Source organism: Streptomyces sp. NPDC040622 (assembly GCF_055593965.1).
In genome coordinates this window covers 573,669-689,011 of record NZ_JBVIXD010000001.1, presented here as the reverse complement: position 1 = coordinate 689,011, position 115,343 = coordinate 573,669, and the positions used below count along the sequence as shown (strand labels likewise).

Below are 115,343 nucleotides of genomic sequence, written 5' to 3'. Positions count from 1 at the left end.
AGGTGGACGCCTGGGCCGTCTGGGACCCGTACACCTCGCAGGTCCTGCGCGGCAAGAAGGGCCGCGTCCTGACCGACGGCGACGGAGTGGTGAACGGCCTCGCCTTCCAGGCGGCGGCGCCCGGCGCGCTGAAGGACAAGAAGAAGGCCGCCGCGATCTCCGACTATCTGGAGCGGCTGCGCAGGGCGCAGGACTGGGTCTTCAAGCACCCCGAGGCCTGGGCGAAGGTCTGGGCGAAGGACACGGGGCTGCCGTACGAGGTCGCACTCGACGCGGTCAAGCGCACCAACGGCACCCGGGTTCCGGTGGCCGTGGACAAGAACGTGATCGCCTCCGAGCAGGAGATCGCGGACACCTTCACCGACTTGAAGCTCATCCCGCGCCGCATCGACTTCGGCGACTTCGTCGACACCCGCTTCAACGGCGATCTGCCGCCCTCCTCCACCAAGCCCCGCACGTACCGCAAGGAGTCCTGACCATGACCGTCCACCTGCACTGGTTCCTGCCGACCGGCGGCGACGGCCGCACCCTCGTCGACCGGCACGCCTACACCGACGGCGGCATCACCCGCTCGCGGGTCACCCCGGTGAGCGGCGTGCGCGCCCCCGACATCGAGTACCTGGCCCAGATCGCCAAGGCCGCCGAGCAGTTGGGCTTCGAGGCAGTCCTCACGCCGACCGGGACGTGGTGCGAGGACGCCTGGCTGACGACGGTCGCGCTCGCCCAGCACACCGAGCGCCTGAAGTTCCTCGTCGCCTTCCGTCCCGGCGTCATCTCCCCGGTGCTCGCCGCGCAGATGGCGGCGACGTACCAGCGCATCACCCGCGGCCGGCTGCTGCTCAACGTGGTGACGGGCGGCGACTCGACCGAGCAGCGCCGCTTCGGCGACCACCTGGACCACGACCGCCGCTACGCGCGCACCGACGAATTCCTCTCGGTCGTACGAGGGGTGTGGGGCGGCAAGCCGTACGACTTCGACGGCGAGCACTTCCAGGTCGAGGGCGGGCTGACGGCGCTCCCGCCGGACCCGCTGCCGGAGATCTTCTTCGGGGGCTCGTCCCCTGCGGCGGGCCCGGTCGCGGCGCGGCACTCGGATGTGTATCTGACGTGGGGCGAACCGCCGGAGCAGGTCAAGCAGAAGATCGACTGGATACGCGGACTCGCGGAGAAGGAGGGTCGCACGGTCCGGTTCGGCATCCGGCTGCACACCATCTCCCGCGACTCGGCCGCCGAGGCGTGGACGACGGCGAACCGGCTGCTCGACGACCTCGATCCGGACACCATCGCCGCCGCCCAGGAGGCTCTCGGGCGCAGCGAGTCGGTGGGCCAGCAGCGGATGCTCGCGCTGCACGGCGGCTCCCGCGACAAGCTGGAGATCTCACCGAACCTGTGGGCCGGCGTCGGCCTCGTGCGGGGTGGCGCGGGCACGGCCCTGGTCGGCAGCCATGCCGATGTCGCCGACCGGATCGAGGAGTATCACGCGCTCGGCGTCGAGCACTTCGTGCTGTCCGGCTATCCGCACCTGGAGGAGGCGTACTGGTTCGGCGAGGGCGTCATCCCCGATCTGGCCGCGCGCGGGCTGCTGCCGAGGATCCCCGCGTCGCCGGTATCCGGTGTGCCCGCGGCGAACGGCCGGCCGGCCTCCGCGCCGGGCGGCGCTCCGCTGCTGGTGGGCGGCGGGCGCTGACGACCCGCGATTCCGGGCAGGTCCGCCTGCCCGGCTCGGGAAGATCTCCAGCCCTGACACGGTTGGTAGAAACGTGAACGACATCGGGGTACGAGACGCGGCCGCCACAGCGGCGGTGCAGGACGTGGACGTGGTCGTCATCGGCGCGGGGCAGGCAGGCCTGTCCAGCGCCTACCACCTGCGGCGGACCGGCTCGGAGCCGGGCCGGGACTTCGTGGTCCTCGACCACGCGCCCCGGCCCGGCGGCGCGTGGCAGTTCCGCTGGCCCTCCCTGACGTACGGCAAGGTCCACGGCATGCACGCGCTCCCCGGGATGGAGCTGACGGGCGCGGACCCGGCCCGCCCGTCGTCGGAGGTCGTCGCGGAGTACTTCGAGGAGTACGAGCACCGCTTCGACCTGCGCGTACGGCGGCCCGTCGACGTGCACGAGGTCCGCGAGGGCGACGGCGGACGACTGCTCGTCGAGACGTCGGCGGGCACCTGGTCATCGCGGGCTCTGATCAATGCGACGGGCACCTGGGACCGGCCGTTCTGGCCGCGCTACCCGGGCCAGGAGACGTTCCGGGGACGGCAGTTGCACACGGCGATCTACCCGGGTCCCGAGGCGTTCGCGGGGCAGCGGGTCGTCGTCGTGGGCGGCGGCGCCTCCGGCACGCAGCACCTCATGGAGATCGCCCCGTACGCGGCCGCGACCACCTGGGTCACCCGGCGGCCGCCGGTGTTCCGCGAGGGTCCGTTCGACGAGGACTGGGGGCGCGCCGCGGTCGCCATGGTCGAGGACCGCGTGCGCCAGGGACTCCCGCCGCAGAGCGTGGTCTCCGTGACGGGCCTGCCTGTGAACGACGCGATCCGCCGGGCGCGGGCCGACGGCGTCCTCGACCGGCTGCCGATGTTCGACCGGATCACACCGTCCGGCGTCGAGTGGGACGACGGCCGCGGCGTCGACGCCGACGTCATCCTCTGGGCGACGGGATTCCGCCCGGCGATCGAACACCTGGCACCGCTGCGGCTGCGTGAGACGGGCGGTGGCATCCGCATCGAAGGCACCCGGGCCGCCGCGGACCCGCGCGTCCACCTGGTGGGGTACGGGCCTTCGGCCAGCACGATCGGCGCCAACCGCGCGGGCCGCGCGGCGGTGCGCGACATCCGACGGCTCCTCGCGGGGGCGCCGGTCTCGGTGTGACCCGCCCCCGGCGCCCCGGCCGGCGTCAGGGCAGGTACAGGGTGTAGAGCAGCCGGTCGGGTGCGACCGGCGGGGTGCCTTGCAGGACGCCCGTGGTGGCGTTGTCGACGAGGGCCCGCTTGACCTGGGCCGGGGTGTCCGCGGGACGGAAACCGAGGTGCAGGGCGGCGGCACCGGCCGCGTGCCCGGTGGCCATCGACGTGCCGCTGAGCGTGGCCGTCGCGGTGTCACTGTCCTTCCAGGCCGAGGGGATCTGCACGCCGGGCGCGAAGAGGGACACACAGGTCCCGTGGTTGGAGGAGGACGCCCGCCGGTCGCTCCGGTCGCTCGCACCGACACCGATCGTCTCGGCGACCCGCGAGGGAGAGGTCGTGCAGGCGCCGCCCGCCTGGCCGGAGCTGCCCGCCGAGACGGTGTAGGTGACGCCGGAGCGGATGGAGCGCCGCACCGCGTTGTCGAGGACCTCGCTGGCGGCGCCGCCGAGGCTCATGTTGGCGACCGCGGGCTTCGCCGCCTTCGCGGTGACCCAGTCGACGCCCGCGACGACCCCCGAGGTGGTGCCCGAGCCCTGGCAGTCGAGGACGCGCACGGCCACCAGGCGCGCCTGCTTGGCCACCCCGTACGTCTTGCCCGCGGCGATGCCGCCCACGTGGGTGCCGTGGCCGTTGCAGTCGTTGCCGTTCTGTCCGTCGCCGACGGTGTCGGTCCCGACGGAGGCACGGCCGCCGAACTCGGTGTGCGTGGTCCGCAGCCCGGTGTCGATGACGTACACGCTCACACCCGGGGCGGTGGTGCGGTACGTGTACGTGGTGGACAGCGGAAGGCGCCGCTGGTCGATGCGGTCGAGTCCCCAGGGCGCGCCGGGCTGGGTCTGGTCACGCGGCGCGGCGCCGACGGTACCGGCCCGGGCAGCGGTCTCCCGCGGGGCCTCGATCCGGACCCGGGTGTCCTGCCGCACGTACGCGACGCGGGGGTCGGCGGCCAGCCTGGCCGCCTGCGCACGGTTCATCCGTGCGGAGAAGCCGTGCAGCGCCGCCCGGTACACATGCCCGAGCCGCGCGCCGTCGGCCCGGCCGACGAGCTCGCGCGCCACGCCCGGCACGCTGTCGGAGGAGGCGGCTCCCGACCCGGAACCCGCCTCCTTCAGCACGATGATCCAGCCGTCGGGCACGGCGGTTTCGGAGCCGCTCGCCGGCCGCAGTTTCGCGGTGGGTCCGCCCGATGCCGCATGGGTGGCGGACGTGCCGCCGAGGAGTCCGGTGGCCGTCAGTACGGCGGACAGCAGCACCGCTGCGTGCCGCCGACGGGAGCGCATTCTCATTCCCGGTGCACCTGAACCTTTCGTTGACCAGGGGTGGGCTCGGGTCATGTGCGGTGCGCGGTGCTGTCGTTGCCGGTGGTGCGGCGCTGAGCGCAGGACAGCCTCTCGTGCCGCTCTGCGCGGCACAAGAGGCCGGGACTCCCGGCCGGCGGCTTCAGACTTCCGTGGGGGGGGCGCTCCTCAGGGCGCGGCGACGTTCACCAGGCTCTTGTACGGGACGTAGCGCGGCACGCTGGGGCTGGTGGGGGCCGGGGTGACACCTTCCAGGGCGTCGATCATCAGGCCGAGTTCCACGGTGCCGCCGCCCTCGGTGAAGCGTCGCCAGGCCGACATGTCGCTCCACTCCGCGTGGTTGAGCACCCGGCGGCCGTCCTTGCTGGTGTGGAAGTGGGCCGCGAGCAGCCCCGGTGGCCGGATCCGCTCCAGGATGTCCACGACGCCGTCGACGAAGGCGCGCTGGTTCTCCGGCCCCTCGGTCTCGAACGTGGGGGTGACCAGCGTGCCGGGGGCGCGGTCCACCCGCTCCGCGGACTCGTAGCTGCGGTAGAGGGCGTAACGCACCTCGCCGGGGCGCTCGATGCCCAGGACCATCCGGTCGACCCTGCTCATGGCCTCGGAACTGCGTGCCGCACTGCGCCACGCACGGTGGGCGTCGTCGTCCGTCCACTGCGCGTAGTTGAGGACTTCGCGGCCGTTCTCGCTGAGGAAGGTCGTGAGCGAGAGCATGCCGGCCGGGCGTCCCTGCTGTTCCCACTCCTCGATCATGAGGTCCGCGGCCTGCTTCTGGACGCCTGGGACCGGCAGCGTCCAGGAACTGACGAGGATCGTCCCGGCGTCGGCACGGCGGACGTCGGGAAAGGCGCACGATATCGGTGCGGGCATGATCGGCCCCTCCTGCACACTGATCGGTACGGTCAGAGGAAAGCGTTGTACCTGAACCACGGTTGAGGTCAAGGAGAAGCCGACCCGGCGAGCGAGAGAACACCCCCCTGGGCCCCCTTGCTACTTCCCCTTGTTGAACTCCCCTACGTTCTTCTGGTGTTCCTCAAAGTTAGCCGTGAAACGTGTGTCTCCCGGCTTGACCGTCACGAAATACAGCCAGTTTCCGGGAGTCGGGTTGATCGCCGCACGCATGGCCGCCTCGCCGGGGTTGCCGATTGGCGTGGGCGGCAGGCCCATGCGCGCATAGGTGTTGTACGGACTGCTGATCTTCGTGTCGCGTTCGCTGGTGGCCAGCGTGGAGCGGTTGAGCGCGTAGTTGATGGTGGAGTCCATCTGCAGCGGCATGCCCTGGTCGAGGCGGTTGTAGATGACCCTGGCGACCTTGCCCATCTCCTCCTTGGAGCCCGCCTCCGCCTCGATCATGCTCGCGATCGTGACGGTCTGGTACACGTTCACGGCATTGCGGTCGGCACCTGCCGTGACTTTACCGCCGCCGAACTTCTTGGTCGCGGTGTTCACCATGTATGACAGGACGGATGCCGGAGTCGACTGGGAACTGATCGGATACGTCGCCGGGAACAGATACCCCTCGGGATTGCCGCCGGCGTCGCCGGGAAGTTTGAGTTCGGCCTTCGGGAGGGCCTTCTTCGTGGTGCCTGCGGGCACCCCGAGGGCCTGGTCCACGGCCGTGTACACCTGACCCGAGCGCCATCCCTCCGGGATGGTCAGCGATTCGGGTCGTGCGTCGTCGTCGGGAAGCAGCAGCGGCACCGTCACGGCGGTGGCCGCGGCGACGGCCCCGATCGCGATCAGGGCGATCCGGCCCCGCCGCGTCAGTCGGATCGTGCCCCTTCGCGGAGTCTTGGTCTGCATGCGGGCACGGTAACCCGCAAATGGTCATATTCCTGGCATATCTTCATGTCGTCGGCTCCAGTTGGGCGTCTCGGCGCACGAGAGCGGCGTAACGGCCGTCGTACGCCAACAGCTCCTCGTGGGTGCCGCGCTCCGCGGTACGGCCCTGGTCCAGGACCACGATCTGGTCGGCTCCCCGGACGGTGGAGAGCCGGTGGGCGATGGTCAGGGTGGTCCGGCCCGCGGACAGGGCGTCGATGGCTTCCTGCACGGCCCGCTCCGTTCGGGTGTCCAGGGCGCTGGTCGCCTCGTCGAGGATGAGCACCGGCGGGTCGCGCAGGATGGTGCGGGCGATGGCGAGGCGCTGCTTCTCGCCGCCGGAGAAGCGGTGGCCGCGCTCGCCGACGACCGTGTCGTAGCCGTCGGGGAGGGAGGCGATGTGGTCGTGGATCTGGGCGGCCCGGGCCGCGGTGACGAGCTCCTCCTCGGTGGCGTCGGGCTTGGCGAAGCGGAGGTTGTCCGCGACCGAGGCGTGGAAGAGGTACGTCTCCTGGGAGACCACGCCGACGGCGCGCGCGAGGGTGTCGAAGTCGAGGTCGCGCACGTCGACCCCGTCGAGGGTGACGCGGCCGCCCGTGACGTCGTAGAGCCGGGGCACCAGATGACTCAGGGTCGACTTGCCGGAGCCGGTGGGACCCACCACGGCGAGACTGCCGCCCGCCGGTATCGCGAGGTCGATGTCCTGGAGCGTGGGGCCCGACTTCTCGTCGTAGCGGAACTCGACGCCCTCGAAGCGGATCTCGCCCTTGACGGTGTCCAGGTGGACCGGCTTCGCGGGCTCGGTGATGTCGATGGGCAGGTCGAGGTACTCGAAGATGCGCTGGAAGAGCGCGAGGGAGGTCTGCATCTGCACGCCGGTGGAGAGCAGGCTCACGGTGGGCCGGAACAGGCCCTGCTGGAGCGAGACGAAGGCGACGAGCGTGCCGATCGAGACGGTCGGGCCGCCCGCCTGGAAGGCGATGCCCGCGGTCCAGTAGATGACGGCCGGCATGGCGGCCATGACGATCGTGATGACGGCCATGCGCCAGCGGCCCGCCATGTTCGACCGGATCTCCAGGTCGACCAGTTGCTCGGACTCGTCGGCGAACGACTTGGTGAGGGAGTCGGCTCGGCCCATCGTGCGGCCGAGGAGGATGCCGCTCACGGAGAGGGACTCGGTCACCGTCGCGGCCATCACGGCCATCTGCTTCTGGCGCTGCGTGGCGATCCGCTTGCGCTCGCGGCCGACTCGGCGGCTGATCCACACGAACACCGGGAGCAGCAGCAGGGAGACGACGGTGAGCCGCCAGTCCAGGGCGAGCATGGCGACGACGGTCGCGATGACGCTCGTGAGGTTGGAGACCAGGGAGGTGGCGGTGGAGGTGACCGTCGCCTGCATGCCGCCGATGTCGTTGGCGATGCGGGACTGGACCTCGCCCGTGCGGGTGCGGGTGAAGAAGGCCAGGGACATGCTCTGCAGCCGCCCGTACACGGCGGTGCGCAGGTCGTGCATGACGCGCTGGCCCACGGAGGTGCTGATCAGGGTCTGCAGGACACCGAAGACACTGGTGACGACCGCGCTGACGATCATGCCGAGCGCGAGCAGGCTCAGCAGGCCGGTGCGCCCCTGCGGCAGGGCGGTGTCGAGGATCTCCTTGAGCAGGAACGGGGTCGCGACCGAGACGAGCGAGGCGGCGCAGACCAGCAGGCCCACGATCGCGAGGCGGCCTCGGTAGGGGCGGAAGAGGCGGAGGATGCGGCGCATCTGGCGCGGCTGCGGCTCCTCGCCGGAGGCCGAGGGCTGCGGCGTCCAGGTGGGTTCGTCGTGGCGCATGGGCTCCTTCGGGATCTCGGACGACAATGACTCAGGGAGCATAGCTCACTGTTACCTATACTCACAATGCACAAGGTCCTGATAATGTTCCCGCATGGACACCCCGGACCCCGACGGCCTGCTCGCCGAACAGTTGCTGCGGCTGACCCGCAGGCTGCAGCGGATCCAGAAGCGGCACCTGGTGCCGATCGGCATCACACCCGCCCAGTCCCGCCTGCTGCGCACCCTCGCGCACTACGAGACCCCGCCGCGCATGGCCGACCTCGCCGACCGCCTCGAAGTCGTGCCCCGCGCCGTGACCACCCTGGTCGACGGCCTGGAGGCCGCGGATCTCGTGCGCCGCGTCCCCGACCCCACCAACCGCCGGGTGATCCGCATCGAGCTCACCGACGCCGGGCTGAAGGCCCTCGGTGAGCTGCGCGGCGCGCGCCGGACCGCCGCAGAGGACATCCTGGCTCCATTGGACGCCGAGCAGCGCGCACAGCTGGGCGTCCTGCTGAACGCGCTGTTCGACGTGCCGGACGTCCGCCGCTGCTGACGCCACCGGCCCGCCGGGCGCCGCCGACACCGCCGGTACCGCAACCGCCGCAACCGCCGAGGAGAGGTCATGCCACTGCTGGAGCCCGAGCCGGAGGCCCTGCGCCCCGGCCCCACCTCCCGCGCGAACGGCCCGTCGCCCGACCGCGTGCCGGACCGGCAGGCGGGCGGCACCCCGGAGCCGCTGCGCTCCGAACTGACCTCGCTGCTCGGCGCCGACAAGGTCCTGACGAAGATCTCGGACCTGGTGCGGTACGCGTCGGACGCCAGCCCCTACCGCTTCGTGCCGCAGGTGGTGGTCGTCCCCGAGGACATCGACGACGTGTCGGCCGTCCTGTCGTACGCGCACGGCAGGGGCCGCGAGGTCGTCTTCCGCGCGGCCGGCACCTCGCTGAACGGCCAGGCGCAGGGCGAGGACATCCTCGTCGACGTGCGCAAGCACTGGTCGGGCATCGAGGTCGTCGGCGACGGCGAGCGGGCCCGCATCGGACCCGGCACGACCGTCGTACGGGCCAACGTCTCGCTCGCCCGGTTCGGCCGGGTCCTCGGCCCCGACCCGGCGAGCGCCATCGCCTGCACGGTCGGCGGCGTCGTCGCGAACAACGCCTCGGGCATGACCGCGGGCACCACCCGTAATTCATACCGCACGGTCGCCTCGCTGACCTTCGTCCTCCCCTCCGGGACGGTCGTGGACACCGCGGAGCCGGACGCCGACGAGCAGCTGGCGCACGCGGAGCCGGACCTGTGCGAGGGCCTCCTGGCGATCAGGCGCGAGATCGAGACCGATCCGGAACTGGTGGCCCGCATCCGGGCCAAGTACGAGATCAAGAACACCAACGGCTACCGCCTCGACGCGTTCCTCGACGGCCAGACCCCGGTGGAGATCCTGCGCGGCCTGATGGTCGGGTCGGAGGGCACCTTCGGATTCATCTCGGAGATCGTCTTCGACACGCTTCCGCTGGACCGGCGCACGTCCACGGCCCTGTTGTTCTTCCCCTCGCTGCCCGCGGCGGCCGCCGCGGTGCCGCGGTTCAACGCCGCCGGCGCGCTCGCCGTCGAGCTCATGGACGGCAACACCCTGCGCGCGTCGGTCAGCGTCCAGGGGGTGCCCGCCGACTGGGCCGACCTGCCGAAGTCGACGGCCGCGCTCCTGGTGGAGTTCCGCGCTCCCGACGAGGCAGGTCAGGAGGCGTACGAGAGCGCCGCCGCCGAGGCCCTCGAAGGGCTCGACCTGGTCGCGCCCGTCCCGTCGGTGACCAACACCTTCACGCGCGACGCGAAGACCATCGGCGGCTACTGGAAGGCGCGCAAGGCGTTCGTCACCGCCGTCGGCGGCTCCCGTCCCTCGGGGACCACGCTGATCACCGAGGACTTCGCGGTCCCGCCGGGGCTGCTCGCCGAGGCGTGCGAGGCGCTTCTGGACCTCCAGACGCGCCATGGCTTCGACGCCGCCGTAGCCGGCCACGCGGCGCACGGCAACCTCCACTTCCTGCTGGCCTTCGACGCGGCCGTCCCCTCCGACGTGGCGCGGTACGCCGCCTTCATGGACGAGTTCTGCCGCCTGACCGTCGAGCGCTTCGACGGCTCCCTCAAGGCCGAGCACGCCACGGGCCGCAACATCGCCCCGTTCCTGGAGCTCGAATGGGGCCCCAAGGCGACCGCCCTGATGTGGCGCACGAAGCAGGTCATCGACCCCGACGGGGTGCTCGCGCCGCGCATCGTCCTCGACCGCGATCCCCAGGCGCACCTCCGCGGCCTCAAGACCATCCCCAAGGTGGAGCCGATCGCCGACCCGTGCATCGAGTGCGGGTTCTGCGAACCGACCTGCCCCAGCGAGGACCTGACCACGACCCCGCGCCAGCGCATCGTGCTGCGCCGCGAGATGATGCGCCAGTCCCCGGGCTCCCCGGTCGAGGACAACCTCGTCGACGCGTACGGGTACGACGCGGTGGACACCTGCGCGGGCGACTCGACCTGCAAGCTCGCCTGCCCGGTGGGCATCGACACCGGCGCCCTGATGAAGGACTTCCGCCACGCACGGCACTCGCCCCGCGAGGAGCGGACGGCCGCGCTCGCCGCGAAGAACTTCAAGGCCGTCGAGGCATCCGCGCGGCTCGCCGTGGCCGCCGCCGACCGGATCAGCGACCGGCTCCTGACCGCGGTGACCCGCACCGCCCGCAAGGCCGTGCGCCCCGACCTCGTCCCCGAATGGCTGCCCCGGATCCCGGGGGCCGCCGCGCGCAGACTGCCGCGCACCACACGTGCGGACGCCTCTGCGGTCTACTACCCGGCGTGCGTCAACCGCATCTTCGGCGGCCCCGGGGACCGTTCCCTGCCCCAGGCCGTGGTCGCCGTCTCCACGCGCGCGGGCAGGCCGGTGTGGATTCCGGACGACGTCGCGGGGACGTGCTGCGCGACGATCTGGCACTCCAAGGGGTACGACGCCGGTAACCGGGTCATGGCCAACCGCATCGTCGAGGCGGCCTGGGGATGGACGGCCGGCGGGCGCCTGCCGCTGGTCGTCGACGCCTCGTCCTGCACGCTGGGCATCGCGCACGAGGTCGTGCCCTATCTGACCGACGACAACCGGGAGCTCCACCGCGAGCTGACGATCGTCGACTCCATCGTCTGGGCGGCCGACGAGTTGCTCCCCCGTCTGACGGTGCACCGCACGATCGGCTCGGCCGTCCTGCACCCCACCTGTTCCATGCACCACCTGGGCGACGAGGCGCAGCTACGGGCGGTCGCCGAGGCCTGCGCGGACGAGGTGGTCGTCCCCGACGACGCCGGCTGCTGCGCCTTCGCGGGCGACCGCGGCATGCTCCACAAGGAGCTCACGGAGTCGGCCACGCGCAAGGAGGCGGCACAGGTCCTGTCTCGCCCCTACGACGCGCACCTCTCGGCCAACCGCATGTGCGAGGTCGGCATGGACCACACGACGGGCCGCGGCTACTACTCCGTACTCCTGGAGCTGGAGCGCGCGACGCGCCCTTGACGAGCCCTTGTCCTCCGCCCGGCCGCGAGAAGTCCAACTTCCTGACCACTTCGGTCCCTTGCGCCCCGGCCGTACCCCCATCAGGGTGACTTCCGCCCAGTGGTAGAGACCAGCCGACGGTCCCCCGTCGGCCGGCCGCCCTACAGCTACGGAGGTCCGATGCACGACGAGAACGCGACACCGACCCCTGACGGCACCACCCCCGGCGACATCGCCGAGGGAGCGAAGGGAGAGGGCCGCTCGCGGCGCACGGTGCTCCGCACGGCGGGCCTCGCCGGCGCGGGGCTCGGGGTCGGCGCCTTCGCGGGCGGCACGGCGCACGCCGACACCCCCGCCGGCACGGCCACCGGCGCCGCCGACACGGCCGCGGCCCCCGCCCGCAAGGGCAAGACCATGATCGGTGTGCCGTTCGACCGGCGCTCCACCGTCCGCGTCGGGATCATCGGGCTCGGCAACCGCGGCGGCAGCATGATCGACCTGTTCCTCGCGATACCCGGCGTGCGCGTCGTCGCGCTCTGCGACCCGGTCAAGGACAAGACCGCGGCCGCCGCCAAGAAGGTCACGGCCGCGGGCCAGCCCGCACCGGCGACGTACACCAAGGGCGAGCACGACTACGAGAACCTGTGCAAGCGCGGTGACATCGACTTCGTGTACGTGGCCTCGCCCTGGGACTTCCACTTCGCGATGGCCAAGTCGGCGATGCTGAACGGCAAGCACGTCGGCGTGGAGTGTCCCATCGCCCTGCGCCTCGACGAGCTGTGGGAGCTCGTGGACCTGTCCGAGCGCACCCGCAGGCACTGCATGCAGCTGGAGAACTGCTGTTACGGCAAGAACGAGATGCGCGTCCTGCGGATGGCGCACGCGGGCAAGTTCGGCGATCTGCTGCACGGTGCCGGCGCGTACAACCACGACCTGCGGGGCCTGATGTTCGACCCCGACTACTACGAGGGCCCGTGGCGCCGCCTGTGGCACACCCGGCTGCGCGGCGACCTCTACCCCAACCACGGCTTCGGCCCGGTCGCCAACTACATGGACGTCAACCGTGGTGACCGCGTCACGCACATCTCCAGCTTCGGTACGCCCTCCCTCGGTCTCGCCGCGTACCGCAAGGAACACATGCCGCCGGGCGACCCGAGCTGGAAGGAGACCTACATCGAGAGCGACCGCACGATCAGTCTCGTCCAGACCGCGAAGGGCCGGCTGATCCGTCTGGAGCACGACGTCTCCACGCCCCACCCCTACAGCCGCATCAACAGCCTCGGCGGCACCCGAGGCGTCTTCGAGGACTATCCGGAGCGCATCTACATCGAGCCGGACCACACCGATGACGAGTGGGGCGACTTCGCCAAGTACGCCGACTTCGACCACTGGCTGTGGAAGGAGCACGCCAACCCGCCCGGCGGGCACGGCGGCATGGACTACATCATGATCTTCCGCCTGATGCAGACCATGCGGCTCGGACTCGTGCCGGACTTCGACGTGTACGACGCCGCGACGTGGACGGCTCCCGTGCCGCTGAGTCATCTCTCGATCAAGGCGAAGGGCGCGCCGCAGGCGATCCCGGACTTCACTCGCGGGCTGTGGAAGAAGGAGCGGCCCGGCATGGATTCGGAGAAGCCCAAGGAGGCGTGAGGCGCGCGGGCTTGAGGCCTGTGGGTCTGCGGTCCTGAGCAGGGCCCGGGCGGGTTCGGTGGCGGCGCGCGCCGCGGCCGGGCCCGCCCGGGTGCCGGGGCTCAGCAGCGCCTGCGGTCCTCCGTCAGCGTGCCCTGGACGGTCGCCAGGGTGCGGTCGTGGCATCCCGTGTCGCCGGTCAGACGGTACCGCTCGCGCGAGGTGCCCACGGCGTGCCGCTGATCGCGCGGAACGTTGGCGGTGTACGTGGCGTCGCCTTCGTAATGGTCGTCCAGGAACGACCGGTTGACGCGCCGCGCGCCACTTCGGCCGCCCGGCGTCGTGACGCTCTCGGCGCGGCCACCAAGGGTGATCCTGGTCCGCAGCCGGTCGCCGGCGCCGAGGGCCGTGGTGCCGTCCATGGTGTACGTCCGGTCGGTGCGCACCGACCGGTGGCCGGTCGTGACCGTCTCCCGGTCGGTCCAGGTGGCCTTCAGCGCGTCCATCGCCTCGCCCTCGGTCCAGCGGTGGACGGAGGTGTTCGCGAGGGTGCGGGTCACGGTCGTCGTGACGCGGCCGTGCGAGGTGTTCACGTATCCCGCCACGCTGAGCCGGTGGCCGCCCTTGGTGTCCAGCCGGTGCGCCTCCTGGCCCGCGCCGGGCGTGTACGTCGCGTCGTTGACGAGGGCGCCCTCCTCGTGCCGGGTCAGCCCGCCCGTGACGTGGTCGCTCTTCTCGTCCTGCCAGACCAGGACGTTGACCGGAGTGTTCCAGCCGGTCTGCGCCTCGGGGACGCCGACCACGGAGACCTCCACCTGGTGCGGGCGGCCGTCGTTGAGGATGCCCGCGAAGGGGGTCAGGTCGTACTCGACGGGCTTGATGTCGAAGGCACGGGGCCCGGGAATCACGTACCAGAGGAAGGGGTTGGACCAGCCGCCGGTCCACACGGTCGGGAACGGGGCGGCGATGCCCGCCGGCCGGCCGTCCACCGTGACCTGCACCTCACGGTAGGGGCCGTGGTCCGCCTTGCAGGAGTACGGGGCGGCATCGGGCACCGTCAGGTACCAGTACTCCTCGCAGCCGCCACCGGAACCGGTGGCGTACACCTCGGCGACGATGCGTTCGCTGTTGCGCGGGGTGGTGAGGGTGGTGCTGTCGCCGAGGGGGATGACACGGTCGGGCGTCGCCTGCTCGGCGGCTGTCCGGTGCGACCGTCCGGTGTCCTCGCGCTCCCGCTGCCGCTCGGGCGCGTAGAACGTCAGCGTCGCCTTGACGTCGATGATCCCGGTGTAGGTGTCGTCGACGACGTTCCCGATCAGCATCTCGACCTGTCGGCCGCGCGAGAGGGTCTCGCGGTAGCGGGTGACGTCCTTCTCCACGGACCAGGTGATGCCGTCGACCGACGGCTCCGGAGTCGACGTACGGAAGACTTCGACGCCACCGACGCGGAGGTAGCCGAGGCGGTCGTACTGGCGCCCCTTGACCTTTCCTTCGAGGCGCAGGACCACCTTGCCCCAGCGCCCCGCCCGGCCACACGCGTCCGGAGGGGTGTAGGTGCCCTGGTAGGGCGTGAAGTCCTTGAACTGCGCCTCGGCGACCGTCACTTCGCAGGACTTGGTGTGCGGTTTCGGAACGGGGGGCGCGGCAGTGACCGGGTCGTGCCAGTCGTCGCCGAACTCCGGTGGGGGCGTGGCGGCCGCCGCCGGCCCCGCGCCGAGGAGGGTGCTCGCCACGAGGGTCGCTCCGGCGAGCATGGACATGACGCGTCTTCTCATGGGGGATTTCTAAGGGCAGTTGCCGATCACCGCAATGGTGCGACGGTGCTGCCCGACGGGCCGCGTCCGGGCCGCTGCCTGACTCACGCCCGAAGATTCGCCCTGTCCCCCATCACCACCACCGGGTGCTGCTTCGGGTCCAGCGTGCGCAGCAGCTGCTCCATGCCCGCCTTGGACAGGCTTACGCATCCCGACGTACCGCTGCCGTGGTCCATGTGCAGCCAGATGCTGCCGCCCTTGGCCTGACCCTGCGGACGCGTCGGGTCGTTCGGCGGGGTGCCCTTGGCCCGGTTGTAGTCGATGGCGATGACGTAGTCGAAGTCATGCCAGTGCGTCTTGGGCCAGTAGTGCGGCGCCTGGATGGACGTCGACTTCGTGTAGGGGAGCTTGGCGCCCGGGTCCGCGAGGACGCCGCCCGCGTCGGTCAGCGTGAACACGCCTACCGGGCTGCGCTTGTCGTTCTCGTGGTGGTCGGTGGTCCAGCCCTTCTTGCCGTTGTGCGCGGGCCAGCTACGAGACTTCTCCCAGGTGGTGTCCTTCTCCCCCGACTTCGTGTAAAGCACCACGGTCGACTTCGCCGAGTCCCGGCCGTCTCCGTAGACGGCGACGACCTGGCGAGAGTTCTCCGGGATCTTGGACTGCAGACGGTCACCCACGTCCGGGACGCGTCGGGGGTCGTCGGACTCGGCGTGGGCGCCCTTGCCGCTCCCCGCGCTCCCGCCGTGATCGGAGTCGCCCTTGCTCGATGTGCCCCCGCTCCCGCAGGACGTCAGAAGGACACCGCAGGCCGCCGCCGCGACCACCGTTCGCACCGCACCGGCTATACGCATCCGTCCATGGTCGCACCCGGCCCGCGCTGCCCCCGCCCTGCCTCACCGCCCGCACCGGACCGGGGCCGATTCTTTACCTCAGGGCGGAAAACCGTTTGCCTCGGACCACCGCGCGAGGCGAACCTTTCACGGTTTGTCATCGCCGTCCGCTCCCCCGGTCATCCCGCCGGAGCGACGACCACCGCACCGAGCCTGGGACATCATGCAGATTCGCGACCTTCCGTTCACCGACCCCGGTGTCCCCGATGTCCGGTCGGGGCCGCGCTTCCTGCTGTGGCTGGGCCGCAACCAGCTCGGCGGACAGCTCAAGTCCCTCGCCTGGGGCGTGCTCCACTTCGGCTCCATCGCGGGCCTGCCCTACATGGTGGGCATCGCCGTCGAGGCCGTGCTCGACCGGTCAGGCGGCCGGCTCGCCCTCGCCGGTGTCCTGATCGGGCTCCTCGGCATCGCCATCGCGCTGGGCGACACGATGCTGCACCGCACCGCGGTCACCAACTGGATCACCGCCGCGGCCCGCGTCCAGCAGCTGCTCGCCCGCAGGACCGCCGCACTCGGCTCCGCGCTCACCCGGCGCGTGGCCGCCGGCGAGGTCGTGGCCGTCTCGACCGGCGACGTCGAGAAGATCGGCTGGTTCGTGGAGGCGCTGTCGCGGTTCGCGGCGGCCGCCCTCACGGTCGTCCTGGTCTGCGTCGGCCTCCTCGTCTACCAGCCCGCACTCGGGATCGTCGTCGCCATCGGCATCCCGGTGCTCGCACTCGCCGTGCTCCCGCTGCTGCCCCGCGCGACCCGCCGGGCGGACTTCCAGCGCGAGAAGGCGGGGCGCGCCACCGAGCTGGCGTCGGACACCGTCGCGGGCCTGCGGGTGCTGCGCGGCATCGGCGGCGAGGAACTCTTCCTGGACCGCTACCGCCGCGCGTCGCAGGAGGTCCGCACCGCCGCGGTGCGCAGCGCCCGGATGTGGGCCGTCATCTCGGGAATCCAGATCCTGATGCCGGGCCTCCTGCTGATCGCGGTCGTCTGGCACGGCGTGCACCTGGCCCGTGAGGGCCGGATCACGGTGGGCGAGCTCGTCACGGTCTACAGCGCGATCATGATGCTCAACTACCCGCTGCGGCACTTCGAGGAGATCGCCATGGCGTACTCCTTCTCACGTCCCTCCGCGAAACGGGCCGCCCGTGTCCTCTCCCTTGAGCGGACCACGGAGGCCGTGGACTCCGGGGCCGTGAGGGGGGAGGCAGTGAGGTCAGGAGCCGTGGGTCCGGCGGCTGTGAGCTCGGCGGCTATGAGTTCGGGGGCAGTGAGTTCGGGGGCTCCGAACTCGGAACCCGCTCATTCGAAGTCTGCGAGCTCGGACGGCGCGGGCCCAGCAGTCGACGACGGCGAACCCTCCGGGGATCTGTACGACCCGGCCACCGGGCTCCTCGCACCCGCGGGGCGGCTCACGGCCGTGGTGTGCGGTGACCCGGACGAGGCGGGGCGACTGGCCGAGCGGCTCGGCGGACACCCCGCGTTCGACGAGGCCGCGCACCTGCCGTCCGTGCGCCTGGGTGGCGTCCCGCTCGACGACCTGCCCCTGGACGCGGCCCGCACGGCCGTCCTGGTCCAGGACAAGGACCCCGTCCTGCTCTCCGGCACGCTCAGCACCCTCCTCGACGTACCGGCGTCAGGAGCCGTCAGCGCCGAGGAAGCCCTGGCCGCGGCCCACTGCGCCGACGTCCTCGACGCGCTCACGCAGGCCTCCGTGGACGACGACCCCATGGCCGCCCACCTCACGGAACGTGGCCGCTCCCTCTCCGGGGGCCAGCGCCAACGCCTCGCCCTGGCGCGCTCACTGGTCACCGATCCCGAGGCCCTGGTGCTCGACGAGCCGACGTCCGCCGTCGACTCGCACACCGAGGCCCGGATCGCCGACGGCATCCGTGAGCTGCGCCGGGGACGGACCACCGTGGTGCTCACCTCGTCGCCGTTGCTCCTGGACCGCGCCGAACGCGTCGTCTTCCTCGCCGACGGCGAGGTCGCGGCGGTGGGCGCGCACCGCGAACTGGTGCACAGCGAGCCGCGATACCGCGCCGTCGTGACCCGCGAGACCGACACCGAACGCGTCGCCGCACAAGCCCTGACAGATGTCGACATCGAGGAGACGGCATGATCGGCCTGGCGCCCCCGGAGTACGATCCGGCGGCCCCCACGACGGCGGAGACCCTGCCGATCGGCGCGGCCTCGACCGTGCGCACCTACGTGCGTGAACTGTTCCAACGCCACCGCCGGTCCTTCCTGCTGCTCATCCTGGCGAACACCCTCGCCGTCGTCGCCTCGATGGTCGGCCCCTACCTGCTCGGCGATCTGGTCGAAAGCGTCTCGGACGGTGCCCGCGACCTCCATCTGGAGCTCACCATCGGGCTGTTCGCGGGTTCGCTCCTCGTGCAGGCCTTCTTCGTACGGGAAGTGCGGCTGCGCGGCGCGGTGCTCGGTGAGCGGATGCTCGCGGATCTGCGGGAGGACTTCCTCGTACGCTCCGTCGGGCTGCCGCCGGGCGTCCTGGAGCGGGCAGGCACCGGCGATCTGCTGTCGCGGATCACCACGGACATCGACCGGCTCGCCAACGCGATGCGCGAGGCGGTGCCGCAGCTCGCCATCGGCGTCGTGTGGGTGGTGCTGCTGCTCGGCGGGCTCGTCGTGACCGCTCCGCCGCTGGCCCCCGCGGTGCTCGTCGCGGTACCGCTGCTCGTCGTGGGCTGCCGCTGGTACTTCAAGCGGGCCCCCGCCGCCTACCGGTCGGAAGCCGCCGGATACGCCGCCGTGGCCGCCGCCCTGACCGAGACCGTCGACGCGGGCCGCACGGTGGAGGCCCACCGCCTCGGCCGCCGCCGCATCGAACTGTCGGAGCGCCGCATCAAGGAGTGGACGGCCTGGGAGCGCTACACCCTGTACCTCCGCTCGGTCCTCTTCCCGGTGGTCAACTTCACGCACACGACGGTGCTCTGCTCCACGCTCATGATCGGTGGTGTCTTCGTCCTCCAGGGCTGGATCGGCGTGGGCCAGCTGACCACGGGCGTACTGATCGCGCAGATGCTCGTCGACCCCCTGGGGATCATCCTGCGCTGGTACGACGAGTTGCAGGTCGCCCAGGTGTCGCTGGCCCGTCTGGTCGGCGTGCGCGACATCGAGCCGGCTGCCGGGGACCCTTCCGTGACCCCGGAGGGCCGCCATGTCCTCGCCGACGACGTGCACTTCGGCTACCGCGCGGGCGTCGACGTACTCCGTGAGGTGTCCCTGGCCGTCGAGCCCGGCTCGCGGGTCGCCCTGGTCGGTCCTTCGGGAGCGGGCAAGTCGACCCTGGGCAGGCTTCTGGCCGGGATCTACGGCCCCCGCACGGGACGCGTCACCCTTGGCGGCGCCGCGTTGTCCGCCATGCCCGCGGAGGAAGTGCGCGCGCACGTGGCCCTGGTCAACCAGGAACACCACGTCTTCGTGGGGTCCCTGCGCGACAACCTCCTCCTCGCCAGGACCGGGGCGCGGGACGCCGAACTGTGGGCGGCTCTCGGCGCTGTCGACGCGGCCGACTGGGCGCGCGGCCTCGACGAGGGCCTGGACACCGAGGTCGGGTCGGGCGGCTTCGCGCTGACGCCCGCACAGGCTCAGCAGATCGCCCTGGCCCGGCTGGTCCTCGCCGACCCCCACACGCTGGTCCTGGACGAGGCGACCTCGCTCCTCGACCCGCGTGCGGCCCGGCACTTGGAGCGCTCCCTCGCCCGCGTCCTGGACGGCCGCACGGTCGTCGCGATCGCCCACCGGCTGCACACCGCACACGACGCCGATGTCATCGCGGTGGTCGAGAGCGGCCGGATCAGCGAGCTGGGCAGCCATGACCAGTTGGTGGCGGCGGACGGTGCGTACGCGGCGCTGTGGCGGTCCTGGCACGGATAGGGAAGGCCGGGCGGCCGAAGGTGCCCGGCCGAGGACGTGGCTCCTGCCGGCCGGCCGGTCGTACGGGGACAGCCGGGCCGGGGGCCCGTGCCTTCCGGGCCGGGCAGACAGAAGCGGCCGAACCGGAAGCCGGTGTCTGCGCGGAAGCCGGTGTCTGCCCGAGAGCCGGTGTCTGCCCGAGAGCGTCGAGAGGCAGTACCTGCCAGGGCGCACTTGCCTGGTGGGCACAGGCCCGCCCCATTGCATCCGAGCCGGGTTGGCTAGGGTGCGCGTATGGCTGCATCGCCCACGGATCCCGGCATACCCGACCGGCGCGGGCCTGCCCGCTACCTCTGGTGGGTGACTGCCAGCCAGCGCCGACGCGTCGCTCTCGGCGCCCTGTTGGGCAGCGTCTGGATGATCTGCCTGACACTGCCCCCTTATGTCCTGTCGCGCGCCATCGACGACGGACTGCGACCGGGTGACCGGTCCGCCCTCGTGGGCTGGTGCGCGGCCCTGTTCGGCATCGGCGTCCTGAACGCCTGGCTGGCGATCATGCGTCATCGCACGATGACCCGGATCCGGCAGGACGCCTACTTCCGTACGGTGCGCGTCGTGGTCGACCACGCGACCCGGCTCGGCGCGGCCCTGCCCCGCCGCGTCTCGGCCGGCGAGGTCGTCACCATCGGCCACTCCGATGTGGGGGTGATCGGCCAGACCCTCACCGTGACCGGGCCGGGCGTGGGCGCGGTGGTCGCCTACTTCGTGGTGGCCACGCTGCTGCTCTCCGTCTCCGCACTGCTCGCTGTGGTGGTGCTGGTCGGCGTGCCGCTGCTCGCCGTGCTGATCGGACCTCTCCTCGACCGGCTGCAGGGTGCGGAGACGGCCTACCGGGAACGCCAGGGCGCACTCGCCGCGGAACTCGGCGACCTCGCCGGCGGTCTGCGCGTCCTCAACGGCCTGGGTGGCAAAGGCATGTTCGCCGCCCGCTACCGCGACGGCTCGCGCCAACTGCGGGACGAGGGGTACCGGGTCGGATCGAGCATGAGCTGGATCCAGGCCTTCGGCCTCGGCCTGCCCACCCTGTTCCTGGCCGCCGTGACCTGGCTCGCCGCACGCATGGCGGCCCAGGGCACCATCACCGTGGGCGAGTTGGTGGCCGTCTACGGCTACGTCGCCGTGCTCGTGGTGCCGGTTACCGCGTTCATCGAGGGCGGCTACGACATCAGCCGCGGCCTGGTCGCCGCCCGCCGGGTCGTGAACTTCCTCAACTTGGAGCCGGAGGGGCAGGAAGGACAGGAAGGACAGGAAGGACGGCAGGTTCCAGCGGGTACGGAGGCCCAGGACGGCCGGGGGGACTTGGCGGACCGGAGGGATGAGGCGGGCTGCCCGGTAGATCCGGTGCCCGGACCGGCCGTGCCGTCCGTGCTGCACGACCCCCTGTCCGGCGTGCGGGTCGCGCCCGGAATCCTCACCGCGCTCGTCAGCGACCGCGTGTCGGACTCTGTGCACGTCGTCGACCGTCTCGGCCGGTTCACTCCTTCCCCCGTCACCTGGGGCTCGGTCCGTCTCGACGAGGTCGCGCTCGACGAAGTACGGACCCGGATCCTGGTCGCGGACAACGAGGCCGACCTCTTCGCCGGCCCCTTGCGCACGGCGATCGCAGGCCGCTGGAGTCCCGACGAGGACGCCCTCGTCCGCGCGGTCGACGCAGCCGCGGCCGGTGACATCGTCCGCGGCCTGCCGGGTGGACTCGATGCTCCTCTCGACGCACACGGCCACAATCTCTCCGGCGGGCAACGCCAGCGCATTCGCCTGGCCCGTGCGCTCCTCGCCGACCCCGAAGTGCTCCTGGCGGTCGACCCCACCTCGGCGGTCGACGCCCACACGGAGGCCACCATGGCGGCCCGCCTGCGTGCGGCCCGCGACGGCCGCACGACACTCGTCACCACCACGTCGCCCCTCGTACTCGACCGGGCCGACACCGTGTATTACGTCGTCGACGGTCGTGTGGCCGCCACCGGCCACCACACCGAGCTGCTGGCCGGGAACCCTGCCTACCGGCGCCTGGTCTCGCGCGGCACGGAGTCCGAGGACGACACAGACCGCTCGGACCGCTCGGGCTACGCCGATGGCAAGGCCGCCGTGGACGACACGGTTGACACGGTTGACACAGCTAACGAGGACGACAGCGCCGACGAGGCCGAGCGGCAGCACGCACCGCACGATCGCACGAGACCCCGCCCCAGCTCCGAGCCCACTCATGAGGCCGTCCGGTGACGACGAACGACAAGAGCTCCTCCGCCGTGGCCGTGCCGGGACACCTGCCCGTGGCCGACCGCTCCCAGGTCCGCCGTGCCGCTGTCCGCCTCGTCCGACAGGACACGGGCGCCTTCGTCACGATGATCGTCTTCAATGCGCTCGCCGCGGCCGCCGGTCTGGTCGGCCCCTGGCTCCTGGGACGCATCATCAACACGGTCAAGGACGGCGGCGGCGTCGCAGCCGTAGACCGCCTCGCCCTCGGCATCCTCGCCGGTGCCGTCGCCCAGCTCCTCCTGGCGCGGCATGCCCGCTACCTCGCGCATCGCTTCGGCGAGCGCACCCTCGCCCGCATCCGTGAGCAGTTCGTCGACCGGGCGCTTGCCCTGCCCTCCTCGGTCGTGGAACGGGCCGGCGCCGGCGATCTGACGGCCCGCGGCACGACCGACGTGGCCACCGCAGGGCAGACACTGCGCGACACCGGACCCGATGTCTTCGTCGCGGCCGTGCAGGCACTCTTCATCCTCGGCGCGGTCCTCCTCCTCGACCCGTTGCTCGGCGCCTGTGGTGTGCTCTGCCTGGCCGGCATCTGGTTCGCCACCCGCTGGTACCTGCGCCGCGCGCACACCGCCTATCTCGAGCAGGGCAGGGTCCACTCCGCACTGGCCGAGGTCCTCGCCGCGACCGCGTCGGGGGCCCGCACCATTGAGGCGTTCGGCCTGCGCGAGCGCCGCGTCGCGGACAGTGAGGCGGAGATCGAACGGTGTGTCGCCGCCCGCGAGCGGACGCTGTTCCTGCGCAGCGTCCTCTTCCCCTCGATCGACATCTCGTACGCCGTACCAGTCGTCGCCGTGCTGCTCATCGGCGGCATCCTGCACGAACAGGGCAGCGCGAGCCTGGGAACGGTGGTCGCGTCGGCCCTGTACCTGCGGCAACTCTCCCAGCCGCTGGACACGATCCTGCAGCAGGTCGAACAGCTGCAGAGCAGTGGTGCCTCCTTTGCCCGGGTCGAGGGCCTGGCCGCCGCCCCGCAGGGTCCGGCTGAGTCCACCGCCCCCGGTATCGCTCCTGCCGTCCCGTCTCCCGTTGGCTCTCCGGAGGACGATCGCGTCGAGGTCGACAGGGTGCGCTTCGCCTACGGTGACGGCGCCGATGTACTGCGCGACGTCGACCTCTCGGTACGCCCCGGCGAACGTCTGGCGATCGTCGGACCCTCGGGGGCGGGCAAGAGCACCCTCAGCCGACTCCTGGCGGGCATCGACACCCCGACGACGGGGACGGTGACCGTCGGTGGCGTCCCCATCGCCGCTCTGTCTCCCGACCGGCTGCGCCGCCAGGTCGTCCTCGTCACCCAGGAGCACCACGTGTTCCTGGGCACCGTCCGGGACAATCTGCTCATCGCGGCGGAGTCCGCCACGGACACCGAGCTCCGTGCCGCCCTCGCCGCGGTCGGGGCTGACTGGTCGGACAGGCTGCCGGAGGGGCTCGACACCGCGCTGGGCCCCGGAGGCCATCAGTTGCACGGAGCTCAGGCCCAGCAATTGGCACTGGCCCGTGTCGTGCTCGCCGATCCGCACACGGTGATCCTCGACGAGGCCACCGCACTCCTCGACCCGACGACAGCACGCCACACGGAGCGAGCCCTGGCCGCCGTCCTGCGCGGGCGCACCGTCATCGCCATCGCCCACCGCCTGCAGACGGCCCACGACGCGGACCGCGTGGCCGTCATGGAGGGCGGTCGGGTGACCGAGCTCGGCACGCACGACGAGCTCGTGACGGCCGACGGCGCCTACGCGGAGCTCTGGCACTCGTGGCACGGCGAGCACCGGCCGACGCACTGAGCCGCAGCAGGCGGCGGCCATGTTCGGGCGAGAGCCCCGCCCCTCCGACAGGTACCGGCCTCCCAGGCGGGGATTACGCCACTGCGCCAGGTGGTCCCCCAGCCACGGCCGGTTCCGCAGTCCGGGCCGGTTCCGCGGCCATGGCTGGTTCCGCGGCCCGGGCCGGCGCCTCGGGCGTAGGGGTCTCCACGTGCGCAGGAGGCGCGTCAGATGAAGTTCAGCGCGGCCGCGCCGCCCACTCCCCCGAGCAGCATGAACATCGGCATCAACACCTTGAGCTCGATCCAGCTGCCGGCCCGGAACCGCATCATCTTCGGCGGCCCGATCGGGTACCAGCGCTTGCGGCCGATCGGGATGGGCCACAGGATCGGGCACCCGGAGACGGTCAGCGCGTCCCCGATGTCGTGCACCAGCGCGCCGAGCACGATCGGCAGACCCAGCCACACGTACTCCTGGCCGGGGCCGGTGAACAACCAGTCCGCTCCGTTCCCGGGCTTGTCCAGCACGCCGGCCAGAATCCAGGCGCTCGTCGCGGCGAGCAGCCACACCAGCACATCGCTGCTCGAACCGCGGGCGGCCCGCCACAGCAGACCTTCGATGGCGAGCACCATATGGGCGAAGAGGATCCCGAGCACCGCCCAGCGCCCGCCGAAGACCGCCAGCGCCGAGGCCCCCGCACCTATGAGCACCGCCCACAGCCAGGTGTGCGTGAGCGTGCGGTGCCCGCCCGATCGACGCGGGTCGCCCTGCTTGCGGGTCGCCTTGTAGACGGCGTACGAGAGCTTGTCGACGATCTCGCACAGACCCCGCGAGAGCGGTCCGAAGGCACGCGAGATGGTCGCCGACTTGTGGTCGAGGTCGGGCGCGAGCGCCGCTCCGGCGCAGATCAGAGCTCCGGCGAGGAGGACCGGCCAGGGCATCGTGTGGCCGGCGGCCGCCGCCGCTGCACCGACCCCCAGCCAGGCCGCCGCCCCCGACAGTGAGTGTGCCGGTCCCATCATTGGTGTTGCCCGCCCCATTTCCATTGTTCTGACGCCCCGTTGGCGACACAGCGTAGCGTTCGTGATCTTCGTGCGGACGTCCGGTTCCCTGATCGGGTGAGAAGGAAGGCAAGATGGGGGTGTGACCCTTATCGATCAGCTGCCGCCGGATGCCGACCCCGATGCCCTCTTCGAAGCCTTCTCGTCGTGGGCCGAGGACCAGGGCATCACTCTCTACCCGGCCCAGGAGGAGGCACTGATCGAGGTGGTCTCCGGGGCAAACGTGATCTTGTCCACGCCGACCGGCTCCGGCAAGAGCCTGGTCGCGGCCGGTGCGCACTTCACAGCACTCGCACAGGACAAGGTCACCTTCTACACGGCGCCCATCAAGGCACTGGTGTCGGAGAAGTTCTTCGACCTCTGCAAGCTCTTCGGCACCGAGAACGTCGGCATGCTGACCGGCGACGCCTCGGTCAACGCCGACGCTCCCGTCATCTGCTGCACGGCCGAAGTCCTCGCCTCGATCGCGCTGCGGGACGGCAAGCACGCCGACATCGGCCAGGTCGTCATGGACGAGTTCCACTTCTACGCCGAGCCGGACCGCGGCTGGGCCTGGCAGATCCCGCTGCTCGAACTGCCGCAGGCGCAGTTCATCCTCATGTCGGCGACGCTCGGCGACGTCTCCATGTTCGAGAAGGACCTGACGCGCCGCACGGGACGGCCCACCTCGGTGGTCCGTTCCGCGACCCGCCCGGTGCCCCTCTCCTACGAGTACCGTCTGACGCCGATCACCGAGACGATCACCGAGCTCCTGGAGACCAAGCAGGCGCCGATCTACATCGTGCACTTCACCCAGGCGCAGGCGGTCGAGCGCGCGCAGTCGCTGATGAGCATCAACATGTGCACGCGTGAGGAGAAGGACAAGATCGCCGAGCTGATCGGCAACTTCCGCTTCACCACCAAGTTCGGCCGCAACCTCTCGCGCTACGTGCGCCACGGAATCGGTGTGCACCACGCGGGCATGCTGCCCAAGTACCGCCGCCTGGTGGAGAAGCTCGCACAGGCAGGACTCCTCAAGGTCATCTGCGGCACGGACACCCTCGGCGTCGGCGTCAACGTCCCGATCCGTACGGTGCTGTTCACCGCCCTCACCAAGTACGACGGCACCCGGGTCCGCACACTGCGCGCACGAGAGTTCCACCAGATCGCCGGACGCGCCGGTCGGGCGGGCTTCGACACGGCGGGCTTCGTGGTCGCCCAGGCGCCCGAGCACGTCGTCGAGAACGAGAAGGCACTCGCCAAGGCCGGCGACGACGCGAAGAAGCGACGCAAGGTGGTCCGCAAGAAGGCACCGGAGGGCTTCGTCGCCTGGTCCGAGAGCACCTTCGAGAAGCTCATCGCCTCCGACCCGGAACCGCTGACGTCCCGCTTCCGGGTCACGCACACGATGCTGCTCTCGGTGATCGCCAGGCCGGGCAACGCCTTCGACGCGATGCGCCACCTCCTGGAGGACAACCACGAGCCGCGCAAGCAGCAGCTGCGGCACATCCGCCGGGCCATCGCGATCTACCGCTCCCTCCTCGACGGCGGCATCGTCGAGAAGCTCGACGAGCCGGACTCCACGGGCCGCATCGTGCGCCTGACCGTCGACCTTCAGCAGGACTTCGCCCTCAACCAGCCCCTGTCGACGTTCGCACTCGCCGCCTTCGAGGTGCTCGACCCCGAGTCCCCTTCGTACGCCCTGGACATGGTGTCCGTCGTCGAGTCCACCCTCGACGACCCGCGCCAGATCCTCGCCGCCCAGCAGAACAAGGCGCGGGGCGAGGCCGTCGCGCTGATGAAGGCGGACGGCGTCGAGTACGAGGACCGGATGGAGCGGCTCCAGGACATCACGTACCCCAAGCCGCTGGAGGAGCTCCTCTTCCACGCGTACAACACGTACCGCACCAGTCACCCGTGGGTCGGCGACCATCCGCTGTCTCCGAAGTCCGTCATCCGGGACATGTACGAACGGGCACTGTCCTTCACGGAATTCACGTCCTTCTACGAGCTCGCCCGCACCGAGGGCATCGTGCTGCGCTACCTCGCGGGCGCGTACAAGGCGCTGGAGCACACCATCCCGGACGACCTGAAGTCCGAGGACCTTGAGGACCTGATCGCCTGGCTCGGCGAGATGGTGCGCCAGGTCGACTCCAGCCTCCTCGACGAGTGGGAACAGCTCGCCAACCCCGAGGTCATGACGGCGGAGGAGGCACAGGAGAAGGCCGACCAGGTCAAGCCGGTCACGGCCAACGCCCGCGCCTTCCGCGTCCTGGTGCGCAACGCGCTGTTCCGCAGGGTCGAGCTGGCCGCCCTCGACCACGTCGAGGAGCTGGGCGAGCTGGACGCCGAGTCGGGCTGGGACGCGGACGCCTGGGGCGAGGCCATGGACAAGTACTGGGACGAGTACGAAGATCTCGGCACCGGTCCCGACGCCCGCGGTCCCAAGCTGCTGCTCATCGAGGAGGATCCCGAGCACGGTCTGTGGCGCGTCCGCCAGACGTTCGCCGACCCCAACGGCGACCATGACTGGGGCATCAGCGCGGAGGTCGATCTCGCGGCGTCCGACGAAGAGGGCCGTGCCGTGGTCCGGGTCACGGACGTCGGTCAGCTCTGAGCGCCCCGATGATCCGTGTGCCCCGGACAGGAGTCGAGGAACTGCCATGAACAATCCCGCCGACCGGCTGGTCGACCTGCTGGACCTTGAGCAGATCGAGGTCAACATCTTCCGCGGCCGCAGCCCGAACGAGTCGTTGCAACGGGTGTTCGGCGGGCAGGTCGCCGGGCAGGCCCTGGTGGCGGCGGGCCGCACCACCGAGGGTGACCGCCCGGTGCACTCGCTCCACGCGTACTTCCTGCGTCCCGGACGCCCGGGCGTGCCCATCGTGTACCAGGTCGAACGGGTCAGGGACGGTCGCTCCTTCACCACGCGCCGCGTCACCGCCGTCCAGCAGGGCCGCACCATCTTCAACCTCACCGCCTCCTTCCACCAGCCCGAACAGGGCGCCTTCGAACACCAGCTGCCGCCGCGCCTCGACGCCCCCGACCCGGAGTCGCTGCCGACGGTCGCCGAGGAGATCAAGGAACATCTCGGCGCGCTTCCTGAGCAGTTGGAGCGCATGGCCCGGCGCCAGCCCTTCGACATCCGCTATGTCGACCGGCTGCGCTGGACCACCGAGGAGATCAAGGACGCTGAGCCGCGCAGCGCGGTGTGGATGCGTGCCGTCGGCCCGCTGGGCGACGATCCTCTCGTCCACACCTGTGCGCTCACCTACGCGAGCGACATGACACTCCTCGACGCCGTCCGCATCCCCGTCGAACCGCTCTGGGGCCCGCGCGGCTTCGACATGGCGTCGCTCGACCACGCCATGTGGTTCCACCGTCCTTTCCGCGCCGACGAGTGGTTCCTCTACGACCAGGAGTCCCCCATCGTCACGGGAGGCCGCGGCCTGGCCCGCGGCCGTATCTACGACACCGACGGCCGCCTCCTGGTGTCGGTGGTGCAGGAAGGACTGTTCCGTCCTTACGGGGAGCGGCACATGGACAGTCCGACAGCAGGAACGTGACCCGTAAGAGGTCTGAGCAGGAGGCAGGGTGCGACGGATCGATGTGGCGGAGCGGCGGGCGAGGCTGGCGCTGCGCCACCGGCTGACGGCGGACACCAGGTCGGACGATCCGGTCGAGGTGGCGCGCTCGCTGCTGGCCCTGCACGGCACCGATCCGTCGTCGGTCTATGTGGGAGCCTGGGCCCGCATGCGGGACGGACACGTGGCGGACGTGGAACGTGCCCTGTACGAGGATCGGTCGCTGATCCGGCTGATGGGGATGCGGCGCACGGTCTTCGTGACGTCGCTGGAGGACGCTCCGGTGCTGCAGGCCGCCTGCTCGCGTGCGGTCGGGGCTCGCGAGCGCCGGCTCCTGCTGGGGATGCTGGCGGAGTCCGGCGTCGCCGACGACGCGGCCTCGGTGGAGGCGTGGCTCGCGCAGAGCGAGGAAGTAGCGCTGCGGGCCCTCAAGGCACGCGGCGAGGCGACCGCCGCCGAGCTCGCGACCGACGACCCACGGTTGAGCACGGAACTGGTCATGGCCCGCGGCAAGAGTTACGAGGGCCGGCAGAAGCTGGCCAGTCGGCTTCTTCTCCTGCTTGCCACCGAGGGCCACGTGGTGCGGGGAAGACCACGCGGCACGTGGACGTCTCATCAGTACCGCTGGGCACCGCTGACCGACTGGTGTCCTGGCGGCCTCACCCACTGGGATACCCGGGATGCCGAAACAGAGCTCGCCCGGCGGTGGCTGCGGACGTTCGGTCCGGCCACCGCGGATGATCTCCGCTGGTGGGCGGGATGGACCAAGACTCAGACGAAGCGGGCGCTGGCCGAACTGAATCCTATCGAGGTCGACTTGGAGGGAGCGGCCGGGCTGCTGCTCCCCGACGACATGGAGGAGACACCCCGCCCCGCGCCCTGGGCCGCTCTGCTGCCGGCACTCGACTCGACTCCGATGGGCTGGCAGCACCGCGGATGGTTCCTCGGGGACCACGGCCCGCGCCTCTTCGACCGGAACGGCAATATCGGCCCGTCCGTGTGGTGGAACGGTCGAATCGTCGGCGGTTGGGCCCAGGACCGCAGCGGCGAAATCGTGTGCCGGTTCCTCGAGGACGTCGGAACGGACGCGCAGGATGCGGTGCGGGCCGAGGCTGAGCGCCTTGCTCTGCCCCTTGGGGACGTACGACTCACCGCTCGTACGCGCGGACGTACGTGGCTCGAAGAGGAACTGGCCGCCTGATGATCGTGAGACGGCGGGCCCGCGGCGGGACTCCATGAGCATCGACGGCTCCGTTCGGACTGGATTTCGACTTCGGGACACGTAACACCGCCGACACGCTGGGCGCGGCTACGAAACCGTGACCAAGGGGGACGGGGGAATCGAGCGGGAAATCGGGCGTGGGCTGGGAGCGGCTGCTCGCGGAGGCCTTGGGTCGTCCCGCCAACGGGAGAACGCGAAGGACTTGCGCGCCACGCTGCAGCGGTACCGACGGCGTGGCGTGGCTCTCTACGCCTTCCTTCGGCGCAACCACTTCATCAGGCCGCGCGCATCAGACACGGAAGACTCGGCCGCGACACCGCTCGGCGTCTCCTGCTGCTCAGCGGGAGGAAGGGCCTGCTGCGGCAAACTCCTCGGCGCGGGGCGTGGCGCCGGGCGCTGCCCTCGAGCCTCGACGAGGCCGATCAGCAGGCTGGAGCGCAGCCATCGGATTTCGTCGGGATCGTCCGCAGTCGTGATCTTCTCCATGATCCGTGCCCCTGGCGAATCCGGTGCGCCGTAGGTGCGGGACACGGGCTTCAGCCTGCTGAGGTAGGCGCGTTCGTAGGGATCCCTGACGATCTCCGCGAGCTGCACCGGGTCGAGGAGCGAGGCCATGGCGGCCGCCCGCTCCCACGCGTCGTCGGATTGGCGCAGCAAGAAACCCGCGTACCGTCCCCGCCAGTTGCGGGCACGCAGATCCTGTCCCTCGTCGAGCCGCCCGCGCATCGTCTCCGGCATGCGTCCCGTGAGCAGCGAGGCGTTGATGTCGGACTCGGCGAAATGCCGTAGCTCTTCGGCCAGATAGAGCCAGACCACGGCCCGATATCGGTTGAGGTAGAACTTGACCGGCGTCAGAAGGCCCGCGCGGGCCAGGCGGGTGAAGCGGGACGTGGTGATGTGCATGAGCCCCGCGCCCTCCGTGGTGCCCACGGCTCTGACGCTCTCCCGCAACGTCTCGGGGAAGCCTTCGCCTGCGCGCAGGCGATCGATCTCCTCGCGGGCGACGCGGTAGGGGCCGCCCGGTACCTCTCCGACCGTACGAATGCGTCCCAGCATCACCGCCAGATCGAACTCCCCGCGTTTCAGATCGAGTTCCCTGGCCGCTCGACCCAGTGTGATCGACGGCGGCACGGCCGTTGCCGTGGCGGATTGCGTGATGGTGTCACCAGTCATGGTGGATCTCCCCCGTGAGATGTGATTGCTCTCGGGAAAAACCGTAGCCCGATCACCGCGATCCTCGCCGGGCCTGTGGATAACTCTTGACGTGGCAGTGTCAGTGCAGGTCAGAGGTCCACGGTAGGCGTACGTTCGGGCTGGCGGGCGTCGACGCCCAAGTGCTCTCCGACTCGGTTCACGAGCAGCGTCATCTCGTAGGCGACCTGGCCCATGTCGGCCTCTGCCGAGCTCAGGACGCAGAGGCAGCTTCCGTCGCCCGCGGCTGTGACGAAGAGGACCGCGTCGTCGAACTCGATCATCGTCTGGCGCACGTTCCCCGCGTGGAAGTGGCGCCCGGATCCCTTGGCGAGGCTGTGCAGGCCGGATGCGACCGCGGCGAGGTGCTCCGCGTCCTCCCGCTGCAAGTCCGTGCTCGCGCCGGTCACCAGGCCGTCGTTGGACAGCACCAGCGCATGCCGTACGTGCTCCATCCGCTGGGTCAGGTCGTCCAGCAGCCAGCCGAGCCCCATGCTCTGCGCCATGTTCCCGTCTCCCCGTGTCCGCTCCCCCCTCATGGGGGATCTGACCTGCCAGCCTTCACCACGACCGGCGCCCCGGCAAGCATGATGGGGACATGGCACAGAAGATGACCGATGACCAATGGCGTGCGTTCGTCTCACAGGGCACCCGCACCGGCAAGCTGTCGACCGTCAGGGCGGACGGCAGCCCGCACATCGCGCCGATCTGGTTCCTGCTCGACGGCGATGACCTGGTGTTCAACACCGGGAAGGAGACGGTGAAGGGACGGAACCTCGCGCGAGACGGGCGTGTGGCCCTGTGCGTCGACGACGACCATCCGCCGTTCGCCTTCGTCGTGCTGCAGGGCAGAGCGGAGCTGAGTGAGGACGTCGCCGAGGTCCAGCACTGGGCGGCCCGCCTCGGCGCGCGCTACATGGGTGAGGAGCGCGCCGAGGAGTTCGGCAAACGCAATGGCGTCCCGGGCGAACTCCTGGTCCGTGTGCGGATCGACAAGGTCCTCGCCCAAGCCGCCGTCGCCGACTGACGCCCCGCGGCGGACCGCCGACTGACGCCCCGCGGCAGACCTCTCCGAAGGCGCACGGCGAACTCGATCGCCGAGATCTGGCCGAAGTCTGGGTGAGGCCTGGCTGAGGTGTCAGCCGACGGAGTCGAGCAGCCGGGCGGTGTGGACCCGTCCGGCGTACTCGACCAGCCGAATCAGCACCTCCTTGCCTGAATCGCGGTCACGGGCGTCGCAGAGCACCACCGGTGTCCCGCGGTCCAGATCCAGCGCGCGGGACACGTCGTGCGCCCCGTACGTCCGCGAGTTCACGAAGCAGTTCACTGCCACCACGAACGGGATGCGGCGGTGCTCGAAGTAGTCCACGGCGGGGAAGCAGTCTTCGAGCCGTCGGGTGTCCGCGAGGACGACCGCGCCGAGGGCGCCCTGGGACAACTCGTCCCAGAGGAACCAGAACCGGTCCTGGCCCGGAGTGCCGAACAGGTACAGCGACAGCCCCGAACGGATCGTGATGCGGCCGAAGTCCATGGCCACCGTCGTCGTGGTCTTCCGGTCGACCCCTTCGGTGTCGTCCACCGACTGGCCCGCCTCGCTGAGCAGTTCCTCGGTACGCAGCGGGCGGATCTCGCTGACCGCGCCCACCAGGGTGGTCTTGCCCACCCCGAAGCCGCCCGCGACCAGAATCTTCAGTGCCATGGCCGTCTCTGCGCCCGCGGCGTCAGAGTGCTCGGAGCCCATCGATCACCTCTCGGAGGATCTTTTCGTCGGGAAGCTGTGCGGGCGGCACGGGTCGGCTGACCTTGACGCAGCCGATCTCCAGCAGGTCGCCGAGGAGCACCCTGACCACGCCCACGGGCAGATCGGCGCCGGCGGCGAGCTCCGCGACGGACTGTGTCTCGACGCGGCAGAGTTCGATGAGTGCCCGGTGTTCAGGTCCCAGCGCGGTGTCGTCGTCGGGCCCCGGAGCGCTGTCGTCGAGCGTCACCAGAGCGATCAGGTCGAAGCGGACACCGCGCGGACCCGGCCTGGTCCGCCCGCCCGTCATCGCGTAGGGCCGGACCAAGGGCCCGGCTTCGTTGTCGTACCACTGGCTTCCCGGTTGCTCCGGAAAGGCGCTCGTCTCCTCGGTCATGAGTACCGGCCGTCCTCGGTCATCCGGCAGTCGGTGGTTGCCCGGCGCATCGCGTCGGGGTGCGCAAGTGCTCCCCCACCCGCTTGACCATGCGGGCCATCTCGTACGCGACGAGTCCGATGTCGGCCGTGACGGAGGTGAGGACGGTCAGGCAGGAACCGTCGCCCGCGGCTGCCACGAAGAGGAAGGCATCGTCCATCTCGACCATGGTCTGACGCACGCCACCTGCCCCGAAGTGCCGACCCGCTCCTTTGGCGAGGCTGTGAAAGCCCGACGCGACGGCAGCGAGATGTTCGGCGTCCTCCCTGGTGAGGGCGGTCGAGGCGCCGACCGGCAGACCGTCGTTGGAGAGCACCACGGCGTGCCGCACCTCGCCTACGCGCAGCACCAAGTCGTCGAGCAGCCAGTCGAGGTCGCCGCTCCGCCCGGTGGGGATGCTCTGGTCCTGGATCATGCGGGATCTCCTTCGCTGCTGTCACTGCCCGGTACGGCCCGTGGAGGGGCTGTGGCCGAACCGCCGGCGCCCGGTAGCGCGCCGCCCCCGCGTGCCCATCCGTTGCGGTAGGCGGTCATGCGGTCGCGCACCAGCTCGGGGCTGCGCTCGTCCTCCTGCCCAGGGCCCGCCGTCGTGGCGCCCGGCGGGTTCTCGGCGGGTCGTTCGCGCAGTTGGGGGGCGAGGCTCGCCTGGCGTACACGGCGTGGCAGTTCGTCCAGCACGTCCTGCGCGTCGGCGTCGGCGTCGGCGACATCGAGCGAACCGTCGCCGCTGGGCCGGGCGTCCGTCGCGTCGTCGGCTTCGCGGCCCTGGTGCAGGCGCAGCGCGGTGACGCCGCGTGGGGGTGGCGCCTCGGCCGCTGCTGCCAGTGCGGGGCGCGACTCGGGGGCAGGAACGGAACTGCTGTTGCTGTGCTGTCGCGGTGTTCCCGGCACGCGCGCGTGCTCCTCGTTCAGGGCGGGCAGGGCGGGCCGGCGTGCCACCGAGTGGGCCTCTGCCGGATGGGCCTCCGCGCTCCCCGCCGTGTCGCTGTGCAGGAGTGCGGTGGGAAGCAGGACGACCGCGGTGGTACCTCCGTAGGGAGACGTGCGCAGGTGCACCTTGACGTCGTGCTGGGCCGCGAGCCTGCTGACCACGAAGAGGCCCAGTTGATCGCTGTCGAAGACATCGAGCGCCTCGGACTGCTCGATGCGACGGTTGGCTTCGGTGAGCGTCTCCATGCCCATGCCGAGCCCTCGGTCCTCGATCTCCAAGGCATAGCCGTTGCCCACGGGTTCGCCGCTGACTCGCACCTTGGTGTGGGGCGGCGAGAACTGCGCGGCGTTCTCGACGAGTTCGGCCAGGAGGTGGGTGAGGTCGGCGACCGCCGTGCCGAGTACCGATGCCGCGGGGAGTTGTCGTACCTCCACGCGCGCGTAGTCCTCGACTTCGGAGACCGCCGCGCGCACCACGTTCGTGAGGGAGACGGGCATCCGCCAGGCCCGCCCCGGTGCGGCGCCGGAGAGGATGATCAGGCTCTCCGCGTGACGCCTCATCCGGGTCGTCAGATGGTCGAGCCGGAACAGGTCGCTGAGTTCGCTCGGATCGTCCACCCTGCGCTCCATGCTGTCGAGGAGGGTGAGCTGCCGGTGCACCAGGACCTGGGTCCTGCGGGCCAGATTGACGAAGACTCCGGAGATGCCACTGGCGAGCTCCGCGCGCTCGATCGCCGCATGAAGGGCGGCCCGGTGGACGGTGCCGAGTGCTTCGGCTACCTGTCCGGTCTCGTCCTCCGCGGGTGGTCCGGGAGGTGCCTCTGCGCGGATGTCGATCTCTTCCCCGGCACGCAGTCGGCGCATGGCGTTCGGGAGTTTGCGGCGAGCGATCTCCAGGGCTCCGTTGCGGAGGCTGACGAGTTCGACGACGAGGCCGCGACCGATGCGTACGGAGATCACGAGTGACGCGGCGACGGCGACCAGTCCGAGCAGGACGGCCGCACCCGCCGGGGTGAGAACTCCGTGGGTGATCGGGTCGGCGCGGTCCGCGGCGCTGCGGTCCGCTCCCTCGTCGATCGCATGGAGCTCGTCCCGCACGGTCGCGTACGCCTTGTCCCAGCCGCCCTCCGGAGCCGCGGCGAGCGCCTTGCGGCCGGGCTCGGAGACGAGCACCTTGTCCTCGGCGGCGCGTACGTCCGCATACGCGGCGCTGTCCTCAAGTTCATGCCAGGCTGCCCGCTCGGACCCGCGCAGGTCCGTGACCGCCGTTTCGGTCAGGGATCTGCGGGTGTCGACGGCGCCGGTGAACAGCCGAAGCCGCTCCCCGTCCAAGGTTTTGGCCGTCCTCGCCGCGGCCAGCACGGTGTCCTCTCGGGCCAGCATTTCACCGGCTCTGGAGAATTCGAGCAGCACACGCGCGTGGGAGCCTTGCCCAGAGTCCTGCATGCCGGTGAGGGCGCCGCCCACGGTGAAGGCCTGCGAGATCGTCTTCGTGTACTGGCCGTACGCCGCGTCCCAACCCGTGCGCCGGTCCAGCACGTCGGCCCGAAGGGAGCGCAGCTCCTCGGCTCCGGCAACGAACGCCTCGAGCCGGTCGGCCACGCGTCCAGGAAGTCCCACTCCGTCCGCGACGGTCCGGTCGTCGCCCAGGCGCAGCTCGTCCACGGCGCGGTCGGTCCGGGCCGCCTGCCTGCGCAGTGCGGCATCGTGGTCGGCGCCGGGCTCGGCCGCGCAGCGTACGGCGGCGGCCCGCTCGGCCTGCAGGGCGGTGACGGCCGTCTCGACCGGGGTGCGTACAGCGGCGTCGACACGTTGGACCTGCCGCAGCCGCGCCACATCCTGCGCTGTGGTAACGGTCGCGTACCCCCACAGGGCGAGCAGCGAGACGACGGGCACCATCAGCAGACACACGATCTTGGCGCGTACGGTGCGCGGCCGCAGTCGCCACCATCCCGCGCGTGAGGGCGCCTTGTACGTCGAGGGTTCGGCGAACTGGTCCTCTCCGTCCGAGGGTTCGTCGGCGGGCGGGCCCGCGTGGGCACGGCGGCCGCGGGCCGGGACTTCCGGAGGCGCAGGCGCCGTGCCTGCGGTCGGCTCGGGAGTGCTTCGGTGGGTGTCCATGGCCTCCTCGCTCGGATGAGTTGCGTACGGGTCGCCCGCATGGCCCGGCGCGTCGCTAGGAGGTGACACCGTCGACCAGCCGCTGGGCCGACACGGAGGCCTTGCGCTCACCGGTCGTCGGGGACAGCGCGACGAAAGCGGAGGTCAGGAAGAGGTAGGAGCCGAGGCCGACGGCGAGAGGGAAGATGAACTGCATCGTCGTCGCCCCCGGCAGCGCCGCACCGGAGGGGGTGACCCGCACGCTCACGGCGAACATCCCGGTGTAGTGCATGCTCGTCACCGCTCCGCCCATCACCAATGACGCCACAGCGACCGCGATCGGGGACTTGATGTTGAGGCCGGCCCACAGGGCGGCGGTCGACGCGACGACCGCGATGACCACGGAGAGCCCGACCAGCATCGGGTCGTACCGCACGTCGCCGTGCAGGCGCAGCGCCGCCATGCCCATGTAGTGCATGCTCGCGACGCCCAGCCCCGTGGTGAGCCCGCCGATCGCGAGCGCCCGTCCTCGGTCGCGGCTGTACCCCACGGCGAACACACCGGCGCCCACGACGGCCATCGCGACGAGAAGGCTCAGGAAGGTCAGCGGCGCGTTGTAGCGGATCTCGGTGCCGGTGACCCCGAAGCCGAGCATGGCGACGAAGTGCATCGTCCAGATGCCGGTGCCGAGGGCGGATGCGGCAGTGATGAGCCAGTTCCGGCGTGAACGCCCCGAGGCGTCCAGCGCGCGGACGGTGCAGCACAGCCCGAGGGCGGCGCCGATGCAGGCCATCGCGTACGACAGCACAGGGGTAAGCCAGCCGAAGGTGGCGTGGTCCAGGTGTCCCATGGCCCCGGGACGCTAGTCCGCCCGGGAGCGCACTACGGGGGCGCATTTCGAAAGCTGATGGAAGATGACAGAGAGACGGCCCTGAACGATCGCGTCACGCTCGAACGAGTGCACCCAACGCGCGTGCGGTTCCTTGCGGGATCATGGGTCGCATGAGCGACGATCACACGAAGGTCCAGGAATTCTTCACCGCCCGCGCGGCCGGTTGGGATGCCCGTTTCCCCGATGACGGGCCCGCCTATCGGGCCGCCGTCGCCGAGCTCGCGCTGAGCCCGGGGTCCGTGGTGCTCGACGCCGGTTGCGGAACTGGGCGGGCGCTCCCGGCGCTCAGGGAGGCCGTAGGGCCCTCGGGGGTGGTGCTCGGCGCCGACCTGACGCCGGCCATGCTGGAGGCCGCGACACATGCGGGCAGGGGCCGGGACGGGCAGCTCCTGCTCGCCGACGTGGCGCGCCTGCCGCTGCGCGAGCAGTCGCTCGACGCCGTGTTCGGTGCCGGGCTGATCGCGCATCTGCCCGCCCCCGCGGAGAACCTCGAGGAGTTGCGGCGAGTCGTGCGCCCCGGAGGGCTGCTCGCTCTCTTCCATCCCATCGGCCGGGCGGCGCTCGCGGCGCGGCAGGGACGGCAGATCACCCCGGGCGATCTGCGGGCGGAAGCGAACCTCGGCCCGCTGCTCGCCGGCTCCGGCTGGAGCATGACGTCGTACGTCGACGAGGACGCCCGCTTCCTCGCCCTGGCGGTACGCCAGGGCTGAACTGGAGCCGGTCAGGGGCGCCCGACGACTGCGGTGACGAAGGCGTCGGCATTGTCGAACATGACGTTGTGCCCTGCTTCGGGCACGGTCACCACCCGTACGCCGGACGCCTCCAGTTCGTCGCGCCCGGTGAGTTCGCCACTCAGGGCGCCTTGCAAGTAGACGCGGTCCGCGCTCAGTTCCATGAGCATCCGGCGCATGCCGGGGCGTGTCCCCGCGACGAGCCCGGTCGCGGTCCGGTGCAGCGCCAAGGGATCCGCAAGGCGCATGGTGGCCGCCCAGGTGGCACCGACTTGTCGGAGCACGCGCGCGTAGCCGCCACCCCTGACGAAGTCCTCCTCCGTGTACGCGGCGATGCGGCTGCTGCCCGCCGTCGCGGGAGGGTTCGGGTCGAGATTGGCCTCCGTGAGAACCAGCGACGTCACCAGATCGGGGCGTCGGTGAGCCAGCACGATGGCCACGGAGCCCCCCATGCTGTGCGCGACGATCTCTGCCCCGGTGGCCCCAGCCTCGTCGAGTGCCGCGGCCAGTGCGTCCGCGTGGTCCTCCAACGTGTAACCGAAGTCGTCGGGACGATCGCTGAGACCGTGCCCGGGAAGGTCCACGAAGAGTGAGCGGCGGCCGGCCAGTTCGGGCCTGGCGGCGATGTGGGCATGGTAAGCGGCGGACGCCGCGCCCAGTCCGTGCACGTACACCCGCGCGGGTTCGGCCCCGTCCACCTCGGTCCACCGCACACGGCTTCCCCGCACATCGAACCGCGCCTCACGCATGACCGCTCCCCGTTCCCGTCGCCGTGTCGCCCGTCTCGCGCACCGCAAGCAGGCCTGACAAGGATACATCGATATCGATGTATAGCGTAGGCGTGGTACAGCGAGTGCGGAGACGAGTGCGGCACAATGCACGGCATGCTCGAACTGGCCATCCTCGGATTCCTCTACGACACCGCCCTGCACGGCTATGAGCTGCGCAAACGCATCACCGCACTGACCGGACACGTACGCCCTGTCGCCGAGAGCACGCTGTACCCCGCCATCAAGCGACTGGAGAGAGCGGGACTGCTCGCCCGCGAGACGCAGCCCGGTGCTGTCGCGGCACCGCGCCACGTCCTGAGCCTCACTCCCGAGGGCAGGCAGGAGCTGCGGAAACGACTCGCGGAGCCGGCGCGGGGTGACATCACCGACGAGAACCGCTGGTTCACCCTCCTGGCCTTCCTCCGCCACCTGGATGACGTGACGGCGCAGGCAACGGTGCTGCAGCGGCGACTTGCCTTCCTGGAGGAGCCCGCCAGCTTCTTCTACGACGGCGAGCGACCGCTGCGCGCGGAGGAGCTCGACGATCCCTTCCGCCGCGGCATCCTCACCATCGCCCGCGCGACGAGCCGGGCCGAACTCGCCTGGCTGCGAGACACCTTGGCGTCACTCGACGGGAGCGGTCGCTGAAGTGGCCTTGTGCGGCACCGGGCACCCGCGAACGCCGGGTACGGGAAACGAACCGAGCTCGGCGACCTCGTACCCGTCGCGGTAGCCCTTGATCTCCCGGTTCTGCCGCGCGTGATGCGGCGCGCTGCGTGTCGGCATGAGGCGCACCGCGCGCCCCCGCAGCCGCACCGCCCCGTTGACCACCGCACGCGTGGCCGCTCCCGGCTGCTCGTACCGGAACGCTCGCAGCAGAGGTTCGTCCAGCAGCGCGAGGGTCGCACGGCGAAGCAGCGGCGCCAGGGGACGCGGGTACCAGGAGGCCATCAGGTTCAGCGTCGCGTCCGACACTCCGCGCGCGCCCTCGTCCCAGCCGAAGTGAGCCTCTTCGTAGTCATCGAGGCACTGCTCGAACTCCCCGTAGGAACCTGGGATCTCCTTGATTCCCAGATGCTGACCGAGAGTGCGGTAGTACACGGCCGCCGCGGCTGTCTCGTGACGCGAGAGTCTGCGCCATCCGTAGGCATCGATCCATCGCTTCGGTACCACCACGAACGTGCACAGTACATAGCGCATGTCGTCATTGGTGATGTCGTAGCTGCGGTGCATCTGGTTGATGCGGCGGATGGCGGTGCGGCCCTTGTCGCTGCCGAAGCCGTGCTCCACCACCGCGTCGAGGAGGAGGGCTGTGTCGTCGTACCTCTTTTGCGTACGGTCCGTCAGCTCGGCTGTCTGCGCGAGCAGTCGACCGATACTGGGTACCGCGTAGGTGCGATAGAGCGCGAGTTCGAGTGCGCGCGTATAGTCCCACGGGAATTCATATGCCGCGCTGAGCCGGTAGATCTCAAGGAAGTCCCGCTCCGGGTCCAGGCGCCTGATCTGCTCGAGCCGCTCGAAACGCTTCACCGTGCGGTCCTCCTTCTGCCGCCGAAACGCCAACTCTACGATGGCAAAGGGTGGATGAGCGATCTGCGGCGGCATCCGCACGGGGGAAGGCAGCCCACATGTTTGACGGACTCCGCAAGTTCTGGCGTGCCGACAAACCGGCGCGGGACGAGGACGAGCGCGCACGCGGTGGTGACGGACGCAGGCGTCCGCACAATCTCTTCGAAGCGGCCGCCGTCTACGTGGCGGCGAGCACCGAGGACGATCAGGAGGAGATGGACAAGGCAGCCGGCTGGGTCTCCCCGGAGGCACTGTCGTTCGGCGTCAGCGAGCTCGCGTGCCGTGCCGTCATCGCCCTCGCTCGGGAACGCGACGAGTCGCCCGCACACGTGGCCCGTTCGCTCCTCGGCTTGCCCGCCGCCTGAGCCCACGTCCGAGCCCAAGCGCTCTCATCCGGCGGTCCGCCGACGATTTTCCTGGTCATCCACCCTCGACGATCTCTGGGGCGAGTGGTTAGGGTGCGCCGACGGATGAAGCGATGGGGAGGCTGGCATGGCCGGAACGGACGACGCTGTCGCCGCCGATGACGACGCGCTGTACGTGCTGACGGCAGTACTCCTGACACCCGCGAAGTTCCCGAGCGTGCTGGGTGACGACTATCCGGAGGCATGTGCGGCGCTCGGTCTCGCGCCGCTCGCAGCCGGGTACGGACTGGTACTCGGTCAGGACCATGAGGGTGCGCGCTGGACGGTCGTCGTCGACGACGTGTCTCTCGTGGCCGTGGCGATCGCCTCCTGGGACTGCGGCATGGAGTACGACCTGTCCCCCGACGAGCGCACGGTGGTCACGGCGCTGCCCGGCTGGCCTCTCGCGGTGGCTGTGGCCGCACCCGATGTGCCGGATCCGCACGACCCCGAACCGGGTGACGACGAGGGAGACCGCCTCCCGCTCACGCCGCCGGAGGCCGACACCTGGGGACCGGCTCAGCGCCGGCTGGGCGCCGACGAGATAGCGCTCCAGTGGGCCGCCTGGCGGGCGCAGGTCGATGACGGTGACTTCGCGACGGACGGATCCGAGGATGCCTCCCCTGCGGAGGGCGACGCGACGCCCGTGACCGGTGTCCGTCGCGTCCTGGCCGAAGCCCGTGCGTACGCGGACAGTCCTCCGCCCCTGGGCCGGGTACGGTCGTCCTTCGCGTCGGGGGACGCGCGTACCCTGCGCGCCGACGGGCTCGGCTGGTCCATGGTCGCCAGGACCGATGACATCGCGTTCGTCCTGTTGGACGAGGAGCCCGGTGAGGTGCTGCCGGTGGGCCGCGGGCCCGAGCTCCCGGCACTGCTTGAGGCCCTCGACAAAATCGCGGTCCGCCCCTCCTGAGCGCGGCCACGGCTTCACGCGCGCGTCCGGCCGATCTGCCGCATCAGGTAGGCGTGCGGGACGCCCACGGGTGAAGACTGCTCTCCTGGGTCACCCGCCAGTACCTCAGCGGCCTATCTCTTTGCGCGTGACGCGGCGCAGCCTTCGGCGCTGACCGGAGTCGAGCGTCAGATAGGCCGCCGCGGGAACTCCGAGCACGATCAGGAGCGCGGCCCACCACGGCAGCCAGATCAGCAGAATGAGCCCGGCCGCCACACCTCCTGCAGCGATCTTCGCGTTCTTCGACATGTGCGTCGCCTCCTTCGCGGCTTCTGCCGCCCTCTGTCTTGGAAACGGGATCGAGCCTCCCACGGTTCCTGACCACGCCCCTGAGAGAACCCTGAGGAGCGACCCCTACTGGTCGCTGACCTGCCGAGGCCCGGCTCACCGGCCCGTCCCGGTCCCCGTGCCGCCAGGTCACCGCGTTCCGGCCCCCTTGGCGTTTCGGCCTACTCGACGCGGAGGGGCTCACCGACCTCGTACATGTGGCGCAGCACCTGCCGGTAGGAGTCGAGGAATCCGGCCTCCGTGTAGCGCATGCCCACGGCGGCGCAGTGAGCGCGCACGACGGGTTGGGCCAGTCGTAGGTGCGGTCGGGGCATGCTGGGAAACAGGTGGTGTTCGATCTGGTAGTTCAGCCCGCCGAGGAACCAGTCGGTGACGAGACCGCCCCGGATGTTGCGCGACGTGAGCACCTGACGGCGCAGATGCCCCCACCGCTCGCCGTCCGGGTCGGGCATTTCCATGCCTTTGTGGTTGGGCGCGAAGGCCAGTCCGAGATGCAGCCCGAAGAGCGCCTGATGGATCGCGGCGAAGGCGATCGCGTGGCCGAGGGGCATGGCGGCGAGCAGCAGCGTCACATAGCCGACGAGGTGGGCGACCAGCAGAAGTCCTTCCGTCACGCGCTCGCGACGGTTTTGCCGTCGCAGGTCCTGGAAGCCGTAGATCTTCATGGCGACGCCCTGGAGGAGCGTCAGAGGGAAGAAGAGCCAGGCCTGATTGCGGGTGAGCCATCGCCTGAAGCCCATACGAACCCTGGCCTGCTTGCTGGTCCACACGAGGACGTCCGCTGCGACGTCGGGGTCCTTCTCGATGTGGTTGGGGTTGGCGTGATGCCTGTTGTGCTTGTCGTTCCACCACGCCGAGCTCATCCCGAGCAGGAGGTTGCCGTGCACGAGACCTATGGCACGGCTTGCGGAACGACTGCCGGTGATCTGCGAATGGCCCGCGTCATGTCCGATGAACGCCGTCCGGGCGCAGAAGACGGACAACACGGGCGCGAGCAGCAGCACCCACCACGTGGTGCCGAGGAGAAACATACCCACGCCAACTGCCGCCAGCGCGAGGGCATTGATCGCGATGGTTCTCGTGTACCACCCGATACGGCGCCCCAGGAGGCCCTGCTCCTTGACCGTGCGCAGGAGAGGGGCGAAATCGCTTCCGTCCCTCTGCCTGTGAGCGGCTGCTGGGGGGCGTTCCGCAACTGCGGCGGCCTGGGGCATGGTGGGTCTCCGGTCTTCGTGACGACGGGCTGACCTGACAGAACGTACGGATCAGTGACCTGCGGCGACCATGGCGGCACCACCCGTGTCCGCCCGGGGGACAGCCCCGCCCGACAGGGGGGTTGCCTACACCCCCCAGCGCGAAGTGTCGTGGATCACTGCCGGATGACCCCCGCGAATCCCCGTCGTGCTGTACTCTCGGCCGCTCCGGTCTCAGTAGTCAAATTTGAGGAATGCGTCATCGCTGTGCACAGGCCCTCTGTCGTGTCCCCCTCCGAGATCTCCGAACTGTCGCGCTGTTCCGTCGTCTTCGTTCCCGCCGACCCGCCGCGCAGTGGCCATGTCGCCTTTTGGCACGCCGACGGCTCGAAGCCGCCGGACGCTGCCGCCGGTACACCCGGAGATCTGACTCTCGCTCTGCCCGGGGACGACGGCGTCGAACTCACTACCGTGCCGGCGGTACTGCTACCCGTCCGCACCGCGCTCCCGGTCCTCACGCGCGCGCGTGCCGCGACGGGGACGCATCCGACGGCCGCCTTCTGGGGAACGGCAGGAGTCGTCGCCCTTCAACTGGCCGCTCGTGGATTGCTGTTGCCCGGCCTGACGTCTACCGATCACGACGCATGGCGTGCCGGCCCCTTGGGTGCCGACGATCTGGCGCGGCTGCGGGACCTGTCCGCAGCGATGCCGCCGGCCGCCCATGCATTGCCCTTGGACGACAGTGTGCCGTTGCGGCTGCCCGAGCCGGAGAACCTGCTGCGCCGGTTCCTTGACGCCGTGGCCGACACGCTCCCGCGCTCCCCTGCCGCACCCCTGGCCACAGGCGGAGCCGTCTTCGCCGCGTCCGAGCCCCACCGTGTTCCCGAGCAGCGCGCCTGGGCCTTGGACGTCGCGGCCGGACACGACGCCGGTGTGCGGATCTCCCTGCGCGTGGAGATCCCCGGGCTCGCCACGGTCACCGAGGACGGCGCCCTGTTGCCGTTCCGCGCCGTGCTGCAGGTGCACAGTGTCAGCGATCCCTCGCTCGTCGCGGACGCCGCCGAGGTGTGGGCCGGGTCCGGTCCCTCGGGGCAAGCCTTCGGACCGCGTTCCCGCATGGACGCCCTGTTGGCGCTGCGGCGCGCCACGCGCGCGTGGCCGCCCCTCGCCCCGCTGCTCTCAGCCACCGTGCCGGACGCGATCGAGCTGGCCGATGAGGACATCTCTTCGCTGCTGAGCGAAGGAGCCCGGATGCTGGCCGTCGCGGGCGTCGATGTGCACTGGCCCAAGGAACTGGCGCGCAGCCTCACCGCGCGCGCGGTCATCGGTCCTCCCGACGACGAGGGCGACGGCGAACGCAAGGGCCCGCACAAGCTCTCCTCGGACACTCCCTCCTTCCTCTCCCCCGACGCCCTGCTCGCCTTCAACTGGCGCTTCGCGCTGGGTGACCAACCGCTGACCCGGGCAGAGCTGGATCGCCTCGCAGAGGCCAATCGCCCGGTGGTGCGCCTGCGCGACCAGTGGGTGCTCGTCGACCCCGAGGAGGCTCGTCGGGCCCGCGACCGGCAGGACCGCAAGGTCAGTCCGATCGATGCCCTCAGCGCCGCGTTGACCGGCACGGCCGAGGTCGGGGGACAGCGTGTCGACGTGCAGCCGACGGGATGGCTCGCCACCCTCCGTGAGCGGCTCTCCGACCCCGAGGGCATGGAGCCCGTGGGGCAACCCGAGGCGCTCGCGGCCGAGTTGCGTGACTACCAGCTGCGCGGCCTGAACTGGCTCGCGCGGATGACCTCACTCGGGCTCGGCGCCTGCCTCGCCGACGACATGGGTCTCGGCAAGACGATCACATTGATCTCGTTGCATCTGCACCGGCAGACGCAGGAGGAGTCCGCGGGTCCCACGCTGGTGGTCTGCCCGACATCGCTGATGGGCAACTGGCAGCGCGAGATCGAGAAGTTCGCTCCTGGTACACGCGTTCGCAGATTCCACGGCGCCCAGCGCAATCTGGAGGACCTGGGGAACGGCGACTTCGTACTCACCACTTACGGCACGATGCGCCTCGACACGGAGAACCTCGCCCTGGCCCCCTGGGGCATGGTCGTCGCCGACGAGGCACAGCACGTCAAGAACCCCTACTCGGCCACAGCCAAACAACTGCGCACGATCGGGACACGCGCGCGTGTGGCCCTCACCGGCACCCCCGTGGAGAACAACCTCTCCGAGCTGTGGGCCATCCTCGACTGGACGACGCCGGGCCTGCTCGGCAAGCTCGGCGCCTTCCGCACGCGCTACGCCCAAGCCGTGGAGGGCGGCACGGACCCGACCGCCGCCGAGCGGCTCGGGCAGCTCGTACGTCCCTTCCTCCTGCGCCGCCGCAAATCGGACCCGGGAATCGCGCCCGAGCTCCCGCCGAAGACCGAGACCGACCGCGCCGTGTCCCTCAGCACCGAACAGACAGCTCTCTACGAAGCAGTGGTGCGGGAAACACTCGCGGAGATCTCCGGTTCCGACGGCATCGCCCGCAGGGGCCTGATCGTCAAGCTCCTCACCGGGCTCAAACAGATCTGCAACCACCCCGCGCAGTACCTCAAGGAGGACATGCCCCGGATCCCGGGCCGCTCCGGAAAGCTGGAACTGCTCGACGAGCTCCTCGACACGATCCTCTCCGAGGACGCGAGCGTGCTGGTCTTCACGCAGTACGTCCAGATGGCGCGCCTCATCGAACAGCACCTCGCGGCACGCGGAGTGCCCTCACAGTTCCTGCACGGCGGCACGCCGGTCACCGAACGCGAGGCGATGGTGCAGCGATTCCAGGACGGTGCCATCCCGGTCTTCCTGCTGTCCCTGAAGGCGGCGGGAACCGGCTTGAACCTGACGCGCGCCGAGCACGTCGTGCACTACGACCGATGGTGGAACCCGGCCGTCGAGGCGCAGGCCACCGACCGCGCGTACCGCATCGGTCAGACACAGCCGGTGCAGGTGCACCGGCTGATCGCGGAGGGAACGATCGAGGACCGCATCGCCGACATGCTGCTGCGCAAACAGGAGTTGGCGGATGCCGTCCTCGGGTCCGGCGAGGCCGCTCTCACCGAGCTGACCGACGCCGAGTTGTCGGATCTGGTGGAGCTGCGAGGGGGTACGCGATGAGTGACATCCATGACGAGACGTACGGTGCCGCGGACGACGACCGGCACAGGGGCACGCAAGCCGACGAGCGGACGTTCGCACCCCTGCCTCCACCTCACGGACGAGGCTTCGCACAGAGCTGGTGGGGCCAGGCCTGGCTGAAGGCGCTCGAAGACACAGCACTTGACCTGCAGCAGCTCAAGGCAGGGCGCCGGCTCGCGCGTGCGGGTGCCGTGGGCGCGGTCTCCGTGCGCCCCGGGCGGATCACGGCGGTCGTCAAGGACCGCGACGGCACGCCCCACCGTTCCGATGTTCTGCTGCAGGAGCTGGGCAGCGAGGAATGGGACCGCTTCCTGGGGATGGCCGTCGAGCGGGCGGGGCACATAGCGGCGCTCCTCGACCGCGAGATGCCACCACACCTGGTGGAGGATTCCGCGGCGGCAGGCGTCGAACTCCTGCCCGGCATCGGCGACCTGGAGCCGGAGTGCGACTGTGACGCGTGGGACCACTGCGGGCACACGGCCGCGCTCTGCTACCAGGTGGCGCGGCTGCTCGACGAGGATCCTTTCGTTCTCCTGCTGATGCGCGGAAGGGGGGAACGGATACTCCTCGACGCCTTGCAGGTCCGCAGCGCATCGCAGGCCGATGCACCGGAGCCGGAGGGCTCCCAGGATGCCGTCCCGGAAGGCGTCAGCGCCGCGGAGGCCTACGCGGACGGCGCGATCCTCCCGCCGCTGCCTGCCCTCCCTCCACTGCCCGCAGAGCCGGGTCTGCCGCCCTCGCTCGACACGGAGGCGGCTCCCGCGCCGGGCCTCGATGTGGCGTCGGTCGAGTTCCTGGCCGCGCAAGCAGCGGTCGAGGCACACCGAATGCTGGCCGACGCGCTGGCTCAGGGGCATGAACACCTGCCGGTGGACGACGAACTGACCAGCGGTGAGGACGCTGTGCGGCTGGCGGCGGGGCAGCCCGACATCGCGGTCGCGGAACGGCTCGCGGAGGCGTCCGGACGCGGGCGGGACGGCCTCGCGCTCGCCGTGCGGGCCTGGCGGTACGGCGGCCGGGCCGCGCTCCGCGTGCTCGAGGAGGAGTGGGCGCCGAAGGACGAGGCGCTGGCACGCGCGCGTGCCGCCCTCGACGCCGCGTGGGAGGAGGACGAACGGCCCCGCCTCCGTGCGGCCCGTAATCGCTGGACCGCGGTCGACTCGAACGCGCAGCTGCGCCACGGGCATGACGGCCGCTGGTGGCCCTACCGCAAGGAAGGCGAGCGTTGGGCCCCCGCAGGGCCTGCGGCCAACGACCCGGCGACAGCTCTGGCCGTGGCAACCGGGCGCGAGTGAGCCAGCGCTTGCCCCCGAGCAGGCGGGGAGGTCCGCCGACACCTCGGCACCGCGCTCCCACGCGGCGGATCAGAGTGGCTGGAAACGTTCGCGGCGGCCACCAGCGCGTGCACGACGTGAGTGCGTGCGCCGGGAACACCGGCGCACGCACTCCCCCTGACCAGCGATTGAGCGCGGCCATGTCATCCCCCAACGTGGATGACGTTGGTCCAGGGAGGTCTGACCGCATGAACCTCCCAGGCGCAACAGCGGGACATCGGGTTCGTCAGCGCTGTCCGTACGGCCTAACCGAAGGGGGTTGATCCGGGCACTGTGCCCCATGGGCACTGATCGGACCGGTGGTCGACGGCGGCGCCTCCCGCCCCTCGCGGGAGGCGCCGTCGGCACGTCTCCCGCCGTTCACCTGACGGCTCCCTCGCGTTCGTGACAGCGGCGAAGTCTGGCCGCTGTCACCGCACCCGTGCTCCAGGAGGCCCGATGTCCCCGCACGCCGTCCGTAAGGGCCGTGTACGCCGTTTCGCAGCGATCGGCACCCCGCTCGCCGTAGTCACCGCCCTCGCGGTGGCCGGCACAGCCACCGGCCAGCAGACGAACGGCGGCCACAAAGAGGCGCGCGTCACCAAGACCGCTGTCCTCGGGGACATTCCCCTCGGCGCCTTCAGCAACGCACTGCTCCCCGGAACCGTGAAGAACGACCGCGGTGTGGAGCTCGGCGGAATCGGCAGCGACCTTTACCCGGCGGGCCGCAAGGGTGAGTTCTGGACGGTGACCGACCGGGGGCCCAACGGCCAGATCAAGGTGAACGGCAAGAAGCGCCGCACCTTCCCGGTACCAGGCTTCGACCCGGCGATCGTGAAGATCCGGATTGCCGGGGAGAAGGTCAAGGTCGTCTCCGCGCTGCCGCTGACCACGACCTCCGGAAAGCCCGTCACGGGGCTGCCCAACCAAGAGGGGCGCGACGAGGCTCCGTACACGTACGACGCGAAGGATCCTGTCCCGTACAGCCCGAACGGACTCGACACGGAGGGCATCGTACGGGCGACGGACGGCAGCTTCTGGCTGGTCGACGAGTACGGACCCTCCCTGATCCACGTCTCCGCGCGCGGGAAGGTCATCAAGCGTTACGTTCCCCAAGGACTGAAGCTGCGCGGCGCCGACTACCCGGTGGTCGAGGCGTTGCCCGGAGTCCTGCTGCACCGCAAGACGAACCGCGGCTTCGAAGGGCTCGCCCAACTGCCCGGTGGGGACCTCGTCATGGCCGTGCAGAGCCCGTTGTCCCTGCCGGACCAGGACGCCGGTGACGGATCACGCACCGCGCGACTACTGCGCTTCTCACCGAAGAAGCACGCGGTCACCGCCGAGTACCCCTACCGGTTCGACCCCGTGGATGTCGTCGATCCCTCCGAGGACGACACCTCCGAGCTCAAGATCTCCTCCGTGGTCGCCGTCGGGCGCGACCGGCTGCTCGTCCAGGAGCGGACCGACAAGGCCGCGCGCATCCAGGCCGTCACCTTGGGCCGTCGGGCAGACATCCTGGGGAGCAAGTGGGACAAGGGCATGACACAGCCCTCCTTGGAGCAGCTCGACGACCCCGCCGCCTCCGGAGTACCCGTCCTCGACAAGCGTCTGGTGGTCGACCTGGGCACCGTCGACGGCGTGCCCGGCAAGATCGAAGGCATCGCCAGGGTGGACAGCCGCACCCTCGCCCTCATCAACGACAACGACTTCGGGATGAGCGACGGGCCTGAGGCGTTCGACCACGACGGTCGGCTGGTGGACAGCGGGGTGGAGACGTCGGTGACGTACGTACGGCTGCCTCGGAAGTACTGAAGAAGTACTGAGGAAGTACTGAGGAAGTACTGCCTTAGAAGAGGTCGGGTACCTACTGCGGAGGGACTGTTCCGTCAGGACAGTGGCTTGGTGAGCTTGTGCAGTCCCGCGCCGCTGTCCCCCGCCAGACTGCACGCCACATCGTCGATGCCCGCCTTGTAGCCCGAGGCATCCGGGTACTGCACCAGAGTGCCTCGCACGGTCCCGGAGGGCTGACTGCGTGCTTTGCGTGTCAGGGGTCCGTCGCACAGGTCGGCCGCTGCCTGCCTCAGGGACGCGTCGGTCGTGTAGGAACCGTTCAGTTCGGTGCGCTCGACGATCTCGGCGTCGTGCGGTTCGTTGCACGATCTCTTCACGTCCTGACCCGGCCTGGTGCTGTCGATGTCGAAGCAGTCGCCGACCTTCAACAGGTAGTACGGGACTTGGTCGTCCGCCGGCGAGGGCACGACCGAGTCCAGGCCACTAGGGAAACCGGTGGGCAGTGACGGACGGTCGGTCGGCAGCGAGGGGACGCCGCTCGGCAACCCGGTGGGCAGTTCGCTCGGGATTCCCGAGGGAATGCTCAGCGATGGCGTGGGTTCGGACGTCGTGCTCCGGCTGGCTTCGGCGGGACCCTCCTTGCCGTCGCCGTCGTCGCCGGTGACCACCAGTACCACCGCGACGACGACTCCCACGGCAACGATCACCGCGAGCAGGACGAACAACGCGTTCCGGCGCCCGGAAGGCCCTCCCGGCGGCGGGGCCGGCGGCCACCCTCCCCCTCCCGGCGGCGGGGCCGGCGGCCACCCTCCCCCTCCGGGTGGCGGCCCGAACCCGCCACCCGGAGCCGGGCCGTACCCACCCCCTGGAGGTGGCCCGTACCCGCCGCCGCCTGGCGGCGGGCCACTGGGCGGCGGCGGGGGCTGCGGCGGAACGGGCGGTATGGCCATACCATCAAGAGTCGCCTCGAACCGGTCATAAGGCGAGCCCTGTGCGGGAGTTGACGCAACGCGGACGAGGAAGGGCTCAGCCTCGCGCCGCCAGAAGATGATCCATGGCCAGCTGGTCGAGGTGCTCGAATGCCATGCCGCGCCCGGCGGCCTCATCGACGTCGAACGCCTCATAGGCACTTCGGTCGGCGAGCAGCCCGGCAAGCCCTTCATCGGCCGTGGGAACCGCCAGTTCGTCCAGGCGCGCGGCACGCAGCGCGTCCCGGACCTCGGGGTCGGCGCGGAAGGCAGCCGCGCGCTCGCGCAGGATCAGGTAGTTGCGCATGCACCCTGCAGCCGAAGCCCACACGCCTTCGGTGTCCTCCGTACGCGGCGGTTTGAAGTCGAAGTGCCTCGGGCCCTCGTAACCGCCCCGCTCCAAGAGATCCACCAGCCAGAAGGCGCTGCGCAGATCGCCGGCGCCGAAGCGCAGGTCCTGGTCGTACTTGATGCCGGTCTGGCCATTGAGGTCGATGTGGAACAGCTTGTCCGCCCACAGCGCCTGCGCGATGGAGTGCGGAAAGTTCAGGCCCGCCATCTGCTCATGACCCACTTCGGGATTGACTCCGAACAGTTCGGGCCGCTCCAGGCGCTCGATGAACGCCAGGGCATGACCGACGGTGGGCAACAGGATGTCGCCGCGCGGCTCGTTCGGCTTCGGCTCGATGGCGAAGCGCAGGTCGTAACCCTGGGTGGTCACATACTCGCCGAGCAGGTCGAAGGCCTCCTTCATACGATCGAGCGCGTTGCCGACGTCCTTCGCGGCGCCGGATTCCGCCCCTTCCCTGCCGCCCCACGCGACGTAGGTCCGCGCACCCAGTTCGGCCGCGAGATCAATGTTGCGGATCGTCTTGCGCAGCGCGTAGCGGCGCACGTCACGGTCGTTGGCGGTGAACCCGCCGTCCTTGAAGACGGGGTGGGTGAAGAGGTTCGTGGTGGCCATCGGCACGACAAGCCCCGTCGCGTCCAACGCCTGCCGGAACCGCTTGATGTGCCCCTCGCGCTCCGTCTCGGACGATCCGAACGGAATCAGGTCGTCGTCGTGGAACGTCACTCCGTAGGCCCCGAGTTCGGCGAGGTGGCGCACCGAGTCCGCCGGGTCGAGCGCGGCCCTGGTGGCGTCCCCGAACGGGTCCCTGCCCTGCCAGCCGACGGTCCACAGGCCGAAGCTGAACTTGTCCTCAGGAGTGGGCTGGTAGTTCATGTGCGGCTCCCTCACCTATTTCGTCATGGCGCTTTACAAATTAGTATCCGAGGGCGCCGCTGGGAAGGTCGTGGAAGAAACTCCGGGGCGGGCCCGGGGAGAGTCGCAGGAACGGAGAGCGTCATGTCATCAGCGCCCACAGTCCAGGGGCCGCTCGTCGTCGGCGTGGACAGTTCCACGCAGTCCACCAAGGCCCTGGTCGTCGACTCGGCGAGCGGCCGGGTCGTCGCGAGCGGACAGGCGCCGCACCGTGTCACCACGGGTGAGCACCGGGAGAGTGACCCCCAGGACTGGTGGGACGCCCTGTGCGCGGCCCTCCATCAGTGCGGGCCGGCTGCCCGGGAGGCCGCCGCGGTATCGATCGGCGGTCAGCAGCACGGCCTCGTCACACTCGACAAGAACGGCGGCCCGGTGCGCCCGGCCCTGCTCTGGAACGATCTGCGATCGGCCCCGCAGGCACGGAACCTCGTCGAGCGCCTCGGCGGGCCCAAAGTGTGGGCCGATCGGGTGGGCAGCGTTCCAGGGCCGTCGTTCACGGTGACGAAGTGGGCCTGGCTCGCGGAGAACGAGCCTGCCGCGGCCCGCGCCACCGCCGCCGTGCGCCTGCCCCACGACTACCTCACGGAACGCCTCACCGGCCTCGGCACGACCGACCGGGGTGACGTCTCCGGAACCGGCTGGTGGGCCTCGGGAGCGGAGCAGTACGACGAAGACGTTCTCGACATGGTCGCTCTCGATCCGGCACTGCTGCCCCGCGTCGCCCGACCCGGCGAGGTCGTCGGCACCGTCCGGGGCAGCGGCGAACTGCCCTTCTCCAAGGGCACGCTGGTCGCCCCCGGCACCGGCGACAACGCGGCCGCCGCCCTGGGGCTGGGGCTGCACGCCGGCACAGCCGTCCTGAGCCTCGGCACCTCCGGCACCGTCTACGCGGTCTCGGAACGCCGCCCGGCCGACCCGACCGGCACCGTGGCGGGTTTCGCCGACGCGCGCGGCGCCTGGCTGCCCCTGGCCTGCACCCTCAACTGCACGCTCGCCGTCGACCGGGTGGCGGCGCTGCTCAGCCTGGAACGCGACGCGGTGGAAGCGGGAGGTTCGGTCACCCTCCTGCCCTATCTGGACGGCGAACGCACGCCGAACCTGCCGCACTCCTCCGGTGTACTGCACGGCCTGCGGCACGACACGACACCAGGACAGCTGTTGCAGGCCGCGTACGACGGGGCCGTGCACTCCCTGCTCGGAGCGCTCGACCTGGTCCTGGACCCGGACGCCGACCGCTCGTCACCGCTGCTGCTCATCGGAGGCGGAGCACGCGGCACGGCCTGGCAGCACACCGTCCGTCGCCTCTCCGGACGCCCCGTTCAGGTCCCCAAGGCCCAGGAGTTGGTCGCGCTCGGTGCCGCGGCGCAGGCGGCCGGCGTCCTGACGGGCGAGGATCCCGGCGCGATCGCACGACGCTGGGGCACGGACCAGGGCCCCGTCCTCGACCCCGTCGAGCGGGACGAGGCGGCGCTGTCGCGGATCTCCGGGGTACTCTCCGACGCGGCGCCACTCCTGGAAAGGGCGCCCCATGGGGAGTGAGGACTGACCGAGGCATGACCGCACCGCTGCACGACGAACGCCGGAACAGGTCCGGTGCGCGGCTGCCCGACACCCAACAGGGGATGCGCCGCCGCAACCTCTCGCGGGTCATGCACGCCGTGGCCGCGCACGGCCCGCTGTCCCGCGCCGCCGTGGCCTCCCGGATCGGGCTGACACGCGCCGCTGTCTCCACGCTCGTGGACGAGTTGATCCGCTCGGGGCTTCTCGACGAACTGGGACCGGAACGTCCGGGACGGGTGGGCCGCCCCGGGTCCGCCCTCGCGGTGAGCGCGCGTGGCCCCGTCGGGATCGGCGCCGAGGTGGGGGTCGACCATCTCGCGGCATGCGCGGTGGACCTGCGGGGTGAGGTGCGAGCGCGCGCCGTGCTGCAGGCCAAGAATCGCGGGCGATCACCCGGACCGCTGCTGAAGCAACTGGCCGAACTGGTGGAACAGGTGAGCTCCGAGACGCGCCGGGCCGGCCTGGCACCCGCGGGCCTCGCAATCGCCGTTCCCGGCCTGGTCGCCCGCGACACCCGGACGGTCGTCCGCGCGCCCAACCTCGGCTGGCGCGACATCGACCTGGACCGGCACCTCACCACGGAGCTTCCGCTCACCGTGGACAACGAGGCCAATTTCGGTGCGCTCGCGGAGCTGTGGCTCGGCGAGGATTCCTCCGAGGACTTCCTGCACGTCTCGGCGGAGATCGGCATCGGTGCCGCCCTCGTCGTCGACGGGCGGCTGCTGCGAGGAACGCACGGATTCGCCGGCGAGCTGGGGCACGTTCCCGTGCGACCCGAGGGGCCGCCGTGCCCCTGCGGCGGACGCGGTTGCCTGGAGCAGTACGCGGGCGCGGAAGCGGTGCTCCGTGCCGTGGGCCTGGAACCCGGCGAAGGGCGGGGTGAACTCCTCGCGGAACGGGCCACCGCGGGCGACGAGACGGTGCGGCGCGCACTGCGCGACGCCGGAACGGCGCTGGGAATCGCGCTCACCGGCGCGGTCAATCTGCTGGATCCGCAGGCCGTGGTGCTCGGCGGCGCGCTGTCGCGCCTCGCCCCGTGGCTGCTGCCCGCCCTGGAACAGGAGTTGACGGAGCGGACCGCAGGACGGGCCTGCGGTCTGACGGTGTCCGGCCTGGGACCGGACGGGCCCCTGCTGGGCGCGGCGCACTCGGTTGCGCGGTCCGTGTTGGACGATCCTGTGGGGGTGGCCGGGACGGTGCGTGGGGCGTAAGCAGGGGTGCAGGGTGTCAGGTGGGTCAAGTGGGTCAGGGCTGTAGGAGGCGCTCGCCTCTCGCCACGCTCGCCTCTCGCCACGCTCATCGCTCTGGCCGTCTGGCCGTCTGGCCGTCTGGCCGTCTGGCCGTCTGGCCGAAGCATGGCCTGAACTCCCCCGGCTTCTCTCCCTCCCCTTTCCCCGCGATCAAGCCCCACCGTCTTTCCCCGTGACCAGGCCCCACCGCCCCGCCGGTCGCCGCGGTCGAGGCCTCAGCCTGCGCCACCACATCCCCCACTCGGGTGGCCGAGATTTCCACAATCACGCCCCTGCCCACAGATGCCGGCCGCGCCCTTCCGCCTCAACCAGCGAGCGCCGTAACGTAATTCACGCGAGGCAATGGCCGAGGCGACGGTGGTCACAGCGGCAGTGGCTGAGGCAGAACGCGGATCGGGGGTGTGCAAATGTCGAGATTCAGTCAAGGCTTACGTCCGTCCCGCGGACCGTCGAGCCCAACCACAGCGACCACACCATGCACACCTAGGGCATCAAGGACACCAGGCGGCCAGTACGGCCCACCCGGCCAGACAGAGGGCCTTCCGGCCAGAGTGGAGCACGGCACCGATGAGTGAGCCCCGGATCCTGAACGTGCGCCCCAAACCGGGTGAGTATGTCTGGACGTTCGGAGGCGCCGCACCCGTGGCGCGCATCGCGCCGGGCACGATCCTCGACCTGTTCACAGAGGACTGCTTCGCCGGCCATGTGCGCTCGGAGAAGGACCTGGTCTCCGAAGTCTGCGAGTTCCCCTTCCTGAATCCGCAGACCGGACCCTTCTACGTGGAGGGCGCGGAGCCGGGTGACACCGTCGCCGTGCACTTCGTGTCGATCGAACCGGCCCGCGACTGGGCGGCCTCCACCACGGTCCCGCTGTTCGGCGCCCTCACGTCCACGTCCGCCACGGCCTCGCTCCAGCCAGCCCTGCCCGAAACCGTGTGGATCTGGCAGCTCGACCGGGCCCGACGTACGGCACAGTTCACTGCTCGCGACGGCGACTTCACGATCGAGCTGCCCATGGACCCCATGCACGGCACGGTCGGTGTCGCGCCCGCCAATCTGGAGGTGCGCTCAGCGCTGGTGCCCGACGCACACGGCGGCAACATGGACACGCCCGAAATGCGCGCCGGGGTCACCTGCTACCTGGGCGTGAACGTCGACGGTGCGCTGTTGAGCCTGGGCGACGGACACGCTCGGCAAGGCGAGGGCGAGACATGCGGCGTGGCAGTCGAGTGCGCCATGAACACGGTGGTGATCGTCGAGCTTCTCAAGGGAGTGGCCACGCCATGGCCACGACTGGAGTCCGACACCCACATCATCTCGACCGGGTCCGCCCGTCCGCTCGAGGACGCCTTCCGAATATCCCAACTCGACCTGGTGCAATGGCTGGTGCGCGACTACGGCTTCAGCAAGCTCGACGCCTACCAGTTCGCAACGCAGACCGTCGAGTCCCCGCTCGCCAATGTCTGTGACACCAACTACACGTGCGTGGCGAAGATCCGCAAGGAGTGGCTCCCCGCGCGCGAGACACACCGTGGGCTGCACGCACAACTGCGCGAGACAGCGGCCGCCCTGCCCCGCGGACTGGACCATCCCCCCGCCTAGGACACACCCCCGCTGTTGACCTCTCAAGTGCAGCGCCACTCAGCCGTTCCCCCCACCGAGAGGCAGGCCAGACATGGACCGACCGAGACGCTTCCCCAGCAGGCGCCGGCTGCTGCAGGGTGCGGTAGCCGCCGCCGTGCCGACAGCGATCATCCCCACCACCCGCGCGACCGCTCAGGCCCGAGCCGTCGACTACCCCCTGGCCGAGTGGGTGCCGGCCAGCACCTCCAACTACACGGCCGCCAACCGCCCCAGCACCTATCCCGTCGACTATGTGGTCATCCACGTCACCCAGGAGACGTACGCGGACGCCCTCGCCATCTTCCAGAACCCGGCCAAGCAGGTCTCGGCCCACTACGTCGTGCGCTCCAAGGACGGCCACATCGCCCAGTGCGTCCGTGAGCGCAACGTCGGCTGGCACGCGGGGAACTGGGACTACAACACCCGCAGCATCGGTATCGAACACGAAGGGTGGGTCGACAAGCCCGAGTACTTCACCGACGCGATGTACGAGGAATCCGCCGCGCTGACGGCGGCCATCTGCGCGAAGTACGACATCCCCAAGGACCGTGAGCACATCATCGGCCACCACGAGGTTCCCGGCTCGGACCACACGGACCCCGGCCCGTACTGGGACTGGTCCCGCTATCTCCGCATGGTCAACTTCGCCTGAGGTCGCCGTCGGCGATTCAGCGACCCCCAGACCATCCTCCACGGCCCGGCGCCTCGCGGCGTCGGGACCCGGCCCGTACCGCGTTCTTGTCGGCTTGCGTCTCCGGGGCGACGATGGCAGCACCGCATTCACACCGCCGTCCCGGGAGGCCGAGTTGACCGATCCATGGGTGGCCCTGGAGCCGGGCTCGGACCCCGCCGAGCGGCTGAGGGTGTTGCGCCGGGCCCATGAACGGTTCACCGACGCGGGGACGATCTCCCGTCCGGTGCGTTCGGTGGTCGCCGATTCATGGCGCAGGTCGGCCAAGGCACAGGTGAGCCCGGAGAGCTACGGCGCGACGGTGGAGCTGACCGAGGGCGACCTCGGCGCCTACCGCGCGGAGCATCCGCTCGCTCGGGTGATGCCCCTGTTCCGCGAGCTGATGGGCACCTTCGCGGCGGACGGGGAGCATCTGCTCGCGGTGTGCGATGCGCAGGGCAGGCTGTTGTGGGTCGAGGGCCACGCGGCGACGCGGCGGTTGGCGGGGCGGATGAACTTCGTACCGGGCGCACGGTGGGCGGAGTCCGCCATGGGGACCAACGCGCCGGGAACGGCTGTAGCCGTGGACCGGCCGGTGCAGGTCTTCGCCACCGAGCACTTCATGCGGCGCGTCCAGCCGTGGACGTGCGCGGCGGCTCCCGTGCACGATCCGCGTACGGGGCGGCTGATCGGCGCGGTGGACATCACCGGCGGGGACGGGCTCGCGCATCCGCACAGTCTTGCGTTCGTGCAGGCCGTGGCGCGGGCCGCGGAGTCACAACTGGCCTTGCTGTCGCCGGCGGGAACCGAGGACGTCCTTGAGCTGACCGCTCTGGGCCGCGACGAGGCCTTGCTGATCGCGGGCGGACGGAAAGTGCGGCTCAGCCGTCGGCACAGTGAGATCGTCGTGCTGTTGGCCCGCCATCCGGAGGGACTGTCCGGGGACGAATTGCTCTGTGCGTTGTACGAGGACGATTCGGTGCCGCAGGTGACGTTGCGGGCCGAGATGGCGCGGCTGCGGCGGCTGCTCGGGGCGGAGCTGCTGCGGTCGCGGCCCTATCGGCTGGCGGCGCAGGTCGAGTGCGATGTCGACACGGTCGAGCGTCGCCTGGGAGCGGGGGCGGTCACGGCGGCCGCCGCGGCATACGCCGGACCGCTCCTGCCGCAGTCGCAGGCGCCCGCCCTGGCCCGGCTCCGGCGCAGGCTGGCCGATCAGCTGCGGGCGGCGCTCGTCGACCGCAACGACCCCGATCTGCTCGCGGACTGGGCACACGCTCCGTGGGGCGAGGACGACCTGGCGGTGTGGAGGGCGCTGGCCGCGTCGCGTCCGACGGCGCCCGTACTGGCCCGGCTCAGAGCGCTCGACGCCGAACAGGCCTCGTCCTCGTACGCCACCATCCCCTCCTCATCCCCCTCGTCCTCCTCACCCTTCTCGTCGCGCTCTCCCGCGCACGCCCCCTCCTCCCCACCGTCATCCTTGACCGCGCCCTCATCCCGTGCCGGGCGCACGTAAGCCTGCTCGGACTTCGCACCCGGGACAGGACCCGGAACCAGGTGCCGGGCGCTGCTGCGCGCAGCGCCGTCGTGGCCGCTCTCGCCCGCCGTCACTCCGTATCTCTCCGTACCTCTGCGTGTCCGTACCTCTGCGTGCTCCCTCCGTATCTCTGGCCCTTGTTCGTGGCCCCTATTCGCGAGCGAGCAGACCCTCGCGGAGGCGGGCCAAGGTTCGGGACAGGAGCCGGGACACGTGCATCTGTGAGATGCCCAGTGCGGCGCCGATCTCGTCCTGGGTCATTTCCTGGCCGAAGCGCATCTCGATGATGCGGCGGTCGCGTTCGTCGAGTTCCGCGAGGAGCGGCGCCAGCGAGTGGGCGTTCTCGAAGGCCTCGATGGCGGGGTCACTGCCGCCGAGGACGTCGGCGAGAGGGCGATTGTGCTTGGCCCAATCGCCCTCGGCCAAAGGGTTCGGAGCGTCCAGAGGGCGCGCCGAATACCCGTTGGCGGCCATGATTCCCTCCAGGACCTGCTCCTCGGACAGCTCCAGGTCACCGGCGAGCTCCCTGACCGTCGGTTCGCGGCCGAGTGTGGAGGCCAACCGCTCCTGGGACCTGGTCAGCGCGACCCGCAGTTCCTGCAGCCTGCGCGGTACGTGCACGGCCCAACTGGTGTCCCGGAAGTGGCGCTTGATCTCTCCGAGGATGCACGGGATCGCGTACGAGACGAACTCGAACCCGCGGTCCGTGTCGAAGCGGTCGATCGCCTTGATCAGGCCCAGGGTGCCGACCTGGACGATGTCCTCCAGCTGACCGTTGCCGCGGTTGCGGTAGCGGCCCGCCACGTAGTGGACCAGCGTGAGGTTCATTTCGATCAAGGTGTTGCGCGCGTAGTGGTAGTCGGAGGATCCCTCCTCAAGGGTCCGGATTCGGTCGAAGAAGAGCTTGGACAGCTCGCGCGCGTCCTTCGGGGCGACCTGATCGGTTTCCTCGATGCGCGGCAGCTCGACCGCTTCGTCCCACACCCGCTCCGTCGGCCCGGTGACGGCTCCGTCCGTGCCGGTCGCCCGCGGAAACATCGTCTGACTCTCCATGTTCTCGCGTCCCTGCACTGCTCAGTGGGCGACGATCGTGAAGGCGACCCCTTCGGGGTCTACCAGCACGGCTTCTCGCCTGAAACGGGTCCCTTGCGGTGGCGAGACGACCTGCCCACCCCACTGCGCCGCTGCTCCGGCTGCCGCGTCGACGTCGGCCACGCGGAAGCACGTGTGCCAGCGGTGGCGCTCTCCAGGCCCCGGAGCGGGGCCCTCCTGGAGGGTGGCGACCGTGTCCGTTCGTTCCCGCACCACGATCCGCTCGTCGTCGTACGCCACGTCGCAGCCGTCGCCATCAGCATTCGCCCAGCCGAGTGCGCCTCCGTAGAAAAGAGCCGCGGCGAAGACGTCCCGCGTGTACAGCTCGAGCCGGACGATCGGGCCGCGGCCCACTGCCCAGCGGCCGTCGGGGACCCGCTCGCGCAGACCGAACACCGCGCCCTGCGGGCCCGACACCACGGCGACCCGGCCGTCGGCACCGCCGGCCAGCGGTCCGACCGCCACGGTGGCGCCGCGTTCACGGAGCCGGCACACGGCGGAGTCCACGGCGTCGACGTAGAAGTACGGCATCCAGCCCGCGAAGGCGGCCAGGTCGCCGACGGTTCCGGTGATCGTCCCCACCGGCGCGCCGCCCTTCAGGGCCACGGAGCGCGCTCGCCCCGGCAGGCCGACCAACGGCACGTGGCACCAGCCCAGGACCTGACCGTAGAACTCTCTGGTGGCCGAGACGTCGCGTGAGGCCAGCCCCAGCCAGCAGGGTGCGCCCCACGCCTTCGTGAAGGAGTCCGGCGGCAGGCCCCCGCCGAGGCCTGGGAGCGGCCGTTCCTCTTGCGGATCACCGTGCGGATCGCGAGGCAGATCACCTTGGGGGTCGCCCTGCGGATCCCCTTGCGGGACGAGACGGAGACCACCGAGCCCCAGCCCCCACGCCCGCCGCGCGTCGCGAACCCGGAATCTCGTGCGGGGAAACGGTCCCTTGCGGGGAAACGGTCCCTCTCGCCTGACCTGCTCCCTTCGCCCCTCCTCCAGCGACCCCTTCTCCAGTCGGTCGTCGTGCGCCCCGAGGCCCCTTGGCATGGCCTGCCCTCTCGTCTTGCGGCTCCTGCGGTCCCGCGAGTCGTTCCTCACGGGGCGGCCCGCAAGCGGGACCTTCCTCACCGGCTACCGGGACCTAGGTCATCGCCTCGTCGGCCCCAAGGGCCCGGCGCCGCCAGAAACAGGGGCAGCCGGCCGAACGTCACACGGCGAGAGGACTTTGGTCACGGTAGGAAAGCACCGTGTGTCCGTCCACGGACGGGGGCTGGCACGTCCGCCATCGTCGTCGCGGGCCGGAGGAACCCACGGCCGGCCTCCTCATCGGCGCACCAGGCGCCTCTAGCCTCGACCACGGGCTGGGCGGGCGGGCAGGCAGGCAGCGGTCGTACCAGAACCCGCGCAGGTGTCCGGCCGAACCCGGCGGGCCCGGCCGGACACCTGGTCCGGTACCTCCGGTACCAGCCGCGCCGGTACCGGCTATGCGCGCTCAGTAGTCGCTACGCAGGAGTCACTACACAGGAGTCACTGCACAGAAGTCACTGCACAGGAGCAACTGCACGGGAGTCCCTACGCGGGGTCGATGCGGTAGACGCTGCCGCCGATGTCGAGCACGTACAGCTCGCCCTTGCCGCCCTGCACGAACGAGATGACCTCGCCGCCGTTGACTCCGAGGTCGCTCACGCCGGTCACCTTGCCGTCCTTCATCCGCAGGGAGCGGAGCGTGCCGTCGCAGTAGTCGCTGAACACGTACTGCCCCTTGAGGGCCGGGATCGTCTTGCCTCGGTACACGTATCCGCCGGTCACCGAGCAGCCGAGGCCGGTGCGGTCGTACTCGTGGACCGGCGGAACGTGGTTCGCGGGCTCCGTGCCTTCGCGGAAGGGGTGGGTGCCCTCCATCTGGGACCAGCCGTAGTTCTCTCCGCCCTTGCTCTTGGCCGGGACCCAGTCGATCTCCTCCCAGGCACTCTGGCCGACGTCGCCGATGAGCAGGTCGCCCGTGCCCGCGTCGAAGGAGAAGCGCCACGGGTTGCGCAGCCCGTACGCCCAGATCTCGTCCTTCGCGTTCGGGTCACCCACGAACGGGTTGTCCGCCGGGATCCCGTACGGCTTGCCGTCGTCGCCACCTCGGGGGTCGATCCGGAGCAGCTTGCCGAGCAGCGTGTCGAGGTTCTGCCCGTTGCCGTGCGGGTCGCCGCCCGAGCCGCCGTCGCCGAACGCGATGTAGAGGTAGCCGTCGCGGCCGAACTTGATGTCTCCGCCGTTGTGGTTCGCGTACGGCTGCGTCTGGGTGAGGACAGTGCGCCGCGTACCCGGCTGGATCTTGCCCTTCCGTACGGCGAACTCGTCCACGGTGCTGGTGCCTTCGAGGTTCGTGAACGAGATGTAGAGGTGTGCGTGGTTCTTGTCGAACGCGAGTCCCAGCAGGCCGCGTTCACCGTCGGTGGTCGTCTCGGCGGAGATGTCGAGGACGGGCTCGCTGAGGCCCTTGCCGCTGAGGACCCGCACGGTGCCCGCACGTTCGGCCAGCCAGACCGTGCCACCGGGCCCTGCGGCACCGGCGGTCGGATTCTTGGCGGTGGTCACCTTGGTGAGCGCGATCTTTGCCGCCTTGTGCGGGGCGGCGGGCTCGTCGGCGGACGCCGTGGTCAGGGCGAGGGAGGCGACGAGGCAGATGCTGCCGATGGTCGCCAAGCTTCTGGTGCGAACGTTCACCGTGATCCTCCTGGAGGCGGCGAAGGGGAGGTCACCCGGCTGCTGGGGCAGAGTTGGGGGCGCCCGCGCCAGCACGCAACCTGGGTGGGGGGATGGTGTGCTACTGGCCCGCATGAGGATACTGGGACTGGGATGGCTGGTATAGACCAAGGCGTTCCCCATCTCTCGCCGGGCCTCCCCGTATGGGTGGGGGTACGTGTCACGCGCCCCCACCCGTACGGGCGCACGCGTCTGCGCACGGATGTACGCACGCACCACAGCACCGCCCCCCGGTCGTGCAACGTCGGTGCAACCTCCGCGTGGCTAGCTTGGCTCGGGTCGCACCCGCCCTCCGAAGGAGGCCCCCATGACCCGCTACGCAGCCCCGAACACCGAAGGAAGCAACGTCAGTTACGACAGCAGGTACGACCACTTCATCGGCGGCGAGTACGTGGCGCCGGCCCGCGGCCAGTACTTCGAGAACCCGAGCCCGGTCAACGGCAAGCCCTTCACCGAGATCGCCCGGGGCACCGCGGAGGACGTCGAGCGCGCCCTGGACGCGGCGCACGCGGCGGCGCCCGCGTGGGGACGCACCTCCGTCACCGAACGCGCGGACGTGCTCAGGAAGATCGCCGACCGGATGGAGGCCAACCTCGAGCAGCTCGCGATCGCCGAGAGCTGGGAGAACGGCAAGCCGATCCGCGAGACGCTGGCCGCCGACATACCGCTCGCCATCGACCACTTCCGCTACTTCGCGGGGGTGATCCGCGCGCAGGAGGGCTCGCTCAGCGAGGTCGACGAGGACACCATCGCGTACCACTTCCATGAGCCGCTCGGCGTGGTCGCGCAGATCATCCCGTGGAACTTCCCCATCCTCATGGCCACTTGGAAGCTGGCTCCGGCGCTCGCCGCCGGCAACGCGGTCGTCCTCAAGCCCGCCGAGCAGACGCCCGCCTCCATCCACTACTGGATCAGCCTGGTCGCCGATCTGCTGCCAGCGGGGGTCATCAACATCGTCAACGGATTCGGCGTCGAGGCGGGCAAGCCGCTGGCCTCCAGTCCGCGCGTCGCCAAGATCGCCTTCACCGGTGAGACCACCACGGGGCGGCTGATCATGCAGTACGCCTCCGAGAACATCAAGCCGGTGACGTTGGAGCTGGGCGGCAAGTCGCCGAACATCTTCTTCGACGACGTCTGGGCGGCGAACGACGACTTCCGGGACAAGGCGCTCGAGGGCTTCACGATGTTCGCCCTCAACCAGGGCGAGGTGTGCACCTGTCCGTCGCGGGCCCTGGTGCAGCGCGGGAACTACAGCGAGTTCCTCGAAGCCGCCGTCGCGCGCACCGAGCAGATCAAGGCCGGGCATCCGCTCGACACCGACACCATGATCGGCGCGCAGGCCTCCAACGACCAGCTGGAGAAGATCCTCTCGTACTTGGACATCGGCCAGCAGGAAGGCGCGAAGGTCCTGACGGGTGGTCAGCGCATTGACTACGACGGTGAACTGGCCGGCGGCTACTACGTCCAGCCGACCATCTTCGAGGGCGACAATCGCATGCGGGTCTTCCAGGAGGAGATCTTCGGCCCGGTCGTCTCGGTAGCCTCGTTCAACGACTTCGACGACGCCATCAAGATCGCCAACGACACGCTCTACGGCCTCGGGGCCGGCGTGTGGACGCGGGACATCAACACGGCGTACCGGGCGGGGCGTTCGATCCAGGCGGGCCGTGTCTGGACGAACTGCTACCACGCGTACCCGGCCCATGCCGCGTTCGGCGGCTACAAGCAGTCCGGCATCGGACGCGAGACGCACAAGATGATGCTGGAGCACTACCAGCAGACGAAGAACGTTCTTTGTTCATACAGTCCGAAGAAACTTGGGTTCTTCTAGGCGGTGTCTTCAAATGATCACCACTCGTGGATCATGGTGTCGTGATACGTCGTCATGAACTGTCCGATGCCGGGTGGGAGTTCGTCCGGCCGTTGCTGCCCGCGTCGTTGCGGGGACGGAAACGGCTGGACGACCGCAGGGTCCTGAACGGGATCGTGTGGAATTTCCGGACCGGGACGGCCTGGCGGGCTGTGCCCGAGCGTTACGGTCCGTGGGCCACGCTGCATACGCGTTTTCGCAGGTGGGCGGCGGACGGGACGTTCGAGCGGATACTGCGGGCAGCCCAGGCGAAAGCGGACGCGGCGGGCGACATCGAGTGGCTGGTGTCCGTCGACTCCACGATCGTCCGGGCCCACCAGCATGCGGCGGGGCCCGAAAAGGGGGCTCCGCGACCCGGCCCTCGGCCGGTCCAGAGGCGGGCTGACCAGCAAGATTCACCTGGCCTGCGATGGACAGGGTCGGCCTCTCGCCTTCGTCGTCACGGGCGGCAACGCCAACGACTGCACCCGGTTCACCGCCGTGACGGAAGCGATCCGAGTGCCCAGGATCGCACCGGGACGCCCCCGCACCCGGCCCGATCACGTCCTGGGAGACAAGGGCTACAGCTCCAAGGCGATCCGCGCCTGGCTCCGCCGCCGGGGCATCCCGCACACGATTCCCGAGCGGGCCGACCAGGTCGGCCATCGGGCCCGGCGAGGCAGCCGCGGCGGCCGCCCGCCGGCCTTCGACCGCGAGGTCTGCAAGCACCGCAACGTCGTGGAACGTTGCTTCAACCGCCTGAAGCAGTGGCGCGGTATCGCCACCCGCTACGACAAAACAGCCCAGTCCTACGAAGCAGCCGTCGCTCTCGCATCACTCCTGATGTGGGCGTGACAATTGACGACAGAACCTAGGCCACCAGGGAACTCACCGGCGGCCTAGCGCTATCCCAGAACTGTGGGATGGCTGCGCGGGCGGTCCGATGCCACCCTCGTTCCGGAAACCGCAACGCACAGGAGGTACCGAGCCATGCCCCCCTCCATACTCACCGTCGGACTTGATCCCACACTGGTAGACGACGCTCCCTCGTCACGGGCGGCATTCCCCGAACTCGACGCCGAATTGATCAGCGCCGGCGTGGCCGCCGAGCGGGCCCGGCTCCAGGAGCTCGGCTTCACTGTCGACCTCTGCCTGCTCGACTACGGTCGCACGGCCGAGTCGGTCTACCGCACCGCGCTGTCCGCGAAGGACTACGACATCGTGGTGATCGGCGCCGGCATCCGGCTGGACCCAGTGCTGACCCCGCTTCTCGAGGTCTTGGTCGATGCCACGCGCGAACTGGCACCCCGCGCGAAGCTCTGTTTCAACGTGAGCCCCTCGACGACCGTCGCGGCCGTCCAGCGGTGGTGGCCCGAACGCAGGCCACTGGTCTAGCACGCCATCCGGACATACCCACCAGACCCTGGAACTCCAGAATCCCCAAAGTCCCCCGACTGCTTAGTCGAAAGGTCCGACCGTGACGTGGAGGGCCAACTTGCCGTCCTGCTTGTGGATCTGGGCGTCGAGGATGGAGGGCTCGGTGTAGCCGTCCTTGAGGTCGACGGCCAAGATGCAGCCGTATCTCTTGGTCATGCACGAGGCGTCTACGCCGGGCATCCCCACCGTTGAGACGCCCGGCACCGCCTGCAGCCATGACCCGATCACTCCTCTTTGGCCGAGGCTCGGCGCACCAGTAACGGGCCCTCCCACGTAGACGACTCGCGCCCGGCCACCGTCGACACGGGCTTTGGATTTCACGGTGAAGTCCGGCGGATGGCCCATCGCTTCAACTGCCCGGAGATTGTCCTGATACGCCCCATCCCCCCGATCGGGGATCAGTATCGCGGACGCCACCGAGACCAGCACCGCCGCCGCAGTCATCCACGCGACCCGACGGAATATCCGGCGGCGGGCCGCTACGGGCGTTGCGGCAGGCGCCGTGGGTCGACGCGCCGGATCTGCGGGCGGTATGGCGGGGGCCTGCGCGGGGGCCGTGGGCCAATGGGCCAAGGCTGCGGGCGGCGCGTTGAGAGGCGGCGGTGCGGCGGCCACCTGATCCAACTGGGCCTGTAGCTGCTGCACGGTCAGACGCCCGGCCGGTTCCTTGCGAAGCAGGCCCTCCAACGTTGGGGTGAGGGGCCCGGCCTGCACGGCAGGGGCAGGGGCCTCGGTCACGACGGCGACCAGCACGGCGCTCGGGGCCGTCCCCGCGAAAGGCGGGTGCCCTTCCACGGCGGTGTAGAGAGTGGCCCCCAGTGACCAGAGGTCGGACGCGGCGGTGGCCGGAAGGCCCCGTACCTGCTCCGGGGCCATGAACGCAGGTGTACCCATGATCATGCCGGTGGCCGTGAGGGTGGCGTCACCCTCCAGGGCCGCGATCCCGAAGTCGGTCAGGACGGCCCGCCCGTCCTCGAGCAGAATGTTGGCGGGCTTGATGTCCCGATGAGTGATTCCCCTCAGATGCGCGGCGCTCAGCGCGGCGGCCACCTGTCGCCCGATGTCGGCAACGTGCTGTGGGGACAGGGGACCCTGCCGGTGCAGCAGGTCGTCCAGTGACCCCCCGGTCACCAACTCCATGACGATCCACGGCCGCCCGTCTTCACCGGTAAGCCGGTCGTAGACGGTCACGATGCCTGGATGCTTCAGCCGCGCGGCCGCCCGCGCCTCGCGTTCCAGCCGGGCAATCCAATTGGCCCGCTCCTCAGCCCCCAGATGCTCAGGCAGGCGCAGCTCTTTCACCGCCACGTACCGGCCCAACTGCTCGTCGTAGGCACGCCAGACCGCGCCCATCCCGCCTTGACCAAGCAGGTCGGTCAACCGGTATCTAGCCGCGAGGAGTTGCCCGTGATCGTCGTCCACGGACGGAATATAGCCGGGCGGACCTCGCAGGGCGGGATACTGACCCAACCTCGTGAATCAGCCTTCGGCGTAGCTTCCTTGGTGGAGCAGCCTCACCGGCACGGACCATCGGATCCACAAGTGATTGTCGAGACCAGCCCCGTCCTACTGGTCCGCGTCGTCATCTCCGACGGTGAGTGCTGGGCCGGGTGCGCGGCCGTGTCCGAGCCCCGCTACTGCTCCGAGTACGTCGACGGAGGCCGGGACGTGCCCGGCGCACCGCGCTGACCTGCCGAATCGGCGGCCGAAGCCGAAGATCCGCCACCCGGCTGCCCATAACGTGGACGTTCTGCCCGCCTACTCCCGACCTGCGCAGCAGCCACCCCACCCTGATCGTCCAACGTGCCGTGCAGGTAAGAACTACGGGAGAGTCAAACGCACATGAGCAGGATTACGACCGTCATGCGTGGGCCGGCGCGGATCATGGCCGTCGCCGCGACCTTCTCGCTGCCGGCCGGATGCGGCGGCTCGGGCTCGGACGGGGACAAGCCGGAAGCAAGCCCCAAGGCCCCGACCCGGACACTCACCGCCGGACAGATCGCCACCGCCGCGGTCGACGGCAGCGGCGTACCGGATCACCAGGTGGGCAGCCGGTCAGCGGCCGATCGCTATGAAGAATCCGAGGTGAGCGCGGACCAGCCCGAGTGCGCAGTGCAGGCCCAGGTCGCGCTCGGCATGGCCGTGGGCGACCCGGTGTCCGTAGCGGACCGCACCGCGATGGGCAGGCCGTCCGGAGCGGAGGGCGCGGGGACGGACCTCGTCAAGACGACGGTGACCCTGGCGTCGTACAAAGGCGAGGGCAAGGCGAAGGGCGAGGAGAAAGCCCTGTTCGAACTGGGGACGGCCAGTACGGTGTGCCGGCAGGGCTTCACCATGACGGTCCGCAGCAAGAAGACCATGGTGCAGTCCCCCGCGCAGCAGCCCGATCCACGGGAGCTCGACTTCGCCGACGAATACACGTGGTTCACGCTCACCGGCCCACCCGGCATCGACTCCCTCACCCGCAAGGTGCGGGTCGTGCGCACGGGCCACACACTCGGCTTCTTCAGCCGTACGTATCCGGGCTACGCCGCGGACGCGTCGCATACGGCGATGCCCTTCCCCCTCGACGTGGCACGCGCCCAGTGGAAGAAGCTCGCCGCTCAGTAGTTCCTGTGGCAGGAACACGGCACGTCTTCCGCACAATCCCTGGGCTGCCGGAGAGGCCCAAAGACACGTCCGGGAGCAACTCGGCCCCTGGGGACTGCCCGTTCCGGAGATGACCACGGAGCTTGTGGTCAGCGAGCTGATCGGCAACGCGATTCGCCATGCGAACGGCCCCCTCAAGATGCGCCTCCTGCGTGGAACCTCCCTGATCTGCGAGGTGCACGACAGCAGTCCCACCACCCCGCGCATCCGGCGCGCGGCCTCCACCGACGAGGGCGGACGAGGTCTGCGTGGCGGCCGTGTCCCGGCGCTGGGGCACGCGCTTCCCGCCCGACGGCAAGTGCATCTGGTCCGAACAGCCGCTCCCGGTCTGACGGGGATTCACCTCCCGGCGCCGAATGCGAACTCCACCCAGTTGGAGAACTCGATGGCCAGGTGCCGGCGATGTTCGGAGAGGATGCGCGGGAGGGTCGTACGGGGAAACTCGACGCACAGGTGCGCGTGGAAGCCTCCCGGCACGTCCCGGAACTCGTGGCGCACGCCGCCGATGTGAAGGCCCCTTCCACTGATGGCGACGCCCTTCGCGTCGGCGTCAGCGGCGGGGTCGGAGTGCGTGGTGAGCGTGGAGAGGTCGGCGTAGTCGATGAGGAACCGGGTGGGCAGGGGGCTGCCGCCGGTGGTCTCGATCACTTCCTGCCGTCCGTCGGGCAGGGCCTGGATGAGGAAGTGGTCGGGATGCGCCGCGGTCATGGAGCGGGTGTAGTCCTCCCGGGAGGTGTCCTCGAACCACTGGACGAGCCCGGCCGCGCTGCCTCCAGCCACCTGGAGCTCGCACACGGACGTGGCACGCCCGCCGCGGGAGATCCGGGCGGTGGTGTTCGCCACGATCTCGGCGACGCGAAGGTCGCGCCGCAGGCGGCTCTTGATCTCGTCGGCTCCCAGTACGAGTTTGCTGTCGGCGAAGTCCGCGCGCTGCCGGGCGAGGTCCCCAGACGGCACCGGCAGGCCGATCTTCGAGGCCGCCGCGGGCAGGCGTTCGGCCTCCCACACCAGCACCTGGTCACGGCTGAACCGGCGGCCGCCGATGATCGCGTGCACGGTGGGCGATGCACTGCTCATGGTGTTGCTCCGTTCCTGTGAGGTGAGCTGAAGCGATGGTGCGTTGCCGTGCCGTATCAGTCGTCGGCCGTCGGTGACGCGGGACGGCCGGGCATCGATGCGGCCCGGATGCCCTGACGGCTGAGCGCGAGCTCGACGGAGCGGTCAACGAGGCGGTCGTCGAGCGGCCGGCCCGTGACGAGGAGCCGGAAGTACGTGGGTGCGGCGAGATCTTCGATCAGTTCATACGGGTCGGTGTCAGGGGCGAGTTCACCGCGCTCGACGGCACGGGCCACAATCGCGGCGGCGCCGGCGAACCGCGCCTCCCAGAAGGCGTCCTTGGCCGCCACCACTTCACCGTCGTCCGCCGCGAGGGACACGATGGTGAGGATCACCCGCCGGACCTCGGGTCGTTCGACGAGCGCGACGACCTGGCCGAGGAGTGCTTGCAGGTCCCCTTCGAGCGTGCCGGTATCCGGTATCGGGTTCCCAGTCCTCGCAAGCTCGGACAACGCGTCGGCGGCCAGGTGCGCCTTACTCGGCCAGCGACGGTAGACAGTGGTCTCCGCTACTTGGGCCGCGGCGGCCACACGCGCGACCGTGAGGTGCTCGTAACCTTCGTGGAGCAGCACCTCCGCGGTGGCGCGGAGGACGTTCTCACGGTTGCGGGCAGTGCGCCCGCCGGGACGACGCTGCACGGACTTCTCGGTCATAGATTCCTTCGCGCCACGGCCAATGGCCGACAGCCGAATGCCACCCCCGGGCTTCTTAGTGCAGTACTTCTTGCATTAGGGTAAGGCATGCAAGCTCACCCATCAGCAGGGCGACAGGCACGGAACTGACTCCTCCGCGCCGCGAAGCCCTTCCTGGCCGTGCAGTTGACGGCGGCGGGGGATCCGCAATTCGGCGAAGGCTCCGGTGGAGCCCATCGCCCCCTCGCACGTCACCGCCTGTCCCGGGCCGTCGCTCGACGGCCGACGATCCGCTCACCTCGCGCACACACCACGCCAGGGTGACCTGTCCCCACCCGGTGACAGCGCCACGTACGGATCCTCGACGCGGACGGAAAGCACAAGACGCCGCACCCGCACGTCGGCGGAGTGCGCGCACAGATCCTGCTGACCCGCACACGCCCCCGTACGCGTCGCTGACGGAGCACCGGTTCCCGCTCCCCCGCACGCGTCTCACACGCGTCTCACACCCGTCTCACCAGCAGCGTTGACGCCCCTGGACCACAGAGACCGACCTACGCATACGCATCCAAACTGGACCAGCTAGACCCCACGAGACGCCTTCGCCAACTTGTGTCATGTCGTACCGCAGGACTCGCACGCCAACACCACAGATCACGGACCAAGATCCGGACCAGGTGCGGACCAAGTCGGCTCAGCAGCAGACTCTTCCACCCATTGCCGCAGCTCAGAGGCGACGGTGAGCGTGTACCACCAGCAGACGAAGAACCTCCTGGTGTCGTACTCGGCGAAGAAGCTCGGCTTCTTCTGGAGGCTGACGCGGGCCCGCTCCAGCATGGGCCGCTCGATCAGGCGGTTGGCCTGCTCCCTGATGCCGTCCAGCAACCCTCCTGCTCGTCGAGCGGGTCGCGGTCGCGGTCGCGGCGCTGCCACAGTCCGCCGATGCCCTGACGATTTCAGAAGGGTGACGCAAGTGGGCGCAGCCCTGGAGAGTGGTGGACAGCGGTCACGACCGCGGAGAGTGGTGGACAGCGGCCACGACCGCCGGTCGGGTGATCCGAGTACCCGACTTCTGTGTGCCGTCTCAAGGGCGTTCTGCCCAGGGGCTACACCGGATGGATGCCCACACCTCGCCCTTCGCGTCGCACCTTCACGAAAACCGTCGCCGGTCTGGCCGCGGTCGGCGTACCGGCCGCGGCGTCGTCTCCCAGCCACGCCGCTGACACGAGCGGCAGTGCTCCCGCCGCCGCATCTCCAGCATCCGTGGACGCCGCTGCGGACGTGGCACGAGCCTTGCTGGTCCTGGACAGAAACGATCAGCCGCTCACCCCTGGCTACAAGAAGATCCTGCTGGGCGGCGGGCTGCCACGCGCCGGTCGGGGTCCCAAGAAGGTGTTGGTCGTCGGGGCGGGAGCGGCAGGGCTCACCGCGGCACACCTGCTCAACGAGGCCGGTCACGAGGTCACCGTGATCGAAGCGAACGGCAACCGGGCCGGTGGCCGCATCAAGACCTTCCGGACCGGGGGTCACGAGAAGGCCGAGCAGCCCTTCGCCGACCCGAAGCAGTACGCGGAAGCCGGTGCGATGCGCATCCCGGACGTCCACCCCCTGGTGACCGGCCTCATCGATCAACTCGGTCTGCAGCGGCGCCGCTTCCACCTGACGGATGTGGGCCGCGATTCCACGGGAGCCGGCCGGACCTGGCTGTATGTGAACGGCCTGCGGGTACGGCGTGCCGACTACGCGAAGAATCCCAAGGCGGTCAACCGGTCCTTCGGCGTCCCCCAGCACCTGTGGGACGTGCCCGCGTCCCACATCGTCGACTCGGCCCTCGACCCGGTCCGCGACGAGTTCTCCGTCGTGGGGCCGGACGGCCGGCGTGTCGACAAACCCCTGGCCGAGCTCCTGGCGGGCTGGACTCGTGTGGTGGAGCAGTTCGGCGAGTGGTCGATGTACCGGTTCCTGTCCGAGCACGCGGGTCTGGACCCCCGCACGATCGAGCTGGTGGGCACCCTGGAGAACCTCACCTCCCGGCTGCCGCTCTCCTTCCTGCACAGCTTCGTCGACGCCTCGCTCATTCATCCCCAGACGCGCTTCTTCGAGATCGAGGGGGGAACCGCCCGCCTGGCCGACGCCTTGCTGGCGCGGGTGCGGCACTTGGTCCGCTTCAACTGCCGGGCAACCCGCATCGCGCACGGCGCGGAGGCTCCGGCCGGCAAGGGAGTGTGGGTCGACACCGTCACCGAATCCGGCGACGGCCCCGTGCAGCACGAGGAGTTCACCGCCGACGTCGCGATCCTCACCGTGCCCTTCTCGGGGATGCGTCAGCTGCCCGTCTCTCCCTCGCTCTCCTACGGCAAGCGACGGGCCATCATCGAGATGCACTACGACGCCGCCACCAAGGTCCTCCTGGAGTTCTCCCGGCGCTGGTGGGAGTGGACCGAAGCGGAGTGGAAGCGCGAACTGGAGGCGTTCCGGCCCGGCCTGTACGCCGCTTACCGCGACGGCAAGGCACCCACCGACGGCTCCCTGCTGGGCGCCCACCCCTCAGTGCCCGGGGGATGGCTGAAGGACACGCAACGCGTGCAGTACGCCGCACGCCGATCCACCCTGCGCGACCAGCCCGAGGCGACGGCGACCGTGGGCGGCGGCTCCCTCTCGGACAACTCCAACCGCTTCATGTTCCATCCCTCCCACCCGGTCCCGGGAAGCGAGGGCGGCGTCATCCTCGCGTCCTACAGCTGGTCCGACGACGCCCTGCGCTGGGACTGCCTGGACGACGACGCCCGCTACCCGCACGCACTGCGCGGCCTGCAGGACGTGTACGGCCAGCGGGTCGAAGTGTTCTACACCGGTGCCGGACGCACCCAGAGCTGGGTACGGGATCCTTACGCGTACGGCGAGGCCTCCGTGCTCCTGCCCGGCCAGCACAAGGCGCTCCTGCCGCACCTGACCAACCCCGAGGGCCCTCTGCACTTCGCCGGGGACCACACCTCGCTCAAACCCGCCTGGATCGAGGGCGCGATCGAGTCCGCCGTGCGCACCGCCCTCGAGGTGCACCGCGCCTGAGCCCCGGCCCGTCGTCATCCTCGTGACGGGCCGCCCGCGTCGCAGCGCCGCCCGTCGAGGACGATCACCTTGTCACCGCCCGTCAGGGACAGCAGTGTCGCCTTGTCCGGGTTGACGACGATGCCGTAGTCCGGCCTGCGCTGGGCGTGGCGGGCGAGGCGGTAGCCGATGGCTATCTGGTCCCGGCGCAGGGCGGCTTCGACCACCGTGTAGAAGGCGACGGTGGCCTGCGGCTGTACGTACTCCTGGGCGGGCCGGAGCCTGATCTGACATCCCTCGGGATCGAAGAGTTCCTGGAAGAGCCGGTTCAGCTCGGGGTTCTCCGAGGTCTGGGCCATCCGCAGGCTGAGCAGGTTGTCGCTCAGGATGAAGTCGTCGGCGTGCGCGGCCTGGGCCAGTGTGCGGTTCCGGTCGTCGGCCATCTCGGTCACCACCGAGAAGCCGTGACCGTGCTGAACGGCCAGGTCGCGCAGGTGCAGCAGGGTCATGAGCGTGCGCGAATCCGTCGCGGACTTGTCGGCCCCTCCACCGTCGCCGACCACCATCACGTGCTGATAGGCAGCGAGGTCCACGTCTTCCAGGACGACACGGTTGGCGGGGTCGGCCGCGACAACACCCAGTTCCAGCTGCGGGATCCTGGCACGGAGCTCCTCCACCCGGTCGTGCAGGCCGGGGACGTCGGCGACGATGTCGAGCCGGGAGCCCTCGGGCGCCAGTTTCGCCAACTGGTTCACGGCCTCAGGCGTCCGGGTGTTCCAGCCCAGCAGCAGCACGCGCTCAGGGCGTGGATCCGACGCCTCGTCGGTGACGATCGCCTCGAAGGTGATGGTGGGTACCTCGTCGGTGGGGACGACGGTGTCGTCGTCCTGGGAGATGGCGACGATCTGGTCGGTGGCCAGGATGCCGGTGCCGGACGGGGGGTTGAGCAGGATCTGTCCGTCCAGGCGGCGCAGTCCGATCACGGTGGAGGTGCGGAAGGCGTACAGGGCCTCGCCGAACGTCTGCCCGGCCAGCTGGGGTTGCGCGGACATGTAGATCTCGTCGCCGTCGAACTCCAGGAGTCCCGTGTAGACGATGGACAGTCCGGACTGGAGGCTGGTCTGGACGAGCAGGCGGGCGATGAAGCACTGGGCGCTGACGACGTGGGTGTGCGCACCGCCGGCGATCAGGGCCGCCGGAAGATTGTGGTCGTCCGCGATGCTGGTCACCACGTGCGGCACCGGCCGCCCCTCGTGACCCGCCTCCGCGAGGGCTCCGCTGGTCACCGCGAGCAGGGACTTGATGACGGAGATGTCCGCGTCCTTCTGTTCCGGGGGCAGGACGAGGATCGACCGTGCCTTCCTGGGGCTGACCAGGCCGATGTCGGAGATGCGTGTCGGGTCGCCGGTACGGCAGACCACCCGCGTCCGTGCGGTGTCACCCACCCGTTCGCGTATCGCGTCCTCCATCTGCACCTTGTCCTTGGGGGCGAGCACGGTCACGCAGGCGTACTTCTGATTCCGGTTGGCCTCGACGAGCTCCGAGATGATCATGTGGACCTGCTCGGACCAGCCGAGGATGACGGTGTGGTCGCTCTCGACCACCACGGAGCGTCCCTTGCGCAGCTTGGAGAGCTTGCGCTGGATGCCGGCTCCGAGGACCGCGATGAGGGTGCTGAGCAGCAGGATTCCGATGATGGTGATGACCGTCGAGACGATCCGGTAGGCGACGCCGACGGGGGGATCCGAAGGGACGTAGTCGCGTTGCAACATGCCGGGAGGGTTGAGGACTCGCAGGGTGCTGCGCCACAGGACGGAGGCGCCGCCCTCCTTCCGTACGAGGTCGGGCGCGAGCACAAGGAGCGTGAGGGCGTTGAGGAGGGCGAGGGCCAGCATGGCGGCCGCGATGACGCCGATCATCGCGGGTGTTCCGCGCGCCATGGCGTTGTCGAACCGGTAACGAAGACGTCGCAGCATGGGCCACCTCCTGGGATACGGGGCACGTCGCGTGCCGGAACCGGGCGCCGTGCGGGCGGCTGGTCAGCCCTTCACGGCGCAGCTGACCGTCAGGGCCGTACGCTCCGGGCCTGACGGGGCCCTTGAGTGAGAGGGGAGGAGGGAGGGGACGTGTGGCTCCGAGGAGGGCACGTGGGTGCCTTCCACTGCCCCGGCCTCGACGAATACAGCTGCGGTGGCACCGAAGGGGACGATGAAGTCGTATCCGCCTCGGCGGTCCCACCCGTCGACGATCTCCTCACGCCGCTGCTCCGTCATAGGAGGTCATAGGAGAATCTCCTTTCTCCACCCGCACGGGCGTTGGTCGGTCGACGGTCCCTACTCTGCATTCACCTCGGCCCGTCCGCATGGTGACCGGGAGCCGGGCCATCACCCCGGTCGCAGAGAGCTTGGAGCAGCGAGTCAGAAGTGGCGGACGAACGGGGACGGATCGACGGCGAGCAGGCCACCGAAGGGGCTGTCCAGCTGGTAGATGAGCAGCGCCGTGAAGGCGATGAGGCCGGACAGCCCCATCGCCATCACGACGTGGGTGAAGCTGCGGCGGACACCGAACAGGAACATGAAGGAAATGGTGAGGACACCGCCGACGAGCAGGCCGAACCAGATCACCGGCGAAAGCCGCTCCCCCGCGTCGGACTCGCGGCCGCGTCTGGCCTCGTCCAAGGTGCTGAGCTGCGCCAGCGTCTCCTGTCCCGTGACCTGCTGGGCGGGCGTGGCGTGGTCGGGCAGCTGTGCCGACACGCGCACCTGCTCCAGCAGCCGCCAGCCCCGCGGATCCGGTGTCGCGTCTTCGACCATGGCCGGCCATTCGACGTCCGCGACGTGATGGACGTACTCCTCGACCTCCTGGCGCACTCGGTCGGTCTGCGGGGCGGGCAGACCCGCGGCCAGGAGGTGGATCTGGTGCGCCGCGCTGGCCTCCGCCGCGACGTGGTCCTCCGCACCGGAATGCGTGTCCCACACCGTGACCAGGGCCAGACCGAGGACGAGGGCGTACAGGACGCCGACCATCATCGAGATGTACTCGGCCACGTCTTCACGGGGCTCGTCCTCCGGCCCCATCGGACGGAAGCGGTGCTTGATGAGGACGACCATGGCGGCGAGCAGCGCGACACCAAGGACGATGGCAATGCTTTCGATCATCGGGAGCCCCGTCGTGGGTCGGTGGCATGATCAGCGTCTGCGCGAGCCGAGCAGGGCGGCCGCGAGAGCCGCGGGCAGCAGGATGAGGAAAAGAGCCGCACCCACACCGAGCCCGGTGGGGGTGTGGTCCGCGCGGACGAACCGGCTGAGCAGCGACTGCGGGCGCCGTTCGGCCGTCTTCGGCGGCTGCGGCTTCGGCTTCGGCGGCTGCGGTTTCGCCGGGCGCGGGTCCACCGGTGGGGGCGGTGCGACGGCGTTGGGCTGAGCCGCCGCTTCGCCGGGAACGGGGATGCCTGGTGCGGCAATGCCGGGCGGGGGCGGTGGTGGGGGTGGCGGGACCACTGGCGGCACGGCCTGAGGCAGGGCATCGGGAGGGGCGGTCTCGCGGGGTGGCCGGTCCGGCGGATGGGGGGTGCGGCCCGGCGGTCTCCGTTGTGGAGGGGTCCGGGCCGCCCGGCCCGGCAGCTCAAAGCGCGCCGACGCGTGTGCCGTCAGCCGGGGAGGCGGCAGCCACCCTCCCACGGAGTCGATGGTGCGCAGCCGATCGGTGCCCTCGACGCGGACTTGGCTGCGGTACGTGCCGGGAGGGCGCCGCACCTCGGCGGTACACGTCGCCGTCCCCAGCGGGGCGAGCGGTGGCACCTCGGAGCGGCCACCCCCGCAGTCAGTGCGGTCACGGCGCAGCAGCGGGTCCGTCAGACGGGCACCCCACACGGAGCGGTTTCCGGTGTTGGTGACGCTGTAGCGGATCCGCGCCCGGTCGGGTCCCGTGACCCGCACCTCCTCCCGCAGGGCCAGCGCGGCACCGACCCCGGCGTACCCGGCGTGCGCCGTCGCCACGACCCTGGCCCGCAGGTACGGCTGCCATCCGATGGCCCGCACCGCGCCGGCACGGGCTCCGGGCCGGGCGATCCCTGTCGCCGTGCACCGCACCGTACGCAGGCCCGTCAGCAGGGGAACCCTGTCGCGGCCGCCGGGACAGCGGACGCGGGCCCCCGCCATGCCGGGGTCCTGGATACGCAGGTCGTGCAGGTCGGCGCTACCGCGGTTGACCAGGCGGTACGACGCCAGCACCGGCGTCCCCGTACGGATGCCCGGATGCTGCGCCCCCAGCCCCGGACGGTTGTTGACCGTCACCGTGAGTGCGAGTCCGTCCGATGAGGGGCCGTCGGCGGCCGAGGGCCCGGTCGCCGACCAGCAGGCCGCTCCCAACAGGAGACTCGTCAACAGCCATCGCGTCGCCTTCCCCTTGCGCGGACCGATCATCACACCAGGATGCTGGTCGCGGGACGCACGGCCGGCCACCGCGACCGCGCACACCGTGCGATACACCCGAACGGCCCTCGCGCTCCTGCCGTCGGATGGTGTGCCGGTTGTACTGAGAGGGGCGGCGCCACCGAGCGGACCGGCCCTTGCATGCGCACACCTTCGAGCGAGGCGGGCACGATGACAGCCGACACAGCAGCCGAGGCAGCCGACCCGATACCCGTCGGCACTCGGCCGCCCCTCCCTGCCGACGCGCTGGTGGAGGCCTCGATCCTTCTGGCGGATGCCGCGCTGGCGGCACGCAGAGCCGGAGCGGAACTGACCGCGGCCTGCTCCAACTGGCGGTTCGGGATGCAGGCCGTGCGCCGACCGCTGTGGGGGCTCGGCGCGGCCCTGGCCGCAGGGCGTGCCGTGACGAACTCCGCGGGCCTCGGGTTCGCCGTCAACGGCGGCCCGGTCGGCGAGGTCGTCCGCTCCATGGGTACGGTCACGCGTCGCAGAGCGGCCTCCGTGACGATGGCGGTCGACGCGTTCGCCCTGCGCATCGAGGCGGTCGCCGCCGAGCATCCCAACCTGGCCGCACCGGCCGCCAAACGACTCACCGACGCGGCCGTGGCCGGCCGCAGGACGGCGGTACTGCGTGCGGCCAGGGAGCTGGTGAGGGTGCACGGCCTCACGCGCACCCTCACCACGATCAGTCCCGTGGTCATGGAACTGCTCGCGCTCCTCGCGCTCTTGGACCAGAACCCGACCAACGACAGCTTCGCGTGGGTGACGCTCGCCGGAGGCGTGCCCACCACCGAACCGGTGCTGGGACTGCCCCGGGCGTTCATCGAGCGTTTCAGCCAAGGCCCGGGACGGGCCGAGCGCGCCGAGAGCGACGCCCTCCTGGCGCGGGTCCTGTCCCGCTCCGGCAACGACATCGTCAGCTACATCGACGACATCTCCGCCCTCGGCAACCACGGCCTCACACTTCTGCGGCGGATCGCATGCGCCGACGGCGCCGAACGGTACGTCCTGCTGCTGCCGGGCACCAGCTTCGGCGGGCTCAAGAACAGCACCCCCCAGGACCTTGTCGGGGCCTTCGACAACCTGCTGCGCACCGACACCACCTACACCCGGTCCATCGTGTCTCTTCTGCTGCGCGCCGGGGTGCCCGAGGGCGCCGAGCTCATGATCGTCGGGCACAGTCTCGGTGGCATCGCCGCCATGAACCTGGCGTCCGACCTGTCCTTCGTGTCCCGCTACCGGCTCACCCATGTCGTCGGCGTCGGATCCCCCATCGACACCAAGCGCCCCGTCGACCCTGCCGTCCAAGTGATCAGCCTCGTCAACAAACACGACGTGGTCCCCGGCCTGGACGGGCGCGGCCCGGCTTCGGCCACCCGCCTGCCCAACGGCTGGGTGGAACTCTCCTGGCTGGACGAGACGTACGACTACCCGCTGTCGCACGCCCCGCAGACGTACGCCTCCACCTTGCGCGACAGCCAACCGCGGCACCGGGCACAAGTGAACGAACTCATCACCATGTACGACGGCGAGATCGTCGGCAACCAGCCCTATCTGCTCCTGGACAAGTGACCCGCCATGCCCAGAGAGCGCGACCGAGGAGACAGGCGATGAACGCCGGCGACACCACCACCGCACCGCGTCGGCCCGCCACGGCGTGGCCCCTGGAGAGTGCCCTGTTCAGTGCGGCCATGGCCGCCCAGCGCATCTCCTGGATCGATGCCCCGGCCCGGGCGCTGGGCCTCAAGATGTTCACCCGGCAGTATCTGACGCGCCAGGTCCTCGCCCAACTGCGGCGTACCGCGCGCCGCCGACCGCTGCTGCTCCACACCGCGTTCGGCACGTTCGTGACTCCGCTGAACACGGAGGACGCACGGAGCCTGATCGGCGAGGCGGAGGAGGCCGGTGCCCGCGGAACCGTCACCGGCGTGACCGCCCGCGGTCACCGCCTGCGTCTCACGCCGCACGCACCGTTGCCCGTCGCGCTTGCCGCCCTACAGTCACGGGCCCGGTCGGCCGCGGCCGAGGCGGCAGCGGAACTCCTCGCCCTGCGCGGTCCCGGCGCCCGTCCGGAGCACGGCGACTGGTCCGCCGTCGCCCGACGGGCCGCGCGGCGGATCGTCCTCGGTGACGAGGCCGCCGACGACACGCTCGTCAGCGACATCCTGGACCTGACGTCGCATGCCGCGGACGCCACCGAGCATGCCACTCGACTCGCCGCGTTGCGACGGCGCCTCGACCCGTACGTCCACGATCCGGCTGCGGAGTCACTCGTGGCCACGGTGCCGGACGACGGCACCCGTCAGGGTGTCGTCGAGCACGCCCTGGAGATCGTCACCCGCGCGCTGACGGACACGGTCTTCCAGGCCCTGGCGCTCGCCTCGGCCCTTCCGGTCGCTCCGGCCACCGACCGCGTCGAGCAGGCGGTGTCCTCCGCACTGCGCCACTACCCGCCGCTGTCCGCCACCGTGCACGAGGTGTCCGCTCCTTTCCGGTGGCGCGACATGGGCATCGCTTCCGGCACCGACATCCTGTGCGCGACCGCCTGGCTGCGCGACGTGGACCACGAGCACGGGCACGGTGATGACGGCCCTTCGGCATCGCTGTGTGCCGCACCGGTGCCGTGCGCCGCCGCCGAACTGGCCGTCCTGGCCGCGACGGAGGTCATCCGCGCCGTACTTCGACATGCCGAACCGGCGGTGCACGCCCCGCGGATCGGCCCCGGTGCCCTGCCCGCCGAACTCCACGCCGACTCCCTCGACCTCGCTCTCACGGACATCGGCTCGCGTGCCGGCGTCCTCGAAACGGGCACGGCCCCCTTCACCCCCGGCACGAGAGGCGGGATTTCTGCCCGTCACGCCGCACTCGCCCACGACAGTGCCCGCAGTCTCGACGAGCAGGCCCGGCAACTGGCGGACTGCGCGAGGCAACCCGACTGGAATCACGATGCGTTCGGAGAACAGTGCCGGATGACGCTGCTGGCCCATGCCGAACGCTGCGCCCGCGCAGCCGAGGACGTGCGCCGTGCCGCCCAGTGGCTGGAGAGGTAGCCCCGCCTTGAGCCGAGCCGGGCAGAGACCGGAGAGGTACCCCATCAGCCGAGCCGGGCAGAGGTCTCAGTAGCAGCCCATCAGCTGAACCGGACAAACGCCGTCACCAGAAGGCGGACGTCCGGCGGCGCACGTCGCGGTCGACCATCCCCTGCACGGTGAACCAGACCTCGTCGCACAACTGGCGCGTGGCGGCGGAGCGTTCGGCAAAAGAATCACCGGCGGCAGGGGCGGGAAGTGGTTCACCGACGGTGATCCGCCACTTCGCCGGGAGCGGCAGCAGCGTGGTGACGGGGAAATAGGGGAGGTCGAACCGGCGGGCCAGCGACGCGATGCTGCCCAGCTTGGGATAGGTCTCCTCGGCTCCCACGATCGACACCGGAATGACGGGCACCTGCGTCTGCATGGCGGTGACCGCGAATCCGGGGCTGAAAGGGCGCAGTCGGTAACGCTCGGAGAACGGCTTGCCGACCCCGTCGAGTCCCTCGGGGAAGATCCCGACGAGGTGCCCGTCGGCCAGTCGGTCGCTGCCCAGGGTGGGGTCGTCGGCGAAGGCGCCGTGCTGCCGTGCGTAGGCGGCCACCGGAGGCAGCCGGAAAACGATCGAGGAGGCGTGGAAGAACACGGGGCGCCGCAGTTCCCGGTGCAGCAGGTTGTGCAGCACGAACGCGTCCAGGCCCCAGGCACCTGAATGGTTGGCGATCAGCAGGGCGGGACCGCAATCCGGGATGTTGCCGAGTCCGGACACCTCGACCCGTAGATAGTCGTCGGCCAACCAGCCGAGCACTCTGCTCAAGGCGTCGGTGGTGATCCTGTCGAGCGGTCTTGGATTCGATTCCTCCATAAGATTTGACTCTCTACCGAATATGGGTGACCGCAATATCGGGAAAGCCAACCAGGTGGTCCCCTTGAGTATCGGCCCGCTCATGGGTCCATCGCTCAGGGAAGGCGCCATGAATTCTTCCGCTACACCGCCTCCGACCGAGACAGCACGATCCGCAGATCTCATCGCGGACCTGATCGTCGACATGTTCCAGGTCGACCGGGCCGCCATCAGGGCGGAGACTCCGATGACCGACCTGCTCGTCGATTCGCTGATGGTCGTGGAGATGGCCATCGCGCTCAAGGACGAGCTGGGCATCAGTGCCACGGAGGACGAGCTGCGCGAACTCACCTTCGCCGAGTTCACCGCACGCGCCGACCAGCGGCGTGCCCGGTGAGCCGAGGAACCGGCGTCATCGTGACCGGAATCGGCCTGGTCACAGCGGCGGGCAACGACGTGGAGTCCACCTGGAACGCCGTGTGCGAGGGCCGCGCCACGGCCCGCAGGGATCCGGAACTGCGGGATCTTCCGGTTTCCCTGAGCTGTCGCGCGGACCTCGCGGACTCGGTGCCGAAGCACAGCCCCACGCTGCGGCCCGATCCCTGCGCGCGCCTGGGCCTGACCGCTGTCGCCCAAGCCCTGGAGCGGGCCAAGCTCGATCCAGCCGACTGGGACCCGACCCGCGTGGCCGTCGTCACGGGCTGCTCTCTGGGCGGCATGCACTCCGCGCGCGTCGCCGCCGAGAGGTTCGCCGCCGGCGGCCCGACGAGCGTGTCGCCGTACTTCCTGACCGGCTATCTCATCAACATGGTGTCGGCCACCATCGCCCTGCACCTGGGCGTGCGGGGCCCCGTGCTCAACGTCGCGACCGCGTGCGCGTCCGGCGCCACCGCGCTGGGTACGGCCCGTGATCTGCTGGCCTCCGGCCAGTGCGACATCGCCGTGGTGTGCGGCGCCGACGCCGCTGTCACCCCGACCGTCGTCACCGGCTTCACGCAGCTGGGCGCGCTGTCCGACCAGGGCTCACGCCCGTTCGACACCGCTCGTGACGGATTCGTCATCGCCGAGGGCGCGGGAGCCCTCGTCCTCGAACGGGCCGACCATGCGGCCGCACGGTCCGCCCCGCACCTGGCGCGGTTCCTCGGTTTCGCGGCCACCACCGACGCCCACCATCTGGTCGCGCCGCATCCCGAAGGCCAGGGCGCCGAACGGGCGCTGCATGCCGCGCTCGTGGAAGCAGGCATCAGCCCCGGCGAGGTCGACCACGTCAACGCGCACGGTACCTCCACGCCTCGCGGCGACGCCGTTGAGGCAGCGCTGCTGGAACGCTTCTTTCCCCACTCCCCTTCCGTGACCTCCGCCAAGGGCACCCTGGGCCACTCGCTGGGCGCCGCGGGCGCGGTCGAGGCGGCCCTGACCGTGCTCGCGTTGCGTGCGGACATGGTCCCGCCTGTCGCCGGGCTGCGTGAGCCCGACCCGGCCTTCGGCATCGACCTCGTGACCGGGTCACCCCGTCAGCAGGAGGTCAACGTCGCGGTGAGCAATTCCTTCGGCTTCGGCGGGCACAACGCGGTCGTCGTCCTCGCGAAGGCGTGACACGTCGTTTGCCGGCGGCACCACCGGTTCGTCGCACCCGCGCCTGCGGCACTGCACATGACTTCGTGGAGAGACCCATGGAAACCGCTGGTGCCGACGGTCACGATACGAGGGCCTTCGGCCCTGGCGGCGTTCGGCGCGGGCATGTCGCCGGGGGCCGGTCCGGCGCTCCTCGTCGGCGTACCGTTCCTGCCCGCGGAAACGGCGCGTACGCAGGCCCCGGACCGGTGCCAGGCCGTACCAGTGGCAACGGGAGAAGAACCCGAACCTGAAGCAGGACGGCGTTCAGTCCGAGGCGGAGTCTGCTTCGTCCTCGTCCACGGCGTGGGAGCAGCGTCCAGGTACCGCGTACGGCGGCACACCGGACGAAACTGGGTGCTCCCGCCCAGGCCGGAGGGCCTGCTGGACACATAGCGCCAAGTCAGAACCTCCAGGGTGAACACTTCAGGAAGATCTCGCCGCTTGGCAGAGGCGCGCACTCCACGTCCGGACCTCCGCTGCGGGCAGCGGCCCCGCGGGCGGATGAGGTAAGAAGACACCGTGCCCGAACCGCCCGAGACCGTCACCCAACACGCCTTTGTCGCCCTCGCGCCGCCCGACGATGCGAAGGACGAGCTGGCGCACGCGCTGAGCCCGGCCTACGCCGCTTATCCCGACCTGCGCTGGAACCGCATCGAGGACTGGCACATCACCCTGGCCTTCCTGGGTGAGCTGCCGGTGCGGGACGTCCAGCGGCTGCGTTCACCCCTCGCCGGCCTGGCGGCCACCCGCCCCGCTGTCGAACTGGCGCTGATCGGATCCGGACACTTCGACGAGCGAGTGCTGTGGAGCGGCATCCAGGGTGACCTCGAGGGACTGCACGAGCTGGCCGAAGCGGTACGGGCGCGGCTCAGGGACTGCGACGTCGACTTCGCCGAACGTCCGCTGCGTCCCCACCTCACGCTGGCCCGCGCTCACCGCTACGACAACGCGTCCGTAGCGGCTGTGGCCGCCTGCCTCGACGGCTTCACCGGACGCCCGTGGCAAAGTGAACGCCTCCACCTGGTCGGCAGCACGGTCAGAGGCCACTCGGGCCCGCGGCGCTATCAGGACATCGACGCATGGAGCCTGGTCACTGATCACTGGTCAATAGCGTCTCGATCCGAAACCGCCACAGACTGCAGTGCCCAGGCACCAGGACGGTTCGGGCACCGCGATGATGCCGGCTCAGCTCATGCGCCCTGAACGGCCAGGCGATGACCCGCCGGTCAAGGAGTCGGGCCAACGCAATGGATCTCGCCGGAGCGTTCGACGACGGCCGTCGTAGCTGATCCCTCCTCTGCAGGGCCCACGCGCTCCCGCCGCACCTCGCCCGCCTCGTCGACGCTCACCTCCGACACTGCACGCCCCGTCACGGCGCCCCGGCCGGGCTCTTGAAAAGGCGTGGCCGCGGGGCAGTCGTGATGCGAAAATCCGTCCGCAATGTGATCGACATCCGCGTCCCGGAGGTCCGCATGGACATCGCCTCGCTGCTGCCGTTGACCACGTCCCGGTTGTCGCTGCGTCTGTTCACTCCCGGCGACGCCGACGACCTGTACGCCTACCAGAGCCTGCCGAGCGTGGCGCGCTACTTGTACCGGCCGGCGCACACGCGTGAGCGCAGCCAGCAAGTTGCCGCCGAGCGTGCGGAGCAGACGGCCTGGCGCGCCGACGGGGACAAACTGGCGCTCGCTGTCTGCCGATGCGATGAGCCCGGCGTCCTCGGAGAGGTGAGCCTCACCCTGGCCGATGTCCGCGCCGCCCAGGCCGAGATCGGCTGGACTCTCCACCCAGGTCACGAGGGACACGGCTACGCGACCGAGGCGGCCGCCGCATTGGCCGGGTTTGCCTTCGCCACGCTGGGCGTGCACCGTCTCTACGCACGGCTGGATGTGGAGAACACCGGGTCTGTGCGGGTCTGTGAGCGCCTCGGGATGCGCCGGGAGGCGCACCTGGTCGAGAACGACCTCGACGGGGATCGGTGGGGCAGCGAGTACATCTACGCGGCGCTGTCCGCGGATCTTGGCAGGCGATCAGGTGATTGAGTCCGACGCTGCCCGGCCGGCCCGCCTGGCCCTCATGGAACAACTCACCAAGCCGACCCGCTTCGTTGCCGACGCCCGCCGGGCCTCCCCCGGAGTGCGCCGCGTAACCCGCAACGGCGGCGGCGGCTGCTCCCTCGCATATCTCACCCCGCCGATTCCCTCTGAGCCGCCCTCCTCCAGACCATCACCAGCGTGAACGACGGGGACCGCGACGCACCAGGCGGCGACCGGCTCGGCCTCGCCCGACGTGGCGGCGGTGACCGTCAGACCTTGCGCCAGCGGGCGTTGGCCCAGGAGAAGACTCCGAAGGCCGCGAGGCCGACTGCGATGAGGACAAGGAGCCAGGGGCCCGCGGGAGTGTCGGTGAAGGAGCGCAAGGTGTCGTCCATGCCCTTGGCCTTGCCGGGCTTGTGCTTCAGGGCTGCAGCGATGGCGAAACCGCCGGCCACGGCAAAGACCGCGCCTCGGCAGCCGCCGCCGAACACCCCGAGGAACGTGACCGCTTTGCGTACCTTCAATGGCATCTGGGACATCTTCAGATGCTCCTTGAACTTGCGCATGATCGCCCTGCCGGCGATCCACACGCCGGCACCGGCCACCACTGCACCGCCGATCCCGACGATCCACTGCCCGCCGGGCCAGTCGAGGGCCTTCGCTGTGATGTCCTGGGACTCCTTGTCGGAGCTCCCGCTGCCACTGCCCTTCGCGCCGGCCGCGTAGGACAGCACGGAGTACGCGACGAATCCGTAGAAGACGCAGCGGCCTGCCGCCATCGCTCTCTTGCTCGCCTTCGTGCCGTCGGGACCTGCCTGCCCGAAGGCCGCCTCGGTCAGCCGCCACAGAGCCATCCCCACCAGCGCTACACCCAGCAGCCACAGCACGACGGTGCCGAAAGGCTTCTCGGCGATCTCAGCGATGGCGCCACCCCGGTCTGCCTGTTCACCGCCTCCGTCCGAGAAAGCGATCCTGAGCGAGAGCACACCGATGAGCAGATAGATGACCCCACGGGCCACGAAGCCCGCACGGGCCGCGCCCTCAACCGCTGTGCTGTCCGCCGCACGCCGGGCCTGTCTGCGACCGCGTGCCGCTGCTGATCCAGTTGCCATGCACGCCTTCTGCCCCCAGAGGGCTGTGCGATGCCTCCCAGTCGCACAGCAGTCGCCCTCTGCGGGCGCTCGTCCTGGCGGAGTCGCCGGGCGCACCAGCAGAGATGCGTGCGACCCGGTCTCCGGCCACTTGGCTGAGGTGCCCGGCTCCGGGCCACGGCGGATGCGCTCGCTCTCGTGACCCTCGAGGGAGATCAGGCTGCCGCGATGGAGCGGGGTCTGTGCTCGTCGGCGTCCGTGGTGAGTTGGGCGTGGAGTTCTGCGAGCCCTTCGGCCAGTGCCCGCCGGCCGGTCTGGGGCAAGGCGTTGATGGCGTGGTGCAGCATGTTCTCGCGGTGCTCACGGATGCCCTGCAAGTGCGCTTGTCCTGCGGGGGTCAGTTCCACGGTGACTTCCCGTCCGTTGTCGGGGCAGGGCAGACGCGTGAGGAAACCGATGGCTTGCAGGCGGTCGCACATGCGGGTGACGGAGGGCGGGGACGTGCCGAGCTGACTGCACAGGGTCCGCATGCGCATCCCCTCGCCTCGGTCGACGAGGTACATCAGGCGCAGTTGCGAGGTGGATGCGGGAGAGGCGACCGTCGTTTGTCTGGCGTGTTCCCACATCACGTCGAGGAGTTCGACGATGTCGCTGGCGGACTGAGCCGCCTCGCTCGTGAATCTGCGTGAGGTGGAGTCCGGTGCTGGCATGTGTGCCCCATCAGTGTGTCTGGCTCCCCTCCCGCGTTCCGGGGGCAGGGAAGTGGCCTCAGGTGGTGCCGTCGGGTCCGGTGGGGCGGGCCGATCTTGCTTCCCCGCTGTTGGTCATCGGGGATTCTGTCGTGCTGTCGAGGGCGGAGTCATCGGCGGAGCCGGGGGAGGCCGCCGTGAGGTGTTCGAGGATACCGGTGAGCCTGAGGAGCCGGTCCAGTCTTGCCGGGCGGTCCTCCAGGTGGAGACGGATACCGGCTTCGCTGGTCTTGCGGCGGATCATCAGGAGGATCGACAGACCCATGGAGTCGACGGCCTCGAGCCCGTCGCAGTGCAGATGAAGGTCGGCCATGCGCGGGTGTTCGGCGATCGTGGCGGTGACCGCGTCCAACAGGCTGTCAGCAGTGTCGTAGTCGAGATCGCCGTGGACCTCTATACGTGTGGTATCCGCGGTGTCGACCACGGTCAAGCGCAGATGGTCGGGTGGAATCGTGGTCATACGGGGTTCCCGGCGGTGGTGCGGTGGTGGGGGGTCAGTGCGTTGATGCCGCGCTCGAGCGTGCCGACAGCCCGGGGAAAGTCCTTGAGCTCGCGGGCCAGGATGTTCAACGTCGGCGGCAGGCTGTGGGCGGGGACGCCACGCGCGGTGAGGATCTGGGCGGTCCAGGTGATGAACCAGGTGAAGAGCTCTTCGTCGCCGAGGTAGAGGGATGTGGCCAGGAAGTCCACGATGTGCGCGAGGTCTTCGGCGGTGTGCTCACGCTGCAGTTCGCTGTAGGTGCGCATGGCCGGGAAGGCGTCCTCCAGGCCGGTGAAGACAGTGCGCACCAGGGCGGTTTCGCTGCGGACGACCATGGTGTATTCCTGGTCGTCCAGGTGGGGCAGGTCATCGATCGGCTGGTGATCCGGCTGCGGACGCGGCAGCGGCGTCCGGGCCAGACGGTCGGCCGCGGCACGGGCGTCAGGAGCCCAGGCGTCGGCGCCGAGCAGGTGGGCGTAGCGGCCGTCGGGTCCGAAGGCGGCTCCGCCGACCAGGACCGGGACGCCGGTGGCCTGGCACGCGGTGATCGCGGCATGCGCGGTGGGCAGCCGGGTGGCAATCGAGCTGGAGAGTGCGACGGCGTCGCAGTCGGTGCGGTGCAGGTGGGCGATGATGTGCGGGGCGGGCACCTGGGCGCCGAGGTAATCGACGTGCCAGCCGCGCAGTTTCAGCACCTCGGCCAGCAGCCGTGCGGGGAGGGCGTGCCATTCCCCGTCCACACAGGCCACCGTGACCCGGCCCCGCTGCGGGGCGGTGCGTGCGGCCGGATGCACGGAAACCGCCGCTACAGCCCGCTCGTTGATAGCGGTCGCGGCGTGTTCCTCGGCCACGCTGAGACGGTTGGCTGCCCACTCCCTGCCGACCTTGCCCTGCACCGGGGCGATCACGTCCAGCAGCACGCTCTCCGGGTCGATGCCGTCGTCCAGAGCGCGCAGCACCACAGTGGTGGCCGTGTACTCATCGCCCGAGGCGACGGCCTCCCACAGCTCGTCGGCCAGCTGCCGGACTGCCTCACCGGCGGGAAGGATGTGGGATGCAGGGGTGCTCATGCGGTGTATCTGCCCCGCGTGTGGCCGTTCACCGCACTGAGATGGTGCGTTCTGGGCGCGGAGATCACGACGATGGCCATGTCATCGTGCCGGCCCTTGCCAACCCACTGGGAAGCAAGCATCTGCACACGCTCCACGATGCTCTCCGACGGCATGCCCGCGCACTCCGCCAGGAGACGGCGGAGCCGCTTCTCACCGAACTCGTTGCCACCCAGCGGCCCGCCCTTGGCCTCGGTGATCCCGTCCGTATAGAGCACGCAGGACTCACCGGGCGCGAGCGTGACAGCAGCGGTGTAGGCCCGGGCTTCGGGCACGGCACCCACCAGGGTGCCGCGGGTCGGGACCTCTTCCACCACCCCATTGGCACGGACGATCAGCGGAGCGGGATGACCGGCGCTGGTCAGCCGCAGACTCACGTCACTGCCCTCTCGTACGGCAGAAGCCAGGACCAGGGTCGCGAACCGGGTGTGATGGGAATTGACCAGCGCGGTGTTGAGCAGGCTGATCATCCGCTGGTGGTCAGCGGCCAGGGGAAGCAGGGCATGCAGCGTGTTCCGGATCTTGCCGGTCAGCACGGCTGCCTCCAGCCCCTTGCCGCAGACGTCCCCGAGTGTGACCAGTGACGCTTCGCCCTCGACGGCGGCCGGGTGCACGTCGTAGAAGTCCCCGCCGATCCTTTCGTGGTCCTCCGATGGGCGGTAGCCGCCGGCGTAGTCCACCCCGGAGATCTGGTGCAGCGAGGGTGGAAGCAGCTCGCGCATCAGGATCTCGGTGATCGAGGTCTGCTCCGCGTACAGGCGTGCGGCCGACATGGCTGCTCCGGCGCGCGTGGCGAACAGCCGGGCGAAGACTTCCTCACCGTCGGTGAACGCCGCCCTGCCAGAACGGCGCAGCAGCACAAGCGCACCGGCCGGGACGCCGTGACCGGGCAGCGGGGTGATCACTATGGAGCCGACGGGTCCAAAGCCGTCGGGCACCATCCAACCGGGTGCCGCCGCGGGATCGATCCATCGCGAGGGAACCGGCGGGAAGCCTCGCAGCGCCTCGCTGAGGCCGGGCACGTCCGCCGGGTCCACCGACTCGTGAGCCCGCACGGGGCTTCCGCCGTTCAGACAGGCCACCACCGGCAGCCGCCGCCCGTGCGAGGGCGCGATGACCAGCGCCGCATCGGCGAGGTACTCCGAGGCCAGCTGGGCGGTCACATCCATGCAGCGCTCCAGGTTGAGCGAGGAGAGCAGCAGGTTGGAGGACCTGGACAGAAACTCGGTCTGCTCGCGCTCCATGCGCAAGGCTTCCCGCACCAGCTGGTGATCGGTGTCATCGACCAGCCACCACATCACGGTGCCGTCGCCCTGCACACTGGGGTGTGCCTCGAAGCTGCGCTCGCCGATCACACCCGACACCGCAGGGCCTGCCATCCGCTCGCTACGCTGGCCAGGACCCCTCAGCGCGTCATGCGCCGCTGAGAGCCACGCAGGCGCCACGTCAACCAGACACTCCCCGGCGCGGGCCCCGGACAGGAGCGCTCCGGCTGCATCGTTGCGCGACACCAGCACCCCCTCGCCGTCAGCGACAAGGACGGGGTAGGCAGCAGCACTCGACGGGACATCCCGCTCCCAGCCGGCGGCGTTCTGCACAGGGGTAGTTACCAAACATTGAGGATCCGCTAGGCGAATCCCTCACCTCATCAGCTCGGGGAATCCATTACCTTGAGGCAACCATCCCTCACACCGCACCCCTGTGGCAACCGGCCCGTGCAGCCCGAAGGCAGATGACTGCCTGGCAAGTCCGCACATATCCGGATGCCATTAGCCGTCAGCGCTCTCATCGCCCCAGGCCGGCCGGCAGTCCGTCACACAGGAGAGCGCATGCGATGTGCCACGCACCCTCCTCGCGGGTTTCGGTCAGGGGCCAAATATTGACGACGCCCATCAAATATTGACCGAACATTTACGAGTGCGGGCGGCCTCTCCTGAGATCTGGGGAGGAATGCGACCCCTACCAGATCAGAATTCAACGCACCGAACCATACGGAGAAGCATCCATGACCGACACGCAGGACACCCTCGCCGGCACCTCCGAAACGGCCGGACCTACCCGGCCGTCCCCCGCCCTCTCGCCGGCGGCACGGGAGGAGGACGAGAAGGCGATTCTTGACGAGCGGGCGCAGCGCGCAAGACGCCGACTGGAGCGGCTCATAGGGGTTGCGGCCACTGAAGGTAACGCGCTGGTCCCGTTGCGCAACGGCGACGAGATCTTCAAGGCGATGCTGGAGGGGATTCGCTCCGCGCGGCACACCGTGGACATGATGACGTTCGTATACTGGAAGGGCGAGATCGCCCAGCGGTTCGCGGACGCACTGGCCGAGCGGGCACGCCAGGGGGTACGCGTACGCCTCATGCTGGACGGTTTTGGCAGTCGCCTCATTGAGAAGGATCAACTGCAGGCGATGGAGCGGGCCGGTGTGCAGGTGGCCTGGTTCCGCAAACCGCTCTACCTTTCACCGCTGAAGCAAAACCATCGCTGCCATCGCAAGGTCCTCGTCGTCGACGAGGAGACCGCGTTCACCGGCGGTGTCGGAATAGCCGAAGAGTGGTGCGGCGATGCCCGGAATCCCGACGAGTGGCGCGACACCCACGTACAGGTCAGCGGGCCCGCGGTGGACGGGCTGGCCGCCGCCTTCGCCCAGAACTGGGCCGAGTGCCACGACGAACTCTTCGATGACCGCGACCGGTTCGTCAACCACACCCCGCAGGGCGACGCCGTCGTGCAGGTGGTGCGGGGCTCGGCCAGCTTCGGTTGGCAGGACATGCAGACACTGCTGCGCGTGGTGATCGAATCCGCGGAGGAGCGGATCCGCCTCACCACCGCCTACTTCGCCCCCGACGCCTATTTCATCGAGCTGCTGTGCGCCGCCGCCCGCCGCGGCGTCGAGGTCGAGATCCTGCTCCCGGGCCGGCACACCGACAAAAGGGTCTGCCGACTGGCCGGCCAGCGCTACTACGAGGACCTCACCGCCTGCGGCGTAAAGATCTTCCAGTACCAGCCGACGATGCTCCACACCAAGGTCATCACCATCGACAGAACCATGGCCCTGGTCGGCTCGACGAACTTCAACCGCCGCTCCCTCAACCACGACGAAGAGGTGATGCTCGCCGTCCTGGACCAGACGTTCACCGCCACACTCGACAGTCATTTCAACGAAGACCTCGAACGCGGCGAACTCATCAGGCCGGGACGCTGGAAGCGCCGCTCGCCCCTCCAGCGCGCCAGAGAAGCGGCTGTCGTGCCTATCCGGCGCTTCCTCTGACGCACGCCCCCCGGCATTCACGCGCTCACTGCCGACAGTGCGGCCCGCCGTCTCCCTCGGCAGCGCCCGTCACCTGCTGGGTCTTGGCCCGGGCCTTCTCGTTGGCGGTCACTTCCGCTCACGCTCACTGAGCTTCTTCGAGGTGGCCACCGATCAGGTGACGGTCCGCGAGCCGCAACGAGCGAGGCCCCCGGGCTGTTGACCGAGATGTCTGACGTCTCAATCACGCTGCTCGGGGGCCTCGTTGGTCATCTATCCTGCCGCACTCGACCTGCCCCATGCGCTCGTGGAGTGGGTCACGATGCTCATCGTCACCTGTGACGGGGACCGGTGCTGCAAGCTCCGCCCGTCTCAGCGCGCGATGGTGGCACTGGTGTACCTGCGCGAGCACGTCACCCTGGCGAAGATCGCTGCCGGGTTCGGGATCAGCGAGTCCACCGCCCACGCCTACACCCACGCGGTCATCCACCTGCTCGCCGAACGAGCACCGGGTCGGCTGAAGGTCCTGCGCGAGGCCGACCCTGACTTCGTCCTGCCGGACGGCACCCTCGCCGAGTGCGATCGGGTCGGCGACTCACGCGCGGACTACTCCCACAAGCACCGCCGACACGGTGTGAACGTGCAGGCGGTCACCGATCCGGGGGGGGGCCGACTGCTGTGGCTCTCGCCCACGCTGCCGGGCCGGGCTCACGACCTGACCGCCGCCCGCACTCACCGGATCATCCGCATCTGCGAGCGCCAAGGCGTCCCTATCCTGGCCGATCTCGCCTACCAGGGCGGCGGCCCCTGGCTGACCACGGGCATCAAACGCAGGCACCTGCAGGAACTCGCCCCCACCGAGAAGACCGTCAACCGAGCCCTGGCCGCCGCAAGGGCACCGGTCGAACGCGGCATCGCCCGCCTGAAGTCCTGGCGGATCTTCCGCAGATCCCGGTGCAGCCCCAACCGCATGACGTCAATCATCAAAGCCGTCCTCACCCTGGAGCGGCAACGCTGAAGAAGCTCACTGACGTCGACGGGCCCACTGCGTGTAGTGGCTGGAGAGGACGAAGAGGCCATACTCGCAGTCCTCCGCCATCACACCAGAGTCCTTTCTCACTCCGCCCGACCCCGAGCTGGCAAGAACAAGCCTTTCTGCAAGGCCGGCGGTCTACTGAGAGTGTATGGGCCCCTTAGAACAGGCGGCCCCTCCACGCTTTCACTGACGACGGAAGTGTCATATCGTTCCGGGCGGCCAGCCACCTCGTAGGTCAACCGTCGACCGGGAAAAACTACGCGGTACCACTCGTCTCCCCGCCCCGCGGTCGTGACGTTCACCTCGACACCGAACTTGCAGTCCTTATTCTTGGTGAAGAAGGAGAGGTCGAACGCCCTGGCGTCGAAATCTTCTCCCCCATCAAGATAAATGGCCTTGGCGAAAGCGTTCCCAGAGAGCTTGTACGCCTCCTCGGTAGGTACCCAGCCTTCGTTCTTCCACGGCCTTGGGCTGGGCTCCGTAAGGTCGAAGGCAACTGCTGCGGGAAGCGCCTCACCTCCGCTGTCCCCGAAGGCAGGGGGAACCACAGCAGTACCGGTGTAGCGCGTGGGCCGGCAAGAGAGGTTGGTGACCCGCATGTTCTGGATCACCACCGTGCCCCGGTGGATGGGAAAGATGGTGACGCGGACCGTGGCTTCATTGACGCGCATGCCCTTGTTCTTCGCGAACCAGGACCAGTATTCGTTCGACAGGAACCCGTCGCCTGGAAGACTCTCTTCATTCGTGGTGCGCTGAGCTAGCGCGAACCGGCGGCTGAACCGGAGGTTCGGCTCTCCAGCCGCGATGTCGATCGCAGGACCGATCGTGAGTCGTTCTTCCTTGGCGTCGTCTTGCTTCTCTTTATTCCGTTCTCGAGTCTCGGCCTGCTTCGCGACCTCGGAGCTTTCCAGGGCCGCAGGCAACCCCCAGATCGCGACGGCCGACGAGACAAGGACGCCTATGACGCCGATCACCGCGAAGCCCCGGAGAGTCCACTGCCAGACAGTGTTCGGCCGGGCGTTGCCGTCCCCATCCCCCTCACCGGACGCGGCGGTATCTGCGCGAGTCGACCCAGCGCCTCCAGATGTAGGCGGCCCGGCCGAACCTGCTCCACCCGCATGCCTCGCCCCAGGCGAGGACGGCTCGGTTGAAGGTGAACCGCTGCTCGGCGGCTCATTACCCGAGGGGGAGGCTGACGGAGGTGGAGCAGAAGACATGAAGTCCCCCTGAATGCCCTGGTGTCGACATACTTCATGAGCGCCCGCGCCCGACACTCTTCACTATCTGGCACATGCCTGATCGGGTCTACGCAGAGGTACCGAACAGCCGAACTCATCAGGCATGAACGGCATCAACGTAACAGCGCATGCCGACGGCCGGGAGTCCGCTTACACCTTCGGGTAAGAACAGTCGTGAAGTGTGACCATGTGATCATCGCGAGACGCTGAGCGTTTTCAGGGTGGCCACCGATGGGGTGACGGCGGCGAGAGCGCAACGCACGAGGCACCCGTGCCGTTGGAGGGAGGTGTTCGAAGTCTCAACTCATCAGCGCAGGTCCCTCGTTGGCCTCCTATCCTGCCGCAATCGACCTGCCTCATGCGCTGGTCGAGTGGGTCACCATGCTCATCGTCACCCGCGAGGGTGACCGGCGCTGCAAGCTCCCGCCGCACCAACGCGCGCTCGTCGCTCTGGTGTACTTGCGAAAGCACGACACCCTGGCCCAGACAGCCGCCGGCTTCGACATCTCGGTCGGCACCGCCCATGCCTACACCACCGCGGTGATCGACATCCTGGCCGCCCGGGCGCCGGGCCTGCTCAAGGTCCTGCGCGAACACGACCCGCAGTACGTACTGCTCGACGGGACATTCGCCGAGTGCGACCGGGTGGGTGACGGCCGGGCCGACTACTCGCACAAGCACCGTCGCCACGGCGTGAACGTACAGGTCGTGACCGACCCGACCGGGCAGGTGCTGTGGATCTCGCCGGCCTTGCCGGGCCGGTGCCACGACCTGACCCGGCCCGCACTCACCGGATCATCCGGATCTGTGAACGCCAAGGTGTCCCCGTCCTGGCCGACCGCGCCTACCAGGGCGCCGGCCTCTGGGTCACCACCGGGCGCAGACGACCGCCCGGCGGACAGCTTTCCCCAACACAGCAGACGGTCAACCGGGCACTGGCCACATCCCCGGCACCCGTCGAACGGGGCATGGCACTGCTGAAGTCCTGGCGAATCTTCCGAAGATCCCGGATCAGCCCCAACCGCATGACGTCAATCGCCAAGGCCGTACTCACCCTGGAGAGGCAACGCTGCAAATGCTCACTCAGCCCTGACATCGGTGAGCGGTGTCCCACCTCACGCTGAAGCGTGGTGAGGGACGAGACGGCCTCCACCACGCCGGTGGTTCGGTTGGTGCCGCAGCGGATCCTTCGCGGGAGGCGCCGACCCGTGGTGGCGGCCAGCCCGCTCGCCGAGGCAGCGGATGAGAACGGAGCGTCGGCGGCGATGCGGTCGATCGGCGAAAAGGTGCCGTCGAGGATGACGCGCGCCCTCGCCAGGAGCGTCTTCCTTTCCGCGTCCAGAGTCGGGGGGGGTGGACAAAGCCTCAACGGCTTTACGTATGGAGCGGTGCACGGTCGCGATGCCGATGCCGAATCCCCGGGACGGCACGGTGCGGCTGGACAGATCGATCGAGGACGGAGGGCGAGCACGTGAAGCTCCTGGCGACCCCGGTGATCTTGGTCGGAAACCCGTCTGCCAGGAGCTTCGTCGTTGCCCAGGACGGTCCATCTCGCAGCCGGGCACTGGCGGTTCGTAAGGGGCCCGGTAGGCAGGCCCCAATGAACCTGGTGCCGGAGGGTAATCACTCAGCGGCCATTCGGGGGAGATCCGCCAATCTCTCTGAATGGTCCGCGTCGTGGCGGCTTGCGGCGGCGCCCCCTTCGCACTGCTACTTGCAGCCAGCGCCCTGTCCATCGCCCGCAGCGACTCGGAGTGGAGACGGAAAAGTCCCCTACCGATCGCACGCTCCTGCGCACCCGTCGAAGAGTCCCGCATGCGAAGTTAAGGTCTCCATGCCCCGCCTGATGTATACCTCTCCGGCAGCAGCTGACGTCATCTCGAAGCTCCGGCCACCTCTCCATACCCTTCGTGGGCTTTCCACTCGGACATGCACACCACGAACGACATGGAATGCCCTAGTAGTCACTGTTCCAGCCGTACTGATGCTGGTTCTCGGTTACCGGCACCGCTGGGTCGGTGACGACGGAATGATCTATGTTCGTGCTGTGCGCCAGATCTTGGCGGGGAACGGCCCTGTTTACAACGTCGGTGAACGGGCGGAGACATCGACCGGAACATTGTGGCAATGGACTCTGGCGCTTTGCAGCTTCCTCTCCGGTAAGGACCCTGCGGTCATTTCAGTCGCTCTCGGGCTGCTCCTGACCACGGCAGGATTCCTGACGGCCGGATTTGCCGCACTCAGTCTTCACCGCCCCCAAGCGCAGCGTTCACCATTCATTCCACTTGGCGTTCTGGTATTGCTTCCTGTCCAGCCCGTATGGGACTACGCCACTTCCGGCTTGGAGACAGGACTTGGTACGTGCTGGGTCGCGAGCAGTTGGATTCTCCTCGTACACGCAGACGCTAAATCGAGCGGGCGGTTCCGTTTGGTGGCGGCTGTGACGATCGGGCTGGGACCCTTGGTCCGCCCGGAGCTCACGGTCGTATCCGTAGTCTTCCTCGCCGGGGCGATCGCACTGTTCCGGACGGCATGGCGTGCGTCCGGCAAGCTCCTGGCCTGGGCCGTCGCCCTGCCTGCGGCCTACGAAGTGTTCCGGGCCGGCTACTACGGCATCCTTGTCCCCCTGCCCGGGCTCGTCAAAGACCCCGGCGTGAGCTCATGGGGCCGCGGCCTCTACTACCTCGCCAACTTCGCTGTGCCGTACCGGCTTTGGGTACCCTTCTCCATCCTGTTGACCGCCCTACTGGCCTGGGCGATTCGCAGGAGGTTCAGCCGAAGCACCGATGCGCGTCAGAACAAACGTTTCTGGATCGTCTGCTCGGCGCCGATCCTGGCCGGCGGGGTGCTCTCGGTGTACGCCCTGAAGGTGGGCGGCGACTTCATGCACGGCCGCTTCTTCGTACTGCCCCTGTTTCTTCTCCTGCTGCCAGTCTGGGCTGTTCGGGCCTCCACCAAGACGGTGACCATCGCCATAGCGATTGGTTGCTGGACGGTCTCCTGCCTGGTTCTCTGGCGTGCCCCTCTACAGTCCCCGGCGCACGATATTTGGGATTCCCACCGTGGCTACCAGCAGGCCGCTCGACATCCCTATCCCATCAGCCAGAAGATCCATGCTGAGCGCCCGGTCGCATACGCGCCCCTCGTGCACGCCGCAGTCGACGGGCGGAGCAGCCAAGGCGCCAAACTCATCGTCACGCTCGAGTACAACAAGAGATATCTGACCCTGCCTCTGGCCAAGAGCCGTGCGGCGTCGGTGGCTGGGGCAGAGGATTTTCTGGGCTATAGCGGCATCGTGGTGCCCCTCGACGGTATTTCGGTCGATCCGCTGAGCCTCGCCTATCCCCTCGGCGCGCACAGCACTCGAACATCGGCACACCGTGCGGGACACGAAAAGCGCGTCGACCTGGCGTGGATCATCGCTGACTACACTGACCCGGGCTCGCACGTGCCGCACTGGGTGGACGCAGATCGGGTTGAGGCAGCTCGCAGGGCGCTCCGCTGTGGCCGCCTGGCCGAACTCCAGGACTCCGTGCGGGCCCCGATGAGTCCCTCTCGCTTCTGGCGGAACGTCGTCGGCTCGTGGGACCGGACCAGTCTTCGCTACCCTCACGACCCCGAAGCGGCCGAACGCGCCCTGTGCAGCACATAGTTCTCGGGCCTCCACCGAAGTTGCTCCGCCCAGGAGACTGACGTCGGACCAGACCCTGTCGCCGCAACGTACGTCCTGAATTGCACGTCGGCGGCACTGCGCCGGCATCGGGTTTCCCGGTCAACAGCGCGATCACGGAACGTAATCAGCGAGTAGTGCGATCGGCTGGACCCACCACGCTATCGGCCGTCACACCGGCCTGTGTTCCGGCTGCTCCCCTCCCCCAGGCCGCCCGTCCACCACTTCGCCGAGCGACGCGCCAACTCCCGCGCCAGCCCGCCCAACGGGCATCACTCAGTCGGCCTCGGAAACTCGGCAGGATTCAACACTTTCACCAAGTACGCGTCCAAAAAGCACACGTTCACCGGCCTCTCGGGAACTATTCCTGCACCCTGGAGGAATTGATGGAGCGGCAATCGAGGTGCGCGTTGACCGCGGCCCAGCCATCAGCAAGCAGCCCCTCATCACTCCGCGGACGAACCCGAAGGCGACCATATGCACCACAGCCTGCAGTTGAGCGACAGTCGACAGACGGACGAAGACATCAACCGCGTGACGTCCCGATTCTATGAGGTGTGCGCTGACAGGAAGTCCCACACTCTGGGATACCAATGGAGTCAGCAGATCGCCCTTCCGCCGGAGCTGGGAAAATTCCTCGGTGTGCACCTGGACAACATCGGCGACCCCTTCAGTTCCAGCCTCACCCCGTTGAGCACCAAGGGCATGGAGCGGGCCGTGCTCGACTACTTCTCCCGGCTGTGGCATGCGCAAGGGGATTTTGACAGTGCCGAACCAGATTCTCCCTGGGGATACATGCTCAGCATGGGGTCCACGGAGGGCAACCTGTTCGCACTGTGGAACGCGCGTGACTATCTGTCCGGGGCCGACCTTCTTCATGAAGGGAAGCAGGACGACACATCCCAAAAAAGCCCCGTACTGCTCTTCTCGGAAGATTCCCACTACTCCTTCGCCAAAGCAGCGCAGATGCTGGGACTGGACACACCGCGTACACTGGGAATGCGCTACTACCCGGGAAGTTGCACCTTCACGGAAGACGGCACGTGGCCCGACTCGATCCCAAGCGTCGGCGGCCCGTCCGGAACGGGCGTAATCGACAAAAGAAGGATGGCGGAAGCCGTCGAATTCTTTGCCTCCCAGGGGCATCCGCCCATCATCTGCCTCAATCTCGGATCCACGTTCAAGGGTGCTTTCGACGACCCGAAGGAGGTTTGGGCGGAGATCGAGGGAATCCTGAAAAGACATTCCATGACTGCCGATGACGGCGGCCGCCAGGGTTACTGGTTGCATATCGACGGTGCTCTTGGTGCCGGATACCTACCATTCCTGGAAGAGGGTTTCCGGGACGGCGTGTTCGAGAGTCCGGGGCCCGAGTTTGACTTCCGCCTTCCTTTTGTGTGTTCCATCGTGACCAGCGGGCACAAATGGTTCGGGGCGCCCTACCCATGCGGTATCTACATGTCGAAGGAAAAGTTCCGGACCACCCCGCCATCGAATCCCGCCTACGTCGGCTCACCCGACACCACGTTCTCCGGAGCACGCAACGGACTTTCCGGTCTGTTGCTCTGGCACTCGCTGGCCCGCACGAGCAAATCAGAACAGATCTCCACACTGAAGCACTGCCTGGAATTGGCAGACTACACCTACAGAGAAATCGAAAAGATCTCTCATGGCCTCCACGCTGCGCGATCCCGGTCATCGCTCTCGATTCGCTTCCTGCGCCCGTGCCAGGAGATCGTGAATAAATACGCCTTGGTGGGAGAGCAAGTACGGGAGGGAGGTTCAGTGCGTTCGTTCGTGCACGTCTACATCATGCCGCACGTGGAGAAGTCGGTTGTCGATGAGCTGATCCACGACTTGTCACATTGCAGGCTCGATGACTGCAACGGGCACGGAACTCCGCAAGATACATGCACCGGCCCGGGAAAGGAATGAGATGAAGGATCCCATGATCGATGAGATCGTCGAGAAAATCGACAGGAAAATCTCCGAGATACAACCGACGGCACACCCCCTTCTCAAGGCGCAGATCACCGGACTGCGCATGGCGCGTGACATAGTCCAAGGCGTCGACGTTTGTCATCTCGATCCAGCGGACCCTCCGGACTCATCACCAGCGCGACCGAAGGGGTGAATCGGTGACTGCGCATCCCAATGTACTCACCATTTTGGGCGGAGGCCTTGAAAATGCCGCTGCGCAGCATCTGAAACTGCTACGGAAGGAACTCGAGAGTCAGGGGGCTCGCGTCACCATGTCCGCAGGTCTCTCGACCGACAACCGTTCCGCATGGCGGTCCTCTTCCACAACGGCGGCGATCGTTGACAGTCGACTGCTGACCGACGGTGCCGTGCAGCATCATGATCAAGTTCTCACCCACACTCCCACCTTTCTCCTTCTGGGTGCGGGGAGAGTGGACGACGTTCCCTGGGAGGTCGTCCAGGCATCCTCCGGATGCATCGACCCGTTGGCCGGCGTGCCGGACCGGGATGCGGTGCGCATCCTGTCAGCCATTCAGGAGTGCACGGACGAGGAGCAGTTGCCGGAGTTCTTTCGCATATTACGGTCGTTCGGCACGCGGAATACGAGCTCCTGGCACTCACCGTCCCATTCGGGCGGGCTCGCCTTCACACGATCCGCGCCCGGCAGGGCCTTCCTGGACTACTGCCGAACGGAACTGCTGCGCACGGACGTCTCGGTGTCCGTCACGGAGCTCGGCTCCCTGCTGGAGCACAACGGTCCGATCGGCGGCGCGGAACGCAATGCTGCCAGAGTGTTCGGAGCCGACCGGACGTACTTCGTCCTCAACGGCACCTCCGGCGCCAACCGCACCGTCGGGCATTTCGCTCTCGCCGAGGGCGACGTCGCGTTGGTCGACCGCAACTGCCACAAGTCCGTGCTGCACGCGCTCGTCCTGAGCGGAGCACGCCCCCTGTACCTGGCCCCCACGCGCAACGGCCTCGGCATGATCGGCCCCGTGACTCCCGCCACGCTGCGCGACACCGGGGCGGGAGAGGACGAAGCAGCCCTCGCCGTTCTGACCAACTCGACCTACGACGGCCTGTGTTACGACGCGGTCCGCACCACCAAGGCGCTGGCCCGGCGCACTCCGCGCGTGCACTTCGACGAGGCGTGGTTCGGATACGCGCGGTTCCATCCGCTCTACCGCGGGCGATACGCCATGTCCGTCACGGAGCAGAGTCTGCCCGGAGATGACCGGCCCACCGTCTTCGCCACCCAGTCCACCCACAAGATGCTCGCCGCGCTGTCCCAGGCCGCGATGCTGCACGTGCGATCCGGTCCCCGTGCACCGGTGAATCCCAGCAGCCTCGACGAGACGTACACGATGCATGCCAGCACCTCACCGTCGTATCCCATGCTGGCTTCTCTCGATGTCGCCGCCACCATGATGGACGGGGAGCAAGGACGCACTCTCGTCGACGAGGCGATCCACCAGGCGATTGCCTTCCGGCAGGAAATGGTGCGGATCGCCCGGCGCCTGGCGACACAGGCCTGCCACACGCAGGAGTCCTGGTTCTTCGGGGTCTGGCAGCCCCCCGCGGTGCCCGGACCGGACGGCGGGCGACCGGTCGCGTTCGAGGAGGCACCCGCACACCACCTCGCGACGGCCCCCGCTGCCTGGGAGCTGGATCCGTCGGCCTCCTGGCACGGCTTCCGCGGCCTGGAGGACGGCTCCTGCCTTCTGGACCCGCTGAAGGTCACCCTCACCTGCCCCGGCGTCACCGCCCACGGCACGGTGGAGCCGTGGGGAGTCCCCGCTCCTGTGCTCAACGAATTCCTCACCGACCGGGGCATCATCATGGAGAAGACCGCCGACTACACCACTCTCGCGCTGTTCTCGCTGGGCACCACGCGCGCGAAGTGGGTCGAGTTGCTGAACGCCCTGTGCGACTTCAAGAAGCTCTTCGACGCGGACACTCCACTGCGACAGGCACTGCCCCGGCTGGTCCGTGAGTACCCACAGCGCTACGCGGCGATGACGCTGCGCGAACTCTGCGGGGACATGCACCAGCTCCTCCGAAGCAGCGACCGGCTCCGCCTGCTCGACCGGGCGTACACCGGACGACCGCTCGTGGGCGCGACCCCGCAGGAGTCCTACCGGCAGACCATCCGGCGTGGTCACGAGCGTCTCGCGGTACGTGACGCCGCCGGTCGCACCGCGGCGACCATGGTGGTCATCACACCGCCCGGGATTCCCCTCCTCATGCCGGGAGAGAACTACGGGCCAGTGGACGGGCCGTTCCTTCGTTACCTCGGCGCGCTGGAGGAACACGACCGCGCCTTCCCCGGGTTCCCGAGCGAGATCCACGGCGTCCACCGGGCCGGGCCGGAAGGCGAGTACCACGTCGACTGCCTGCCCCGGCCGTCCGTTCGCGCGTAACGCTGCCGACGGTCCCGGACCGCACCACCGCGTCAATACACCAACGCGTCGTAGGTGCGCACGATGCCTGACACCACTCGCCCCTCGGTCCAGCCCCTGCGGGTCCATGCACGGCCCGCCCGTCACCGGAAGTGCGGTGAGATCCCGGCTTCCGGCTCATGGCCTCGGTCGCGCCGCCGGTCAGGGTCCGGTCGGTCCCTCGTGCAGCTGGGCTTCGATGAGGAACGGGCCTCCCGCCTCATAACCTTCCTGGACCGCTTCGCTCAAGTGGGCGCCTGTGGTGATGCGCCGGCCGGGTACGCCCATGGACTCGGCGAGGGCGACGAAGTCGATGGCCGGCCGGGTGAGGTCCATTCCCACGAATGCCTCCGGTTCGGGCCCGCTCTGCTGCCAGTTGTCCTTCAGGACGCGGTATTCGCGATTGTTGGCCACCACGAAGGCGATGGGCAGACGCAGGTGTGCCGCTGTCCACAAGGCCTGGGGGCTGTACATGGCGGCTCCGTCCCCGACCGTGCACATGATCTGTCCGCGGTCGCGCGCCAGGCTCGCACCGATGGCCGCGGGCATGGCCCAGCCGAGCCCACCGGACACCCACTGATACTGGTTGGCCCGACGCAGTTGGAGGGCCGCTCGGATGTGGCGGGACGCCTGCGGGGCCTCGTCCACGACCAGGGCGTCCGAGGGCAGTGTCGTGGCGAGACTCGCACCGAAGGTCGGGAGGTCGAGCGGCCCGGTTCGGCCGCAGGGTGTCGGCGCACGCAGTTTCCAGGACGGGTGGTCCGCAGGGGCGAGACACTTGAGCAGTTCTTGCAGTGTGGGCTGCAACTGGCCGTGCAGGGCCTGATCGGCGGGCGTCTCGCGGCCGGGGTCGCCGGGGTCCGCGGTGATGTGCACGACGTGGGTCTTCTCGTTCAGCAGCGGGCCGGGGGCGTAGGGGAAGTAGCGCGCAAGGGCGCCCGCGCCGGCGATCAGGACCAGACTGTAGGGAGCCAGTGCCTCCTGGATACCGGCCGCGTTCGGGGGCAGGTAGCCCTGCCACAGCGGATGTGCGGTGGGGAACGGGTTCGTCGCCGGCCAGCCCGATCCCCAGACCGGCGCCCCCAGTTCCTCGGCGAGGGCCAGCCCCTCGTCGGGTGCGTGGCGGGCGAGTTCGTCGCAGAAGATCAGCGCGGTGTCCCCGGCGGGCGTCTCGTTGAGTTTCCTGGCCAGCGCGTCGACGGGCGCGGACGCGGCGAACTGCACGCGGGTGGGCTGGGGAGGCGGGGGGCCGGTCTCCTCCAGCAAATTCATCGGCAGGGAGAGGAAGACCGGACCGGTCGGCGGGGCCTGGGCCAGCCGGAAGGCCCGCAGCAGGGCCTCGCCGAGTTCTTCGCGGGTGGTGACCTCGTGCGCCCATTTCACGGTGGGGGCCGTCAGACCGGCGAGGTCGCCCGCGAGGACCGGGCCGTGGATGAGGTGCCGCTGGTCCTGCTGGCCGGCCGTGACCACCAGGGGCACTCCCGCGGCCGCCGCGTTGGTCAGCGCGCCGACTCCGTTTCCCAGACCCGCCGCGGCGTGGAGGTTGGCGAAAGCGGGACGACCGGAGACGCGGGCGTGCCCGTCCGCCATGGCCACGGCGGACGCTTCCTGGAGGGCGAGAACGTACTCGATGTCGTGCTGCGTGGCCAGTTGCTGCAGGAGAGACAGTTCGGTGGTGCCGGGATTGCCGAAGACGTACCGGACGCCCTCGTCCCGAAGGACGCGCAGCACCACTTCGGCGCCGGTGAGCTGTTGGACATCAGAGGTGGCAGTAGCCATGGAAGAGCTCCGAATCCGCGCTCCCGGGGAGCACATGAAGGTGAGACGTGGTGGCAGGCGGCCCTGCCGGGATGGGGTGACGCCCTGGTGGCCGGGACCCTGCGCCGACTCAGTGGGGTGCCGGCGCGGGGGCCGGAAAGGTGCCTGTCACGCGCACCCGGTCGCAGTACGCGCGCACGGCGCTCCAGGTGTGGACCATGTGCGGGTCGGTGGCATGGCCGCGGCAGTCCAGCCACAGCAGCCGTGAGTCTCCCCCGGTCGGCAGCGTGTGCAGGCCGAGGATGTCGGCGTGTGCCGTGGTCAGGCACTCCAGCACGTCGCTCAGGGACGTGCTCGACACGGTCAGGGCCAAGCTGGTGACATCGTTGCCGGTGGGCGGCGGAAGCGCATCGACACGGCGTACCAGGGCGAAACGCGTCACCGGTGGGCGAGAGGTGTCGAGGGAGGCGAGGATGTCGAGCCGGTAGTGTTCCGCGGCGCGCCGGGTGCAGATGACCGCCTGGTAGGCGGTGTCCGACCGCAGCAGTTCTTCCGCGGAGGCGGACGTGGACGCGGTGGTCGTCGTAGCCGCCCGGGGCAGCCGTGCCGCCAGCCACGGCTGGGCCTGCGCGAGCGCATGAGGATGGCTGGCCACCGTCTCCACCGTGGCCAGGGTGGTGCCCGGAGCGGCTGCCAACACCCAGTCGATGGGCACGTGGACACGTGCGACCGCGGCCAACTCGTCGGAGTCCGCCAAGGCCACCAGGGTGTCGTGGACCGGACCCGACACACTGTTCTCCAGCGGGACCACCGCTTCGTCCGCGGTTCCGTCAAGGAGCCCGCACATCACCTCGGGCAGTGTGCTCAGGGCGTGCAGCTCGGTGTCGTCCGGGCCGGGCATGAGCTCGGCCGCGTGGTGCGACACCGACGCCGTCGGGCCCAGAAAGACCCGCCGGACCGGGCCCGGGCCGGAGAGGACCGGCAGGATGGGGTCCTTGCCCCGGCACAGCCGCAGCAGGCTCAGGGCGATGTCACGCCCGGCCGGGCCCAGACCGTCGTGATACCGCCGGACGATGACGCCCTCGCGCTGTTGATCGGTGCGGCAGCCGCCCTCGGCGGTACGGGCCGACTGAACCAGCGCCGACAAGGACGACCGCTCTCGCAGGGACTTGATGATCTGCTGATCCAGGTGATCGAGGCGTTTCCTGGCCTCGGTGATTTCGCCGCTGTGGGCATCTGTGGTGTACGGCATTGCCTGCGTCCTCCGCTCTCTCGTGCCGCTGTCTGAAGCAGCCGCCCGCCCCCGCCGACGCGCTCGATCCCCCGATGCGCCGGTGCGTGGGGAGCGTCCGAAACCGACGCGGGGCCGTGTTCACTGAGGTGGCCCGGGAGTGGAAGACGTGAGGCTCGGCACACGTTCGGTGTCCGGCGTACACGGGACTCGCCCCACACGCCTGACCTCTCCATGAAGCATGTACTCACAGGTGCCCGTACGCCGAGGTGCATACCGTCGGCACTGTGCCCCAGGCGTTGAACACGTTGAACGGACCGTCAACGAGCAGTTCACCTTCCGGGTGCCGGATCGGGGAGCCGGACGCCGGTCGGCCTACGTCGCGCGGGAGAGGGCGACCACGGCGTTCTGGCCGCCGAATCCGGAGGAGTTGACCAGGGCAGCCTCACAGCTCAACTCCCGTGGTGCGCCCGCGACGACGTCCAGATCGATGTCCGGGTCCAGCACCTGGAGATTTGCGGTGGGCGGGACCACCTGGTGTTTCAGGGACAGGACGGCGCAGGCGGTCGCGATCGCTCCGGCCGCGCCGATGGAGTGCCCAATGGTGCCCTTCAGCGCGGTTACCGGAGGAGGCGTCGGGAACAGACGGCGCAGGGCGTGTGCCTCTGCCAGGTCTCCGGCGCGGGTCGAGGTGGCATGGGCGCTGACGAAGCCGATGTCGCTCGGCGTCAGGCCGGCGTCGGCGAGCGCAGTGCCGGCGGCCGACAGCAGTCCGTCGCCGCCGGGATGCGGGGCGACGGGGTGGAAGGCGTCGCTGGTGGCACCGGCACCGTCGAGGTAGGCGTGCATGGGCGCGCGTCGCGCCCGGGCGTCGCTCTCGCGCTCCAGGACCAGTAGCCCGGCGCCCTCGCCCAGCACGAACCCGTCCCGGTCGGCGTCGAACGGGCGGGAGGCGCGGGACGGTTGATCGTCGCGCCGCGAAAGGGCTCGCATCTGGGCGAAGCAAGCAGCCGGCATGGCCGCGCATACGCTCTCGCTTCCCCCGCTCACCGCGATGTCGCAGTCGCCGGCCAACAGCAGTCGCCGGGCCAGGGCGAGCGCGGTGGTGCCGGATGCGCAGGCCGTGCTCACCGTGAAGCTCGGTCCCGTCACCCCGAGGTCGAGACTCACTTCGCCCGCCACCAGATTGGGGATCGAGCGGGGCAGTGCGAGCGGAGAAACACGCTCGGGACGGTCCGAGTTGAGCCGCCCGAACTCGACGGGATACGTGGCGAGACTGTTGCAGCCGATCCCCAGGACCACGGCGACCCTCGCCGGCTCCCAGGCGCCGGCGAGACCGGCGTCCTCGACGGCCTGCCGGGCAGCGAGCACAGCCATCGCCGCGAAGGGATCGAGACGGCGGCTGTGCGTACGCCCGAGCAGCTTCTCGGCGTTCAGATCGTGCACCTTGCAGCTGAAGTCGACTGGCATGCCCTCGAGTTGCGAGTCGTGGGCGGCCGCCGACTGGCCCGCGCACACGCCGCGCCAGGTGCGTTCAACGCTCTGTCCGACCGGTGTGATGAGGCCGAGTCCGGTGATGGCGACGCGGGGGCCGGTCATCGCAGGGCCCTCTTCCGGTTGCCGCGGCGGTGATCTCGACGTACGGGATCCACCTCCCGCAGGCGGCTGCTGAGCTGCGTTCCGATGGCATGCAGCAACGCGTCTTTGGTCGCGCAGGAAAGGTCAGCGGGAGGGGCGGATGCTGAATCGTCGTTTCGGCTCGTATGGCTCGGCATGGGCAGTCCTTTCAGGCTTTGCGGGCATGCTCGGTCTTCGAGAGTCGTATCCGGAGCTGGCCTCAGGGCAGCCGCACCACCTGCGCGGCATAGGTCACGCCGGCACCGAAGCCGACGAACAGGGCCAGTTCGCCGGCGAGACGGGGGTGCTCGCGCAGCAGCTCTTCGGCGGCCATGGGAACGGAGGCTGCCGAGGTGTTGCCGCTGGTGACGACGGAGTGGGCGACCAACACGTCCGAGGGAAGGGAGAGTTCGGCGACGAGTGCCGCGGTCATGCGGTCGTTGGCCTGGTGTGGCACGAACGCCGCCAGGTCGTCCAGTTCGAGTCCGGCGCCGTGCACGGCTGCTCGCACCGTGTCGGGAACATGGGTGGTGACCCATCGATACAACTCGGGCCCCTCCATGGCGAGGTAGGCAGGTGGCCCGGACTCGGGAGCCTGGGCCGGCGGCTCGGCCGCGCGGGTCAGGAGTTGCCGTCCGGAGGTGTCGCTGCCCCAGACGACCGGTCCGATCTCCGGCTGCGGCGAGGCGAGCACCAGGCCGGCGCCCGCACCGTCGGCGAAGATCACGCTGGTCGTACGGTCGCGCGGGTCCACCACGTCAGTCATGCGCTCGACGCCGACCACGAGGACCCGCGCGAATTCGCCGCTGGTCACGAAGGTGCGCGCGAGTTCGACACCGACGCAGAACCCGGCGCAGGCCGCGGAGAGGTCTACCAGGTGCCGGGGGCCGCCACCGAGTTCCTCGCTGATCGCGCCGGAGAGCGAGGTCGCCGCGTCCAGGTGACTCATGGATGCGGCGATGACACAGTCCACGTCCGCGGGCTCGCACAATCCCGCGGTGGCCAGGGCGCGTTCGGCGGCCCGGGCACCCATGTAGGCCAGGGTCTCGGACGCGTGCGCGACGCCCCGGCACTGGATACCGGTGCGCCGACGGATCCACTGGTCGCTGGTGGGCAACGCGTGGGCCTGGATGAGTTCGTCATTGGACACGTCGTGAGCGGGGCGGTACGCGGCGAGTGAGACCAGTCGCGCGCCGCAGCTTTTCGATGCGGGGAAATTCAGCATGTTCCTTCGTCCTGCCCTTGCATTGTCCTGTTCTGCCGGAAGAGGGTATTCCGCAATTGTATTCGCGACGGGACGCACCCTCCGCCATCCATCAGGTATTACAGAAGCAACTCTTGCGCACTTCGCTTTCAATGGAGTGCGCCGTGTGCGCCGCAGCATGCGCCGGTGGCGCCCGCACCTGTGAACCCAAGGCCCCTGCGGCGAAATAACCTCAGAAACAGTCGAATACAGGCGTTTCACCTAGCTGATTCAGGGAACGACGCGATCGGCAATCACACGTGCGAGTGATAGTCGAGGAATTTTATTGCCTCAGCGGTGCCGTATCGCGTTACCTGTGCCACCTGGACAATTCCTTTCGCAAACACGCTTGAATGCACCCAGGTGAACGGGATCATGAAAGACACTGCTCCACGGAAACGCCATGGAATTCTCTCCGCAATGGCCCGTGCGACGTCAGCCAGACCGCGTACTGTGCTCATGGTCGCCGCGCTGCTGTCGCTGTTGTGTCTTCCCCTGGCGCAGGACGTGCACCGTGACCTTCGCAACGGTGGGACCACTTCGGCGGGCGTCGAGGCTGCTCGCGCGGAGCGGGAGCTCACCACCAGGTTCGGCGCGGGAACCCCCCAACTGGTCCTTCTGGCCAAGGCATCCGCCCCACTGGACTCCCCCGCGGTGGCCACCGCGGGACGCCGCCTGACGGCACGGCTTGCTGCGGCACCAGGAGTCGCCACCACCCGCTCGTACTGGACCACCTCGCCGCACGACGCGTCCATGCGCTCCCACGACGGGCGCGCGGCCCTGGTCGTCGCCCAGCTCACCGGCGAGGAGAGCGATCAACGCCACACAGCCGCCCGCGTCGTGGGGCAACTCGACGGCCACCAGGGCCCCTTGACGGTCTCCGCGACCGGCTCGGCCCAGATCGGCGTGGAAGTGGATGCGCGGAGCCGCGACGACCTGCTGCGGGCCGAGCTCATCGCCGCCCCGCCCATGCTCCTGGTACTGGTCGCCGTGATCGGCACCGTGGCAGGCGCCCTGTTGCCCGCCGTGCTCGCCGCCCTTGCGGTCCTCGTTTCCTTCGCCTCTCTGCGGATCATCGCGGCCCTCACACCGGTCTCCGTGTACGCCCTCAACATGACGACCGCGCTGACCCTGGCGCTGTCCGTCGACTACAGCCTCTTCCTGCTCGGCCGCTACCGCGAGGAGGTCGCTGCGGGCCACGACCGGCCGACCGCCGTGCGCACCGCGACACTCACGGCCGGACGGACCATCTTGTTCTCCGCCGTGGCCCTGTCCGCGGTACTGTCCGCGTTGCTCTTCTTCCCGCCCTACTTCCTCCGGTCGTTCGCCTACGCGGGAATGTGCGTCACTGTCGTCTCGGCGGTGGGCGCCGTAGTGGTCCTGCCCGCACTGCTCCTGCTGCTCGGGGACCGAGTGGAGTCGTGGCCGGTCGGGCTGCCGGGCGCCGCGCGCCGCCGCGGCTCACCGGCGCGCAACATGTGGACACGGCTGGCCGGACTGGTCTCCCGCCGTCCTTGGGCTGTCGCGCTGAGCGTGACGAGTCTTCTGTTGCTGCTCGCAGCGCCCTTCGTGCACGCCCAGTTCGGCCTGATGGACGATCGGGCACTGCCCCCGGACGCACCGTCCCATCGGGCCGCTCAGGAATTGCGCGACCGTTTCGACCCCGCTCCGCCGGTGACCGTCGCTCTGACCACGGCCCAGCGCTCCCCGGATCCCGGCCGACTCCGTTCCTATCGTGCAGAGTTGGCGGCCTTGCCCGGCGTCACGCGAGTCACCACCGCCACCGGCCCGCACGGCGCCCGGCTCGCCGTGCAATCGCCGGTCGAACCCTACTCGGACGCCGGCGCGGCACTGGTACGGCAGGTGCGTGCGGTCCTCGCGCCGGGCGAGCGCCTGGTCGGTGGCCCCGCCGCGCTCTTGGTCGACACCCGTGCGGAACTGGCCGGGCGGCTGCCCTGGGCGCTCGGCACGGTGGCCGTCGCGACCCTTCTCGTGCTCTTCCTCTTCACCGGCTCGGTCCTGCTGCCGCTCAAGGGACTGATCATCAACCTCCTCAGCCTCACGGCCGCCTTCGGCGCGATGGTCCACATCTTTCAGGAAGGCCATCTCAAATGGCTGGTCGGCGACTTCACCACGACCGGACAGCTCGACGTGGGCATCCCCACCCTCATCTTCTGCATCGGTTTCGGCCTGGCCATGGATTACGAGGTGTTCCTGCTGTCCCGGGTCCGCGAGCAGCACCTGGTGACCGGCGACACCACCGAAGCCGTCGTCACGGGCCTCGGGGCCTGCGGCCGCATCGTCACCTCCGCCGCGGTGATCCTCGTCGTCGTCTTCACCGCCTTCGCCACCTCACAGGTCTCCTTGGTCAAACTCTTCGGCGTCGGCCTCGCCCTCGCCGTGGCCCTCGACGCGACCCTCGTCCGCGGCCTCCTGGTACCCGCCTTCATGATCCTCGCCGGACGTGCCAACTGGTGGGCCCCCGCACCCCTGCGCGCCGTCCACCGCAAGTTCGGAATGCGCGAGGACGGGGCCGCACCGGGCGCCGCCGACACACCCCACCACCCCGTATCCAACGACAGGAGCGTCACCAACCCATGACCACCGTCCTCACAGGCGCCACCGGCTACCTCGGTTCGCACGCCCTTGCCCGCCTGCTCGCCCTCGGCGAGGACGTCACGGTTCTCGTCCGTGGCGGCACCGACCGTGCCCGCCGCCGGCTGCGGACAGCCCTGCGGGCCACGAACGAAGTGCTCCCTGACAACGCGCTGGATCACGTCACCATCGTCTCCGCCGACCTGACCCTGCCTCAACTGGGCCTGGACCCGGCCGATCACGCCGACCTCGCGGATCGCACCCGCCGCCTGTGGCACCTGGCGGGCTGCATCACCCTCACTGGCGAACCCGGCCTGCTGCGGCAAGTCAATGTCGAAGGCACACGCAGCGTCCTCGAACTGGCGGCCGCCGCGCGCCACTGCACACACGTCGTGCACACCAGTACCGCGTACGTCGCAGGCGGCCGGGCCCACGGTTCCGTCCACGAGGACGATCTCAACCCGGGCTGGGGCTTCCTCAACCCCTACGAGCGTTCCAAGCACGAAGGAGAGCAGATCGTAAGGGCCTGGTCCAGCGCGTACGAGGTGCCCGTCAGTGTTCTGCGCCCCAGCATCGTCGTCAGCGACCGGCCCACCCCGCCCGGCGCGCCGCGCCATCCGCACGCGGTGATCGAATCCCGCGCCGCGCTTCTGGACCGGGTGCCCGACTTCAGCGATCACCACGGCGGCCCGCGCCACATTCGTGTCCGTTGCAGTCCCGGCGCGGCCCTCAACATCGTTCCGACCGATTTCGCTCTGCGCGCGATGACCGCCGTCGCGGTCCGCGCCCCCACCGAGGCGCTCCGCACCTTTCACGTGGTGCACCCGGTCAACACCCCGGTGACCACCCTGCTGGAAAGCCTCAGCGACGCAGTGCCGCGGATCCGGCTCACTCCGGTGCCGGCCCTGCCGGAAAAGACCCCGCTGGAGGAAGCCGTGCACCACGGGTTGTCCGGCTACAGCTCCTACTTCGACCTTCAACGCCGCTACGACCACAAGCATCTGGACGCCGTTCTTGATGACTCCGTCCTGCGCCCGGCCCCTCTGGATGCCCCCTACCTGGGTGCCACGTTCACGACATTGCGAGCGAACACGAGGACGCTGCGATGACGACAACGACCCCTGCTGCCGGCCCGGCCCACATCAGGCTCGTCGCCCACCGACGTGGCGCACCGCCGGGCATCGGTGCCCTCAGCGACCTGGCACGTCATTGCCCGGCGCACCTCTACCGGGATGACAGCCCCCTGGCCATGCCCCCTGACGTGCACATCACCCAGCACATTCGTCACACACACGTGTCCGACGAGTCTGCCCTGAACGCGACACTGGCCCGCCTCACCCACGTCGCGTTGCCCGACTGGCCCTGGGAGCTGGTCGTCCTGCACGGATATCGCGACGACGCGCACACCCTCGCCCTCCGCACGGCCGCGGACCTGCGCACCGACGACGGCCTGCTTCCACTGCTGATGTTCCTGTGATGCTGGGCCGTCCGGGTCAGGACTTCGAGTCGTCCAGAGAGGCCATGCGAACGGGTCGGTGGGCTCTCGGCCCACAATCGCCTCGTACAGCTGTCGGCCGTCTCGTACGGCTATCCCTTTTTTCGCACCGGCGCGGGGTGCTGTCCGGTCAGCCACAGTGCGAGCGTGGCGGTCAGCGCGCAGCCGGTCATGCCGAGGAAGAGCGGCATGACGGTGTGGCTGCCCGCGATCCCCATCAGGGGAGCGACGGCCGCACCGAGAACGCTTTGCAGTGTGCCGAGCACGGCCGAGCCGGTGCCGGCCGCGTGCGGCACGCGTTCGAGGGCGAGTGCCGGGGCGGTGGCGAAGACCTGCCCGAGGCCGAGGAAGCCGACGCCGACCAGGCCCAGGGCCCACATCCGGTCGAGGTTTCCGGTGGCGGTGACGAGCAGGGCGGCGGCACTCGACGCCAGAAGCACGGACAGCCCGGTGCCCAGCAGGAGTCGAGGGCTGTAGCGGCTGACGAGGCGGGTGGCGGCGGCACTGGAGGCGGTGGCGGTGAGGGCGCCGACGGAGAAGGCCACGGATGACTCACCGACGCTGAGGCCCAGGACTTTCTGCAGCAGGAACGGGGAAGCCGCGATGTAGCAGAACAGGGTGGCACTGGCGAAGCAGAAGGCGAGGGTGTGGCCGAGGTAGAAACGGTCCGTCAGGACCGAGCCGGCGGCCTTGAGCGTGGTCATGATGCCGCCGGAGTGCCGGTGTTCAGCGGGCAGGCTCTCCGGTACGAGGAGCAGCGCGGCCAGGAACATGAGCGCGGTCGCGCCGGCCAGCAACCAGAAGACCGCGCGCCAACCGCCGGGACCGTTCACCACCGCCCCGCCGGCCAGCGGCGCCACGATGGGGGCGATACCGCCCAGGGCCATCAGCACGCCGAAGATCTTCGCCGCGGCCGTGCCTGACGCGAGGTCCGAGACGACGGCCCGGCCGACGACGACACCTGCGGCCCCGCTGAATCCCATGAGAAACCGCAGGCCGGTCAGGAATTCGAGCGAGGGCGCAACGGCGCACAGAGCGGTGACCAGTGTGCAGCTGCCGGTTCCTAGGAGGATCGGCTTTCGGCGGCCGTACCGGTCGGAGAGGGGACCGAGTACGAGCTGGCCGACGGCCAGCCCGAAGAGGAAGGCGGTGAGGGTGAGTTGGACCCCGGCGGCGTCCGTGGACAGGTCTCGCGCCATGGCCGGAAAGCCCGGGAGGTACATGTCCGTGGACAGCGGGATCACGAAGGACAGCAGTGCGAGGGTCGCGGTCAGGCGGCCCGGCGGGGACGAGGGCGTCGGCCTCGTCCCCACCGGCCTCGGCGCCGAGCGCGTCACCGAACGGTCGTCTTGAGCGCGGGCAGGGGAGGTCATGGTCGCTCCAGGGGTGGAGGGAAGGGAGCAGCAGGCCCGTTGACTATCAATATATAGCTATAGCAAAAGCTAGAGTGGGAGGGTGACCAAAGGCGATGACGCACCCCACGACCGTGCACTGCTGCGCGAAGCCGGGCAGCTGACCCCTGCGATCTACGCCCTCGCCCGCGTCCTGCGGCTGCGAGGGGTCGACGAGGCGGGGCTGTTGCCGCTGCCTCCGTCAGACATGGAGGTCCTGCGCTACGTGCTGGATTCCCCGGGCACGGGGACGAGCGCTCTCGCGCGCGAACTCGGGCTGCACGGGAGCAACGCCAGCACCACCGTGCGGGGCCTGGTCGCGCGGGGCCTGATCCGCCGCGAGACCGACCCTCAGGACCGCCGTGCCGTTCAGCTGTACCCGACGCTGGATGCCCAGCACGGAATGGCGCGAATCGAAAACGCCTGGGCCGCCCTGTTCGCCGACGCTCTCGCCGCGTTGCCCGCCGACGACCGTGCCGCACTCGCCGCCGCGACGCCGGCGCTGCGAGCACTCGGCTCCACCTTGCGCGATCGCCGCAACACCGCTCACGACTGACAGCGCCCCGCCGCCCACCCGGCGCACCGCGCCGCGGACGCCCCTGCGAAGGGTTGTCCCGCACACGATCCGGAGGCACGGCGCGAGGTGACAGTTCCTTGACACCTCGGCCGCGGTGTCAAGTTGTCGAGTGGTCAACTTCTGACCGAATACGGACAGCTGTGGTGGTTCCGCTCCGGGGCCGGGGAGGGAGCGGGATGATTCCCCGTGACTTCGCCGGTTGCCGGCTCTGCACGATCTCGGGCGGGGTGAGGCTGTTGCGGCCCGGTCCCTGCCGCGGCGGTGCGCGACGTGTGCGTCATGTCCCCGGTGGCGGTCGAGCCGCTGGTGGCGCGGTGCTCGATGTAGGGGGCCCTGGCGCCCGGCGGTTGAGTGGACCGCCGGTGGCGGGGCTTGTGCGACCGCGCCGCCGCCGGTTCTCGGGGTCCTCCGGATCTGCCGTCGGGGCGCGGAACCGATGAGGGGGGAATACCTTGAACTCTGCACCTTCCAGACCCCGCCGTTCCGTTGCACGCCGGGGGTCGCGCTGGGGGCGTCGACTGACCTCGCTCGTTGCCGGTGGCGCTCTGACACTGACGGGCGTGGCGACGCTCGCCGAGCCCGCCCACGCCGCCGCGGGGCCGAAGGCCTACGTCTCCAATTTCGGTGGCGACGCCGTCTCGGTGCTCGACACGGGCACCAACACCATCACCGGCAGTTTCAACGTCGGCAGCAATCCCACCGGCCTGGCGATCAGCCCGGCCGGCACCCAGGGGTACGTCACCAACTTCGACGACGGCACCGTCTCGGCGTTCGACACGGGGACCGACTCGGTGACCGCGACCATCTCCGTGGGCAGCAACCCCCTCAACGTGGCATTCGCCCCGTCCGGGACCCGTGCGTACGTCACGAACCTGTCCGACTCCACCGTCTCGGTCATCAACACCGCGACGAACACCGTGAGCGCCACCATCCCGGTCGGGACCTCCCCGAACGGGATGGCGGTGAACCCGTCGGGCACCACCGCCTACGTGACGAACAGCGGCGACGACACGGTGTCGGTCATCAGCACCGCGACCAACGCCGTCACCGACACCGTCCCGGTCGGGGACGGACCCTCCGGGGTCGCGGTCAGCCCTTCGGGGACCAGCGCGTACGTCACCAACAACGACGGGACCACGGTCTCGGCCATCAACACCGCGACGAACACGGTGAGCGCCACCGTCACCGTCGGGACCTCCCCGAACGGCGTCTCGTTCAACCCGTCCGGCACCAAGGCCTACGTCAGTGACACCGGCAGCGACGACGTCAAGGTGATCGACACCGCCACCAGCACCGTGACGTCGACCGTCCCGGTAGGCGACGGCCCGGCCAAGGTCGAGGTCAGTCCGTCCGGCGGGGCCGCCTACGCCACCAACCGGGGCGGCGACAGCGTCTCGGTGATCGACACCGCGACCGACGCGGTCACCGCCACGGTCAGCGGGTTCAACAGCCCCTACGGCATCGCCTTCGCTCCCGCGCCGGCACAGGGTCAGGCGGACATCGACGTCAACCTCACCGCCCGGCCGTACCTGAGCATCCTCGTGCCGTACCTGAGCTACACCCTCACCGCCCACAACACCGGTCCCGAGGCCGTCACTTCCGCGACCCTGACCGCGAAGCTGCCGGCGGGTGCCTCCGCCACGAACCTCTCCGCCGGATGCAGCGTCGCCTCCGCCAAGGTGACCTGCACCTACGGAGCCATCGCCGGCAACGCGAGCGTGAACAAGACCTTCCGCGTCCCGCTGAACCTGCTGACGCTCGGCCCGGTCAAGGTCACCGGCCTGCGCACCGCCTCCGCCCCCACCGACTCCAACGCCGCCAACGACAGCGCGGCCGTCACCTGCACCGCCGTCTCCATCATTCTCGTCACCTGCCCATGACACCGCGCTGACGCCACCCAGTACGCCGGACGGGGGGGGGGGGGGGGGGGGGGGGGGGGGGGGGGGGGGGTGGGGGGGCGGGGGGGGGGGGGGGGGGTGGGGGGGGGGGGGGGGAGGGGTGGGGGGGGGGGGGGGGGGGGGGGGGGGGGGTGGGGGGGGGGGGGGGGTGTGGGGGGGGGGGGGGGGGGGGGGGGGGGGGGGGGGGGGGGGGT

At 69.7% G+C, this 115,343-nt stretch carries 91 protein-coding genes and 2 pseudogenes (1 of these 93 only partly in view); 51 read left to right on the top strand and 42 right to left on the bottom strand.

The window, feature by feature from the left end; genetic code table 11:
* From ACZ592_RS02975 to ACZ592_RS02965, 3 genes are all read left to right on the top strand, one after another.
* Positions 1 to 476 carry the 3' end of an ABC transporter substrate-binding protein gene (locus ACZ592_RS02975; protein WP_471579715.1) on the top strand. 568 nt of this gene lie to the left of the window's left edge, so the window shows 476 of its 1,044 coding nt (coding positions 569-1,044); its start codon lies beyond the left edge, outside the window; its stop codon occupies positions 474 to 476.
* A gap of 2 nt (positions 477 to 478) precedes the next feature.
* Positions 479 to 1,687: an LLM class flavin-dependent oxidoreductase gene (locus ACZ592_RS02970; RefSeq protein ID WP_471579714.1), complete on the top strand. Its 1,209-nt coding sequence runs from the start codon at positions 479 to 481 to the stop codon at positions 1,685 to 1,687.
* Between the two features lie 73 nt (positions 1,688 to 1,760).
* The gene (locus tag ACZ592_RS02965; RefSeq protein WP_471579713.1) at positions 1,761 to 2,870 is read left to right on the top strand and encodes an FAD-dependent oxidoreductase; all 1,110 of its coding nucleotides are present in this window, start codon (positions 1,761 to 1,763) and stop codon (positions 2,868 to 2,870) included.
* Between the two features lie 25 nt (positions 2,871 to 2,895).
* On the opposite strand, the gene ACZ592_RS02960 is transcribed toward ACZ592_RS02965, so the two are convergent.
* The 4 genes from ACZ592_RS02960 to ACZ592_RS02945 form a co-directional block, all read right to left on the bottom strand.
* The gene (locus ACZ592_RS02960; RefSeq protein WP_471579712.1) at positions 2,896 to 4,185 is read right to left on the bottom strand and encodes a S8 family peptidase; all 1,290 of its coding nucleotides are present in this window, start codon (positions 4,183 to 4,185) and stop codon (positions 2,896 to 2,898) included.
* Positions 4,186 to 4,371: 186 nt separating this feature from the next.
* The gene (locus ACZ592_RS02955; RefSeq protein ID WP_471579711.1) at positions 4,372 to 5,073 is read right to left on the bottom strand and encodes an antibiotic biosynthesis monooxygenase; all 702 of its coding nucleotides are present in this window, start codon (positions 5,071 to 5,073) and stop codon (positions 4,372 to 4,374) included.
* Between the two features lie 120 nt (positions 5,074 to 5,193).
* Positions 5,194 to 6,006 carry an endolytic transglycosylase MltG gene (mltG, locus tag ACZ592_RS02950; protein ID WP_471579710.1) on the bottom strand — a complete coding sequence of 271 codons (813 nt, stop codon included), beginning with the start codon at positions 6,004 to 6,006 and terminating at the stop codon, positions 5,194 to 5,196.
* A gap of 43 nt (positions 6,007 to 6,049) precedes the next feature.
* Positions 6,050 to 7,858, bottom strand: a complete 1,809-nt coding sequence (locus ACZ592_RS02945) for an ABC transporter ATP-binding protein (protein ID WP_471579709.1) — start codon at positions 7,856 to 7,858, stop codon at positions 6,050 to 6,052.
* Between the two features lie 94 nt (positions 7,859 to 7,952).
* Between ACZ592_RS02945 and ACZ592_RS02940 the strand changes: the two genes are divergently transcribed.
* The 3 genes from ACZ592_RS02940 to ACZ592_RS02930 all read left to right on the top strand — a co-directional run bounded on the left by ACZ592_RS02940 (position 7,953) and on the right by ACZ592_RS02930 (position 13,022).
* A complete protein-coding gene (locus tag ACZ592_RS02940) occupies positions 7,953 to 8,396 on the top strand; it encodes a MarR family winged helix-turn-helix transcriptional regulator (protein ID WP_471579708.1) in 444 nt (147 codons plus the stop codon).
* 69 nt (positions 8,397 to 8,465) lie between these two features.
* Positions 8,466 to 11,390, top strand: a complete 2,925-nt coding sequence (locus tag ACZ592_RS02935) for an FAD-binding and (Fe-S)-binding domain-containing protein (protein WP_471579707.1) — start codon at positions 8,466 to 8,468, stop codon at positions 11,388 to 11,390.
* Between the two features lie 159 nt (positions 11,391 to 11,549).
* Complete coding sequence (locus ACZ592_RS02930) at positions 11,550 to 13,022, top strand: Gfo/Idh/MocA family protein (RefSeq protein ID WP_471579706.1); 1,473 nt, start codon at positions 11,550 to 11,552, stop codon at positions 13,020 to 13,022.
* A 101-nt stretch (positions 13,023 to 13,123) separates the two neighbouring features.
* Here ACZ592_RS02930 and ACZ592_RS02925 read toward each other — a convergent pair whose 3' ends face one another.
* Both ACZ592_RS02925 and ACZ592_RS02920 read right to left on the bottom strand, forming a co-directional pair.
* The gene (locus ACZ592_RS02925) at positions 13,124 to 14,776 is read right to left on the bottom strand and encodes a peptide-N4-asparagine amidase (RefSeq protein ID WP_471579705.1); all 1,653 of its coding nucleotides are present in this window, start codon (positions 14,774 to 14,776) and stop codon (positions 13,124 to 13,126) included.
* Between the two features lie 83 nt (positions 14,777 to 14,859).
* The gene (locus ACZ592_RS02920; RefSeq protein ID WP_471579704.1) at positions 14,860 to 15,606 is read right to left on the bottom strand and encodes a L,D-transpeptidase family protein; all 747 of its coding nucleotides are present in this window, start codon (positions 15,604 to 15,606) and stop codon (positions 14,860 to 14,862) included.
* 202 nt (positions 15,607 to 15,808) lie between these two features.
* Here ACZ592_RS02920 and ACZ592_RS02915 point away from each other — a divergent pair, with 202 nt between their 5' ends.
* From ACZ592_RS02915 to ACZ592_RS02900, 4 genes are all read left to right on the top strand, one after another.
* Entirely contained in the window at positions 15,809 to 17,755 is a 1,947-nt protein-coding gene (locus ACZ592_RS02915) for an ABC transporter transmembrane domain-containing protein (protein WP_471579703.1), read from the top strand.
* Positions 17,752 to 19,533 (top strand): ABC transporter ATP-binding protein, encoded by a 1,782-nt coding sequence (locus ACZ592_RS02910; protein WP_471579702.1) that lies wholly within the window; start codon positions 17,752 to 17,754, stop codon positions 19,531 to 19,533. Before ACZ592_RS02915 ends, ACZ592_RS02910 begins: the two co-directional genes overlap by 4 nt.
* Positions 19,534 to 19,806: 273 nt before the next feature.
* The gene (locus tag ACZ592_RS02905) at positions 19,807 to 21,792 is read left to right on the top strand and encodes an ABC transporter transmembrane domain-containing protein (protein WP_471579701.1); all 1,986 of its coding nucleotides are present in this window, start codon (positions 19,807 to 19,809) and stop codon (positions 21,790 to 21,792) included.
* Entirely contained in the window at positions 21,789 to 23,612 is a 1,824-nt protein-coding gene (locus tag ACZ592_RS02900) for an ABC transporter ATP-binding protein (protein ID WP_471579700.1), read from the top strand. Before ACZ592_RS02905 ends, ACZ592_RS02900 begins: the two co-directional genes overlap by 4 nt.
* A gap of 206 nt (positions 23,613 to 23,818) precedes the next feature.
* Here the strand turns inward: ACZ592_RS02900 and ACZ592_RS02895 are convergent, their stop codons facing one another.
* Positions 23,819 to 24,613, bottom strand: a complete 795-nt coding sequence (locus tag ACZ592_RS02895) for a metal-dependent hydrolase (protein WP_471579699.1) — start codon at positions 24,611 to 24,613, stop codon at positions 23,819 to 23,821.
* Between the two features lie 121 nt (positions 24,614 to 24,734).
* Here ACZ592_RS02895 and ACZ592_RS02890 point away from each other — a divergent pair, with 121 nt between their 5' ends.
* The 3 genes from ACZ592_RS02890 to ACZ592_RS02880 are packed head-to-tail and all read left to right on the top strand — an operon-like array spanning position 24,735 to position 29,416.
* Positions 24,735 to 27,248, top strand: coding sequence for a DEAD/DEAH box helicase (locus ACZ592_RS02890; RefSeq protein WP_471579698.1), 2,514 nt, complete (start codon positions 24,735 to 24,737; stop codon positions 27,246 to 27,248).
* Between the two features lie 46 nt (positions 27,249 to 27,294).
* Complete coding sequence (locus tag ACZ592_RS02885; RefSeq protein ID WP_471579697.1) at positions 27,295 to 28,197, top strand: acyl-CoA thioesterase; 903 nt, start codon at positions 27,295 to 27,297, stop codon at positions 28,195 to 28,197.
* A gap of 37 nt (positions 28,198 to 28,234) precedes the next feature.
* Positions 28,235 to 29,416 carry a winged helix DNA-binding domain-containing protein gene (locus ACZ592_RS02880; protein ID WP_471580000.1) on the top strand — a complete coding sequence of 394 codons (1,182 nt, stop codon included), beginning with the start codon at positions 28,235 to 28,237 and terminating at the stop codon, positions 29,414 to 29,416.
* A 267-nt stretch (positions 29,417 to 29,683) separates the two neighbouring features.
* On the opposite strand, the gene ACZ592_RS02875 is transcribed toward ACZ592_RS02880, so the two are convergent.
* Together ACZ592_RS02875 and ACZ592_RS02870 are read right to left on the bottom strand one after the other, a co-directional pair.
* Positions 29,684 to 30,610, bottom strand: a complete 927-nt coding sequence (locus ACZ592_RS02875) for a DUF6397 family protein (RefSeq protein WP_471579696.1) — start codon at positions 30,608 to 30,610, stop codon at positions 29,684 to 29,686.
* Positions 30,611 to 30,720: 110 nt separating this feature from the next.
* On the bottom strand, positions 30,721 to 31,134 hold the full coding sequence (locus ACZ592_RS02870) for a roadblock/LC7 domain-containing protein (RefSeq protein WP_471579695.1): 414 nt from the start codon (positions 31,132 to 31,134) through the stop codon (positions 30,721 to 30,723).
* A gap of 92 nt (positions 31,135 to 31,226) precedes the next feature.
* On the opposite strand from ACZ592_RS02870, the gene ACZ592_RS02865 reads away from it, so the two are divergent.
* Positions 31,227 to 31,655, top strand: coding sequence for a PPOX class F420-dependent oxidoreductase (locus ACZ592_RS02865; protein ID WP_471579694.1), 429 nt, complete (start codon positions 31,227 to 31,229; stop codon positions 31,653 to 31,655).
* Positions 31,656 to 31,766: 111 nt separating this feature from the next.
* Here ACZ592_RS02865 and ACZ592_RS02860 read toward each other — a convergent pair whose 3' ends face one another.
* From ACZ592_RS02860 to ACZ592_RS02840, 5 genes are read right to left on the bottom strand one after another with little or no spacing between them, the layout of a single operon-like run.
* Positions 31,767 to 32,369, bottom strand: coding sequence for a GTP-binding protein (locus tag ACZ592_RS02860; protein ID WP_471579693.1), 603 nt, complete (start codon positions 32,367 to 32,369; stop codon positions 31,767 to 31,769).
* Positions 32,350 to 32,763: a DUF742 domain-containing protein gene (locus ACZ592_RS02855; protein ID WP_471579692.1), complete on the bottom strand. Its 414-nt coding sequence runs from the start codon at positions 32,761 to 32,763 to the stop codon at positions 32,350 to 32,352. Before ACZ592_RS02855 ends, ACZ592_RS02860 begins: the two co-directional genes overlap by 20 nt.
* 19 nt (positions 32,764 to 32,782) lie before the next feature.
* A complete protein-coding gene (locus tag ACZ592_RS02850; RefSeq protein WP_471579691.1) occupies positions 32,783 to 33,217 on the bottom strand; it encodes a roadblock/LC7 domain-containing protein in 435 nt (144 codons plus the stop codon).
* Positions 33,214 to 35,853 (bottom strand): sensor histidine kinase, encoded by a 2,640-nt coding sequence (locus tag ACZ592_RS02845; RefSeq protein ID WP_471579690.1) that lies wholly within the window; start codon positions 35,851 to 35,853, stop codon positions 33,214 to 33,216. Before ACZ592_RS02845 ends, ACZ592_RS02850 begins: the two co-directional genes overlap by 4 nt.
* Before the next feature lie 55 nt (positions 35,854 to 35,908).
* Entirely contained in the window at positions 35,909 to 36,682 is a 774-nt protein-coding gene (locus ACZ592_RS02840; RefSeq protein ID WP_471579689.1) for an MHYT domain-containing protein, read from the bottom strand.
* A 152-nt stretch (positions 36,683 to 36,834) separates the two neighbouring features.
* Between ACZ592_RS02840 and ACZ592_RS02835 the strand changes: the two genes are divergently transcribed.
* On the top strand, positions 36,835 to 37,434 hold the full coding sequence (locus ACZ592_RS02835; RefSeq protein WP_471579688.1) for a class I SAM-dependent methyltransferase: 600 nt from the start codon (positions 36,835 to 36,837) through the stop codon (positions 37,432 to 37,434).
* Between the two features lie 11 nt (positions 37,435 to 37,445).
* Here the strand turns inward: ACZ592_RS02835 and ACZ592_RS02830 are convergent, their stop codons facing one another.
* Positions 37,446 to 38,204 carry an alpha/beta fold hydrolase gene (locus tag ACZ592_RS02830; protein ID WP_471579687.1) on the bottom strand — a complete coding sequence of 253 codons (759 nt, stop codon included), beginning with the start codon at positions 38,202 to 38,204 and terminating at the stop codon, positions 37,446 to 37,448.
* Between the two features lie 135 nt (positions 38,205 to 38,339).
* Here ACZ592_RS02830 and ACZ592_RS02825 point away from each other — a divergent pair, with 135 nt between their 5' ends.
* Complete coding sequence (locus ACZ592_RS02825) at positions 38,340 to 38,873, top strand: PadR family transcriptional regulator (protein WP_471579686.1); 534 nt, start codon at positions 38,340 to 38,342, stop codon at positions 38,871 to 38,873.
* Here the strand turns inward: ACZ592_RS02825 and ACZ592_RS02820 are convergent.
* The gene (locus ACZ592_RS02820) at positions 38,850 to 39,755 is read right to left on the bottom strand and encodes an oxygenase MpaB family protein (protein ID WP_471579685.1); all 906 of its coding nucleotides are present in this window, start codon (positions 39,753 to 39,755) and stop codon (positions 38,850 to 38,852) included. The genes ACZ592_RS02825 and ACZ592_RS02820 overlap by 24 nt on opposite strands.
* A 98-nt stretch (positions 39,756 to 39,853) precedes the next feature.
* Here ACZ592_RS02820 and ACZ592_RS02815 point away from each other — a divergent pair, with 98 nt between their 5' ends.
* On the top strand, positions 39,854 to 40,159 hold the full coding sequence (locus tag ACZ592_RS02815) for a hypothetical protein (RefSeq protein WP_471579684.1): 306 nt from the start codon (positions 39,854 to 39,856) through the stop codon (positions 40,157 to 40,159).
* Between the two features lie 127 nt (positions 40,160 to 40,286).
* On the top strand, positions 40,287 to 41,111 hold the full coding sequence (locus ACZ592_RS02810; RefSeq protein WP_471579683.1) for a hypothetical protein: 825 nt from the start codon (positions 40,287 to 40,289) through the stop codon (positions 41,109 to 41,111).
* Between the two features lie 105 nt (positions 41,112 to 41,216).
* Here ACZ592_RS02810 and ACZ592_RS02805 read toward each other — a convergent pair whose 3' ends face one another.
* Together ACZ592_RS02805 and ACZ592_RS02800 are read right to left on the bottom strand one after the other, a co-directional pair.
* Positions 41,217 to 41,399, bottom strand: a complete 183-nt coding sequence (locus ACZ592_RS02805) for a hypothetical protein (protein ID WP_471579682.1) — start codon at positions 41,397 to 41,399, stop codon at positions 41,217 to 41,219.
* A 200-nt stretch (positions 41,400 to 41,599) separates the two neighbouring features.
* Positions 41,600 to 42,652 carry an acyl-CoA desaturase gene (locus tag ACZ592_RS02800; RefSeq protein ID WP_471579681.1) on the bottom strand — a complete coding sequence of 351 codons (1,053 nt, stop codon included), beginning with the start codon at positions 42,650 to 42,652 and terminating at the stop codon, positions 41,600 to 41,602.
* Between the two features lie 165 nt (positions 42,653 to 42,817).
* On the opposite strand from ACZ592_RS02800, the gene ACZ592_RS02795 reads away from it, so the two are divergent.
* The 3 genes from ACZ592_RS02795 (at position 42,818) to ACZ592_RS02785 (ending at position 48,924) form a co-directional block, all read left to right on the top strand.
* On the top strand, positions 42,818 to 45,778 hold the full coding sequence (locus ACZ592_RS02795; RefSeq protein WP_471579680.1) for a DEAD/DEAH box helicase: 2,961 nt from the start codon (positions 42,818 to 42,820) through the stop codon (positions 45,776 to 45,778).
* Positions 45,775 to 47,094 (top strand): SWIM zinc finger family protein, encoded by a 1,320-nt coding sequence (locus ACZ592_RS02790; RefSeq protein WP_471579679.1) that lies wholly within the window; start codon positions 45,775 to 45,777, stop codon positions 47,092 to 47,094. The genes ACZ592_RS02795 and ACZ592_RS02790 overlap by 4 nt, the downstream gene beginning before the upstream one ends.
* Positions 47,095 to 47,571: 477 nt before the next feature.
* Positions 47,572 to 48,924 (top strand): esterase-like activity of phytase family protein, encoded by a 1,353-nt coding sequence (locus tag ACZ592_RS02785; protein WP_471579678.1) that lies wholly within the window; start codon positions 47,572 to 47,574, stop codon positions 48,922 to 48,924.
* A 74-nt stretch (positions 48,925 to 48,998) separates the two neighbouring features.
* Here ACZ592_RS02785 and ACZ592_RS02780 read toward each other — a convergent pair whose 3' ends face one another.
* Positions 48,999 to 49,610, bottom strand: a complete 612-nt coding sequence (locus ACZ592_RS02780; RefSeq protein WP_471579677.1) for a hypothetical protein — start codon at positions 49,608 to 49,610, stop codon at positions 48,999 to 49,001.
* 319 nt (positions 49,611 to 49,929) lie between these two features.
* Positions 49,930 to 51,096: a xylose isomerase gene (xylA, locus tag ACZ592_RS02775; protein WP_471579676.1), complete on the bottom strand. Its 1,167-nt coding sequence runs from the start codon at positions 51,094 to 51,096 to the stop codon at positions 49,930 to 49,932.
* Positions 51,097 to 51,219: 123 nt separating this feature from the next.
* Here xylA and xylB point away from each other — a divergent pair, with 123 nt between their 5' ends.
* The 5 genes from xylB to ACZ592_RS02750 all read left to right on the top strand — a co-directional run bounded on the left by xylB (position 51,220) and on the right by ACZ592_RS02750 (position 57,751).
* Positions 51,220 to 52,674 carry a xylulokinase gene (gene xylB, locus ACZ592_RS02770; RefSeq protein WP_471579675.1) on the top strand — a complete coding sequence of 485 codons (1,455 nt, stop codon included), beginning with the start codon at positions 51,220 to 51,222 and terminating at the stop codon, positions 52,672 to 52,674.
* Positions 52,675 to 52,688: 14 nt separating this feature from the next.
* Entirely contained in the window at positions 52,689 to 53,906 is a 1,218-nt protein-coding gene (locus tag ACZ592_RS02765) for an ROK family protein (RefSeq protein ID WP_471579674.1), read from the top strand.
* A gap of 606 nt (positions 53,907 to 54,512) precedes the next feature.
* On the top strand, positions 54,513 to 55,547 hold the full coding sequence (locus ACZ592_RS02760) for an acetamidase/formamidase family protein (RefSeq protein WP_471579673.1): 1,035 nt from the start codon (positions 54,513 to 54,515) through the stop codon (positions 55,545 to 55,547).
* A gap of 73 nt (positions 55,548 to 55,620) precedes the next feature.
* Positions 55,621 to 56,220 (top strand): N-acetylmuramoyl-L-alanine amidase, encoded by a 600-nt coding sequence (locus ACZ592_RS02755; protein WP_471579672.1) that lies wholly within the window; start codon positions 55,621 to 55,623, stop codon positions 56,218 to 56,220.
* Positions 56,221 to 56,374: 154 nt separating this feature from the next.
* Entirely contained in the window at positions 56,375 to 57,751 is a 1,377-nt protein-coding gene (locus tag ACZ592_RS02750; RefSeq protein ID WP_471579671.1) for a GAF domain-containing protein, read from the top strand.
* Positions 57,752 to 57,922: 171 nt separating this feature from the next.
* On the opposite strand, the gene ACZ592_RS02745 is transcribed toward ACZ592_RS02750, so the two are convergent.
* The 3 genes from ACZ592_RS02745 to ACZ592_RS02735 all read right to left on the bottom strand — a co-directional run bounded on the left by ACZ592_RS02745 (position 57,923) and on the right by ACZ592_RS02735 (position 61,573).
* A complete protein-coding gene (locus ACZ592_RS02745; protein ID WP_471579670.1) occupies positions 57,923 to 58,825 on the bottom strand; it encodes a SigB/SigF/SigG family RNA polymerase sigma factor in 903 nt (300 codons plus the stop codon).
* 21 nt (positions 58,826 to 58,846) lie between these two features.
* Positions 58,847 to 59,506 carry a VOC family protein gene (locus tag ACZ592_RS02740; protein ID WP_471579669.1) on the bottom strand — a complete coding sequence of 220 codons (660 nt, stop codon included), beginning with the start codon at positions 59,504 to 59,506 and terminating at the stop codon, positions 58,847 to 58,849.
* Between the two features lie 921 nt (positions 59,507 to 60,427).
* Positions 60,428 to 61,573: a PQQ-dependent sugar dehydrogenase gene (locus ACZ592_RS02735; RefSeq protein WP_471579668.1), complete on the bottom strand. Its 1,146-nt coding sequence runs from the start codon at positions 61,571 to 61,573 to the stop codon at positions 60,428 to 60,430.
* 346 nt (positions 61,574 to 61,919) lie between these two features.
* On the opposite strand from ACZ592_RS02735, the gene exaC reads away from it, so the two are divergent.
* The 3 genes from exaC (at position 61,920) to ACZ592_RS02720 (ending at position 64,856) form a co-directional block, all read left to right on the top strand.
* On the top strand, positions 61,920 to 63,443 hold the full coding sequence (gene exaC / locus ACZ592_RS02730) for an acetaldehyde dehydrogenase ExaC (RefSeq protein WP_471579667.1): 1,524 nt from the start codon (positions 61,920 to 61,922) through the stop codon (positions 63,441 to 63,443).
* Between the two features lie 44 nt (positions 63,444 to 63,487).
* A protein-coding gene (locus ACZ592_RS02725) for an IS5 family transposase (protein WP_471579999.1) occupies positions 63,488 to 64,316 on the top strand; the annotation gives its coding sequence in 2 pieces (ribosomal slippage) (positions 63,488 to 63,832 and positions 63,834 to 64,316; 828 coding nt in all).
* 135 nt (positions 64,317 to 64,451) lie between these two features.
* Positions 64,452 to 64,856: a hypothetical protein gene (locus ACZ592_RS02720; protein WP_471579666.1), complete on the top strand. Its 405-nt coding sequence runs from the start codon at positions 64,452 to 64,454 to the stop codon at positions 64,854 to 64,856.
* Between the two features lie 63 nt (positions 64,857 to 64,919).
* On the opposite strand, the gene ACZ592_RS02715 is transcribed toward ACZ592_RS02720, so the two are convergent.
* Positions 64,920 to 66,320, bottom strand: a complete 1,401-nt coding sequence (locus ACZ592_RS02715) for a serine/threonine-protein kinase (RefSeq protein ID WP_471579665.1) — start codon at positions 66,318 to 66,320, stop codon at positions 64,920 to 64,922.
* A gap of 120 nt (positions 66,321 to 66,440) precedes the next feature.
* Between ACZ592_RS02715 and ACZ592_RS02710 the strand changes: the two genes are divergently transcribed.
* From ACZ592_RS02710 to ACZ592_RS02700, 3 genes and pseudogenes are all read left to right on the top strand, one after another.
* Positions 66,441 to 66,587: a hypothetical protein gene (locus ACZ592_RS02710; protein WP_471579664.1), complete on the top strand. Its 147-nt coding sequence runs from the start codon at positions 66,441 to 66,443 to the stop codon at positions 66,585 to 66,587.
* A gap of 153 nt (positions 66,588 to 66,740) precedes the next feature.
* Positions 66,741 to 67,508, top strand: coding sequence for a hypothetical protein (locus ACZ592_RS02705; RefSeq protein WP_471579663.1), 768 nt, complete (start codon positions 66,741 to 66,743; stop codon positions 67,506 to 67,508).
* A 25-nt stretch (positions 67,509 to 67,533) separates the two neighbouring features.
* A pseudogene (locus tag ACZ592_RS02700) lies at positions 67,534 to 67,879 on the top strand (ATP-binding protein); the annotation flags it as partial.
* A gap of 7 nt (positions 67,880 to 67,886) precedes the next feature.
* Here ACZ592_RS02700 and ACZ592_RS02695 read toward each other — a convergent pair.
* The 3 genes from ACZ592_RS02695 to ACZ592_RS02685 all read right to left on the bottom strand — a co-directional run bounded on the left by ACZ592_RS02695 (position 67,887) and on the right by ACZ592_RS02685 (position 70,180).
* Entirely contained in the window at positions 67,887 to 68,624 is a 738-nt protein-coding gene (locus ACZ592_RS02695) for a hypothetical protein (protein WP_471579662.1), read from the bottom strand.
* A gap of 56 nt (positions 68,625 to 68,680) precedes the next feature.
* Entirely contained in the window at positions 68,681 to 69,316 is a 636-nt protein-coding gene (locus tag ACZ592_RS02690) for a TetR-like C-terminal domain-containing protein (RefSeq protein WP_471579661.1), read from the bottom strand.
* Positions 69,317 to 69,949: 633 nt separating this feature from the next.
* The gene (locus ACZ592_RS02685; protein WP_471579660.1) at positions 69,950 to 70,180 is read right to left on the bottom strand and encodes a hypothetical protein; all 231 of its coding nucleotides are present in this window, start codon (positions 70,178 to 70,180) and stop codon (positions 69,950 to 69,952) included.
* A 234-nt stretch (positions 70,181 to 70,414) separates the two neighbouring features.
* Here ACZ592_RS02685 and ACZ592_RS02680 point away from each other — a divergent pair, with 234 nt between their 5' ends.
* Positions 70,415 to 72,364 carry a flavin monoamine oxidase family protein gene (locus tag ACZ592_RS02680; protein WP_471579659.1) on the top strand — a complete coding sequence of 650 codons (1,950 nt, stop codon included), beginning with the start codon at positions 70,415 to 70,417 and terminating at the stop codon, positions 72,362 to 72,364.
* 14 nt (positions 72,365 to 72,378) lie between these two features.
* On the opposite strand, the gene ACZ592_RS02675 is transcribed toward ACZ592_RS02680, so the two are convergent.
* The 3 genes from ACZ592_RS02675 to ACZ592_RS02665 all read right to left on the bottom strand — a co-directional run bounded on the left by ACZ592_RS02675 (position 72,379) and on the right by ACZ592_RS02665 (position 76,767).
* Positions 72,379 to 74,319 (bottom strand): CASTOR/POLLUX-related putative ion channel, encoded by a 1,941-nt coding sequence (locus tag ACZ592_RS02675; protein WP_471579658.1) that lies wholly within the window; start codon positions 74,317 to 74,319, stop codon positions 72,379 to 72,381.
* A gap of 441 nt (positions 74,320 to 74,760) precedes the next feature.
* Entirely contained in the window at positions 74,761 to 75,501 is a 741-nt protein-coding gene (locus ACZ592_RS02670; RefSeq protein ID WP_471579657.1) for a bestrophin-like domain, read from the bottom strand.
* Between the two features lie 30 nt (positions 75,502 to 75,531).
* Complete coding sequence (locus ACZ592_RS02665; RefSeq protein WP_471579656.1) at positions 75,532 to 76,767, bottom strand: hypothetical protein; 1,236 nt, start codon at positions 76,765 to 76,767, stop codon at positions 75,532 to 75,534.
* 180 nt (positions 76,768 to 76,947) lie between these two features.
* Here ACZ592_RS02665 and ACZ592_RS02660 point away from each other — a divergent pair, with 180 nt between their 5' ends.
* Together ACZ592_RS02660 and ACZ592_RS02655 are read left to right on the top strand one after the other, a co-directional pair.
* Positions 76,948 to 78,348 carry a hypothetical protein gene (locus ACZ592_RS02660; RefSeq protein WP_471579655.1) on the top strand — a complete coding sequence of 467 codons (1,401 nt, stop codon included), beginning with the start codon at positions 76,948 to 76,950 and terminating at the stop codon, positions 78,346 to 78,348.
* Positions 78,349 to 78,386: 38 nt separating this feature from the next.
* Positions 78,387 to 79,826, top strand: a complete 1,440-nt coding sequence (locus ACZ592_RS02655) for a cytochrome P450 family protein (protein WP_471579654.1) — start codon at positions 78,387 to 78,389, stop codon at positions 79,824 to 79,826.
* Between the two features lie 103 nt (positions 79,827 to 79,929).
* Here ACZ592_RS02655 and ACZ592_RS02650 read toward each other — a convergent pair whose 3' ends face one another.
* Positions 79,930 to 80,613, bottom strand: coding sequence for a 1-acyl-sn-glycerol-3-phosphate acyltransferase (locus tag ACZ592_RS02650; RefSeq protein ID WP_471579998.1), 684 nt, complete (start codon positions 80,611 to 80,613; stop codon positions 79,930 to 79,932).
* A gap of 166 nt (positions 80,614 to 80,779) precedes the next feature.
* On the opposite strand from ACZ592_RS02650, the gene ACZ592_RS02645 reads away from it, so the two are divergent.
* The 4 genes from ACZ592_RS02645 to ACZ592_RS02630 all read left to right on the top strand — a co-directional run bounded on the left by ACZ592_RS02645 (position 80,780) and on the right by ACZ592_RS02630 (position 84,308).
* Positions 80,780 to 81,046, top strand: coding sequence for an acyl carrier protein (locus ACZ592_RS02645; RefSeq protein WP_471579653.1), 267 nt, complete (start codon positions 80,780 to 80,782; stop codon positions 81,044 to 81,046).
* Between the two features lie 20 nt (positions 81,047 to 81,066).
* Entirely contained in the window at positions 81,067 to 82,245 is a 1,179-nt protein-coding gene (locus ACZ592_RS02640; RefSeq protein ID WP_471579652.1) for a beta-ketoacyl-[acyl-carrier-protein] synthase family protein, read from the top strand.
* 540 nt (positions 82,246 to 82,785) lie between these two features.
* Positions 82,786 to 83,469: an RNA 2',3'-cyclic phosphodiesterase gene (gene thpR / locus ACZ592_RS02635; protein ID WP_471579651.1), complete on the top strand. Its 684-nt coding sequence runs from the start codon at positions 82,786 to 82,788 to the stop codon at positions 83,467 to 83,469.
* 269 nt (positions 83,470 to 83,738) lie between these two features.
* Positions 83,739 to 84,308: a GNAT family N-acetyltransferase gene (locus ACZ592_RS02630; RefSeq protein ID WP_471579997.1), complete on the top strand. Its 570-nt coding sequence runs from the start codon at positions 83,739 to 83,741 to the stop codon at positions 84,306 to 84,308.
* A gap of 263 nt (positions 84,309 to 84,571) precedes the next feature.
* On the opposite strand, the gene ACZ592_RS02625 is transcribed toward ACZ592_RS02630, so the two are convergent.
* From ACZ592_RS02625 to ACZ592_RS02605, 5 genes are all read right to left on the bottom strand, one after another.
* Positions 84,572 to 85,414 carry a DUF1206 domain-containing protein gene (locus ACZ592_RS02625; RefSeq protein WP_471579650.1) on the bottom strand — a complete coding sequence of 281 codons (843 nt, stop codon included), beginning with the start codon at positions 85,412 to 85,414 and terminating at the stop codon, positions 84,572 to 84,574.
* 194 nt (positions 85,415 to 85,608) lie between these two features.
* On the bottom strand, positions 85,609 to 86,103 hold the full coding sequence (locus tag ACZ592_RS02620) for a MarR family winged helix-turn-helix transcriptional regulator (RefSeq protein ID WP_471579649.1): 495 nt from the start codon (positions 86,101 to 86,103) through the stop codon (positions 85,609 to 85,611).
* A 58-nt stretch (positions 86,104 to 86,161) separates the two neighbouring features.
* Complete coding sequence (locus ACZ592_RS02615) at positions 86,162 to 86,602, bottom strand: STAS domain-containing protein (protein WP_471579648.1); 441 nt, start codon at positions 86,600 to 86,602, stop codon at positions 86,162 to 86,164.
* Positions 86,599 to 87,693 (bottom strand): cobalamin B12-binding domain-containing protein, encoded by a 1,095-nt coding sequence (locus tag ACZ592_RS02610; protein WP_471579647.1) that lies wholly within the window; start codon positions 87,691 to 87,693, stop codon positions 86,599 to 86,601. The genes ACZ592_RS02615 and ACZ592_RS02610 overlap by 4 nt, the downstream gene beginning before the upstream one ends.
* Positions 87,690 to 89,249 (bottom strand): PP2C family protein-serine/threonine phosphatase, encoded by a 1,560-nt coding sequence (locus ACZ592_RS02605; protein WP_471579996.1) that lies wholly within the window; start codon positions 89,247 to 89,249, stop codon positions 87,690 to 87,692. Before ACZ592_RS02605 ends, ACZ592_RS02610 begins: the two co-directional genes overlap by 4 nt.
* Positions 89,250 to 89,737: 488 nt before the next feature.
* On the opposite strand from ACZ592_RS02605, the gene ACZ592_RS02600 reads away from it, so the two are divergent.
* Positions 89,738 to 91,003: a phospholipase D-like domain-containing protein gene (locus ACZ592_RS02600; protein ID WP_471579646.1), complete on the top strand. Its 1,266-nt coding sequence runs from the start codon at positions 89,738 to 89,740 to the stop codon at positions 91,001 to 91,003.
* Positions 91,004 to 91,247: 244 nt separating this feature from the next.
* Positions 91,248 to 92,000 (top strand): transposase, encoded by a 753-nt coding sequence (locus tag ACZ592_RS02595; protein ID WP_471579645.1) that lies wholly within the window; start codon positions 91,248 to 91,250, stop codon positions 91,998 to 92,000.
* Between the two features lie 98 nt (positions 92,001 to 92,098).
* Here ACZ592_RS02595 and ACZ592_RS02590 read toward each other — a convergent pair whose 3' ends face one another.
* Positions 92,099 to 92,992 carry a hypothetical protein gene (locus ACZ592_RS02590; protein ID WP_471579644.1) on the bottom strand — a complete coding sequence of 298 codons (894 nt, stop codon included), beginning with the start codon at positions 92,990 to 92,992 and terminating at the stop codon, positions 92,099 to 92,101.
* A 588-nt stretch (positions 92,993 to 93,580) separates the two neighbouring features.
* On the opposite strand from ACZ592_RS02590, the pseudogene ACZ592_RS02585 reads away from it, so the two are divergent.
* The 5 genes and pseudogenes from ACZ592_RS02585 (at position 93,581) to ACZ592_RS02565 (ending at position 101,326) form a co-directional block, all read left to right on the top strand.
* Positions 93,581 to 94,380 (top strand): annotated as a pseudogene (locus tag ACZ592_RS02585) (transposase).
* Between the two features lie 923 nt (positions 94,381 to 95,303).
* Positions 95,304 to 96,908: an arabinofuranosyltransferase AftB family protein gene (locus ACZ592_RS02580; RefSeq protein WP_471579643.1), complete on the top strand. Its 1,605-nt coding sequence runs from the start codon at positions 95,304 to 95,306 to the stop codon at positions 96,906 to 96,908.
* Positions 96,909 to 97,403: 495 nt separating this feature from the next.
* Positions 97,404 to 98,861 carry a pyridoxal-dependent decarboxylase gene (locus ACZ592_RS02575; RefSeq protein WP_471579642.1) on the top strand — a complete coding sequence of 486 codons (1,458 nt, stop codon included), beginning with the start codon at positions 97,404 to 97,406 and terminating at the stop codon, positions 98,859 to 98,861.
* Positions 98,862 to 98,874: 13 nt separating this feature from the next.
* A complete protein-coding gene (locus tag ACZ592_RS02570; protein WP_471579641.1) occupies positions 98,875 to 99,060 on the top strand; it encodes a hypothetical protein in 186 nt (61 codons plus the stop codon).
* Between the two features lie 277 nt (positions 99,061 to 99,337).
* Positions 99,338 to 101,326 carry an Orn/Lys/Arg family decarboxylase gene (locus ACZ592_RS02565; protein WP_471579640.1) on the top strand — a complete coding sequence of 663 codons (1,989 nt, stop codon included), beginning with the start codon at positions 99,338 to 99,340 and terminating at the stop codon, positions 101,324 to 101,326.
* 180 nt (positions 101,327 to 101,506) lie between these two features.
* Here ACZ592_RS02565 and ACZ592_RS02560 read toward each other — a convergent pair whose 3' ends face one another.
* The 4 genes from ACZ592_RS02560 to ACZ592_RS02545 all read right to left on the bottom strand — a co-directional run bounded on the left by ACZ592_RS02560 (position 101,507) and on the right by ACZ592_RS02545 (position 107,175).
* On the bottom strand, positions 101,507 to 103,123 hold the full coding sequence (locus tag ACZ592_RS02560; RefSeq protein WP_471579639.1) for a thiamine pyrophosphate-binding protein: 1,617 nt from the start codon (positions 103,121 to 103,123) through the stop codon (positions 101,507 to 101,509).
* Between the two features lie 109 nt (positions 103,124 to 103,232).
* Positions 103,233 to 104,354: a chorismate mutase gene (locus tag ACZ592_RS02555; protein ID WP_471579638.1), complete on the bottom strand. Its 1,122-nt coding sequence runs from the start codon at positions 104,352 to 104,354 to the stop codon at positions 103,233 to 103,235.
* Between the two features lie 354 nt (positions 104,355 to 104,708).
* Entirely contained in the window at positions 104,709 to 105,932 is a 1,224-nt protein-coding gene (locus ACZ592_RS02550) for a beta-ketoacyl-[acyl-carrier-protein] synthase family protein (RefSeq protein WP_471579637.1), read from the bottom strand.
* A gap of 238 nt (positions 105,933 to 106,170) precedes the next feature.
* Positions 106,171 to 107,175, bottom strand: a complete 1,005-nt coding sequence (locus ACZ592_RS02545; RefSeq protein WP_471579636.1) for a beta-ketoacyl-ACP synthase 3 — start codon at positions 107,173 to 107,175, stop codon at positions 106,171 to 106,173.
* Positions 107,176 to 107,652: 477 nt separating this feature from the next.
* Here ACZ592_RS02545 and ACZ592_RS02540 point away from each other — a divergent pair, with 477 nt between their 5' ends.
* The 3 genes from ACZ592_RS02540 (at position 107,653) to ACZ592_RS02530 (ending at position 111,265) form a co-directional block, all read left to right on the top strand.
* The gene (locus ACZ592_RS02540) at positions 107,653 to 109,794 is read left to right on the top strand and encodes an MMPL family transporter (RefSeq protein WP_471579635.1); all 2,142 of its coding nucleotides are present in this window, start codon (positions 107,653 to 107,655) and stop codon (positions 109,792 to 109,794) included.
* A complete protein-coding gene (locus tag ACZ592_RS02535) occupies positions 109,791 to 110,897 on the top strand; it encodes an SDR family oxidoreductase (RefSeq protein ID WP_471579634.1) in 1,107 nt (368 codons plus the stop codon). Before ACZ592_RS02540 ends, ACZ592_RS02535 begins: the two co-directional genes overlap by 4 nt.
* A 185-nt stretch (positions 110,898 to 111,082) precedes the next feature.
* On the top strand, positions 111,083 to 111,265 hold the full coding sequence (locus ACZ592_RS02530) for a hypothetical protein (RefSeq protein ID WP_471579633.1): 183 nt from the start codon (positions 111,083 to 111,085) through the stop codon (positions 111,263 to 111,265).
* Positions 111,266 to 111,375: 110 nt separating this feature from the next.
* On the opposite strand, the gene ACZ592_RS02525 is transcribed toward ACZ592_RS02530, so the two are convergent.
* Positions 111,376 to 112,656, bottom strand: a complete 1,281-nt coding sequence (locus ACZ592_RS02525) for a multidrug effflux MFS transporter (protein WP_471579632.1) — start codon at positions 112,654 to 112,656, stop codon at positions 111,376 to 111,378.
* 82 nt (positions 112,657 to 112,738) lie between these two features.
* Between ACZ592_RS02525 and ACZ592_RS02520 the strand changes: the two genes are divergently transcribed.
* Positions 112,739 to 113,230 carry a MarR family winged helix-turn-helix transcriptional regulator gene (locus tag ACZ592_RS02520; protein ID WP_471579631.1) on the top strand — a complete coding sequence of 164 codons (492 nt, stop codon included), beginning with the start codon at positions 112,739 to 112,741 and terminating at the stop codon, positions 113,228 to 113,230.
* Between the two features lie 581 nt (positions 113,231 to 113,811).
* Positions 113,812 to 115,131: a beta-propeller fold lactonase family protein gene (locus ACZ592_RS02515; RefSeq protein ID WP_471579630.1), complete on the top strand. Its 1,320-nt coding sequence runs from the start codon at positions 113,812 to 113,814 to the stop codon at positions 115,129 to 115,131.
* The last annotated feature ends 212 nt before the right edge of the window (positions 115,132 to 115,343 follow it).

What these genes read in the sequence shown, in the direction of transcription:
- ACZ592_RS02970 (WP_471579714.1), top strand. Translation starts at nt 479, where the DNA reads ATGACCGTCCACCTGCACTGGTTCCTGCCGACCGGCGGCGACGGCCGC.
- ACZ592_RS02960 (WP_471579712.1), bottom strand. Translation starts at nt 4,185, where the DNA reads ATGCGCTCCCGTCGGCGGCACGCAGCGGTGCTGCTGTCCGCCGTACTG.
- ACZ592_RS02955 (WP_471579711.1), bottom strand. Translation starts at nt 5,073, where the DNA reads ATGCCCGCACCGATATCGTGCGCCTTTCCCGACGTCCGCCGTGCCGAC.
- mltG (WP_471579710.1), bottom strand. Translation starts at nt 6,006, where the DNA reads ATGCAGACCAAGACTCCGCGAAGGGGCACGATCCGACTGACGCGGCGG.
- ACZ592_RS02945 (WP_471579709.1), bottom strand. Translation starts at nt 7,858, where the DNA reads ATGCGCCACGACGAACCCACCTGGACGCCGCAGCCCTCGGCCTCCGGC.
- ACZ592_RS02940 (WP_471579708.1), top strand. Translation starts at nt 7,953, where the DNA reads ATGGACACCCCGGACCCCGACGGCCTGCTCGCCGAACAGTTGCTGCGG.
- ACZ592_RS02935 (WP_471579707.1), top strand. Translation starts at nt 8,466, where the DNA reads ATGCCACTGCTGGAGCCCGAGCCGGAGGCCCTGCGCCCCGGCCCCACC.
- ACZ592_RS02930 (WP_471579706.1), top strand. Translation starts at nt 11,550, where the DNA reads ATGCACGACGAGAACGCGACACCGACCCCTGACGGCACCACCCCCGGC.
- ACZ592_RS02925 (WP_471579705.1), bottom strand. Translation starts at nt 14,776, where the DNA reads ATGAGAAGACGCGTCATGTCCATGCTCGCCGGAGCGACCCTCGTGGCG.
- ACZ592_RS02920 (WP_471579704.1), bottom strand. Translation starts at nt 15,606, where the DNA reads ATGCGTATAGCCGGTGCGGTGCGAACGGTGGTCGCGGCGGCGGCCTGC.
- ACZ592_RS02915 (WP_471579703.1), top strand. Translation starts at nt 15,809, where the DNA reads ATGCAGATTCGCGACCTTCCGTTCACCGACCCCGGTGTCCCCGATGTC.
- ACZ592_RS02910 (WP_471579702.1), top strand. Translation starts at nt 17,752, where the DNA reads ATGATCGGCCTGGCGCCCCCGGAGTACGATCCGGCGGCCCCCACGACG.
- ACZ592_RS02905 (WP_471579701.1), top strand. Translation starts at nt 19,807, where the DNA reads ATGGCTGCATCGCCCACGGATCCCGGCATACCCGACCGGCGCGGGCCT.
- ACZ592_RS02895 (WP_471579699.1), bottom strand. Translation starts at nt 24,613, where the DNA reads ATGATGGGACCGGCACACTCACTGTCGGGGGCGGCGGCCTGGCTGGGG.
- ACZ592_RS02885 (WP_471579697.1), top strand. Translation starts at nt 27,295, where the DNA reads ATGAACAATCCCGCCGACCGGCTGGTCGACCTGCTGGACCTTGAGCAG.
- ACZ592_RS02875 (WP_471579696.1), bottom strand. Translation starts at nt 30,610, where the DNA reads ATGACTGGTGACACCATCACGCAATCCGCCACGGCAACGGCCGTGCCG.
- ACZ592_RS02870 (WP_471579695.1), bottom strand. Translation starts at nt 31,134, where the DNA reads ATGGCGCAGAGCATGGGGCTCGGCTGGCTGCTGGACGACCTGACCCAG.
- ACZ592_RS02865 (WP_471579694.1), top strand. Translation starts at nt 31,227, where the DNA reads ATGGCACAGAAGATGACCGATGACCAATGGCGTGCGTTCGTCTCACAG.
- ACZ592_RS02860 (WP_471579693.1), bottom strand. Translation starts at nt 32,369, where the DNA reads ATGGGCTCCGAGCACTCTGACGCCGCGGGCGCAGAGACGGCCATGGCA.
- ACZ592_RS02855 (WP_471579692.1), bottom strand. Translation starts at nt 32,763, where the DNA reads ATGACCGAGGAGACGAGCGCCTTTCCGGAGCAACCGGGAAGCCAGTGG.
- ACZ592_RS02850 (WP_471579691.1), bottom strand. Translation starts at nt 33,217, where the DNA reads ATGATCCAGGACCAGAGCATCCCCACCGGGCGGAGCGGCGACCTCGAC.
- ACZ592_RS02845 (WP_471579690.1), bottom strand. Translation starts at nt 35,853, where the DNA reads ATGGACACCCACCGAAGCACTCCCGAGCCGACCGCAGGCACGGCGCCT.
- ACZ592_RS02840 (WP_471579689.1), bottom strand. Translation starts at nt 36,682, where the DNA reads ATGGGACACCTGGACCACGCCACCTTCGGCTGGCTTACCCCTGTGCTG.
- ACZ592_RS02835 (WP_471579688.1), top strand. Translation starts at nt 36,835, where the DNA reads ATGAGCGACGATCACACGAAGGTCCAGGAATTCTTCACCGCCCGCGCG.
- ACZ592_RS02830 (WP_471579687.1), bottom strand. Translation starts at nt 38,204, where the DNA reads ATGCGTGAGGCGCGGTTCGATGTGCGGGGAAGCCGTGTGCGGTGGACC.
- ACZ592_RS02825 (WP_471579686.1), top strand. Translation starts at nt 38,340, where the DNA reads ATGCTCGAACTGGCCATCCTCGGATTCCTCTACGACACCGCCCTGCAC.
- ACZ592_RS02815 (WP_471579684.1), top strand. Translation starts at nt 39,854, where the DNA reads ATGTTTGACGGACTCCGCAAGTTCTGGCGTGCCGACAAACCGGCGCGG.
- ACZ592_RS02810 (WP_471579683.1), top strand. Translation starts at nt 40,287, where the DNA reads ATGGCCGGAACGGACGACGCTGTCGCCGCCGATGACGACGCGCTGTAC.
- ACZ592_RS02805 (WP_471579682.1), bottom strand. Translation starts at nt 41,399, where the DNA reads ATGTCGAAGAACGCGAAGATCGCTGCAGGAGGTGTGGCGGCCGGGCTC.
- ACZ592_RS02800 (WP_471579681.1), bottom strand. Translation starts at nt 42,652, where the DNA reads ATGCCCCAGGCCGCCGCAGTTGCGGAACGCCCCCCAGCAGCCGCTCAC.
- ACZ592_RS02795 (WP_471579680.1), top strand. Translation starts at nt 42,818, where the DNA reads ATGACCCCCGCGAATCCCCGTCGTGCTGTACTCTCGGCCGCTCCGGTC.
- ACZ592_RS02790 (WP_471579679.1), top strand. Translation starts at nt 45,775, where the DNA reads ATGAGTGACATCCATGACGAGACGTACGGTGCCGCGGACGACGACCGG.
- ACZ592_RS02785 (WP_471579678.1), top strand. Translation starts at nt 47,572, where the DNA reads ATGTCCCCGCACGCCGTCCGTAAGGGCCGTGTACGCCGTTTCGCAGCG.
- xylA (WP_471579676.1), bottom strand. Translation starts at nt 51,096, where the DNA reads ATGAACTACCAGCCCACTCCTGAGGACAAGTTCAGCTTCGGCCTGTGG.
- xylB (WP_471579675.1), top strand. Translation starts at nt 51,220, where the DNA reads ATGTCATCAGCGCCCACAGTCCAGGGGCCGCTCGTCGTCGGCGTGGAC.
- ACZ592_RS02765 (WP_471579674.1), top strand. Translation starts at nt 52,689, where the DNA reads ATGACCGCACCGCTGCACGACGAACGCCGGAACAGGTCCGGTGCGCGG.
- ACZ592_RS02760 (WP_471579673.1), top strand. Translation starts at nt 54,513, where the DNA reads ATGAGTGAGCCCCGGATCCTGAACGTGCGCCCCAAACCGGGTGAGTAT.
- ACZ592_RS02755 (WP_471579672.1), top strand. Translation starts at nt 55,621, where the DNA reads ATGGACCGACCGAGACGCTTCCCCAGCAGGCGCCGGCTGCTGCAGGGT.
- ACZ592_RS02745 (WP_471579670.1), bottom strand. Translation starts at nt 58,825, where the DNA reads ATGGAGAGTCAGACGATGTTTCCGCGGGCGACCGGCACGGACGGAGCC.
- exaC (WP_471579667.1), top strand. Translation starts at nt 61,920, where the DNA reads ATGACCCGCTACGCAGCCCCGAACACCGAAGGAAGCAACGTCAGTTAC.
- ACZ592_RS02720 (WP_471579666.1), top strand. Translation starts at nt 64,452, where the DNA reads ATGCCCCCCTCCATACTCACCGTCGGACTTGATCCCACACTGGTAGAC.
- ACZ592_RS02705 (WP_471579663.1), top strand. Translation starts at nt 66,741, where the DNA reads ATGAGCAGGATTACGACCGTCATGCGTGGGCCGGCGCGGATCATGGCC.
- ACZ592_RS02695 (WP_471579662.1), bottom strand. Translation starts at nt 68,624, where the DNA reads ATGAGCAGTGCATCGCCCACCGTGCACGCGATCATCGGCGGCCGCCGG.
- ACZ592_RS02690 (WP_471579661.1), bottom strand. Translation starts at nt 69,316, where the DNA reads ATGACCGAGAAGTCCGTGCAGCGTCGTCCCGGCGGGCGCACTGCCCGC.
- ACZ592_RS02680 (WP_471579659.1), top strand. Translation starts at nt 70,415, where the DNA reads ATGCCCACACCTCGCCCTTCGCGTCGCACCTTCACGAAAACCGTCGCC.
- ACZ592_RS02675 (WP_471579658.1), bottom strand. Translation starts at nt 74,319, where the DNA reads ATGCTGCGACGTCTTCGTTACCGGTTCGACAACGCCATGGCGCGCGGA.
- ACZ592_RS02670 (WP_471579657.1), bottom strand. Translation starts at nt 75,501, where the DNA reads ATGATCGAAAGCATTGCCATCGTCCTTGGTGTCGCGCTGCTCGCCGCC.
- ACZ592_RS02665 (WP_471579656.1), bottom strand. Translation starts at nt 76,767, where the DNA reads ATGATCGGTCCGCGCAAGGGGAAGGCGACGCGATGGCTGTTGACGAGT.
- ACZ592_RS02660 (WP_471579655.1), top strand. Translation starts at nt 76,948, where the DNA reads ATGACAGCCGACACAGCAGCCGAGGCAGCCGACCCGATACCCGTCGGC.
- ACZ592_RS02655 (WP_471579654.1), top strand. Translation starts at nt 78,387, where the DNA reads ATGAACGCCGGCGACACCACCACCGCACCGCGTCGGCCCGCCACGGCG.
- ACZ592_RS02645 (WP_471579653.1), top strand. Translation starts at nt 80,780, where the DNA reads ATGAATTCTTCCGCTACACCGCCTCCGACCGAGACAGCACGATCCGCA.
- ACZ592_RS02630 (WP_471579997.1), top strand. Translation starts at nt 83,739, where the DNA reads ATGGACATCGCCTCGCTGCTGCCGTTGACCACGTCCCGGTTGTCGCTG.
- ACZ592_RS02625 (WP_471579650.1), bottom strand. Translation starts at nt 85,414, where the DNA reads ATGGCAACTGGATCAGCAGCGGCACGCGGTCGCAGACAGGCCCGGCGT.
- ACZ592_RS02620 (WP_471579649.1), bottom strand. Translation starts at nt 86,103, where the DNA reads ATGCCAGCACCGGACTCCACCTCACGCAGATTCACGAGCGAGGCGGCT.
- ACZ592_RS02615 (WP_471579648.1), bottom strand. Translation starts at nt 86,602, where the DNA reads ATGACCACGATTCCACCCGACCATCTGCGCTTGACCGTGGTCGACACC.
- ACZ592_RS02610 (WP_471579647.1), bottom strand. Translation starts at nt 87,693, where the DNA reads ATGAGCACCCCTGCATCCCACATCCTTCCCGCCGGTGAGGCAGTCCGG.
- ACZ592_RS02600 (WP_471579646.1), top strand. Translation starts at nt 89,738, where the DNA reads ATGACCGACACGCAGGACACCCTCGCCGGCACCTCCGAAACGGCCGGA.
- ACZ592_RS02575 (WP_471579642.1), top strand. Translation starts at nt 97,404, where the DNA reads ATGCACCACAGCCTGCAGTTGAGCGACAGTCGACAGACGGACGAAGAC.
- ACZ592_RS02570 (WP_471579641.1), top strand. Translation starts at nt 98,875, where the DNA reads ATGATCGATGAGATCGTCGAGAAAATCGACAGGAAAATCTCCGAGATA.
- ACZ592_RS02560 (WP_471579639.1), bottom strand. Translation starts at nt 103,123, where the DNA reads ATGGCTACTGCCACCTCTGATGTCCAACAGCTCACCGGCGCCGAAGTG.
- ACZ592_RS02555 (WP_471579638.1), bottom strand. Translation starts at nt 104,354, where the DNA reads ATGCCGTACACCACAGATGCCCACAGCGGCGAAATCACCGAGGCCAGG.
- ACZ592_RS02550 (WP_471579637.1), bottom strand. Translation starts at nt 105,932, where the DNA reads ATGACCGGCCCCCGCGTCGCCATCACCGGACTCGGCCTCATCACACCG.
- ACZ592_RS02545 (WP_471579636.1), bottom strand. Translation starts at nt 107,175, where the DNA reads ATGCTGAATTTCCCCGCATCGAAAAGCTGCGGCGCGCGACTGGTCTCA.
- ACZ592_RS02540 (WP_471579635.1), top strand. Translation starts at nt 107,653, where the DNA reads ATGGTCGCCGCGCTGCTGTCGCTGTTGTGTCTTCCCCTGGCGCAGGAC.
- ACZ592_RS02535 (WP_471579634.1), top strand. Translation starts at nt 109,791, where the DNA reads ATGACCACCGTCCTCACAGGCGCCACCGGCTACCTCGGTTCGCACGCC.
- ACZ592_RS02525 (WP_471579632.1), bottom strand. Translation starts at nt 112,656, where the DNA reads ATGACCTCCCCTGCCCGCGCTCAAGACGACCGTTCGGTGACGCGCTCG.